The organism is Pseudonocardia sp. ICBG1293 (genome assembly GCF_020131355.1).
Classification (GTDB): domain Bacteria; phylum Actinomycetota; class Actinomycetes; order Mycobacteriales; family Pseudonocardiaceae; genus Pseudonocardia.
The window spans coordinates 338138-451671 of sequence record NZ_JAHLEL010000038.1; the positions used below are offsets into that span (position 1 = coordinate 338138).

The 113534-nt window shown below is 72.6% G+C and carries 99 protein-coding genes, 1 tRNA gene, 1 other RNA gene and 4 pseudogenes (2 of these 105 running past the window's edge); 70 read left to right on the forward strand and 35 right to left on the reverse strand.

Annotated features, from left to right (window positions below):
• Nucleotides 1–749, forward strand: the 3' portion of a protein-coding gene (ftsX, locus tag KPF47_RS15380) for a permease-like cell division protein FtsX (protein WP_224389468.1). It extends 154 nt beyond the left edge of the window; 749 of the gene's 903 nt are visible here — the last part of the coding sequence; its start codon lies beyond the left edge, outside the window; the stop codon is at nt 747–749.
• A gap of 4 nt (nt 750–753) precedes the next feature.
• Here the strand turns inward: ftsX and KPF47_RS15385 are convergent, their stop codons facing one another.
• Nucleotides 754–1614 carry an NAD(P)H-binding protein gene (locus KPF47_RS15385; RefSeq protein WP_224389469.1) on the reverse strand — a complete coding sequence of 287 codons (861 nt, stop codon included), beginning with the start codon at nt 1612–1614 and terminating at the stop codon, nt 754–756.
• Between the two features lie 141 nt (nt 1615–1755).
• Between KPF47_RS15385 and smpB the strand changes: the two genes are divergently transcribed.
• On the forward strand, nt 1756–2244 hold the full coding sequence (gene smpB, locus KPF47_RS15390) for an SsrA-binding protein SmpB (protein WP_060713108.1): 489 nt from the start codon (nt 1756–1758) through the stop codon (nt 2242–2244).
• 210 nt (nt 2245–2454) lie between these two features.
• Here the strand turns inward: smpB and KPF47_RS15395 are convergent, their stop codons facing one another.
• Nucleotides 2455–3654: a cytochrome P450 gene (locus KPF47_RS15395; RefSeq protein WP_224389470.1), complete on the reverse strand. Its 1200-nt coding sequence runs from the start codon at nt 3652–3654 to the stop codon at nt 2455–2457.
• Between the two features lie 296 nt (nt 3655–3950).
• Here KPF47_RS15395 and KPF47_RS15400 point away from each other — a divergent pair, with 296 nt between their 5' ends.
• The 10 genes from KPF47_RS15400 (at nt 3951) to KPF47_RS15450 (ending at nt 14300) form a co-directional block, all read left to right on the forward strand.
• Nucleotides 3951–5114, forward strand: coding sequence for an ABC transporter ATP-binding protein (locus tag KPF47_RS15400; RefSeq protein WP_224389471.1), 1164 nt, complete (start codon nt 3951–3953; stop codon nt 5112–5114).
• A complete protein-coding gene (locus KPF47_RS15410) occupies nt 5111–6889 on the forward strand; it encodes an iron ABC transporter permease (RefSeq protein WP_308015405.1) in 1779 nt (592 codons plus the stop codon). The genes KPF47_RS15400 and KPF47_RS15410 overlap by 4 nt, the downstream gene beginning before the upstream one ends.
• Nucleotides 6886–8076: a cytochrome P450 gene (locus tag KPF47_RS15415; RefSeq protein WP_224389472.1), complete on the forward strand. Its 1191-nt coding sequence runs from the start codon at nt 6886–6888 to the stop codon at nt 8074–8076. Before KPF47_RS15410 ends, KPF47_RS15415 begins: the two co-directional genes overlap by 4 nt.
• Before the next feature lie 22 nt (nt 8077–8098).
• On the forward strand, nt 8099–9145 hold the full coding sequence (locus KPF47_RS15420; protein ID WP_224389473.1) for an ABC transporter substrate-binding protein: 1047 nt from the start codon (nt 8099–8101) through the stop codon (nt 9143–9145).
• Between the two features lie 31 nt (nt 9146–9176).
• Nucleotides 9177–10052 (forward strand): PaaX family transcriptional regulator C-terminal domain-containing protein, encoded by an 876-nt coding sequence (locus KPF47_RS15425; RefSeq protein WP_224389474.1) that lies wholly within the window; start codon nt 9177–9179, stop codon nt 10050–10052.
• Nucleotides 10053–10078: 26 nt separating this feature from the next.
• Complete coding sequence (locus KPF47_RS15430) at nt 10079–11026, forward strand: amidohydrolase family protein (protein WP_224389475.1); 948 nt, start codon at nt 10079–10081, stop codon at nt 11024–11026.
• Complete coding sequence (locus tag KPF47_RS15435; protein ID WP_224389476.1) at nt 11027–12286, forward strand: trans-acting enoyl reductase family protein; 1260 nt, start codon at nt 11027–11029, stop codon at nt 12284–12286. It abuts the gene before it with no gap.
• Nucleotides 12287–12385: 99 nt separating this feature from the next.
• Nucleotides 12386–12767: a transfer-messenger RNA gene (ssrA, locus tag KPF47_RS15440) on the forward strand.
• A 112-nt stretch (nt 12768–12879) separates the two neighbouring features.
• Nucleotides 12880–14103, forward strand: coding sequence for a cytochrome P450 (locus KPF47_RS15445; RefSeq protein WP_224389477.1), 1224 nt, complete (start codon nt 12880–12882; stop codon nt 14101–14103).
• Nucleotides 14103–14300, forward strand: a complete 198-nt coding sequence (locus KPF47_RS15450) for a ferredoxin (protein WP_374108850.1) — start codon at nt 14103–14105, stop codon at nt 14298–14300. Before KPF47_RS15445 ends, KPF47_RS15450 begins: the two co-directional genes overlap by 1 nt.
• Nucleotides 14301–14306: 6 nt before the next feature.
• Here KPF47_RS15450 and KPF47_RS15455 read toward each other — a convergent pair whose 3' ends face one another.
• Nucleotides 14307–15035, reverse strand: a complete 729-nt coding sequence (locus tag KPF47_RS15455; protein WP_224389478.1) for a VIT1/CCC1 transporter family protein — start codon at nt 15033–15035, stop codon at nt 14307–14309.
• Nucleotides 15036–15100: 65 nt separating this feature from the next.
• Here KPF47_RS15455 and KPF47_RS15460 point away from each other — a divergent pair, with 65 nt between their 5' ends.
• Genes KPF47_RS15460 through KPF47_RS15470 form a run of 3 tightly spaced genes read left to right on the forward strand, consistent with a single transcriptional unit; the run spans nt 15101 to nt 17902 of the window.
• Nucleotides 15101–16591 (forward strand): cryptochrome/photolyase family protein, encoded by a 1491-nt coding sequence (locus tag KPF47_RS15460; protein ID WP_224389479.1) that lies wholly within the window; start codon nt 15101–15103, stop codon nt 16589–16591.
• A 28-nt stretch (nt 16592–16619) separates the two neighbouring features.
• A complete protein-coding gene (locus KPF47_RS15465) occupies nt 16620–17165 on the forward strand; it encodes a MauE/DoxX family redox-associated membrane protein (RefSeq protein WP_224389480.1) in 546 nt (181 codons plus the stop codon).
• On the forward strand, nt 17165–17902 hold the full coding sequence (locus KPF47_RS15470) for a thioredoxin domain-containing protein (RefSeq protein WP_224389481.1): 738 nt from the start codon (nt 17165–17167) through the stop codon (nt 17900–17902). Before KPF47_RS15465 ends, KPF47_RS15470 begins: the two co-directional genes overlap by 1 nt.
• On the opposite strand, the gene KPF47_RS15475 is transcribed toward KPF47_RS15470, so the two are convergent.
• Nucleotides 17853–18485: a YitT family protein gene (locus KPF47_RS15475; protein WP_224389932.1), complete on the reverse strand. Its 633-nt coding sequence runs from the start codon at nt 18483–18485 to the stop codon at nt 17853–17855. The genes KPF47_RS15470 and KPF47_RS15475 overlap by 50 nt on opposite strands.
• A gap of 100 nt (nt 18486–18585) precedes the next feature.
• Between KPF47_RS15475 and KPF47_RS15480 the strand changes: the two genes are divergently transcribed.
• Nucleotides 18586–20049: a PLP-dependent aminotransferase family protein gene (locus KPF47_RS15480; protein WP_224389482.1), complete on the forward strand. Its 1464-nt coding sequence runs from the start codon at nt 18586–18588 to the stop codon at nt 20047–20049.
• A gap of 4 nt (nt 20050–20053) precedes the next feature.
• Here the strand turns inward: KPF47_RS15480 and KPF47_RS15485 are convergent, their stop codons facing one another.
• Both KPF47_RS15485 and KPF47_RS15490 read right to left on the reverse strand, forming a co-directional pair.
• Entirely contained in the window at nt 20054–21526 is a 1473-nt protein-coding gene (locus KPF47_RS15485; protein WP_224389933.1) for an SLC13 family permease, read from the reverse strand.
• A 2-nt stretch (nt 21527–21528) separates the two neighbouring features.
• Nucleotides 21529–22014, reverse strand: coding sequence for a gluconokinase (locus KPF47_RS15490; RefSeq protein WP_224389934.1), 486 nt, complete (start codon nt 22012–22014; stop codon nt 21529–21531).
• Between the two features lie 198 nt (nt 22015–22212).
• Between KPF47_RS15490 and KPF47_RS15495 the strand changes: the two genes are divergently transcribed.
• Together KPF47_RS15495 and KPF47_RS15500 are read left to right on the forward strand one after the other, a co-directional pair.
• A complete protein-coding gene (locus tag KPF47_RS15495) occupies nt 22213–22935 on the forward strand; it encodes a FadR/GntR family transcriptional regulator (protein WP_224389483.1) in 723 nt (240 codons plus the stop codon).
• Between the two features lie 172 nt (nt 22936–23107).
• A complete protein-coding gene (locus KPF47_RS15500) occupies nt 23108–24016 on the forward strand; it encodes a helix-turn-helix domain-containing protein (protein ID WP_224389484.1) in 909 nt (302 codons plus the stop codon).
• Nucleotides 24017–24050: 34 nt separating this feature from the next.
• Here KPF47_RS15500 and KPF47_RS15505 read toward each other — a convergent pair whose 3' ends face one another.
• Entirely contained in the window at nt 24051–26069 is a 2019-nt protein-coding gene (locus tag KPF47_RS15505) for a S9 family peptidase (protein WP_224389485.1), read from the reverse strand.
• A gap of 86 nt (nt 26070–26155) precedes the next feature.
• On the opposite strand from KPF47_RS15505, the gene KPF47_RS15510 reads away from it, so the two are divergent.
• Nucleotides 26156–26228: transfer RNA gene (locus KPF47_RS15510), tRNA-Ala, on the forward strand.
• Between the two features lie 23 nt (nt 26229–26251).
• Here KPF47_RS15510 and KPF47_RS40965 read toward each other — a convergent pair.
• From KPF47_RS40965 to KPF47_RS15525, 3 genes are all read right to left on the reverse strand, one after another.
• Nucleotides 26252–26728 carry a helix-turn-helix domain-containing protein gene (locus tag KPF47_RS40965; RefSeq protein ID WP_374108860.1) on the reverse strand — a complete coding sequence of 159 codons (477 nt, stop codon included), beginning with the start codon at nt 26726–26728 and terminating at the stop codon, nt 26252–26254.
• Nucleotides 26729–27016: 288 nt separating this feature from the next.
• Nucleotides 27017–28204, reverse strand: coding sequence for a cytochrome P450 (locus KPF47_RS15520; RefSeq protein ID WP_224389486.1), 1188 nt, complete (start codon nt 28202–28204; stop codon nt 27017–27019).
• On the reverse strand, nt 28201–29652 hold the full coding sequence (locus tag KPF47_RS15525) for an MFS transporter (protein ID WP_224389487.1): 1452 nt from the start codon (nt 29650–29652) through the stop codon (nt 28201–28203). The genes KPF47_RS15520 and KPF47_RS15525 overlap by 4 nt, the downstream gene beginning before the upstream one ends.
• Nucleotides 29653–30005: 353 nt before the next feature.
• Between KPF47_RS15525 and KPF47_RS15530 the strand changes: the two genes are divergently transcribed.
• Nucleotides 30006–30683 carry a TetR/AcrR family transcriptional regulator gene (locus tag KPF47_RS15530; RefSeq protein ID WP_224389488.1) on the forward strand — a complete coding sequence of 226 codons (678 nt, stop codon included), beginning with the start codon at nt 30006–30008 and terminating at the stop codon, nt 30681–30683.
• A gap of 171 nt (nt 30684–30854) precedes the next feature.
• Here the strand turns inward: KPF47_RS15530 and KPF47_RS15535 are convergent, their stop codons facing one another.
• Nucleotides 30855–31982 (reverse strand): acyl-CoA dehydrogenase family protein, encoded by a 1128-nt coding sequence (locus KPF47_RS15535; RefSeq protein WP_224389489.1) that lies wholly within the window; start codon nt 31980–31982, stop codon nt 30855–30857.
• Nucleotides 31983–31994: 12 nt separating this feature from the next.
• Nucleotides 31995–33227, reverse strand: a complete 1233-nt coding sequence (locus KPF47_RS15540) for an acyl-CoA dehydrogenase family protein (RefSeq protein ID WP_224389490.1) — start codon at nt 33225–33227, stop codon at nt 31995–31997.
• Nucleotides 33228–33334: 107 nt separating this feature from the next.
• Between KPF47_RS15540 and KPF47_RS15545 the strand changes: the two genes are divergently transcribed.
• From KPF47_RS15545 to KPF47_RS15560, 4 genes are all read left to right on the forward strand, one after another.
• Nucleotides 33335–34219, forward strand: a complete 885-nt coding sequence (locus tag KPF47_RS15545; protein ID WP_224389491.1) for a LysR family transcriptional regulator — start codon at nt 33335–33337, stop codon at nt 34217–34219.
• A 141-nt stretch (nt 34220–34360) separates the two neighbouring features.
• A complete protein-coding gene (locus KPF47_RS15550) occupies nt 34361–35185 on the forward strand; it encodes a mycofactocin-coupled SDR family oxidoreductase (protein WP_060573815.1) in 825 nt (274 codons plus the stop codon).
• 12 nt (nt 35186–35197) lie between these two features.
• On the forward strand, nt 35198–36652 hold the full coding sequence (locus KPF47_RS15555) for an aldehyde dehydrogenase (RefSeq protein WP_224389492.1): 1455 nt from the start codon (nt 35198–35200) through the stop codon (nt 36650–36652).
• 67 nt (nt 36653–36719) lie between these two features.
• Nucleotides 36720–38243 carry a class I adenylate-forming enzyme family protein gene (locus tag KPF47_RS15560; protein ID WP_224389493.1) on the forward strand — a complete coding sequence of 508 codons (1524 nt, stop codon included), beginning with the start codon at nt 36720–36722 and terminating at the stop codon, nt 38241–38243.
• Nucleotides 38244–38247: 4 nt separating this feature from the next.
• Here the strand turns inward: KPF47_RS15560 and KPF47_RS15565 are convergent, their stop codons facing one another.
• The 3 genes from KPF47_RS15565 to KPF47_RS15575 are packed head-to-tail and all read right to left on the reverse strand — an operon-like array spanning nt 38248 to nt 40701.
• On the reverse strand, nt 38248–39165 hold the full coding sequence (locus KPF47_RS15565; RefSeq protein ID WP_224389494.1) for a hypothetical protein: 918 nt from the start codon (nt 39163–39165) through the stop codon (nt 38248–38250).
• Nucleotides 39162–40202 carry a phosphotransferase family protein gene (locus KPF47_RS15570; RefSeq protein WP_224389495.1) on the reverse strand — a complete coding sequence of 347 codons (1041 nt, stop codon included), beginning with the start codon at nt 40200–40202 and terminating at the stop codon, nt 39162–39164. The genes KPF47_RS15565 and KPF47_RS15570 overlap by 4 nt, the downstream gene beginning before the upstream one ends.
• A 1-nt stretch (nt 40203) precedes the next feature.
• Nucleotides 40204–40701 (reverse strand): SRPBCC family protein, encoded by a 498-nt coding sequence (locus KPF47_RS15575; protein WP_224389496.1) that lies wholly within the window; start codon nt 40699–40701, stop codon nt 40204–40206.
• Nucleotides 40702–40891: 190 nt separating this feature from the next.
• Between KPF47_RS15575 and KPF47_RS15580 the strand changes: the two genes are divergently transcribed.
• On the forward strand, nt 40892–41734 hold the full coding sequence (locus KPF47_RS15580; protein WP_224386276.1) for an IS5 family transposase: 843 nt from the start codon (nt 40892–40894) through the stop codon (nt 41732–41734).
• An 859-nt stretch (nt 41735–42593) separates the two neighbouring features.
• Here the strand turns inward: KPF47_RS15580 and KPF47_RS15585 are convergent.
• Together KPF47_RS15585 and KPF47_RS15590 are read right to left on the reverse strand one after the other, a co-directional pair.
• Nucleotides 42594–43790: an aromatic ring-hydroxylating dioxygenase subunit alpha gene (locus tag KPF47_RS15585; RefSeq protein ID WP_060712967.1), complete on the reverse strand. Its 1197-nt coding sequence runs from the start codon at nt 43788–43790 to the stop codon at nt 42594–42596.
• A 31-nt stretch (nt 43791–43821) separates the two neighbouring features.
• A complete protein-coding gene (locus tag KPF47_RS15590) occupies nt 43822–45357 on the reverse strand; it encodes a class I adenylate-forming enzyme family protein (protein ID WP_224389497.1) in 1536 nt (511 codons plus the stop codon).
• Nucleotides 45358–45425: 68 nt separating this feature from the next.
• Here KPF47_RS15590 and KPF47_RS15595 point away from each other — a divergent pair, with 68 nt between their 5' ends.
• The 4 genes from KPF47_RS15595 (at nt 45426) to KPF47_RS15610 (ending at nt 51783) form a co-directional block, all read left to right on the forward strand.
• Entirely contained in the window at nt 45426–46013 is a 588-nt protein-coding gene (locus tag KPF47_RS15595) for a TetR/AcrR family transcriptional regulator (protein ID WP_224389498.1), read from the forward strand.
• A gap of 247 nt (nt 46014–46260) precedes the next feature.
• A complete protein-coding gene (locus KPF47_RS15600; RefSeq protein ID WP_224389499.1) occupies nt 46261–47808 on the forward strand; it encodes an aldehyde dehydrogenase family protein in 1548 nt (515 codons plus the stop codon).
• A gap of 97 nt (nt 47809–47905) precedes the next feature.
• Nucleotides 47906–50140: a molybdopterin-dependent oxidoreductase gene (locus tag KPF47_RS15605; protein WP_224389500.1), complete on the forward strand. Its 2235-nt coding sequence runs from the start codon at nt 47906–47908 to the stop codon at nt 50138–50140.
• Entirely contained in the window at nt 50137–51783 is a 1647-nt protein-coding gene (locus tag KPF47_RS15610) for a 4Fe-4S binding protein (protein ID WP_224389501.1), read from the forward strand. The genes KPF47_RS15605 and KPF47_RS15610 overlap by 4 nt, the downstream gene beginning before the upstream one ends.
• A 100-nt stretch (nt 51784–51883) precedes the next feature.
• Here KPF47_RS15610 and KPF47_RS15615 read toward each other — a convergent pair whose 3' ends face one another.
• The 4 genes and pseudogenes from KPF47_RS15615 to KPF47_RS15630 form a co-directional block, all read right to left on the reverse strand.
• Nucleotides 51884–52030: a DUF1059 domain-containing protein gene (locus tag KPF47_RS15615; RefSeq protein WP_064485457.1), complete on the reverse strand. Its 147-nt coding sequence runs from the start codon at nt 52028–52030 to the stop codon at nt 51884–51886.
• Complete coding sequence (locus KPF47_RS15620; protein WP_224389502.1) at nt 52027–52944, reverse strand: alpha/beta fold hydrolase; 918 nt, start codon at nt 52942–52944, stop codon at nt 52027–52029. Before KPF47_RS15620 ends, KPF47_RS15615 begins: the two co-directional genes overlap by 4 nt.
• Nucleotides 52941–53855: an enoyl-CoA hydratase-related protein gene (locus KPF47_RS15625; protein ID WP_224389503.1), complete on the reverse strand. Its 915-nt coding sequence runs from the start codon at nt 53853–53855 to the stop codon at nt 52941–52943. The genes KPF47_RS15620 and KPF47_RS15625 overlap by 4 nt, the downstream gene beginning before the upstream one ends.
• Nucleotides 53856–53969: 114 nt before the next feature.
• Nucleotides 53970–54827: pseudogene (locus KPF47_RS15630) on the reverse strand (IS5 family transposase).
• 198 nt (nt 54828–55025) lie between these two features.
• Here KPF47_RS15630 and KPF47_RS15635 point away from each other — a divergent pair.
• Both KPF47_RS15635 and KPF47_RS15640 read left to right on the forward strand, forming a co-directional pair.
• Complete coding sequence (locus tag KPF47_RS15635; protein WP_224389504.1) at nt 55026–55793, forward strand: hypothetical protein; 768 nt, start codon at nt 55026–55028, stop codon at nt 55791–55793.
• On the forward strand, nt 55790–56278 hold the full coding sequence (locus tag KPF47_RS15640) for a hypothetical protein (protein WP_075329898.1): 489 nt from the start codon (nt 55790–55792) through the stop codon (nt 56276–56278). The genes KPF47_RS15635 and KPF47_RS15640 overlap by 4 nt, the downstream gene beginning before the upstream one ends.
• Here KPF47_RS15640 and KPF47_RS40970 read toward each other — a convergent pair.
• Nucleotides 56275–56757, reverse strand: a complete 483-nt coding sequence (locus tag KPF47_RS40970; RefSeq protein ID WP_374108851.1) for a transposase — start codon at nt 56755–56757, stop codon at nt 56275–56277. The genes KPF47_RS15640 and KPF47_RS40970 overlap by 4 nt on opposite strands.
• Nucleotides 56758–56802: 45 nt before the next feature.
• Here KPF47_RS40970 and KPF47_RS15650 point away from each other — a divergent pair.
• The 6 genes and pseudogenes from KPF47_RS15650 to KPF47_RS15675 all read left to right on the forward strand — a co-directional run bounded on the left by KPF47_RS15650 (nt 56803) and on the right by KPF47_RS15675 (nt 62467).
• Nucleotides 56803–57660, forward strand: a pseudogene (locus KPF47_RS15650) (IS5 family transposase).
• 293 nt (nt 57661–57953) lie between these two features.
• Nucleotides 57954–59417 carry an aldehyde dehydrogenase gene (locus KPF47_RS15655; protein ID WP_224389505.1) on the forward strand — a complete coding sequence of 488 codons (1464 nt, stop codon included), beginning with the start codon at nt 57954–57956 and terminating at the stop codon, nt 59415–59417.
• The gene (locus KPF47_RS15660) at nt 59414–60229 is read left to right on the forward strand and encodes a crotonase/enoyl-CoA hydratase family protein (protein ID WP_224389506.1); all 816 of its coding nucleotides are present in this window, start codon (nt 59414–59416) and stop codon (nt 60227–60229) included. The genes KPF47_RS15655 and KPF47_RS15660 overlap by 4 nt, the downstream gene beginning before the upstream one ends.
• Entirely contained in the window at nt 60230–61411 is a 1182-nt protein-coding gene (locus KPF47_RS15665) for a thiolase family protein (RefSeq protein ID WP_224389507.1), read from the forward strand.
• Complete coding sequence (locus KPF47_RS15670; protein WP_224389508.1) at nt 61408–61833, forward strand: Zn-ribbon domain-containing OB-fold protein; 426 nt, start codon at nt 61408–61410, stop codon at nt 61831–61833. Before KPF47_RS15665 ends, KPF47_RS15670 begins: the two co-directional genes overlap by 4 nt.
• 34 nt (nt 61834–61867) lie before the next feature.
• The gene (locus tag KPF47_RS15675) at nt 61868–62467 is read left to right on the forward strand and encodes a TetR/AcrR family transcriptional regulator (protein ID WP_224389509.1); all 600 of its coding nucleotides are present in this window, start codon (nt 61868–61870) and stop codon (nt 62465–62467) included.
• Nucleotides 62468–62488: 21 nt separating this feature from the next.
• Here KPF47_RS15675 and KPF47_RS15680 read toward each other — a convergent pair whose 3' ends face one another.
• Nucleotides 62489–63142 (reverse strand): TetR/AcrR family transcriptional regulator, encoded by a 654-nt coding sequence (locus KPF47_RS15680; protein ID WP_060712956.1) that lies wholly within the window; start codon nt 63140–63142, stop codon nt 62489–62491.
• A 280-nt stretch (nt 63143–63422) separates the two neighbouring features.
• Between KPF47_RS15680 and KPF47_RS15685 the strand changes: the two genes are divergently transcribed.
• Nucleotides 63423–65825 (forward strand): CaiB/BaiF CoA-transferase family protein, encoded by a 2403-nt coding sequence (locus KPF47_RS15685; protein WP_224389510.1) that lies wholly within the window; start codon nt 63423–63425, stop codon nt 65823–65825.
• A 188-nt stretch (nt 65826–66013) separates the two neighbouring features.
• Here the strand turns inward: KPF47_RS15685 and KPF47_RS15690 are convergent, their stop codons facing one another.
• Entirely contained in the window at nt 66014–66856 is an 843-nt protein-coding gene (locus KPF47_RS15690; protein WP_224386276.1) for an IS5 family transposase, read from the reverse strand.
• A 188-nt stretch (nt 66857–67044) separates the two neighbouring features.
• Here KPF47_RS15690 and KPF47_RS15695 point away from each other — a divergent pair, with 188 nt between their 5' ends.
• The 7 genes and pseudogenes from KPF47_RS15695 to KPF47_RS15730 all read left to right on the forward strand — a co-directional run bounded on the left by KPF47_RS15695 (nt 67045) and on the right by KPF47_RS15730 (nt 74056).
• Entirely contained in the window at nt 67045–68295 is a 1251-nt protein-coding gene (locus tag KPF47_RS15695) for a cytochrome P450 (RefSeq protein WP_224389511.1), read from the forward strand.
• A gap of 174 nt (nt 68296–68469) precedes the next feature.
• The gene (locus KPF47_RS15700; protein WP_224389512.1) at nt 68470–68679 is read left to right on the forward strand and encodes a ferredoxin; all 210 of its coding nucleotides are present in this window, start codon (nt 68470–68472) and stop codon (nt 68677–68679) included.
• A 76-nt stretch (nt 68680–68755) separates the two neighbouring features.
• Nucleotides 68756–69809, forward strand: a pseudogene (locus KPF47_RS40975) (2Fe-2S iron-sulfur cluster-binding protein).
• A gap of 112 nt (nt 69810–69921) precedes the next feature.
• Complete coding sequence (locus tag KPF47_RS40140) at nt 69922–71121, forward strand: aromatic ring-hydroxylating dioxygenase subunit alpha (RefSeq protein WP_224389514.1); 1200 nt, start codon at nt 69922–69924, stop codon at nt 71119–71121.
• Entirely contained in the window at nt 71118–72101 is a 984-nt protein-coding gene (locus tag KPF47_RS15720; protein WP_224389515.1) for a GNAT family N-acetyltransferase, read from the forward strand. Before KPF47_RS40140 ends, KPF47_RS15720 begins: the two co-directional genes overlap by 4 nt.
• A gap of 19 nt (nt 72102–72120) precedes the next feature.
• On the forward strand, nt 72121–72864 hold the full coding sequence (locus KPF47_RS15725) for a Zn-ribbon domain-containing OB-fold protein (RefSeq protein ID WP_224389516.1): 744 nt from the start codon (nt 72121–72123) through the stop codon (nt 72862–72864).
• 13 nt (nt 72865–72877) lie between these two features.
• Nucleotides 72878–74056 carry a transporter gene (locus KPF47_RS15730; RefSeq protein ID WP_224389517.1) on the forward strand — a complete coding sequence of 393 codons (1179 nt, stop codon included), beginning with the start codon at nt 72878–72880 and terminating at the stop codon, nt 74054–74056.
• Between the two features lie 27 nt (nt 74057–74083).
• Here KPF47_RS15730 and KPF47_RS15735 read toward each other — a convergent pair whose 3' ends face one another.
• The 5 genes from KPF47_RS15735 to KPF47_RS15755 all read right to left on the reverse strand — a co-directional run bounded on the left by KPF47_RS15735 (nt 74084) and on the right by KPF47_RS15755 (nt 80612).
• Nucleotides 74084–74773, reverse strand: a complete 690-nt coding sequence (locus KPF47_RS15735; protein ID WP_224389518.1) for a TetR family transcriptional regulator — start codon at nt 74771–74773, stop codon at nt 74084–74086.
• A gap of 75 nt (nt 74774–74848) precedes the next feature.
• Complete coding sequence (locus KPF47_RS15740) at nt 74849–77119, reverse strand: molybdopterin-dependent oxidoreductase (protein ID WP_224389519.1); 2271 nt, start codon at nt 77117–77119, stop codon at nt 74849–74851.
• A gap of 18 nt (nt 77120–77137) precedes the next feature.
• On the reverse strand, nt 77138–78202 hold the full coding sequence (locus tag KPF47_RS15745) for an alpha/beta hydrolase (RefSeq protein WP_224389520.1): 1065 nt from the start codon (nt 78200–78202) through the stop codon (nt 77138–77140).
• On the reverse strand, nt 78199–79473 hold the full coding sequence (locus KPF47_RS15750) for a wax ester/triacylglycerol synthase domain-containing protein (protein WP_224389521.1): 1275 nt from the start codon (nt 79471–79473) through the stop codon (nt 78199–78201). The genes KPF47_RS15745 and KPF47_RS15750 overlap by 4 nt, the downstream gene beginning before the upstream one ends.
• Before the next feature lie 98 nt (nt 79474–79571).
• Nucleotides 79572–80612 (reverse strand): ABC transporter ATP-binding protein, encoded by a 1041-nt coding sequence (locus KPF47_RS15755; protein WP_224389522.1) that lies wholly within the window; start codon nt 80610–80612, stop codon nt 79572–79574.
• Between the two features lie 304 nt (nt 80613–80916).
• Here KPF47_RS15755 and KPF47_RS15760 point away from each other — a divergent pair, with 304 nt between their 5' ends.
• The 10 genes from KPF47_RS15760 to KPF47_RS15805 all read left to right on the forward strand — a co-directional run bounded on the left by KPF47_RS15760 (nt 80917) and on the right by KPF47_RS15805 (nt 91566).
• Nucleotides 80917–81687 (forward strand): ABC transporter permease, encoded by a 771-nt coding sequence (locus KPF47_RS15760; protein ID WP_060712946.1) that lies wholly within the window; start codon nt 80917–80919, stop codon nt 81685–81687.
• Between the two features lie 11 nt (nt 81688–81698).
• Entirely contained in the window at nt 81699–82529 is an 831-nt protein-coding gene (locus KPF47_RS15765) for an ABC transporter permease (RefSeq protein WP_224389523.1), read from the forward strand.
• Nucleotides 82530–82533: 4 nt separating this feature from the next.
• Nucleotides 82534–83901, forward strand: a complete 1368-nt coding sequence (locus KPF47_RS15770) for an MCE family protein (protein ID WP_224389524.1) — start codon at nt 82534–82536, stop codon at nt 83899–83901.
• A complete protein-coding gene (locus KPF47_RS15775; RefSeq protein WP_224389525.1) occupies nt 83901–85070 on the forward strand; it encodes an MCE family protein in 1170 nt (389 codons plus the stop codon). The genes KPF47_RS15770 and KPF47_RS15775 overlap by 1 nt, the downstream gene beginning before the upstream one ends.
• Entirely contained in the window at nt 85067–86131 is a 1065-nt protein-coding gene (locus tag KPF47_RS15780; RefSeq protein WP_224389526.1) for an MCE family protein, read from the forward strand. Before KPF47_RS15775 ends, KPF47_RS15780 begins: the two co-directional genes overlap by 4 nt.
• Entirely contained in the window at nt 86131–87378 is a 1248-nt protein-coding gene (locus tag KPF47_RS15785; protein WP_224389527.1) for an MCE family protein, read from the forward strand. The genes KPF47_RS15780 and KPF47_RS15785 overlap by 1 nt, the downstream gene beginning before the upstream one ends.
• Nucleotides 87378–88694, forward strand: coding sequence for an MCE family protein (locus KPF47_RS15790; protein ID WP_224389528.1), 1317 nt, complete (start codon nt 87378–87380; stop codon nt 88692–88694). The genes KPF47_RS15785 and KPF47_RS15790 overlap by 1 nt, the downstream gene beginning before the upstream one ends.
• 1 nt (nt 88695) lies before the next feature.
• A complete protein-coding gene (locus KPF47_RS15795) occupies nt 88696–90036 on the forward strand; it encodes an MCE family protein (protein WP_224389529.1) in 1341 nt (446 codons plus the stop codon).
• 208 nt (nt 90037–90244) lie between these two features.
• A complete protein-coding gene (locus KPF47_RS15800) occupies nt 90245–90985 on the forward strand; it encodes a hypothetical protein (protein ID WP_224389530.1) in 741 nt (246 codons plus the stop codon).
• 26 nt (nt 90986–91011) lie between these two features.
• Nucleotides 91012–91566 carry a hypothetical protein gene (locus KPF47_RS15805; RefSeq protein WP_224389531.1) on the forward strand — a complete coding sequence of 185 codons (555 nt, stop codon included), beginning with the start codon at nt 91012–91014 and terminating at the stop codon, nt 91564–91566.
• Nucleotides 91567–91619: 53 nt separating this feature from the next.
• Here KPF47_RS15805 and KPF47_RS15810 read toward each other — a convergent pair whose 3' ends face one another.
• Entirely contained in the window at nt 91620–92426 is an 807-nt protein-coding gene (locus KPF47_RS15810) for an SDR family NAD(P)-dependent oxidoreductase (protein ID WP_224389532.1), read from the reverse strand.
• A 247-nt stretch (nt 92427–92673) separates the two neighbouring features.
• Between KPF47_RS15810 and KPF47_RS15815 the strand changes: the two genes are divergently transcribed.
• From KPF47_RS15815 to KPF47_RS15845, 7 genes are all read left to right on the forward strand, one after another.
• Nucleotides 92674–93786, forward strand: a complete 1113-nt coding sequence (locus tag KPF47_RS15815; protein WP_224389533.1) for an NDMA-dependent alcohol dehydrogenase — start codon at nt 92674–92676, stop codon at nt 93784–93786.
• The gene (locus tag KPF47_RS15820) at nt 93783–94295 is read left to right on the forward strand and encodes an enoyl-CoA hydratase/isomerase family protein (RefSeq protein WP_224389534.1); all 513 of its coding nucleotides are present in this window, start codon (nt 93783–93785) and stop codon (nt 94293–94295) included. The genes KPF47_RS15815 and KPF47_RS15820 overlap by 4 nt, the downstream gene beginning before the upstream one ends.
• 76 nt (nt 94296–94371) lie before the next feature.
• Nucleotides 94372–94692 carry an enoyl-CoA hydratase-related protein gene (locus tag KPF47_RS15825; protein ID WP_224389535.1) on the forward strand — a complete coding sequence of 107 codons (321 nt, stop codon included), beginning with the start codon at nt 94372–94374 and terminating at the stop codon, nt 94690–94692.
• Nucleotides 94693–94727: 35 nt separating this feature from the next.
• Nucleotides 94728–95708: a nitronate monooxygenase family protein gene (locus KPF47_RS15830; RefSeq protein ID WP_224389536.1), complete on the forward strand. Its 981-nt coding sequence runs from the start codon at nt 94728–94730 to the stop codon at nt 95706–95708.
• Nucleotides 95709–95822: 114 nt separating this feature from the next.
• On the forward strand, nt 95823–97337 hold the full coding sequence (locus tag KPF47_RS15835; RefSeq protein WP_224389537.1) for a class I adenylate-forming enzyme family protein: 1515 nt from the start codon (nt 95823–95825) through the stop codon (nt 97335–97337).
• A 91-nt stretch (nt 97338–97428) separates the two neighbouring features.
• On the forward strand, nt 97429–99117 hold the full coding sequence (locus KPF47_RS15840; protein ID WP_224389538.1) for an FAD-dependent oxidoreductase: 1689 nt from the start codon (nt 97429–97431) through the stop codon (nt 99115–99117).
• Between the two features lie 51 nt (nt 99118–99168).
• Nucleotides 99169–100320, forward strand: coding sequence for an acyl-CoA dehydrogenase family protein (locus KPF47_RS15845; protein ID WP_224389539.1), 1152 nt, complete (start codon nt 99169–99171; stop codon nt 100318–100320).
• A gap of 6 nt (nt 100321–100326) precedes the next feature.
• On the opposite strand, the gene KPF47_RS15850 is transcribed toward KPF47_RS15845, so the two are convergent.
• Together KPF47_RS15850 and KPF47_RS15855 are read right to left on the reverse strand one after the other, a co-directional pair.
• Entirely contained in the window at nt 100327–101250 is a 924-nt protein-coding gene (locus tag KPF47_RS15850) for a TIGR03621 family F420-dependent LLM class oxidoreductase (protein WP_224389540.1), read from the reverse strand.
• A 36-nt stretch (nt 101251–101286) separates the two neighbouring features.
• Entirely contained in the window at nt 101287–102129 is an 843-nt protein-coding gene (locus KPF47_RS15855; RefSeq protein ID WP_224386276.1) for an IS5 family transposase, read from the reverse strand.
• A gap of 202 nt (nt 102130–102331) precedes the next feature.
• Between KPF47_RS15855 and KPF47_RS15860 the strand changes: the two genes are divergently transcribed.
• Both KPF47_RS15860 and KPF47_RS15865 read left to right on the forward strand, forming a co-directional pair.
• Nucleotides 102332–103537 carry a CaiB/BaiF CoA-transferase family protein gene (locus KPF47_RS15860; protein ID WP_224389541.1) on the forward strand — a complete coding sequence of 402 codons (1206 nt, stop codon included), beginning with the start codon at nt 102332–102334 and terminating at the stop codon, nt 103535–103537.
• A complete protein-coding gene (locus tag KPF47_RS15865) occupies nt 103534–104679 on the forward strand; it encodes an aromatic ring-hydroxylating dioxygenase subunit alpha (protein ID WP_224389542.1) in 1146 nt (381 codons plus the stop codon). Before KPF47_RS15860 ends, KPF47_RS15865 begins: the two co-directional genes overlap by 4 nt.
• A 16-nt stretch (nt 104680–104695) precedes the next feature.
• On the opposite strand, the gene KPF47_RS15870 is transcribed toward KPF47_RS15865, so the two are convergent.
• Nucleotides 104696–105280, reverse strand: coding sequence for a TetR/AcrR family transcriptional regulator (locus KPF47_RS15870; RefSeq protein WP_224389543.1), 585 nt, complete (start codon nt 105278–105280; stop codon nt 104696–104698).
• Nucleotides 105281–105421: 141 nt separating this feature from the next.
• On the opposite strand from KPF47_RS15870, the gene KPF47_RS15875 reads away from it, so the two are divergent.
• The 3 genes from KPF47_RS15875 to KPF47_RS15885 are packed head-to-tail and all read left to right on the forward strand — an operon-like array spanning nt 105422 to nt 107886.
• Nucleotides 105422–106183, forward strand: a complete 762-nt coding sequence (locus KPF47_RS15875; protein WP_224389544.1) for an SDR family NAD(P)-dependent oxidoreductase — start codon at nt 105422–105424, stop codon at nt 106181–106183.
• Nucleotides 106184–106210: 27 nt separating this feature from the next.
• On the forward strand, nt 106211–107053 hold the full coding sequence (locus KPF47_RS15880; RefSeq protein WP_224389545.1) for an enoyl-CoA hydratase/isomerase family protein: 843 nt from the start codon (nt 106211–106213) through the stop codon (nt 107051–107053).
• Nucleotides 107050–107886, forward strand: coding sequence for an SDR family NAD(P)-dependent oxidoreductase (locus KPF47_RS15885; protein ID WP_224389546.1), 837 nt, complete (start codon nt 107050–107052; stop codon nt 107884–107886). The genes KPF47_RS15880 and KPF47_RS15885 overlap by 4 nt, the downstream gene beginning before the upstream one ends.
• Nucleotides 107887–107922: 36 nt before the next feature.
• Here KPF47_RS15885 and KPF47_RS15890 read toward each other — a convergent pair whose 3' ends face one another.
• Together KPF47_RS15890 and KPF47_RS15895 are read right to left on the reverse strand one after the other, a co-directional pair.
• Complete coding sequence (locus tag KPF47_RS15890) at nt 107923–109443, reverse strand: class I adenylate-forming enzyme family protein (RefSeq protein ID WP_224389547.1); 1521 nt, start codon at nt 109441–109443, stop codon at nt 107923–107925.
• Between the two features lie 352 nt (nt 109444–109795).
• Nucleotides 109796–110464: a TetR family transcriptional regulator gene (locus tag KPF47_RS15895; protein WP_224389548.1), complete on the reverse strand. Its 669-nt coding sequence runs from the start codon at nt 110462–110464 to the stop codon at nt 109796–109798.
• Between the two features lie 119 nt (nt 110465–110583).
• On the opposite strand from KPF47_RS15895, the gene KPF47_RS15900 reads away from it, so the two are divergent.
• The 3 genes and pseudogenes from KPF47_RS15900 to KPF47_RS15910 all read left to right on the forward strand — a co-directional run.
• Entirely contained in the window at nt 110584–111927 is a 1344-nt protein-coding gene (locus KPF47_RS15900; protein WP_224389549.1) for an MFS transporter, read from the forward strand.
• A complete protein-coding gene (locus tag KPF47_RS15905) occupies nt 111924–112436 on the forward strand; it encodes a lipocalin-like domain-containing protein (protein ID WP_060712923.1) in 513 nt (170 codons plus the stop codon). Before KPF47_RS15900 ends, KPF47_RS15905 begins: the two co-directional genes overlap by 4 nt.
• A gap of 110 nt (nt 112437–112546) precedes the next feature.
• Nucleotides 112547–113534, forward strand: a pseudogene (locus KPF47_RS15910) (acetyl-CoA C-acyltransferase) (it continues 161 nt past the right edge of the window).

A 113534-nucleotide genomic window follows, 5' to 3' on the forward strand; every position in this document is an offset into this window, starting at 1 on the left:
ACACGAACCGGCTCGAGATCCAGGTGGCACTCACCCCGGACGTCTCGGAGACCGACCCCGACTGCAGCGGGCCGACGTGCGCGTCGGTGCGCAGCGCGCTGGAGGCCGCCCCGGGCGTCGGTGGGGTCGCGTTCGAGTCCCAGCAGCAGGCCTACACCCGCTTCCGCGAGCTGTTCGCCGGGCAGTCGGTGGCCGACGTCGCCCGGCCGCAGTCGCTGCCCGCCACCCTGCGGGTCACGCTGACCGACCAGCAGGCGGGTGCCGCGGCGGCCCGGGCCGCCGTCGAGGGGCGGCCCGGGGTGCGTGGCGTGATCGACCAGCGCGACGTCGTCGGGACCCTGTTCGACTTCCTCAACGGCGTGCGCAACGTGGCGTTCGCGCTCGCCGTCGTGCAGGCGTTCGCGGCGATCCTGCTGATCTCCAACACGGTGCAGGTCTCGGCGTTCATGCGGCGCACCGAGGTCGGCGTGATGCGACTGGTCGGGGCGACGCGCTGGACCACCCAGCTACCGTTCCTGGTCGAGGCCGCCATCGCCGGGGCCGTGGGCGGGGCCCTCGCCGGGATCGGCCTGGTCGCGGCCAAGTACGCCGTCGTCGACGACCTGTTCGCCGCGATGGGTCAGGCCGGCGTGATCCCGCCGGTCCGGATCACCGACGTGCTGGTGGTCTCGGCGTTGCTCGTGCCCGCCGGGGCCCTCGTCGCGGGGGTCACCGGCTATGTGACCCTGCGCGCCTACGTGAAGGTCTGAGCGCTCACCCCGCGGGGGCGAACGCCGCGGCGTGGTCGTGGGCGAACTCCTCCAGGGTGCGGGCCGGGTGGCCGGTGAGGACGACCACGGCGTCGTCCACCCGGGCGGCCTCGCCCCGCGCGTAGTGGGCGTAGTCCTCGACCAGCCCCGCGGCCTGCCAGGGCGGCAGCACCCCGTGCAGGGCGGTGGCGAAGGCCTGCGGGGTGAGGTCGTCGAAGGACACCGGGTGCCCGGTGGCCCCGGTCAGCGCCGCGGCGATCTCGGGGTGGGTGACGGCACGTGGTCCGGTGAGGTCGTGCACCGCGCCGTCGGGTCCGGCGCCGGTGAGCACCGCCGCGGCGGCGTCGGCGATGTCGCGCACGTCGACCGCGCTCACCGCGGCGCCGCCGATCGGGGCGCCGAACCGGCCGGTCGCGGCGACCAGGGGGGCGAAGGCCAGCAGGCCCTGCAGGAAGAGGTTCGGCCGCAGCACCACATGGCCGATGCCCAGGTCGCGGACGTGCTGCTCCACCTCGGCGTGCCAGCGCAGGAACCGCACGGGGGAGTCCGCCCGCGCCGCGAACTGCGACAGCAGCACCAGCCGGGACACCCCGGCGGCCGCGGCGGCGTCGGCCACCGCGATCTGTGTGGCCGCGGCGTCGGGGGCCGAGGGCGAGTTGAGGAACACCGCGTCGACCCCCCGCAGCGCCGGGGCGACGGCCGAGGGGTCGCGCAGGTCGCCCCGCGCGACCTCGACCCCGGACCGGGCGAGCCGGGCGGGGTCGCGGACCAGCGCCCGCACCGTCACGTCGCGGTCGCCGAGCGCGGTCAGCAGGTGGCCGCCGATCCCGCCGGTCGCCCCGGTCACCAGCACCGTCGTGGTCATCGCTACTCCTGTGGTCGCTGATTCGATACGAGAGCGATGCTCTCAAAAAGGAGTGTGGACCGTCGGGAGCAGAAGTGCAAGAGCACTGCTCCGGTGGCGCCGCGACCGGATACCGGTGGCGTACGCGGGTAGGCTGGTCGTGTGAAGGAACAGGGCCGGAAGGTGATCGCGCAGAACCGTCGGGCCCGGCACGACTACGCGATCCTGGAGGAGTTCGAGGCCGGGGTCGCGCTCAAGGGGACCGAGGTGAAGAGCCTCCGTCTGGGCCGGGCGTCGCTGGTCGACGCCTTCGCCACCATCGACGACGGCGAGATCTTCCTGCGCAACCTGCACATCCCGGAGTACGTGCGCGGCAGCTGGACCAACCACGAGCCGCGTCGTACCCGCAAGCTGCTGCTGCACCGCGGGGAGATCGACCGGCTGATGGGCAAGACCCGCGAGGGCGGGCTCACCCTGGTGCCGCTGTCGCTGTACTTCAACGACGGCAAGGTGAAGTGCGAGATCGCCCTCGCCAAGGGCAAGAAGGACTACGACAAGCGTCGTGACCTGGCGAAGAAGGACGCGCAGAAGGAGATCGCGCGTGCGGTCGGCCGCGCGGCCAAGGGGCGGGCGCGGGACCTGCGCGGCTGAGCGACGGTCCTCGGCGCCGGGCCGCCGGAACGGCTCGCGCCCCTGGGCGGGTGGCTGCCCACCGGGGGCCGCGTCCGGCGTGAGCCCCCGGGGGTGGCCCGTCTCCGGGGTGCCCCACGGGCGGTCGGCCCCGGGGTGGACGGGCCGGCCCGGTCGCCACGGCCGATCGCCACGGCCGATCGCCACAGCCGGTCGCCGGGCCCGCCCGGGTCAGGCCCGCACGACCTCCAGGGGCACCGACCGGGTGCCCCACTCGGCCCAGATCGCCATCTCCGGCTCGCCGGCGAGCTGGAAGCCGGCGCTGCGCGAGAGCGCCTCCTCCAGGGTCACCCGCATCATCATGCGAGCCAGGGGAGCCCCGGGGCAGCTGTGCGTGCCGCGGCCGAAGGAGATGTGGTCGGCGATGTTGGGCCGGTGCAGCTCGAAGGTCTCGCCGTCGGGGAAGACACGCTCGTCGCGGTTGGCCGAGGTGTACACCAGCGCGATCGGGTCCCCGGCCCGGATCGGCTGCCCGGAGAGCTCGGTGTCGGTGCGCGCGGTGCGCGCCATGCCCCGGTAGGGCGAGTACAGGCGCAGGAACTCCTCGACCGCGGCCGGGATGAGCCCGGGCTCCGCGCGCAGCCGGTCCTGCAGCTCCGTGTCCCGGGACAGGTGCACGAACATGTTCCCGATGAACACGCTCGGCGCGACCATGCCGGTCACGATCAGCTGGCGCACGCAGCCCAGCACCATCGGGGCCGGCAGCGGCTCGCCGCGGTAGTCGGTCGCGATCAGGGCCGCGGTCAGGTCCTCGCGCGGGTCGTACCCGCCGCCCCGCCGGGAGTCGATGATGTCCTGGGCGATGTCGTAGAGCCGGCCGCTGAGCGACTTGACGACGTCGTGGTCGAGGACCTGGATGGCGTCGACGTAGCGCCCGCTCACCTGCTTGATCTCCTCGGAGACGTCCGTGGAGAGGTTGAAGAACTCGGCGAAGACGAACGCCGGGAAGCGCTGGGCGTACTGCCGGCACACGTCGACCCACCGGGCGTCGATCAGCGGGTCGAGCAGGCCGACCGCGGCGGCGCGCACCTTCGGCTCCAGTGCCCGCATCCGCGGCGGGGTGAAGGCTCCGTTGATGACCCGCCGGTAGGCCATGTGCTCGGGCGGGTCGAGGTGCAGCGGGGGCCGGACGCCGGTGAAGGCGAACTTCGGCACCGCGTTCTGCCGGGAGGTGGTGAACCGGTCGATGTCGGTGATCACCGTCAGCACCTCGTCGTAGCCGAGGGCGGCCCAGAAGCCGTCGTAGGTCTGGCTGCGGGCCAGCGGGCACCGGGAGCGCAGCTCGGCGAACTCGGCGTGCGCGCTGGTGAACGTCTCGCCGGGGCGGACCGGGTCGAAGTCGTGCGCGTCGCGGCGGTCGGCGGTCGTCATCGGGGCGGTCCTCTCGCGCGGTTCCCGGCCGCAGCAGCGACCGGTGCTCCATGAATTTCGCTGTACTGTTGACGAGAGTCAAGCAAACGGCAAATATGACCGCCGTCGATCAGGTGTGACCCGGGCCATCGTTGGCGGCGATCGTGACGTCTCCGGGCTCGTCGTACCGGTCGTGCAGAACCGCCTACCCGGAACAGGTCGATGCGATGACGCCCGACGCACGTGGCTCCTCCGCTACGCCCATCGTCGAAGTGCACCACCTCGTGAAGCAGTTCCGGCGCTCCGACGGAGCCGTCGTGAACGCCATCGACGACGTCTCGTTCGCGATGCGTCCCGGCGAGTTCGTCGTGCTGCTCGGGCCCAGCGGCTGTGGCAAGACCACCCTGCTGCGTGCGATCGCCGGCCTGGAGACGCCGGACTCCGGATCGATCCGGATCGGCGCGACGACCGGGTTCTGTGCGGCGCAGGGGATCGCGGTGCCGCCGGAGAAGCGGCGGATCAGCATGGTCTTCCAGTCCTACGCGCTGTGGCCGCACATGACCGCGTTCGCCAACGTGGCCTACCCGCTGCAGTGCCGGCGTGGCTCGAGGGTGTCGCGCGCGGAGCTCGGCGAGCGGGTCCGGCGGGCGCTCGGGCTCGTCGGCGTCGGGGATCTCGAACGCTCCTACCCCGGGCAGATGAGCGGCGGTCAGCAGCAGCGCGTCGCGCTCGCCAGGGCGCTGGTGAGCAACGACGAGCTCGTGCTCTTCGACGAGCCACTGTCCAACGTGGATGCCAAGGTGCGCGAGCAGCTGCGCGGCGAGCTGTCCTCGATGCAGCGCGAGCTCGGCTTCTCCGCGCTGTTCGTCACCCACGACCAGACCGAGGCGATGGAGCTCGCGGACCGGATCGCGGTACTGGACCGCGGCCGGATCGTGCAGTTCGCGACCCCCCGGGAGATCTACCACCGACCGGCCACCCGGTACGTGGCGACGTTCGTCGGCGCGATGAACGAGCTCGCCGGGACGGTGTCCGCGGTGGACGGGGACGACGTCGTCGTCCGGACCCCGGCGGGCCGGGTCGTCGGGCGGGCCGGGGGCGTCGCCGTGCGGCCCGGTGACGAGGTGACGACGATGTGGCGTCCCGAGCGCGGTCGGGTCCGCGGCGCGGACGCGGCACCCGGACCCGGCGACGCAGGCCCGACCCCACCGGTGAACCGCTGGCCCGCCGACGTGACGGCCACCCGGTTCGTCGGCGCGCACACCGAGTACCGGCTCCGGATCGGCGACACCGACGCGCGGGTGTGGCACCCACGCGGCGATCTCGCCGCCACCGGACCGGCGACGGTGTCGGTCGGGGCCGACGACGTCATCGTGCTGCCGGCCGGACAGGCCGACGGCCCGGGCGACCCGGCCCCCGCCGGGGACCGTCCCGGCGGACCGGCCGGGCAGGCCGCCCCGGCGATGGCGCCCGCGTCGTGAGCGCGCCCACCCTGGCCCCCCCGGCCCCGTCCGGCCCGCCCCCGGCCGGCCCCCGGCGGGCGCGCCGCAGGCTGCCCGGCCCGTTCGAGGCGACCACGCTCGTCGTCGCCACCGTCCTGATCGGGATCGTGGTGGTCCCGCTCGGGCGGGTCCTGGTCCGGATGTTCTGGGTGGACGGTGCCCTCACCCTCGACCCGGTCCGCCGGACCCTCGCCGTGCCGGACCTGGGCCCGCTGCTGCGCGACACGATCGTCCTGGTCGTCGTCAGCTCGGCGCTGGCCTTCGTGATCGGTGTCGGGCTGGCCTGGCTCAACGAGCGCACCGACGCCCGGATGGGTCTGCTCACCGACGCCCTGCCGCTGCTGCCGTTCCTGCTGCCACCGGTCGCCGGTGCGGTCGGGTGGACGATGCTGCTCTCGCCGCGGGCCGGGTTGCTCAACAGCTGGATCCGCGACGCGCTCGCCCCGTTCGGCATCGAGCTGCGCGACGGCCCGTTCGACATCAACTCCTGGTACGGGCTGATCCTGGTGATGGCGTTCTACGCCGTGCCGTTCGTCTTCCTCAACGCCTCGGCCGGGCTGCGCAACCTCGACCCCGCGCTGGAGGAGGCGTCCCGGCTGAGCGGGGCGGGGATGCTGCGGACGCTGCGCCGGGTCACGCTGCCCGCGGTGGCGCCCGGCCTGGGCGCGGGCTTCCTGCTGGCCGTGTGGTTCGGCGTCGGGATGTTCTCCATCCCGGCGATCATCGGTACGCCGGCCGGGATCGACGTGATCTCGGTCCGGATCGTCGAGCTGCTGACCTTCACCTACCCACCGGAGACCGAGGTCGCCGTCGGACTGTCCGGCTTCGTGGTGCTCTTCGTCGGAGCGGCCTACTGGCTGCAGGTGCGGATCCTGCGCGGGGGCCGGTACGCCACGGTCGCCGGCAAGGGCGCCCGTGCGACGACGATCGGGCTCGGCGCCTGGAAGTGGCCGGCCCGGCTGCTGGTGCTCGGCTACGTCGCGGTCTCGACGCTGCTCCCGATCGTCGCGCTGGTGCTGGTGTCGCTCAACGGGTTCTGGACCCCGGACATCGCCTGGTCGAACCTCAGCCTGACCGCGGTCACCGAGTCGGTCTTCCGGGACGCGACCACCGTGACCGCGCTGGGCAACAGCCTGCTGCTCGGCGTCGTCGGCGGCCTGATCGGCATCCTCGGCGCGGCGATGATCGCGCTCTACGTCGCCCGCAACCCCACGGCGCTCGCCCGCGGGATCGACGGCGCGATCAAGCTGCCCGCCGCGATCTCCAACATGGTCATCGCCGTCGGGATCCTGCTGCTGCTCGCCGGGGCACCGTTCCATCTGACGGGGACCCTGCTGATCCTGCTGATCGGCTACCTCGCGCTCTACCTGCCGCAGGCCTCGGTGGCCGCGGACGCCGCCGTCAGCGGGGTCGGGAAGGAGCTGCCCGGGGCGTCGGCGATCTCCGGGGCGGGCGCGTTCCGCACCTTCGTCCGGATCTACCTGCCGCTGATGGTCCCCGGCCTGGTCGCCGGGTGGGCGTTGCTGTTCATCCGGATCGTCGGGGACCTCACGGCGTCGGCGATCCTCGCCGGCACGGCCAACCCGGTCGTCGGGTTCCGCATCCTGGAGGTCTTCACCAGCGGGTCGTTCGCGCTGCTCGCGTCGCTGTCCACGGTCCTGGTGCTGATCACCTCGGTCGTGCTGGTGGTCGTGCTCGCCTATACGCGGCGGGCGTCGCGGTTCGGCGCCCGGGCGGGGGTGGGTGGGACGTGAGTCCGGCCCCCGACTTCGATCCGCTGGCCTCCGACGACCCGGCCGAGGCGCTGGCGGCCTACGGAAGGCTGCGCACGGGCTGCCCGGTGGCCCGCAGCGACGCCTACGGCGGCTTCTGGGCGTTGACCCGGCACGCCGACGTCGTCGCCGCGGCATCCGATCCGCGCACCTTCCTGTCCTCGGTGCGCGCGGTCGTCCCCAGCGACCCGCGCGGGCTCCGGCGCCCGCCGCCGAACTTCGACGCGCCCGACCACACCCCGTACCGCAGGGCCCTGGACCGGACGTTGCAGCGGGCGCGCGTCTCCCGGCTCGAACCGCGCCTCCGTGAGCACGCCCGCCGCGAGCTCGCCCCGATGCTGGCCGCGGGCGGCGGGGACGTCGCCCAGGAGTTCGGCGCCCGTTTCCCCGCCTGGGTGACCGCGGAGTGGCTCAACCTCCCCGACGACACCGCGCCCGAGCTGGCGGCGACCGCGACCGAGTGGGTGCGGGCGTGGCGGCGGATGGACCGGGCGGTCGTGGACGAGACGAGCGGGCGGATGTACGCGATCGCCCGTGACCTCGTCGAGGACCGTCGGCGCCGTCCGCGGCCGGTGACCGAGGACCCGGCCAGCTCGCTGCTGAGCGAGCGCCCCGGCGGCGAACCGCTCGATCCCGAGCACCTGGTCGGGGCGCTGCGGCAGTGCCTGGTCGTCGGGATGGTCGCGCCGCCGATCCTGCTCGGATCGATCTGCGTGACCCTGTCCGAGGACCCGCACCTGCAGGCCCGGCTACGGGCGCACCCCGAGCTGCTGCCCGCGGCGGTCGAGGAGTTCCTCCGGCTGCACACGCCCTACCGCGGGTTCGCCCGCACCGTCGCCCACGACGTCGAGCTGCACGGGCGCCGGATCGTCCCCGGCGAGCCCGTGACGCTCGTGTACGCCGCCGCGAACCGCGACCCGGCCGTGTTCGACGAGCCGGACGCGTTCGTCCTCGACCGGCCCACCATCACCGAGCACCTGGCGTTCGGACGTGGCCGGCACCGGTGTGCCGGCATGCCGCTGGCCCGGCTCGCGCTGCGGGTCGCGCTCGGCGAGCTGCTGGCAGGGACCTCGGGTCTCGCCGTCGACGGACCGACGGAGGGCGCGCGGATGCCCGAGCTCGGGCACGTCTCCGTACCGCTGCGGGTCACTCCCGCCGCACCCCACTGAATCTGCAGAGGAAGGGAACGACATGGGCACCAGGAGGACGAGCATCGCCGCTCTCGCCACCGGCCTCGCTCTCGCGCTCACCGTGAGCGCGTGCGGCGGCGGAGCCGGTGGGGGTGCCCCGACCGACGTCGCGGCTCCCGAGCTGGCGGGCTCCGCGGAGCTCGACGCGCTGGTCGCCGCCGCGCAGGAGGAGGACTGCCTCACGCTCTACGGCGTGCCCGACGAGTCCGCCCTGCAGGGCGTCACCGACGCGTTCACCCAGGAGTACGGCATCGATGTCTCGTTCGTGCGGCTCGTGTCGGCGGACCTGGCACAGCGGTACTCCACCGAGGCCGGGGCCGGTGCACCCGCGGCCGACCTGATCCTGCTCACCCACTCGCCGTTCTACGCGGACGCACTCGACCGCGGCTGGCTCACCCCGGTCGACGAGGCCGGGCTCCCCGCCTACTCGGGCGAGTTCCCGGCCGAGTACACCGCCGACGACGGCGCCACCCCGATCGTCCAGCTCGTGCCCACCACGCTGGTCTACAACCCGGGTCTCGTCGACACCCCGCCGTCGTCGTGGGAGGACTACGCCGACCCGGCCTACCGCGGTGAGCTGCTGTTCGCCGGTCCGCGCACGTCGCCGGCCAACGTCGCGTTCTGGCAGCTCATGCGCGACACCTACGGCGACGACATGCTCCGGGGCGTCGCGGCCAACGAGCCGCGGTGGCACAACAGCGCGGTCCCCGCGACACAGGGTGTCGCGGCGGGCGAGGGCGCGATCGGGTTCCCGGGCGTGTTGCCGATCGTCGCCGACCTGCAGCGGGCCGGCGCCCCGGTCGAGTCCGCGGCGCCGACCCCCACCACCGGCCCGGAGATCGGGCTGGGACTCACCGCGAACGGCCCCTGCTCGGACGCCGCCAGACTGTTCGCCAACTACGTCCTCTCCGAGCCGGGCAGCGTCTTCCTCAACGACCTGACCGGCGACATCTCGCCCTACTCGGCCGGGGTGTCGGACTTCGTGCGGCCCGAGCCGGTCTCCGAGGCGCAGGCGCAGGAGATCGCCGACCTGCTGGGCGCACCCTGACCCGCACGGCCGGTGGGCGAGGATGGCACCGATGTCGACACGAGCCGTGACCGAGGACCAGGACCGCTCCGGCGAGTCGGTGCTGCGTCCGGAGAGCCTGCTGCTGACCCTGTTCGGCGCCCATCTGCTCGGCCGGCCGGTGCTGCTGGCCGCCCCGAGCATCGTCGAGGCGGTCGGACGGGTCGGGATCTCCCCGCACGCGACCCGGTCGGCGCTCGCCCGGATGGTGAAGAAGGGACGGCTGACGTCGGCCCGGCACGGCCGCCGGGTCTACTACGGGCTGACGCCGCGCTCGGTCGACGTGCTCAACGACGGCTACCTGCGGATCTGGCGCACCGGCGCGGTGAACCGGGACTGGGACGGCCGCTGGACGATGCTCTGCTTCAGTTTCCCGGAGGCATGGCAGCGCCAGCGCCACGAGCTGCGGACCCGTCTGCTGTGGGCGGGTTTCGGCCCGCTGCAGGGCGGGGTGTGGATCGCCCCGTCCCCTGTGGACGTCGAGCCGGTCCTCGCCGAGATCGAGGCCCGCGAGCACGTGCGGTGCTTCAGTGCCCAGCCGCTCGCCGGTCTGGACGCTGCCGCCATGGTCCGCGAGGTGTGGGACGTCGACCACCTCGCCGAGCGCTACGAACGGTTCATCGAGCGGTGGGACGGCGGTGTCGCGGACCGGGCACAGCGCGGCCCGCTCGGCCGCCAGCTGGCGCTGCAGGAGGAGTGGCGGCTCGCCATGCGTCAGGAGCCGCAGCTGCCGGTGGAGCTGCTGCCCTCGCCGTGGCCCGCCGAACGGGCCCAGCAGCTGTTCCGCCGGCTGCACGCCGACGTGGAGGTCGCCGCCCGCGCCGAGGCGACCACGTTGTTCGACACGATCCCGGACCCGGGCACGGCGGGCTCACCGGGCCCGCACTGATCGGGGCGCGCATCTAGGGTGGGGCCGTGGATCTTCCCGTGCCACCGTGCGACGACGCCGACGTCCCCCGCTGGACCGCCGAGCTGGGCCTGCCCGGCCTGGTCGACGTGCACGTGCACTTCCTGCCCCAGCGGATGCTCGACAAGGTCTGGGCCTACTTCGACGCCGCCGAGACCCACTACGGCACCCCCTGGCCGGTGCACTACCGGCTGCCCGAGGCCGAGCGCTACGCCGTCCTGGAACGGCTCGGCGTCCTCGCGTTCGCCCCGCTGACCTACCCCCACAAGCCGGGCATGGGGGAGTGGCTCACCGGATGGGCGGGTGAGTTCGCCGACACCCACCCGCGTGCGGTGCGCACGGCGACCCTCTTCCCGGAGCCGTCCGTCGTGGACTACCTCGGCCGTGCCGTCTCCGACGGTGCCCGGCTGGTGAAGGTGCACGTCCAGGTCGGCGGGTTCGATCCGCGCGACCCCCTGCTGCGCGACGCCTGGGGGCTGCTCGCCGACGCGGGCGTCCCGTCGGTCGTGCACTGCGGCGACGGGCCGATCCCCGGTGAGCACACCGGCCTCGGTGTCTTCGCCGAGGTGCTCCGGGAGCACCCCCGGCTCCCGATCGTGCTGGCGCACGCGGGGATGCCCGACTTCCGCGGCGCGCTGGAGCTGCTGGAGCGGTACCCGAACGTCGTGCTGGACACCACGATGGTCGGCACCGCGTTCTCCCAGCGGATGGCGCCGCTGCCGCCGGACTGGCCGGCGCGCCTGGCCGACCACCCCGGCCGCGTCGTGCTGGGCACCGACTTCCCCAACATCCCCTACGCCTACGCCGAGCAGCTCGCCGCGATCGCCGGCTGGGCCGCGGCCGAGCCCCGCCTCGGCGCCGCGTTCCTGCGCTCGGTCCTGCACGACGCCCCGGCCGCCCTGCTGGGGCTGGACACCGCATCACCCCGCACCGCCGACACCTCCAGGAGTTCCTGAATGGTCACCCCGCAGCCTGATCCGGGCGGTGCGACCGACCCGGGTGGACCGGTCGACATCGCCCTCTACGGGGCCACCGGCTTCGTCGGCGGCCTGATCGCCCGGCACCTGGCCGAGCACGCCCCGTCCGGGGTGCGCATCGCGCTGGCGGGCCGGTCGGAGAGCAGGCTCGTCGCGGCCCGGGCGGCGCTGCCGGCCCGGGCCCGGGACTGGCCGCTGATCGTCGCCGACGCCGCCGACCCGGCCGCGACCGACCGGCTCGCCACGGGTGCGCGGGTCGTGCTGAGCACGGTGGGCCCGTACGCCAGGTACGGCCTGGGGCTGGTCGGGTCGTGTGCGCGGGCCGGTACCCACTACGCCGACCTCACCGGCGAGGTGCTGTTCGTCCGGGAGGCGATCGACCGCTTCCACGACGTCGCCCGGGAGACCGGTGCGCGGCTGGTACACTCCTGCGGCTACGACTCCGTCCCGTCGGACCTGGGTGTGTGGCTGGCCCACCGGGCCGCGCAGGCCGACGGCGCCGGTGGGCTCACCGAGGTCCGTACGGTCGCCACGATGCGCGGCGGCGTGTCCGGCGGCACGGTCGACTCGCTGCGCGGGCAGCTCGACACGGTCCGTACCGACCGGGACGCCCGGCGCCTCGCCGCCCGGCCCCACTCGCTCAGCCCGGACCCGTCGGCCGAGCCGACGCCCGCACAGCCCGCCGACGCGGGGCCGCCCGCCCGGCTGCCGGACGGCACCTGGACCGCGCCGTTCGTGATGGCGTCCTACAACACCCGGATCGTGCGCCGCTCCAACGCGCTGCTCGACCACGCCTACGGCCGGGGCCTGCGCTACGGCGAGCTGCAGGGCTGCGGGCGCGGGGTGTCCGGCGCGGTGGCCGCCGGGGTCGTCACCGCCGGGCTGGGCGCGCTGGTGGGTGCGTTCCTGCTCCCGCCGATCCGCCCGCTGCTCGACCGGGTGCTGCCCGCGCCCGGCACCGGGCCGTCCGAGCGGACCCGTGAGCGCGGCTGGTTCCGGATGGACGTGCGTGCCGAGACGGGGTCCGGACGCCGCTACCGGGTGCGCGTCTCCGGTCCGGGCGACCCGGGCTACGGGGCCACCGCGGTCATGTTCGGCGAGGCCGGTCTCGCACTCGCCCTCGGCGGGTCGGCGCTGCCCGACCGCGCGGGCTCCCTGACCCCGGCCACCGCACTCGGTGACGTGCTGGTCGACCGCCTGCGTGCGGCGGGTCACACCTACGAGGTGGCCCCGGGCTGAGACGCGCCGCGGAACCGGGATGAACGCGCCACCGGCGGGCGTTATGCTGGACGTCCTCCCGGGTACGCCCGGGTGGATCGCAGGTGGACTACCTGACCAGGGGGTGAACGGTTTCGACTCCGATCGTTGATCGAGGTGAAGCGTGCCGAGGAAGGCGACGATGATCTCGTTAACCATGCGTCGCAAAAAAATAAGTGCCGACAACAGTCGCACTGCCCAGAGCGCTTACGCGCTCGCTGCCTGATTTTCAGGTAGGGGCTGTCGGGCCGGAGGCGTCCCCGCTCCGGTTCCCGACATCATTCAGGGGACTCACCCTGCGGTTCGGCCGCGGAATCGCAGGGGACATCTCACAGCGGCTGGGATCGTCACACCGGCTTGTTCGCGTGACCGGTGGATCCGAGCAGAGACAGAGCGGACTGCGCACGGAGAAGCCCTCGTGAACCGACGGAGGACCCGGGTTCGATTCCCGGCACCTCCACCGCACCACGGCAGCCCCGTCCCGACCCGGGACGGGGCTGTCGGCGTTCCGGGATCCGAAGATCGTTGCGTAACGAAACAATGCATTGCTAACATCTTGGGTGGGAGTGATGCCGATGACCGCCGTGACCCGGCCCGTGCCCGCCTACCCGATGGCGCGACAGTGCCCCTTCGACCCGCCCGCCGAGCTGGCCCGCATCCGGGACGGCGGGTGCCCCGCCGGGCAGGGCATCGCCCGTGTCCGTATCTGGGACGGCAGCACGCCGTGGCTCGTCACCCGCTACGACGACGTCCGCGCCGCGCTCGCCGACGAGCGGCTGTCCGCCGACGCCGACCGCGACGGCTACCCGGCCGCGTCGCGGTCGCGCCTCGTGCGCTCCCAGGGGCGCCGGCGCAGCTTCATCATGATGGACGGCCCCGAGCACGCCCGGCACCGGCGGATGCTCATCGGTGAGTTCACCGTCCGCCGCATCGAGCGCCTCCGACCACTGGTCGAGCAGACCGTCACCGAGCTGCTGGACGCCATGGCGGCGGGGGAGAACCCGACCGACCTGGTGCAGGCGTTCGCGCTGCCGCTGCCGTCGCTGGTGATCTGCCACCTGCTCGGGGTCCCCTACGCCGACCACGCGTTCTTCGAGGCACAGAGCCGGATCATGGTCGACCTGACCTCGGGCGCGGAGGCCTCGGCCGCCGCGTCGGACGCGTTGCAGGACTACCTGGCCGGTCTCGTCCGGGCCCGGCTGGACGGGCCGCGCGACGACGTGCTCGGCGGGATGGCCACCCGGGTCGCCGCCGGCGAGCTCACCGTCGACGAGGCGAGCGCGTCGGCGCTGCTGCTGCTCGTCGCCGGGCACGAGACGACCGCGAACATGATCGCGCTCGGCACGCTCACCCTGCTGCACCACCCCGACCAGCTCGCCCTCGTCCGGGACGGTGACGCCACGCAGGTCCGGGCGGCCGTGGAGGAGCTGCTGCGGGTCCTGACCGTGACCCACATCGGGCGGCGCCGCGTCGCGACGCAGGACGTGGAGATCGGCGGCGTCACGATCCGCGCGGGCGAGGGGGTCGTGCTCGCGGCCGAGTCCGCGAACCGCGACCCCCGGCAGTGGCCGCACCCGGACGAGGTCGACGTGTCCCGTGGGACGAACCGGCACGTCGCGTTCGGGTTCGGGGTGCACCAGTGCCTGGGGCAGCCGCTGGCCCGTCTCGAGCTCCGGATCGCCTACCCGGCGCTGCTGCGGCGCTTCCCCGGGCTGCGGGTCACCGTGCCGGACTCGCAGATCGCCTTCCGCGACGACATGGCCGTCTACGGCGTGCACGCGCTGCCGGTGGCATTCTAATGACCATGCGCGTGATCGTGGACAAGGAACTGTGTATCGGGGCCGGGCAGTGCGTGGTGACCGCGCCGGAGGTCTTCGACCAGGACGACGACGGCATCGTCGAGCTGCTGACCGACTCGCCGGCCGAGGGCGACCGGGACGCGGTCAAGGAGGCCGAGCACGTCTGCCCGGCCCGCGTCATCAGCGTGGAGGACTGAGCCCGTTCAGGCGGTGCCGACCCCGATCAGCATCCCGACCAGGTAGGTCGCGCCCGCGGCGATCGCGCCGAACGCGAGCTGGCGCAGCGCGGCCGACCACCAGGACCAGGAGGTGAACCGCGAGGTCAGCGCCCCGGCGACGAGCAGCCCCAGCCCGCCGACGGCCAGCCCGAGCGCGAGCGAGCCGAACCCGAGCAGGAACGTCACCAGCGGGATCAGGCCGCCGACGGCGAACGCGGCGAACGACGACGTCGCCGCCACCCAGGGCGACGGCTTGTCGTCCAGGCTCACCCCCAGCTCCTGGCTGACGTGCATCCGCAGCGCCAGCTCGGGATCACGGTGCACCTCGCGGGACACCGCGTCGGCGGTCTGCTCGGACAGGCCCATCTCCCGGAACCGTGCGGCGAGCTCGTGCTGCTCGGCGCGCGGGTGCTGGGCCAGCTCGCGGCGCTCGACGGCCGCCTCGGCGTCGAGGGCGTCGTTCTGCGTGCCGACCGAGGCGAACTCGCCGAGTGCCATCGAGAACGCCCCGGCGACGACGCCCGCGAGCCCGGTCAGCACGATCAGGTCGCGGTCCGCGCCGCCGCCCCCGACCCCCGCGACCAGCGCGATCGTGGTGACCAGGCCGTCCATCGCCCCGAAGGTGGCCGCGCGCAGCCAGCCGCCGGAGACGTCCCGGTGGGAATGGTCGTGGTGGTGGTCGGCGAGCTCCGCCTCCAGCTCCGGATCGTTCACGGATGCAACAGTAGGGCGCCTCCGCTCGCCGCGCGGTGCCGTGCGACCACCCCGACACTGGGGCGATGTCGTCGCAGGACCCGGCCCCGCTCTGGCTGTTCGCCGACCAGCTCGGCCCGCACGTGTGGGACACCGAGGAGTTCGCCGACCGTGAGGTGGTGATCGTCGAGTCCACCCGCGCGCTGGGCAGGCGGCGCCACCACCGGCAGAAGCTGCACCTGGTGCTCTCCGGGATGCGCCACCTCGCCGACCGGCTCGGGGACCGCGCCACCTACCTGCGCACCGGGACCTACCGCGAGGCGCTGGAGAAGGTCGGTCGCCCGGTGGTGGTGCACCAGCCGACGTCGTTCCCGGCCTCGGACATGGTCCGCCGGTTCGCGAGGGAGGGGCTGGTCACCGAGGTCCGGCCCACGCCGACGTTCGCCCTGTCGAAGCAGGACTTCGACGACTGGGCGGGCGACCGCGACACCTTCCGGATGGAGGACTTCTACCGCGCCCAGCGCGAGCGGTTCTCGATCCTGATGGACGCCGACGCACCCGTCGGTGGGAAGTGGAACTTCGACCACGACAACCGCGAGGCCCCGCCCAAGGGCTCCGACACCCTCGACGTGAAGGCCCCGTGGACACCCCGCGAGGACGAGATCGACGAGCGCGTGCGCGCCGACCTCGACGCCGCGGACCACCCGACCGTCGGCGTCGACGGGCCACGCCGCTTCGCCGTCACCCACGACGAGGCCACCCGGGCCCTGCGCCACTTCGTACGCCACCGTCTCGACACCTTCGGTCCCTACGAGGACGCGGTGCTCGCGCAGGACTGGGCTATGGCGCACTCGCTGCTGTCGGTGCCGATGAACCTCGGTGTGCTGCACCCGCTGGAGGCCGTGCACGCCGCCGAGCAGGCCTACCACGACGGGACCGCACGGCTGTCCAGCGTCGAGGGCTTCGTGCGCCAGGTCATCGGCTGGCGGGAGTACGTCTGGCAGCTGTACTGGCGTTTCGGCCGCGGCTACACCCGGCGCAACCACCTGCGCGCCCGCAGCCCGCTGCCGGACTGGTGGACCGAGCTGGACGCCGACGCCGTCACCGCGAACTGCCTGTCGCACGCGCTGGCCGGGGTCCGCGACCGTGGCTGGACCCACCACATCCCGCGGCTGATGATCCTGGGCAACCACGCCATGCAGCGCGGCTACCGGCCCGCCGAGCTGAACGAGTGGTTCGCGACGTCGTTCGTCGACGGGTTCGCCTGGGTGATGCCCGCCAACGTCATCGGCATGAGCCAGCACGCCGACGGCGGCCGGATGGCCACCAAGCCCTACGCCTCCGGCGGCGCCTACATCGACCGGATGACCGACTTCTGCTCCGGTTGCGCGTTCGACCCGAAGGTGCGGGTAGGGGAGAACGCGTGCCCGTTCACGGCGGGCTACTGGCAGTTCGTGCACCGCCACGAGGAGCTGATGGCGGCCAACAACCGCACCGCCCGCGCCGTCGCCACCATGAAACGGCTGACCGACCTCGACGCGCTGCTGGAGCAGGAGTCCGCCCGCGAGGAGTTCTGACCCGGCGGGATCGCTAGGCTCCCCGGTCGTGACCGCAGCCCGCCCGCTCGACGTGCTGGGCACCGTGCTGCGGCTCGGCCTCGCCGCGGTCTGGCTGGTGTCGGGGGTCCTCAAGCTGTCCGAGCCGTTCACCACGGCCGTCGCCGTCGCCGCGTACCGGGTGCTGCCCGACGCACTGGTCGTGCCGGTGGCCACGCTGCTGCCGCCGGTGGAGATCGCGCTCGGGCTGCTGCTGCTCGCCGGTCTCGCCACCCGGCTCGCCGCGGTGGTGGGCACGGTGCTGCTCGTCGCGTTCGTCGCCGGCCTGGTGCAGGCGTGGGCGCGCGGGCTGGCGATCGACTGCGGCTGCTTCGGCGGCGGCGGGCCGGTCGACCCCGACGACACCCGCTACGGCCCGTCCCTGCTGCGCGACCTCGCCTTCACCGCGGCCGCGGTGTTCCTGGCGGTGCGCCCGCGGACGCTGCTGTCGCTCGACGGACGCGCGGAGCGGGCCGGGCGCCGGGCCGACGAACGGGTCCCGGCACACGACCACCACGACCGGCGGGGGCCGGCGGACGCGACGGAGGAACGTTGATGGGACAGGACGAGCGCCGGCGCAGGGAGGCCGCGCAGGCGCGGCTGCAGGCGGCCGGGATCAGCGCACCGCGCACGGCGAGCCCATTGCGCCGCAACCTCGGCATCGGTGCGCTGGTGCTGGTCATCGCGCTGGCCACCGGGGTCTACGTCCTGTGGCAGAACTACTCCAAGGCGACCGCGGCGACCTATCCGGTGACCCGCGACGGGGTCGTGGTGAAGGCCGGGAACCAGAACGCCCCGCGGACCGTGGACCTGTACGAGGACTACCTGTGTCCGGCCTGCAAGCAGCTGGAGAACGGGGTCGGTGCCCAGCTCACCACCGCGCTGAACGAGGGCAGGGTCAGGATCAACTACCACCACGTCGTCATCCTCGACGAGCGCTCGACCCCGCCCGGCTACTCGACCCGCGCCGGCAACGCCGCGCTGTGCGCCGCCGACGCGGGCATCTTCCCGGCCTACCACTCCCGGCTCTACGCCGACCAGCCCGTCGAGGGCAGCGCCGGCAGGTCGGTCCCGGACCTGATCGAGCTCGGCACCGAGCTGGGGGCCCAGGGCGACTTCGCGGGCTGTGTCACCCGGCAGGAGAACAGCCGGGCGATCGCGGACGCGACGACGGCCGCCGTGGCGGACCCGCGGGTGGCCCCGGGGGGCCGGTTCGGGACCCCGACCGTGGTGATCGACGGCGTCAAGATGGATCTGAGCAACGGGGACTGGCTGTCGCGGGTGACGGGCTGACCGTCCCCACGGTGGCGTACGGCAGGAACCACTGGACCAGCGGCCCCACGGTGAGCGCGTAGACCACCGTCACCGGACCGAAGACGCCGCCGAGCAGCCATCCGACCAGCACGACCGTCGCCTCGATCGCGGTCCGCACCAGCCGCACCGACAGCCCGGTGCGGGCCGCGAGCCCGGTCATCAGCCCGTCCCGCGGGCCCGGCCCCAGGCCGACCCCGATGTAGGCCGCCGTCGCCGCCGCGTTCAGCACGATCCCGGTGGCGGCGAACGCCACCCGCAGCCACAGCGACTGCGGGGTGGGCAGCACCGCGAGCGCCAGGTCCACCGTGACCCCGATGACGACGACGTTGGCCACCGTGCCGATCCCCGGCCGTTCCCGCAGCGGGACCCACAGCAGCAGCACCCCGACGGCGACGACGACGGTGACCGCGCCCACCGACAGCGTCGTCCGGCCGGCCACGCCCTGGTGGAACACGTCCCAGGGGGTCGACCCGAGGGTCGCGCGCATCGTCAGCGCCATCGAGACCCCGTAGGCGACGAGGCCGGGCACGAGCTGGGTGAGCCGCCGGGTGCGCCGCGGCATCCGCAGCGACCAGCGGGAGCTGTCGATCGTCACGAGATGGCATGCTGCTCCCACCGGTGGCCTGTCGTCACCGGTCCACTGAGCGGAAAGTGGATCGAGTATGACCGAGGGAATCGGCGCGGCGCGGCTGGCCGCGCTGTGCGGTGACGTCCACGGCGGGCGCGGTCCCGCCTACCGGGTGCTGGCCGACGCGGTACGCGTCCTGACCGGCGACGGCCGGCTCCCCTCGGGCACCCGGCTGCCCGCGGAGCGGACGCTGGCCGAGGTGTTGGGCGTCAGCCGGGTCACCGTCGCGCGGGCCTACCGGGACCTGCGCGACGACGGCTGGGCCGACGCCCGGCACGGCGCCGGGACCTGGGTGCGGCTGCCGGACCGCACCGGCGGCGTCGACGGCGTGTGGGCGCCCGGGCCGGTCGAGCACGGCACGATCGACCTCGCCCACGCCGCACCCGCCGCGCCCGCGGTACTGCCGGGCCTGGTGTCGCGGGCGGTCGAGCGCGGTGCGGCCGAGCTGGCCGGACACGGCTACGGCCCGGACGGGCTGCCCGCGTTGCGCGCCGCGATCGCCGACCGCTTCACCGCCCGGGGGCTGCCGACCGGTCCGGAGCAGGTCGTCGTGACCGGTGGCGCACTGCAGGCCGTCGGGATCGTCGTCGCCGAGCTCGCCGGCCCGGGGGACCGAGTGCTCGTGGAGCACCCCACGTACCCGTCGGCGCTCGACGTCGTCGCCGACGCGGGCGCGGCCGCCGCGCCCGTCTCGGTGGACGGCCCCGGCGCGGCACCGCAGACCGTGCTGCCGCGGGCCGCCCGGCAGACCGCGGCCCGGGTCGCGTACCTGATGGCCGACTTCCAGAATCCCACCGGCCGGCTGCTCGACGACGACGCCCGCGCCCGGCTCGTGCAGCGTCTCGCCCGCCAGGGGACGGTGTGCCTGGTCGACGAGACCTTCGTCGAGCTGGATCTGCGCGAGGGGGCCACGGGGCCGCTGCCGTGTGCCGCACACGCCACCGGCCCCGACGACGTGGTGACCGTCGGCGGGCTGAGCAAGATCGTCTGGGGTGGGTTGCGGATCGGCTGGATCCGGGCCGGCCGCGAACGCGCCGCGCGGATGCGACGACGTCTGGCCCGCGCCCAGCTGGCGCTTCCGGTGCTGGAGCAGCTGGTCGCCGTGGAGGTGCTGGAGCGGCTCGCCGCGCTGCGCGCCGAACGGGTCGCGATGCTGCGCACCCGCCGTGACCTCCTGGTCGCCGAGCTCGCCGTGGCCCTGCCGGACTGGCGGTTCACCGTGCCCGACGGCGGGCTGGCCCTGTGGTGCGACCTCGGCGGGCACGTCTCCACCGCGTTGACCGCGGCGGCCCCGCGGCACGGGCTGGTGCTGGCGCCCGGCCCGCGGTTCGGCGCCGGGCACGCGTTCACCGACCGGCTGCGGGTGCCGTTCACCCACCCCGGCCCGGTGCTGACCGAGGCGGTGCGCCGGCTCGCCCGCACCGTCGCCGACGTCGGCGGCCCCGCGGCCCGGACCGTTGCCGCCGACCCGGCGACCCGGGCCGGCGTCGTCGTCTGAGCGGTCAGACCACCAGGTCGACCAGCAGCACCAGGACCAGGCCGGAGACCGAGATGATCGTCTCCATGATCGACCAGGTTCTGATGTTCTGGCCGACGGTGAGTCCGAAGTACTCCTTGACCAGCCAGAACCCGGCGTCGTTGACGTGGGAGAAGAACAGCGACCCCGCGCCGATCGCCAGCACCAGCAGCGAGGTCTGGGTCGGGTCGAGCGTCGGCAGCAGCGGGACGAGGATGCCCGCGGCGGTCACCGTCGCGACGGTCGCCGACCCGGTCGCGAGCCGGATGGCCACCGCCACCAGCCAGCCCAGCAGCAGCGCGGACATCCCCGCGCCGGTGGCCCCGCCGGCGATCATCGCCCCGATGCCGGTGTCCACGAGGGTCTGCTTGAACCCGCCGCCCGCGGCGACGATCAGCACGATCCCGGCGATCGCGGGCAGCGACGTCTCCAGTGACCCCATGATCCCGCTGCGGTTCATCCCGGAGCCGGTGCCGAGGGTGACCATCGCGACCAGCACCGAGAGCAGCAGCGCGACGAGCGGGGTGCCGACGAAGTCCAGGGCGGCGCGCACCGGGTTGCCCTCGGCTGCGGCGATGTCGCCGACGGCCTTGCCCATCATCAGCACGACCGGCAGCAGGACGGTGCACAGCGTGGCGGCGAACCCGGGCCGGTGGGTCGGTCCGCCCTGCGGGGCGTCGGCCGGTCCGGCGCCGCCGTTACGGCCGTCACTGCCGTCGGTGCCGTCGCTGCCGTCGGTGACACCGGTGCCGGTGCCGGCCGCGACCCGGGACTCGAACAGCGCGGGCGGGGCGACGTCGACCCAGCGGGCGGCCACCTTCGCGAACAGCGGACCCGCCAGCACGACCACCGGTACCGAGACGAGCACGCCGAGGACCAGGGTGATGCCCAGGTCGGCATCGAGGATGCCGATCGCGGCGAGCGGACCGGGGTGCGGCGGGACGAGGCCGTGCATCGCCGACAGCCCGGCCAGCGCCGGGATGCCGACGGCGATCAGCGAGACCCGGGCGCGCCGCGCCACCAGGAAGATCACCGGCATCAGGATGACCAGGCCGATCTCGAAGAACATCGGCAGGCCGATCAGCGCGCCGACGGCGGCCATCGCCCACGGCAGCGTCCGCGGTCCCGAGCGGGACACGATCGTGTCGACCAGCCGGTCGGCGCCCCCGGAGTCGGCGAGGAGCTTGCCGAACATCGCCCCCAGCGCGATCAGCGTGCCGACGCTCGCCGCGGTGGAGCCGAAGCCGTCGGAGAAGGACTCCACGGCGTCGCCCATCGACAGGCCCGCGACGCCCGCGACCAGCAGCGAGCCGATGGTCAGCGCCAGGAACGGGTGCAGCGAGAACTGGGTGATCAGCAGGACCAGTGCGACGATGCCGACCAGCGCCGCGGTGACCAGGCGGCCCGCGGAGGCGACCGGCTGGACCTGCTCCGCGGCCAGGACGAGCGCCGGGTGCAGGGTCACCGGGACACCTCCGCCCGGGTGCGGGCGACCGCGCCCGCCACGATCTCCTCGACCGGCAGCCGGATGTCCAGGGTGGTCCCGGCCTCGTCCTCGGCCAGCGGTTCGAGGGTGGCGAGCTGGGAGTCGAGCAGCGCGGTCGGCATGAAGTGCCCGGAGCGGCCGTTCATCCGGTCGGCGAGCACGGCGCCGTCCCCGGACAGGTGCACGAACACCGTCGACGGCGCCTGCGCGCGCAACCGGTCGCGGTAGGTGCGGCGCAGCGCCGAGCAGGCGACGACGAGCCCGGTGCCGGTGTGCTCGGCCAGCCGGGCACCGACGGCGTCGAGCCAGGGCTCGCGGTCGGTGTCGGTGAGCGGGACGCCCGCCTGCATCTTCGCGACGTTGGCGGCCGGGTGCAGGCTGTCGGCGTCGGTGAACCCGACACCGAGGGCGTCGGCGAGGGCGGCGCCGACGGTGGACTTCCCCGAGCCGGACACCCCCATCACGACGACGAGGGGAGGGGGTGGTGGCTGCTGCGTCACTGCATCGGCTCCTCACGGTGTGGCGACATCGGCACGCGGACCGGGGATACCCGCCCGTGGCACGACCAGGGTCGGCGATAAGTACTACTTTTTCAATACCGGATCGGTTCAGGTGTGCGTTTTCCGGTGATCCGCGCGGTGAGGTGAGACGATTCGACCGTGGGTGGCGCGACGGAGGGCTCGGGGCTGCACGCGGACCTCCTGGACCGGCTCGGGACCGCGATCGCCGCGGGCACGATCGCGCCCGGTGAGGTCCTGCGGGCCGAGGAGCTGGTGGGCCGGTTCGGGGTCTCGCGGACCGTGGTCCGGGAGGCCGTACGGGTCCTGGAGTCGATGGGCCTGGTGCGCAGCAGGCGCCGGGTGGGCACCACGGTCGCCCCGCGCGGGCAGTGGAACGTGCACGACCCACGGGTGATCCGCTGGCGGCTCGACGGCCCGGGCCGCGACGAGCAGCTGCGGTCGCTGTCCGAGCTGCGGCGCGGTGTCGAGCCGCTGGCCGCCGAGCTCGCCGCCGCCCGGGCGACTCCCGAGCAGTGCGGGACGCTGGTCGGGGCGGTGATGGACATGGCGGTGCACGGCCGCTCCGGGGACCTGTTCGCCTACCTGGAGGCCGACCAGCTCTTCCATCGGACACTGCTCGCGGCCTCGGGCAACGAGATGGTCGCCGCGCTGGGCGACGTCGTGGCCGAGGTGCTGGCCGGGCGCACCCGCCACCACCTGATGCCCCGCCGTCCGGAGCCGGAGGCGATCCGGCTGCACCGCGACGTCGCCGACGCCGTCCGGTCGGGCGATCCGGGCGCGGCGGGTGCGGCGATGCGCGAGATCCTGCAGGAGGCCGATGCGGCGATGCGGGCCGGCGTGACGCGCGCTCCCGGTCCCTGATTGTGATGATGGTGCCGATTCGGGCGTACCAATCCGTCGCCCGCAATCGATCATAGGGGAGACCGTCGTGCGCGACGGGTCCGCGGCACCACGTCGCGGGACGGGGCCGGAAGAATGAGATGATCTCGCAATGTCCGTACGGCGGGTGACGGAAGAGCTGCAACGACTGGGCATGTCGGGGTACGAGGCCAAGGCCTACGTCGCCCTGATCAGCGCGGGCGAGGCGGTCAACGGCTACGAGGTGGCCAAGCGCTCCGGGGTGCCGCGCAGCACCGTCTACGAGACGCTGGGCAAGCTCGTGGGCCGGGGCGCGGCCTTCGAGGTCCGGGCCACCGAGGGCACCGGATACGTCCCGCTGCCTCCTGCGACGCTGCTGGAGCGGATGCGCCGCGACTTCGACCGCACGCTGGGCATCCTGCAGAACGAGATCCCGCGGCTGACCGCGCCGCCCCAGATGCGGCTGGTGCACTCCCTGACCGAGCGCCGGATGCTGCTCGAGCGAGCCGAGGACGTCGCCGCCGCGGCCCGCTCGGAGCTCTACGTCCTCGGCTGGCCGGAGGACGTCGAGGCGCTCAAGCCCACCGTCCGCCGGGCCGAGGAGCACGGCGTCGAGGTCGCCACCGTCGTGTTCGGCCTCGACGAGGACCCGGTCGGGTGGCACACCGAGCACCGCTACTCGGCGCCGTCGGCGGTCGAGGACAACCTCGGCAGGCGGATGCTGATCGTCGTCGCGGACCGGGACCAGGCGGTGATCGGCGGGCTCACCACCGACCGCACCTGGGGCCTCTACACCGACGACCCGGCCGCGGTGCTGCTGGCGCACCTCTACGTGGGGCACGACATCGCGATGCACCGCGTCGCGGACCGGTTCGCCGACCACGGCTTCGACGAGTTCTGGGCCGGCGACGCGGGGCTGCGCCGGCTGCGCGAGCCCGTCGGTGACCCGGTCCGGACCGCCGACGACGCGCCGCGCTCGGTCGGCCCGGAGACCGACACCGCCGGTGACCTCGACGGCGCGCTCGACGGCGCCGACGGGGCCGACGCGCAGGACGAGGACGCCGACCGCAGCCGGGCCGGCTGAGCGCGCGCGGCCGGACCGGCCGGGCGCGGCCCGGTCAGCCCGCGGGCACCTGTTCCGGCCTGCGCCCGCCGAGGTGCCTGCCGAAGAAGTCGAGGATGATCTGCGCCCGCTGGACCCGGTGTCGCGGGGCCCCGTCGCGCGACATCCTGTGACTCTCCTCCGGGAAGCGCCAGTACTCCACCGGGCGCCCCAGCAGCCGCAGCGCCACGAACAGGGCGTCGGCCTGCTCGACCGGGCAGCGCAGGTCGTCCTCGGAGTGCAGGATCAGCATCGGCACCTCGATGCCCGCGACGTGGTGCAGCGGAGACATCCGCCGGTACTCATCCGGCGCGTCGCGCAGTGCGCGCCCGAGCTCGTGGCCGAACCACCCGGCGACGTCGGAACTCCACTCCAGCGACTCCAGGTTGTTCACCGCCCGCTCGCTGCACGCCGCGGCGAACCGGTCGGAGTGGTGCGCGGCCAGCCACGAGGTGAGGTAGCCGCCGTAGGACCCGCCGAGCACCCCGACCCGGTCCCGGTCGAGCTGGTCGAACGCGCCGAGTGCGGCGTCGAGCGCGGCCAGCACGTCGTCGGCGTCGATCCCGCCCCAGCCGGTCCCGGGGGCGGTCCGCGCGAGCGGGCTGCGGATCGCGCGGACCCGGTCCTGGGTGTACCCGGTCGAGCCGTGCGGGTTGCACCACACGACCGCGTAGCCGGCTCCCGCCCAGAGCCGGAACTCGTCGAACCAGGCGTCGGTGTACTGGGCCATCGGGCCACCGTGGATCGACAGCAGCACCGGCACCGGTCCGTCGCCGCCCGCGGGCTCGTCGGGCAGCAGTACCCAGGCGTCGATGTCGCCGTCCCCGGCCGGGGACGGCACGGCCAGCCGCACCGGGGTGCGCCCGCCCGGCACGGACCGGTGGAAGGGCTCGGTGAGGGCGGTGATCCGGCGCAGTACCCCCTCGTCGGTGACGTGCAGCTCGCCGAGGTGGTCGTGGTCGGTGACCAGGACGACGGTGCTCCCGCCCGCGCGGTCGTAGGCGCTCACCGCCCGCTCGCCGGTCAGCAGCGGCCGTGCGGTGCCCGCGTCCGGGCCGTCGGCGGCGACCCGGTACAGGTGGATCCCACCGCGGTCCTCACAGGACACGAGCAGGTGGCCGTCGTCCCAGATCGGGGGCCTGGCGCCCGGGTACGGGCGCCAGGTGCGGTCGATGCCGGTCTCCAGGACGTCCTCCCGTCCGGTCGCGACGTCCACCACGGCGGGCGACGCGTGCGCGGGGAACGCCAGGTGGTCGTCGGAGGCCAGGGTGGCCAGCCGGGTGCCGTCCGGCGCCCAGGACGGGTGGGTGTGGTGCCGCCCGGTGCGGGTGAGCAGCCGCGGCCCGCCGCCGTCCGCCGCGTCCGCGCCCGTCGCGTCGACCAGGTAGATCCGCGCCGTCTCGTCCAGGTCCCAGTCCGGCTCGCGGTCCGCGACGACGGCGAGCGTCCGCCCGTCCGGTGACCAGGCGGGCGACGAGTGCTCGTACGGCCCGCCCGCGACCGCGACCGGGTCACCGCCCCCGGCGTCGACGACGAACACCGTCGACGGTCGGTCGATGATCCAGCCCTCCCCGTCCAGCCTGCTGAGCAGCCGGTCGATCCGGCGCGGCTCGCGGGCCCGGTCGTCGTCGCCGGTGGACCAGCGGGCCGCCCGCTCCCGGGACACGAACGCGATCCGCGTGCCGTCCGGCGACCACACCGGCTCCGAGATCGCCTCCGGGCGCTCGCAGACCACCACCGGCTCGCCCGGGACGCCGATCGGCAGCACCCGCAGCTGCGCACCGCCGCCCTCGCGCCCGGTGACGACGGCGAGCCGTGTCCCGTCGGGCGACCAGGCGGGTGCGGAGTCGCCGTGCTCGGAGCCGGTGAGCCGCCTCGGCGGGCCGCTCCCGTCGGTCGGGGTCAGCCAGATCGCGGTGCGGTAGCGGTTGGCGCCGAGGTCGACGCGGCGGACCGCGACGGCGACGGCCGTACCGTCGGGGGACACCGCGGGGGCGCCGAGGGTGACCAGTCGTCCGATGTCAGAGGGCTGCACCGGGCCGACGCTAGGTGGCGGAGCCGGGTGGGGCACCCCCCTTTCCGGACCGGAAACCGGCCCGTGTAACGTTCTGCATGTCGCAAGGGGCTGTGGCGCAGCTGGTAGCGCACTTGACTGGCAGTCAAGGGGTCAGGGGTTCGAATCCCCTCAGCTCCACCCTTGGGGGTAGGCGGTATCACCTACTGGTGGTACCGCCTGTTTTGCGTTCGACCTTCCCGGTGCGGCCGCCGGGGACGGGGTCGCCGAACTGGGCGCGGTAGACGGCCGGTCGGCGGGGGCCGTGGGCGATCCCCGGAGTAGGTGCGCCAGACCAGCTGTCGTTGTCCGAAGCGAAGTGGGCGAGAGGACACCGCCGCCCGCGTGGTCGAGGCGCCGGGTGACCTCGTCGAGCATGGCGGTGTCGTGCGGTTCGGCTGGTGACACGGGGCCGAGGACCGGTCGCGCATCCCGGCCGGGCCCTCATCGCGGTAGCACTCGGCCCACGTGTTCGCAGTCCGCCACGAGACGTCGTAGCGCTCGGCGGCGCGGGCCACAGACCAGCGGTGACCTCGATGAGCTCGTTGCGGCCGTAAGGTTGCCGCCGGGGTGGGCGAGCGACGCCGGACCGGTCCTCGCGTGGTGTGCCGTGCACGATCTCGTAGACGACGGCGTCGCAGGCTGAGATCGCGTTCGTGAGCCGCCGGCCACCTTGGTCCGGCACCTGCGCCTCGCCCGGGAGGCTGGGCGGTCGGTCACCCGCGCCGCCCACCACAGTGGTTCCGCAGGTGTCGGCATCACCCGTCCTCTGCCACCTCAACCGCTGTAGTCCGACGGAGATCCGCCCCCGACCGGCACCCGTCGTACGGGCGAGGCCTGTCCCGGCCACAGGTCGACATCGGAGGGCGGAGATGACAGCCCCCTCCGGGCTCTTCACCCGTGCCCGTGCCGGGTGCCGGCCCCGTGAATCACCACATGACGGGGAGTGTCTCGAGCCCGAAGATCGCTTTGTGTCCGGCCCAGGCGACATCACCGTCGTCGACGACCAGTCGGAGTTTCGGAAACCGGCGCAGCAGCGCCGGGAACGCGACCTTCATCTCCATCCGAGCCAACGGGGCGCCCAGACAGTGATGGATGCCGTGCCCGAACGCGACGTGGCTTGTCGACGGGCGGGTGATGTCGAGGCGTCCGGGCTGCTCGGTGATCTCGGGGTCGCGGTTCGCAGCGGGCAGGTGGAACACGACGAGCTCCCCGCGACGGATCGTCGTACCGCCGATCTCCACGTCCCGCGCGGCCAGGCGCGGCGAGCCGGAGTTGACGATCGACAGCCAGCGCAGCAGCTCCTCGACGGCGGCGGGCACGGCCTCGGGTTCGTCACGGACCAGGGCGAGCTGCTCGGGGTGGCGCAGCAGTGCGAGGGTGCCGAGGCTCAGCATGTTGGAGGTGGTCTCGTGGCCGGCGACCAGCAACAGGTTGGCGACGCCGACGAGCTCGGCGTCGGTGAGGGTCTCGGCGTGCTCGCGGATCAGCATCCCGATCAGGTCCTCGCCGGGGTCGCGTCGGGCGCGGGAGACGAGGTCCCGCATGTAGGCCAGCGCTTCGGCGGCGAGCGTGACCCGCTCCTGGTCACCTGTGGTGGTGTCGAGCTGGCGGGCGGTGCGCGTCTGGAACTCTGCCTGGTCGGTCGGTGGCACGCCGAGAAGCTCGCAGATGACCAGGGACGGGATCGGAAGCGCGTAGTGGGTGACCAGGTCGGCGGGCGGGCCGGCTCGTTCGAGCGCGTCGAGGTGGTCATCGACGATCTGCGCGATGCGGGGTTCGAGGCGGCGCATCCGGCGCACCGTGAACTCGGGGGTGAGTATACGGCGTAGCCGGGTGTGGTCGGGCGGGTCGAGCGAGAGCAGGTTGCCGCTGCGGTCCCCGGAGAGCTGGCGGGGGTCGCGGCCGGGGGAGCCTTCCAGGTCGGCGGGGGTCCACCCGTTGCGGAAGGAATCGGCGTCGCCGAGCATCCGGCGGACGTCGGCGTGGCGGGTCAGCATCCACGCCTGCGGGCCGAACGGGGTCGGCGCGCGGCGCAGGGGCTGGTCGCGCAGTGCCTCGGCGGCGGGGGCAGGCCCGAAGTCGGTGCGTTGCAGGTCGAGGTCGGCGGAGGTCACGAGTGGTTCTCCCGGACGGGGTCGGTGGCGGGTCGACGCGGGATCGCGGCGGTGACTGCGACGGCGACGAAGGCGGAGCCGGCGCCGAGCAGCATCACGACGAGAAATGCGGCCTCGGACGGGACGGCGACGCCGCCCACGGTCGTCGTCATCCGGGCCAGCAGCACACCCGCGACGGCGCCGGCGGTGGACAGTCCGATGGCGCGCATCAGGTTGTTGAGGCTGTTGGCGGCCGCGGTCTGGCTGACCGGCACGGCTGCCATGACCAGCGCGGGCATGGCCCCGTAGGCGAGGCCGATCCCGGAACTGATGACGATCGAGCTGAGCACGAGCTGCCAGATCGCGGTGTGGAACGCCGCTCCCAGCCCGTACCCGGTGGCCACGACGACTGCGCCGATCATCAGCGTGGTCCGCGGGCCCCGGGCGGCGCTGATCCGCGCCGACACCGGCGACATCGCCATCATGCAGAGTCCGCCGGGGGCCAAGACCAGCCCGGCGACCAGGATCGACTGCCCGAGCCCGTAGCCGGTCTCCTCCGGCAGCTGCAGCAGCTGCGGGAACACCAGCGACATCGCGAACATCGAGAAGCCGAACACGGCGGAGACGATGTTGGTGAGCAGCAGCGGACGGCGCCGGCTGACCCGCAGGTCGATCAACGGATCGGGGGTGCGCACCTCGCGCAGGCAGAACACTGCGAGCGCGAGGGCGGCGGCGCCGAACAGCCACAGTGTCGGCGGGCCGGTCCAGCCCCAGCCACCACCCTTGGACACGGCCAGCAGCAACGTGACCAGCGCGACCGAGAGCAGAAGGGCCCCGGGCAGGTCGAACCGGCCGCCGGTGCGCTGCGGCGACTCCGGCACCAGGCGGGCGACGAGCGCTATGACGACGGCTCCGAGCGCGGCGGCGGCCCAGAACAACGCGTGCCAGTCCGCGGCCTGCACGACCAGTGCCGACAGGGGCAGGCCCAGCGCGCCACCGACGCCGAGCGAGGCGCTCATCGTCGCCGTCCCCGACCCGACCCGCTGGGCCGGGAGCAGGTCTCGCATCAGGCTGATGCCGAGCGGAACGACACCCGCGGCCAGTCCCTGCAGCACTCGGCCCACGAGGAGCGGGACCAGCGTGGTGCTGAGCGCGGCGACGGTCGAACCGGCGACCAGCACCCCCAGGCACACCAGGAGCATGTAGCGCTTGCCGACCATGTCGGCGAGCCGGCCCACGACGGGAACGGCGACCGCGCCCGCGAGGAGGGTGGCGGTGACGATCCAGGCGGTGTCGGCCGGGTCTGCGCCGAGTAGCCGCGGGAACAGCGGGACCAGCGGGATCACCACGGTCTGCTGCAGCGAGACCACGATGCCGGCCGCGGCGAGGACGGCGACCAGCGTCGGGGCGCGTTCGCCGGGGACGGGCCCGGCCTGCGGGGAGCCGGGCGCCGTGACGGGACGGGGCATGCGACGGACGCTAAGAGGTCGTTTCAGAACGACTTGTCGAGTTTCCATTGACCCCTCGACGACAGATCAAACGGCAGGTCAGATAGCCGCTTGTCGTCTACAACAGACACGTCGACCTCGTTCTGAAATGACCTCTAAGAGCGCCCGGCAAATGAGGTCGTGGGGGTGTCGTTGCAGGTAGAGGCACGGACTCTCCAGGCGACCATCAGGACATCAGCAATCCCATGATCACTTGCAGGTCCGTGTCTCTACCAACACCGACACACGGCCACCTCTACTGCCGGACGCTCTAAGTCAGTCAGTTGACTGAAATCAAGTGCGGGGAGTTGACTGTCGATGGCGAGGGAGGGGTCATGGGCAGAGCGGACCGGCAGAATGTGGACCGGCAGAACGTGGACCGGGCGGGGGCGACCCGCGAACGCATCCTGGACGCCGCGGAGCGGCTCTTCGCCGAACACGGGGTACGGGCGGTGTCCAACCGTGCCGTCGCCGTGGCCGCGGGGCAGGGCAACAACACCGTCGTCGGCTACCACTTCGGCACGAAGGCCGACCTCGTGCGGGCGCTGGTCCGGCGGCATGCCGCGGAGATGGACGCGCGGCGCGAGGCGATGGTGGCCGCTCTCGGCCCCGCGCCGGGCGTGCGCGGCTGGGTCGACTGTCTGGTGCGCCCGGTGGCCCAGCACCTCGCCGAGCGGCGGGTGCCGACCTGGTACGCCCGGTTCGGGGCGCAGGTCATGACCGATCCCGAGTTCCGCGAGGTCATGGTGGGGGAGTCGCTCGGATCACGGTCGTTGACCACCGTCCTCGACGGACTGAACAGCGCGCTGCCGACGCTCCCGCCCGCTGTGCGGCTCGAACGCGGCGACATCTGCCGCCAGCTGCTGGTGCACCACTTCGCGGAGCGGGAGCGGGCGCTGGCCGACGGACTGCCCACCCCACGGTCGTCCTGGGACGGAGCTGCGGACGGTCTCGTCGACGCGCTGGTGGGAATCTGGAGGGCGCCGGTGAGTTCCACGATGCGGGCCGAGTAGAGATGCACGTGCGGGGACCGCCTGTTGCCGCCCGTCGACGGTGACGTCGTCGAACGGGTCCTCTCCCCGCGCAGCGACGTGATCGTCGTGGTGTCAAGCCGGCGGTAGCCCTGGTGTTCATCGTGCCGACGGGTCCGGTCCGCTCCGCGGAGCCGTCCGGTGATCGTGGGATCAGTTGCGAGACAGACGTGTGTAGCGGGCCCGGTGCTGGTCGGCGGAGCCGAACTCGTACTCGATCGCGGTGAGCCGCTTGAAGTAGTGCCCGACCGCGAGCTCCTGGGTCATCCCCATCCCGCCGTGCAGCTGGATCGCGCTCTGCCCCACGAACCGCGCCGCGCGGCTCACCGTCACCTTGGCGGCGGACACGGCCCGGGCCCGCTCGGCCGGCTCCGAGCCCAGCCGCAGCGTCGCCAGGTAGGTGGCCGAGACCGCCTGCTCCACCTCCATGTGCATGTCGACCATCCGGTGCTGCAGAGCCTGGAACGACCCGATCGGCTGTCCGAACTGCCGGCGCTCCCGCGCATAGGCGACGGTGTCGGCGAGCACCGTCCGCAGGCATCCGACCGCCTCGGCGCACACCGCGGCGACCGCCTCGTCGAGCGCGGGCGCGAGCAGGTCCCAGCCGCGGTCCTCCGCGCCGAGCAGCGCGGTGGCGGGCAGCCGGGCCTCGTCGAACACGAGGTCCGCGGCGTGCCGGTCGTCGACGGTTCGGAACGGGTCGATCCGCAGCCCGGCCGGCGGGTCGTCGACGCCGACCGGCACGGCGAACAGCGAGATCCCGTCGAGCCCGCGCCGCCCGCCCGAGGTCCGGGCGCTGACGAGCAGGTGGGTGGCCTGCGGCACCCCGGGTACGACGACCTTCGCGCCGCTCAGCACCCAGCCGCCGCCCGAGCGGCGGGCCGTGAGCGACACGTCGTGCGCGGTGTGCCCCGATCCCGGCTCGGCCAGCGCCGGTGCGATGCGGACCGAGCCGGCGGCGACACCCTTCAGTACGTCGGTCGCGCCAGCGCGGCCGAACACGCCACCACCGAGCACCACGGTGTCCACATAGGGCTCGACGACGAGCGCGCGGCCGAGCTGCTCCGCGACGACCATGACCTCGACCGGGCCGCCGCCCGAGCCGCCGGCGTCCTCCGGCAGCGCCGCGCCGAGGATCCCCAGGTCGTCGGCGAACGCCTGCCAGATCGCGGGCTGCCACCCGGCGTCCGATCCGGCGATCTCGCGGCTGCGCGCGAGGTCGTAGCGGGCCGCGAGGAAACCGGCGAGCGTGTCGCGGAGCTGTTCCTGCTCCGAGGTCAACTGGAAGTCCATCTAGAGCCCCAAAGCCGCCTTCGCGATGATGTTGCGCTGGATCTCGTTGCTGCCCGCGTAGATCGTCCCGGCCCGGTCGTTGAGGTAACGCAGCGGCGCGACCGCCTGCCACTCCTCGCCGCTGAGATAACCGTCCGCCGGTGGGACGAAGCCCGCCACCGGGCCGCCGGGCCGGGTCGCGTGCGGCTGGTAGGCGCGCCCGCGCGGGCCGGCGGCCTCCAGCAGCAGCTCGGTCAGGGTCTGGCTGAGCTCGGTGCCGAGGATCTTCAGCATCGACGACGCCGTCCCCGGGTTGCCGCCCCCGGCCGCCGTCGAGAGGACCCGGAACTCCAGGATCTCGAAGACGTCGATCCGGATGCGGGCGTCGGCCAGCTTCGCCGCGAAGTCCGGTGAGTCGATCAGCGGGCGCCCGTCCGGGCCCGGCTGCCCGCTCGCGGCGCGCGCCACCTCACCGGCCGTGACCTGCAGACCCGGCGCGACCGCCGCGCCACCCCGCTCGAACTCGAGCAGGTACTTCGCGACGGTCCAGCCGTCGTCGACCGAGCCGATCACGTTCGACAGCGGCACCCGCACCCCGTCGAAGAACTCCTGGTTCTGGATCTGCTCCCCGGAGGTCATGACCAGCGGCCGGACCTCGATGCCCGGCGAGGTCATGTCGATCAGGAGGAACGTGATGCCCTGCTGCTTCTTCCCGGTCCGGCTCGTCCGGACCAGGCAGAACATCCAGTTCGCCTCGTGGGCGTGGGTGGTCCAGATCTTGCTGCCGGTGCAGACGAGGTCGTCGCCGTCGACGACGGCGGACATCGACAGGGAGGCGAGGTCGGAGCCCGCCTCCGGCTCGGAGTACCCCTGGCAGAAGAAGATCTCGCCGCTCAGGATCCGGGGGAGGAAGTACGCCTGCTGCTCGGGCGTCCCGAACTCGACGATCACGTGGGCGACCTGCGAGATCCCCATCGGCGACAACGGCGGCGCTCCGGCGAGGACCGACTCGCGGGAGAAGATGTAGTGCTGGGTCAGCGTCCAGTCGCAGCCGCCGTGCTCCACCGGCCAGGCCGGGGCGGCCCAGCCGCGATCGTGGAGGACCGCCTGCCACCGCATGCTCGCCTCGTGGTCGGCGTACACGCTCGTCATCAGTCGGCCGGCCCGGCGCAGGTCCGGGGTGAGCTTCTCGTCGAGGAACGCGCGGACCTCGTCCCGGAAGGCGAGATCGGCCGCTGACCACTGGAGATCCATCTCTGCTGCGCCACTCCCTCGCTAGCCGGTGCGTCGCAACCTAACATGTATAGGTTGCATCGCGGGAACAGTGGACAAACGGGTCGCCCCGAGGCGATGCTCCGGCCGTGGAGGTCCGACATCTCCGGTACTTCGTGGCCGTGGCCGAGGAGGCGAGCTTCTCCCGCGCGGCCGAGCGGCTCGGCATGGCCACCTCCCCGCTCAGCAGGCGGGTGCGGGACCTGGAGGGCGAGCTCGGTGTGCGGCTGTTCGTCCGCGACTACCACCGCGTCACGCTGACCGACGCCGGCCGGGCACTCGTCGACGAGGCGCGCGGGATCGTCGAGCGCGTCGACGCCCTCCCCGGGCTGCTCCCGCCGGCGACGTCGCGGGGGACGGTCGTCACCGTCGGGACCGCGCCCGAGGTGTCGGCGGACCTCCGCTCCCGGTTCCTCGCCCTGGTCCGCGCCGAGCGCCCGGGGCTCGTCGTGCGGCAGCGGCCCGCCAGCACCGCCCCGCTCGTGCGGGCGGTGCTCAAGGGCGAGGTGGACCTGGCCTTCGTCCACGGCCGCGTCGACGACCCGCGGCTGTCGTCGGTCGTCGTGGAGTCCCAGCCGGTCAGGGTCGTCGTGGCGCAGGGGATCGGCTTCGACGGGCGGGACTCGCTGCGGCTCGCCGAGCTCGCGCACCTGCCCTACACCTTCCTGAAGGCGTCGTTGGCCCCGTTCGTCGCGCACGCGGCCGACACCCTGCTCGCCCGGCACGGTGTCGCGGGCCGGCTGCCGGTGCAGGCCACGCACGCCGAGCTGGTGCCGATGGTCTCGGCGGGCGAGGCCTTCACGATGTGCGGTGCCCGGTTCGGCGCGACCCGCACCGTGTTCCTCCAGGAGCCGGTGCTCCTGCTCCCTTTCGAGGACGACCGCGAGCGGCTGGAGACCCACGCCGTCTGGCGCGCCGACCGGGGCGGTCTCCTGCACGGGCTCCCCGCGCTGTCGCGCCGCCTCCACGCGTGACCGGATCGGTCATCCGCAGGTCGCCGACGTGGTCGTGGACACGCTTCACCTAACGCCAATAGGCTTCGCGCACTCGCGGTGACGGGGCCGGGGGTGTGGTCCCGCTGTGGCCCCGGCCGTTCGATCGAAGGGGTGCCGTCCATGGGCAGGCTCGAGGGCAAGGTCGCTTTCATCACCGGGGCCGCGCGGGGGCAGGGGCGTGCACACGCCGTCCGGCTCGCCGAGGAGGGCGCCGCCATCGTCGCGGTGGACATCTGCGAGCAGATCCCCACCGTCTTCTACCCGATGGCGACCAAGGAGGACCTCGACGAGACCGTCGCGCTCGTCGAGGCCGCGGGCGGACGGATCGTGGCCCGGGTCGCCGACGTGCGCGACCGGGCCGCGCTGGAGGCCGCCCACGAGGCGGGCGTCCGGGAGTTCGGGCACGTCGACACCGTGCTGCCGAACGCCGGGATCATGCCGGTGATCAACGAGGGCGAGCAGCGCCAGGCCTGGTTCGACGGCATCGACACGCTGCTCACCGGGGTCTGGCAGACGATGGAGGTCTGCCTCCCGTCGATGATCGAACGGGACCGCGGCGGGTCGATCCTGATCACCAGCTCCGCGGCGGGCCTGTCCAGCATCGGGCTGAACACCCTGCCCGGGCAGGCGGCCTACTCCGCGGCCAAGCACGGCGTCGTCGGCCTGATGCGGCTCTACGCCTCGCAGCTCGCGAAGCACTCCATCCGGGTCAACACCGTGCACCCCACGGGCGTGGACACGCCGATGGTCGCCAACGCGGCCTACGGCGAGTTCGTCGAGCGGTTCCCCGAGATCGCGGGCAGCCCGAACTACCAGAACCCGATGCCGGTCCCGCTCATCGAGCCCGTCGACGTCAGCAACGCGCTGGTCTACCTGGCCTCCGACGAGGCCCGCTACGTCACCGGCGTGACCTTCCCGGTCGACGCCGGCTACCTCAACCGCTGAAAGGAAGACGTCGTGAACGTCCGTGACGAACTGCTGATCGACGGCGAGTGGCGCAAGCCGGCGTCGTCGGTACGGATCCCCGTCGTGTCGCCCTCCACCGACGAGGTGATCGGCGAGGCCCCCGACGCCGACGCCGACGACGTCGACGCCGCCGTGCGCGCGGCCCGCCGCTCGTTCGACGAGGGCGTGTGGCGGCTGCGGCCGGTCGCCGAGCGGGCCGAGGTGCTCGAGCGCGCGCTCGGCCTGATCGAGCCGAAGCTCGACGAGATCGGCAGGCTGGTGACCGCGGAGATGGGGCTCCCCACCGCCTTCGCCGGGATGCAGATCCCCGGCGCACTGGCCGTCGGGAAGTACTTCCTCGACGTGGCACGCGACAGCCCGCTCTCCGAGGTCCGGCAGACCATGTACGGGCCGGCGGCCGTCGTGAAGGAACCGGTCGGCGTCGTCGCCTCGATCGCGCCGTGGAACGGCCCGTTCAACATGGCCGTCTCGAAGATCTGGCCGGCGCTGGTCAGCGGGTGCAGCGTGGTCTACAAGCCCGCGCCCGAGACCCCGCTCGACGCGTACTACATCGCCGAGGCGCTGGTCGAGGCCGGTGTCCCGGCCGGGGTGTTCAACTACGTCACCGGCGACCGCGACGCCGGGCGTGCCCTCGTCGCACACCCGGGTGTGGACAAGGTCAGCTTCACCGGGTCAACGGCGGCCGGTCGCCAGATCGGGCAGGAGTGCGGCGGGAGCTTCAAGCGCCTGCAGCTGGAGCTCGGCGGGAAGTCCGCGGCGATCGTGCTCGACGACGCCGACCTCACCACGACCATGACCGGCCTCGCGACCGGCTCGTTCTTCAACACCGGCCAGGTCTGCGCCGCCTACAGCCGGGTGCTGGTGCCGAGCGGCCGCTACGACGAGGTCGTCGGCGCCCTCGTGGCCACCGCCGAGTCGTTCGTGGTCGGCGACCCCTTCGACCCGGCAACGACCATGGGCCCGCTGGTGTCGAAGCGCCAGCAGGAGCGGGTGCTCGGCTACGTCGAGGCGGGCAAGGCCGAGGGCGCCTCGGTCGCCACCGGCGGCGGGGTGCCGGCCGGGCTGGAGAAGGGCGCCTTCATCCAGCCCACCGTCTTCACCGGCGTCGAGAACGGGATGCGGATCGCGCAGGAGGAGATCTTCGGCCCGGTCGCGTCGGTCATCCGCTACGAGACCGTCGACGAGGCGATCGCGATCGCGAACGACTCCGAGTACGGGCTGCACGGCGCCGTGTTCACCGCCGACCCGCAGCGGGCGGCCGACGTCGCCCGCCGGGTCCGGACCGGCACCTTTAGCGTCAACTCCTTCACCTACAACACCGAGGCGCCGTTCGGCGGGGTGAAGTGCTCGGGCGTCGGCCGGGACACCGGTGCGGAGGCCGTCGAGTCGTACTACGAGCTGAAGACCGTGAACCTCACCGAGGACATGACCCCGCTGTTCTCCTGACACTCCCCGGGGCGCCGGTCCGCCGGCGCCCCGGACCCGTCCGTCCCACCACGCCCTGGAGGATCCCGTGAGCGGCACCGTCGTCGACGCCCTGACCTGGTGGGTGCGCACGGTCCCGGACCATCCCGCCGTCGACCTCGACGGCGACGTCCTGACCTACGCCGACCTCGACGCCTGGGCCGACGGCGTCGCGGCGGTCCTGCGCGGGCACGGCGTGGCGCGGGGCGACCGCGTCGGGATCGTGGGCACCAACAGCCTCGAGTGGTGCGTCGCGGCGGTCGCCGCCTGGAAGACCGGGGCCGTGGTCTGCGGGTTCAACCAGCGCTTCCTCGCCGCCGAGCTCGGGGCACTGGTGTCGCTCTGCGAGCCCGCTGTCGTGTTCGGCGACGCCGCCCACCTGCCGCTGCTGGAGGAGGTGCGGCGCTCCGGTCCGGAGTTCACCGTCCTCGGGCTCGACGACGCCGTCACGGGCGCCCGCGGCGGCGGGCACCAGCCGGCCCCGGCGTTCGGGGCCGAGCCCGACGACCCGACCTCGATCGTCTTCACCAGCGGCACGACGGGCACGCCGAAGGGCGTCGTCTTCACCCACCGCACGATCGCCGGGATCATGCACGAGTGGTCCCTGGGCGAGCAGGTCGGGCCCAACGACCTGCGCGTCCTGCTCGTCCTGCCGATGTTCACCGCGGCGGGCGTCGTGTGGGGGCTCTCCCGGAGCCTCGTGCAGGGCGGGACGATGTACCTGCAGCCGGGCTTCGACCCGCCCCGGGCGCTGGAGGTGCTGCAGGAAGCCCGGATCACCACCTTCACCGGCCCGCCGATCCTCTTCGAGCAGATCTCGCGGGTGCCCGGGTTCGAGCGGGCACGGCTGGACCACCTCACGACCGCGTGGGTCGGCGGTGCCAGGGTCCCGGTGCCGCTGCTCGAGAAGTGGCGCCCGCGCGGGGTCGCGCTCCGCCAGCTCTACGGGCAGACCGAGATCGGCGGCACCGCCACCGCGATGTCGGCGGAGGGAGCGCTGCGGCATCCCGACAAGTGCGGCTGGGGCGGGCCCTTCACCCGCATCCGGGTCGTCGATCCGGACGGCCGGGACTGCGCGGTGGGCGAGGTCGGGGAGATCGTCATGCGCGGGCCCGGCATGTTCCCCGGCTACTGGCGCAACGAGGAGGCGACGAAGCAGGCGCTGCGGGGCGGCTGGCTGCACACCGGCGACCTCGGGACGCTCGACGCCGAGGGCTTGCTCACCTACGTCGACCGGATGGGCGAGATGATCAACTCCGGCGGCCTGAAGATCTCGCCTGCCGAGCTGGAGACGGTGATCGCGCAGGTACCCGGGGTGCTCGAGGTGGCCGTCGTCCCGGTGCCCGACGCGAAGTTCGGCGAGACGTCGGCCGCGGTCGTCCACGTCGACGGGGACCTGGCCCCGGCCGACCTGGTCGCGTTCTGCAACGAGCGCCTCGCCGACTACAAGGTGCCGCGCTACGTGATCACCCACGACGGGCCGCTGCCGAGGATGGCCAGCGGGAAGATCGCCAAGCGCGACCTGCGCGCGGTCTACGCCGACGCGCCCGAGCGCTTCCCGAAGGTCCGCTGAGGGCTCACGACCCGGTGCCGTGCTCGTGGGCGGACAGCCACGCACGGTGCTCGGGTGAGGGTGAGGCGCGCTCTCGGACGGCGAGGTGCCCGCTGCCCAGCCGCCCGCCGCAGCGCCAGGTCCCGTAGGTCTCGGTGGCGAAGTGCCCACCGTCGTGGGTGGACACCCCCGAGAGGTCGGTCTCGCCGGTGAACTCGTAGCCGTGCCCGGAGCCGGTCCACACCTGCAGGTGGGCGGTGAGCGGGGTGTGCCCGTCCTCCGCCGTCACGATCCGGTTCGCGACCCGGACGACGCCGTGCCGCACCCCGCCGTCGACGACGTAGCCGTAGTCCCCGCGGCCGCGCCGGTCGCTGGTCATGGCGTAGACGACGGCGAACAGGTCCTCCCCGAAGGTCAGGTGCCCCCAGCGGTAGGTCGCGGCGAGGTCGCCGTAGTCGCGCGGGCCCCAGGAGTGGTCGTGGAAGGCGAACGCGGTGGCGGTGCCGCCGTCCGGGAACGTCACGGCGACCCGCCCGAAGACCTCGTAGTGACCGGTCCCGGGTGAGCGGTAGTCCGAGATCGTGTTCCCGCGGGGCGCCAGCGGCCCGGTGAACCCGGTGAAGGCCAGCTCCACCTGCGGCAGCCGGGTCGTGTACTCCCGCAGCGGGACGGTCGTCGTCACGTCGAGCGGGCCGGCCCGGAACGCTGCGGGGTCGTAGTCGTCCATCGGGACGTTGAGCGACTGGTAGCGCTCCAGCACCTCGCCGCAACGGGCGATCCAGCTCTGCACACACGCGCGCCCGCGTGCGGGCTGGAAGTCGACGTGGTGGTACCCGCCGGACCGGGTCATCGGGTCGTACCAGGAGGTCAGCCAGGACTCCTGCCAGCCCGGCACGTCGCCGTCGGGGTGGTGCCGGTGGTGGTCCTCGGGGGCGTAGCTCACGCGGGGTCCTCCAGACGCGTGTCGATCCGGTCCAGCAGCCTGCGGACGCTGCGGGGGTCGTCGTCGCCGGGGACCGGCAGCCCGGCGCGGGCGCGGTCGGCGAACGCCCCGGCCCGCAGCAGCGCGAGCTGGAACAGGGCGAACACCTCGTGCCAGCGCAGGTCCACGACCGGCAGGCCGGTGCCGGCCCGCCAGCGGTCGAGCGTCCCGAGCCCGGGCAGGCGTTCGACGCCGGCGTCGGTGCTGTGGTTGCAGTCGAACATCAGCCACCAGGCGAGGTCGACCGTCGGGCCGCCGAGCGAGACCATCTCCCAGTCCAGCACCGCGGTGCACCGGGTCCCGGCGAACAGCATATTGCCCAGCCGGGCGTCGCCCCAGGACAGGCCGGCCGGCGCGTCTGCCGGGACGTGCGCGCGCACCCAGTCGCGGACGCCCGCCAGCGGCCCGAGCGGTGCCCGCTCGCCGACCCAGTCCGCCATCCGCTCCCAGTACCGGACCAGCGGCTCCGGCCCCGGCTCCAGGAAGTCCACGGTGGACACGTCGGCCCGGTGCAGCCGGCACATCTGGTCGAGCGCGTCCTGCCAGAGCGTGCGCCGCGCGTCCGCGGTCAGGTCGTGCAGCGGACCCGCGGTGTTGTAGTTCGGGTAGTCGGGCGGGACGAACCCCGCCACCCGCTCGGTCACCAGGAACGGGGCGCCGAGGACCTCGACGGTGGGGTCGACGCCGTACACGGCCGGCACCGGCACCGCGGTGTGCGCGGCGACCCACCGCAGCGCCGCCGCCTGCCGCTCCGGATCGGGATCGAGGTGGGCGGCCGCCTCGGGGACCGTCAGCCGCACGACGATCCCGCGGGTGCCCCGGGTGGTGCGGCACTCGGCCAGGACCGTCTCGTTCGCGGTGCCCGCCCCCTCGGCCGGGCGGGCCCGCTCGACGGCCAGGACGCCGTCGAGCGCACCGTGCGACCGCAGCCAGTCACCCAGCCGCCGTTGCAGGTCGTCGAGGTCGCGGCCGGTGCGGCGGAGCAGGTCGACGGCCACGTCAGCCGGTCCGTTCCGCGACCCGCCGCAGGCCGGCGAGCGACCGGCCGATGTTGTCGTGCTGGAACTCCGCGAACGTGTGGCCGCTCGTCACGATCCGGTCCACGACGGCGGCGACGGCGTCCGGCCAGGGGCGCTCGTCGGTCCAGGTGAGACGGACCCGGGTGGCGGTGCCGTCCGGGTCGAGCTGGTACCGCCAGGCCGCGTTGCGGATCCGGAGCGTCGGCGACCGCAGGCCCCAGTCGCGGGCGGAGAACCCGAAGCGGCGCCCGGGCTCGACCTCGGTGACGACGCAGCGCGTGGTCCACCGCAGCGGCCCGCGGCGGTTGCTGCCGACGAACGCGTCGCCGACCGCCGGGGTGGAGCCGGCCGGGAGCGTGGCCCCCGTGTTCTCCGGGCTCCACTCCGGGTAGCGGGCCGGGTCGGCGACGAGCCGCCAGAGCGCCTCGGGGGAGGCCTCGACGTGGATCTCGTCGCTGATCGTGCGTGACCGCGGCATGGCCGGTCTCCTCGCGTCGTCGCCGGGGAACGACCGCAGTGTACGAGACAAAGGACGAAGTTCGTCATTTGTCCTTAGAGGTCGCGCGGATTGGTCACAGCTTGGCCGCGGTCGAGTGTCTGGGGGCGAGGGCGGGTACGGGCCTGCCGATCATGAAGTTATCTACGCTTCGTGATCGTCTGGAGGCCGCGTGCCCACCCTGCCATCATGGCTGACCGAGCCGTTGTGGGACCAGTTCACCGCGCTGCTGCCTCATCGAGACGAGTTCGATCCCACCCATCCGCTGGGCTGCCATCGCCGCCGGATCGCGGATCGGATCGTGTTCGACAAGCTCCTGCAGGTACTGCGGTTCGGCTGCTCGTATGAGGGCATCGCTGACAGCACCTGCTCGGCGACCACCATCCGCGATCGTCGTGACGAGTGGATCAGGCTCGGGGTCTTCGCCCAGCTGCGTCGGATCGTCCTGGACGCCTACGACCGCATCGTCGGTCTGCTGCTGCACGACATCGCCGTCGATGGCGCCATCACCAAGGCCCCCGGCGGCGGCGAGGTCGCCGGTCCGTCGCCGGTGGACCGGCGCAAACAGGGTATGAAACGTTCGGTGCTCGTCGAGGGATACGGCATCCCGCTGGGCCGAGTCCTGGCCGGAGCCAACCGGCACGACTCCCCGCTACTGGGCCCCACCCTCGACCGCCTCGATGCTCTCGGCCCGCTGCCCGACGACATCACCGTGCACCTCGACGCCGGCTATGACTCCGGCAAGACCCGCGACACGCTGGCCGAACGAGGCCTGCACGGCGAGATCGCGCACAAGGGTGAGAAAGCGCCGATCCAGGCCACCCGCCGCTGGCACGTCGAGCGGACCAACGCTTGGCACAACAGCTTCAACCGGCTGCAGCGCTGCTACGAACGACGAGAAATCGTCGTCGACGCGTTCTTCGACCTCGCCGACACGATCGTCACACTCCGTAGCTTGATTCGGCAGGCCTGGACCACACACCGCTGGAACGCCCGACCTGCACGACGTCCATGATCACCAACCAATCCGCGCGACCTCTTAGATCGACCGATCCGGAACACCAGATCGCTGCGGTCGTGCTCGAACAGCTGCCGGCGCAGGGCCTCCAGGAGTGGCTCGTCGTCGGCGGCGACTGCCTCGACCGCGCCCGCGCCCGCCGCACGCAGCCGCCCGACGGCAGTGGCGACGACGGAGCCGAGCGCGGCGGACCGCTTGTGTCCGGCGGTCCCGGGGGCGGCGGTGACGGCGGTGATCTCCGCGGGCCCGTCCCCGCCGGCGTGGCGCACCGTCGCCGTCCCCGCGGCGACATCGATCCGGACCGCGTCCCCGTCGGCCCTGCCCCCGTCGGGTGCCGTCGTGGCCTCGGCGTCTGCCGGGGTGGGCTCGTCGGGCGGGAGCACCAGGTGGTGCCGGATCGCTGCGGTGGTGACGCCGGACCGGCGCGCCAGCCGTTCGGCCGCCGGATGGCTGCCGTGCGCGACCGCGTGCAGCGTGTGCAGGCCGGTGCCGGCCCACCCGCCCTCGCGCCCGGCGCGGGTCCCGAGCTCCTCACCGACCGCGGTCGCGACGCCGATCGCCCGCCGGCGCGGGTCGACGACCAGGTCGGCGGCCCCGGTGCCGTCCCCGAGGTCCCGGATCGTCAGCACCCCGGCGAGCACGTAGGCGTCGTCGTGGTCGACGTCGTGCCGGTGCAGGCAGGTGTCGATCTCGATCACGGTGGTGGCGCCGGACGATCCACCGCGGTCCGGCCGGGGCGGCCCGAAGCCCATCTCGGCGTCGTACCGGGCGGCCCGGTCGAGCAGGTCCCGGGCCGCGGCGGACGGCGCCGTCGTCCGCCGCAGCCGGACCAGGTCCGCTCCGAGTGCGCTCGTGGTCATCCCGCGTCCGGCTCGGTGCGGACCAGCCGGTCGAGCTCCCGGCGGAACAGGTGGTTCCCCAGCTCGTTGCGGCCCAGCAGCATCGTCCCGGCGTCCTGGCTGCGCATCGCGGCCTGCGATCCCTCCAGGATGGGGAAGTCCTCGTCGTGGATGATCGAGATCATGATCTTCCAGTTCTTCGCCCAGAGGGTGTCCCACTTCTCCTGATCCATCCCGAGCGCCTCGGTGGTGGGAGCCATGATCCGCATCTCCATCACCGAGTTCTCCGGGTCGGCGCCGTAGGGCCGGAACGTCAGCAGCTCGACGTGCGTGGCGTGCTTGAGCAGCATGCTGTTCGGCGCCATGAAGCAGCTCTCGATCGTGTGCCTGCCGATGTCGGCGCCGGCCGGGTCCTCGTCGCCGATGAAGCGGTCGATGCTCTTGCGCGCGGCGAGGAACCAGAAGTGCCTGCCGAAGTCCTCCAGCGCCAGCTTGTTGGTGTGCAGGACCTTCCCGGCGGTGTTCGGGTGGGCGTACTTGACGTGGTAGTTGTCGAGGAAGCCGTCCTGCATGATCTTCCAGTTGGTCGGCCGGTCGAAGGTCTGCGGCGTGACGCTGACCAGGTCCTCGATCTTGTAGCCGGCCAGGATCGCGTCCATCTCGGGCCCGAGCCAGCTCTCGACGTCGATCTCGCGCTTCGCGTTGTCGATCATCCAGAGGAAGCCGTGGCGCTCCTGCACGGGCAGTTCGACCAGGCCGTGCTTCGAGCGGTCGAAGTCGCCGAAGGTGTCGTCGAGGGTCACCGTGCGCAGCTCGCCGCTGGGGTCGTAGGACCAGCGGTGGTACGGGCAGGAGAAGAGCCGGCAGCGGCCGGACTCCTCCTCGACCAGCTGCGCGCCGCGGTGGCGGCAGGCGTTGACGAAGGCCTTCACGCCGCCGTCGCGCTGGCGGATGACGATCGCGTTGTTGCGCGGCAGCCTGCGGGTGAGGAACTCGTTCGGCTTCGCGATCTCGGAGCCGTGCCCGACGATGAAGGGCACCTCGCCGAACACCCGGTCGCGCTCGAGCGCGGCGAGCTCGGTGTCCCGGTACTCCACCGCCTCGGACGGCGCGATCTCGCCGAACTCGTCGGTCGTCTCCTTCTCGACGTGCCGGAGCATGGTGCGGAACGCGCGGTCCCGGCGGTCGGTGGCACTGGTCTCGTCGACGGTCATGTCGGTCCTCCTCGTCGTCGTCCGGGTCGGTTCAGGCGGGCAGCGGCTTGCGGCCGTGCCGCCGGTGTGTGTCCGGGATGTCTGTGTGCCGGGTGCGGATCGCCGCCTTGTCGATCTTCATGCTCGGGGTCCGCGGCAGCGGGTCGTCGACGAGGACGACGTAGCGGGGCATCTTGTAGGAGGCGAGACGGGCCCGGCAGTGCTCCAGCACGGCCTCCTCGGTGACCGGTCCGGCGGTCCGCAGGAGGAGCGCGGGCGTCTCGCCGAACTCGTCGTCGGCGACGCCGATGACGGCGACCTCGACGACGCCCGGCAGGGTGAGCGCCGCGCGCTCGACCTCGGCCGCGTAGACGTTCATGCCGCCGCTGATGATCATGTCCTTCAGTCGACCGACGATCCGCAGCGCACCGTGGTCGTCGACGACGCCGACGTCACCGGTCCGCAGCCAGCCGTCGCCGAACGTCTCGGTGGTGCGCGCCTCGTCGTCCCAGTACCCGGCGGCGACCCCCGGCCCGGAGATCCGGATCTCGCCGGGCTCGCCCGCCGGCAGCGGCGCACCGTTCGGGTCGGTGACGGCGACCCGCGTGAGGATGCCGCCCTCGCCGACGGACTCGGGGCTGCGGACCGCCATCTCCACGGTGGGGAAGGTGACGTTCGACAGCGACTTGGTGAGGCCATAGGCCTGGCGCAGCCCGACTCCCTTGGCCGACCACGCCCCGATCAGCTCGGTGGTGACGGGGTTGCCGCCGGTGAAGGCGACGGTCAGCGACGACAGGTCGGCGTCGGCGAACTCGGGCAGGCGCGCCATCTGCTCGTAGAAGATCGTGGTGGCGGCGAAGGTCGTGATGCGCTCGTCGCGGATCAGCCGCAGCGCGGTGCCGGCGTCCCAGCGGGGGAGCAGCACGACGCTGCCGCCGAGTACCAGCGGGCCCAGGAAGCCGTTGAGCAGGCCCGCCGCGAACGAGAACGCGCTGACGTTGAGGGCCCGCCCGCGGAGCAGCTCCGGGGCCTGCAGGGTCCACTCGAAGAACGCGCCCAGCAGGGACTCGTGGGTGTAGACGACGCCCTTCGGGTGTCCCGTCGATCCGGAGGTCGGGATGATCGAGACCGGCCGGGACGGGTCGCGGGGCAGGTCCGGGAGCTCGGCAGCCGAGGCGGCCGAGCCGCCCGTGCCGATCTCGCCGAGCGTGCGGACCGTGGGGGCGCCCGCGCCGATCCCGTCCAGCACCGGCCGGTGACCCTCGTCGGCGAGCACCAGGACCGGGTCGATCCGCGCGAACACCTCGGAGAGCTCGAACGCCCCGAGCCGCTCGTTGAGCGGGCAGAGCACGGCGCCGGCGCGGAGCACGCCGAGCGCGGCGACGGCCCAGTCCACCGAGAGCGGCCCCAGGACGCCGACCCGGTCACCGGGGCGGACACCGGCGTCGACCAGGGTGCGGGCGGCCGCGTCCTGCGCCTCGACGAGCGAGCTCCAGGACAGGGCGCGGTCGGGGTCCTGCAGGGCGGGCGCCTCCGGGCGGCGCCTCGACCAGGCGTACAGGGCGTCGAGAACGGTGGTGTTGCGCATCGTCGGGCGTCCTCCGTCGTGGTGGGTGGGGTGGTCGTACGCTCGGCTCAGCGAGCGAGAGGGTGGGGATGGGGCGCAGGCCACTCATCACGCGGGACGGTGCAGCGCGCGCCGCGCTGGAGATCGTCGACGAGGGCGGGCCGGCGGCGTTGAGCCTGGAGCGGCTCGCCGCGGCCCTGAGCGTTCGCGCGCCCTCGCTCTACAACCACTTCGCGGACAAGGCCGAGATCCTCGCCGAGGTCGCGCGGATCATCGTGCTCGACACCCCGCGCGTCCCGGACCCCGAGCCGGGCCGGTGGCAGGAGTGGCTGGTCGAGGAGACGACGCTGTTCCGCCGGTCGCTGCTGCAGCACCCGCGCGCCGTCCCGCTCGTGGTGGAGCACCTCCCGCAGCCGCTGCTCGTACGGCTCTACCAGCAGTACTCGCGTCTGCTGGCGGCTCACGGCGTCCCGGAGCGGATGCATCTGTTCCTCCTCGAGGCGGCACACCGGATGGCGATCGGGTCGGCGATCAGCACGGCGAACGGCCGGGCCGCCCTGCAGAGCCTCGACCCCGGTACCGGGGACGGGCCGCCGGTCGCACCGGACGACGAGGACGAGCGACGGTTCGTCGAGATGGTCCGCACCTTCCTGCGCGGGGTCGACCGGGAGATCTGAGGTCTCCCGGTCCCACCAGCGGCGGCCTTGTTCGTCCCGAATAAGCTAACAGCTTTAGTAAATGCTGGTCAAGGAAGCACAGCAGGGGCCGGAATGCGCCGGTCGCCGGCGGCACGGCCGGTCCGGGCACGGCGTGCCGGTGGTGTTTCGTTACATATGACGGATAGTGTCCGGTGATCGGCACCACGGCTCGACGCCGCCCGCCCGGGCCGTCGGCCGGTCCGGAGTCCAGCACTCGAGGAGACACATGAGCACCACGACCGAGCAGGACCGCACGGCGTCCGGCGACCGCGCCGAGCGCGAGGTGCGCTGTCCGGCGGACGGACGCGTCGTCGGGTCGGTCCCGCGGCAGGGGGCGGCCGACGTCGCGGCGGCGGCGCGCGACCTGCGGGCGGCGCAGCCCGCGTGGGAGGCGCTGGGGCCGAAGGAGCGCAGCAGGCACCTCCGCCGGTGGCTGGACTGGCTGCTCGACAACGAGCAGCGGGTCATCGGCCTGGTCCAGGCGGAGACCGGCAAGTCGTGGTCGGACTCCGCGGTCGAGATGCAGGTGGCGCTCGACGTCATCAACTACTTCACGGCCAACGCGGAGAAGTTCCTCGCCGACCGCAAGGTCGCGTCGGCGGGCCTGCCCAACAAGGCCCGGAAGCTGCGGGTCCAGGTCCGCCCGTACCAGCTGGTCGGCCTGATCACGCCGTGGAACGGCCCGCTGGCCGGTCCGATGATGGACGTCGTGGGCGCCCTGGTGGCCGGTGCCGCCGTGCTGAGCAAGCCGTCCGAGGTGACCCCGCTGACCTGGGCCGCCGCCGTCGAGGGATGGAACGAGATCGGCGCCCCGCCGGTGCTCGCCTGTCTGACCGGTGACGGCGGGGCGGGTGCCGCGGTCGTCGAGGAGGTGGACATGGTCATGTTCACCGGCTCCGTCCGGACCGGGCGGACGATCGCCGCACGCGCCGGCGAGCGGCTCATCCCGTGCAGCCTCGAGCTGGGCGGCAAGGACGCGATGATCGTCCTGGCGGACGCCGACGTCGAGCGGGCCGCGGGCGGTGCCGTCTGGGGCGCGATGATGAACGGCGGCCAGGCCTGCATCTCGGTCGAGCGGGTCTACGTCGAGGCCCCCGTGTACGACGAGTTCGTCGCGAAGGTCGTCGAGAAGATGCGTGCCGTCCGCCAGGGCATGGACGCCCCGGGTGCCTACGCCACCGAGATCGGCGCGATGGTCACCCCCGCCCAGCTGGAGATCGTCGAGCGGCACGTCGCCGACGCCGAGGCCAAGGGTGCGCGGGTCCTCGTCGGGGGGAAGCGGGGCTCCCAGGGCGAGGCGTACTTCGAGCCCACCGTGCTCGTCGACGTCGACCACTCGATGGCCTGCATGCGCGAGGAGACCTTCGGGCCGACCCTGCCGATCATGAAGGTCGCCGACGAGCACGAGGCGCTGCGGCTCGCGAACGACTCCGACTTCGGCCTGTCGTCCAGCCTCTGGACCCGCGACCGGCGCAAGGCCGACCGGCTGTCCCGGATGATCGAGGCGGGCTCGGTCTCGATCAACAACGCGCTCGTCGCCGTGTTCCAGCTCCCGGTGCCGATGGGCGGCTGGAAGCAGTCGGGCCTCGGGACCCGGTTCGGCGGGGCGAACGGCGTGCTGAAGTACTGCCGCCAGCAGTCGATCGTGTCGGAGCGGATGGCGCTGAAGGCGGAGCCGAACTGGTACCCGATCGTCCCCTCGCGCAGCGAGTTCATGGCGAAGGTCGTGCGGTTCCTGGGCGCCCACGACTGGAAGCGCCGGCTGGGCCGCTGACGTCCCCCCGCCGGGCGGTCCTGCGGCCGTCCGGCGGGTCCGGTGCGACGAGATCGGTGTGGGCGGACGACCCGGTCGGCGATACACTGGACACATCATGTCTCGTGTTGAACGGCACCGGATCTGCCCGCTCTGCGAGGCGACCTGCGGCCTGCTGATGGAGTTCGACGGCCGGGTCGCACGGTCGGTCCGCCCGAACCCCGACGACCGGTTCAGCCGCGGGCACGCCTGCGCGAAGGGGCTCGGGCTGGCCGACCTGGACAACGACCCCGACCGGCTCTCGGTCCCGCTCGTCCGGCGCGACGGGGAGCTGCGCGAGGCGACCTGGGCGGAGGCGTTCGCCGAGATCGGGCGCCGGCTGCCGCCGCTGGTGGCCGGCGACCCGCAGTCGGTCGCCGTCTACACCGGCAACCCCGCGGCCCACCACCTCGACCACACGCTCTACCTGCCCGCCCTGCTCGGGGCGATCGGCTCCCGCAACCTCTACTCGCCGGCGAGCATGGACACCTGGCCGAAGAACCTGGTGACCGCGCTGCTCTACGGCACCGGGATCGGGATGTCGCTGCCGGACATCGACCGGACGGACTTCCTCCTGCTGCTCGGGAGCAACCCGCTCGTCTCCAACGGCAGCACCGTCTGCGCCCCCGGGTTCGGCACGCGGCTGGACGCGCTGCGGGACCGGGGCGGCACCCTGGTCGTGGTCGACCCGGCCCGCACCCGGACCGCCGAGGTCTCCGACGAGCACCTCGCCGTCCGTCCCGGGACGGACGCCCACCTGCTCATGGCGATGCTCGCGGTGATCGACGCCGAGGGGCTCGTCGACACCGGGGCGGCCGGCACGCTCGTCGACGGCCTCGGCACCGTGCTCGACGCCGCCCGGCCCTTCACCCCGGAACGCGTGGCGGACGTCTGCGGGGTGGAGGCCGCGACGAACCGCGACGTCGCGATCCGCTTCGCGACCGCCCGCTCCGCCGTCGTCCACTCCCGGATCGGCACCTGCACCCAGGAGTTCGGGACGCTGGCGAACTGGCTGGTCGAGGTGCTCAACATCGCCACCGGCCGGCTCGACGTCCCCGGCGGTGCGATGTTCGCGACGCCGCCCGGCGGGGGACCGACCACCTGGCCCGGCAGCATGAAGCAGCCACCGTTCGGCCGCTGGCACTCGCGCGTGCGCGGGATGCCGGAGATGCTCGGCGAGCTGTCCGTCGCCTGCCTCGCCGAGGAGATCCTCACCCCCGGCCCCGGGCAGGTGCAGGCGCTGGTCACGATCGCCGGCAACCCGGCGCGTTCCATCCCGGGCAGCGCCGCGATGGAACGCGCGCTGCGCGAGGTCGGCTTCCTGCTCTGCCTCGACACCTACCTGAACGAGACGACCCGGCACGCCGACGTCGTGCTCCCCGCCCCCGGCCTGTTCGGGCACGGGCACATCGACCTCACGCTCAACCACTTCCAGATCCGCGACGTGGCCCGCTACAGCCCGCCCGCCGTCACCCCCGCGCCCGGCGCGATGCCGGAGTGGCACCAGGTGCTGCGGATCGCCGCGATCGTCCGCGGCACCCCGGATCTGCCGATCGAGGTGATGGACGACGAGGTCGCCGACCAGTCGGCCCGCCGGGCGGCCCGGCTCTGCGGGACCGGCCATGACGAGGTGCTCGCGGCCGTCGCCCCGCGGACGGGGCCCGAGCGCCTGGTCGACATGCGGGTGCGCAGCGGGCCCTTCGGCGACCGGTTCGGCGCCGAGCCCGGGGGCCTGACGCTGGAGCTGCTCGAGCGGACCCCCGACGGCGTCGACCTCGGCCCGCTGGAGCCGCGGCTGCCCGGGGTGCTGCGTACCCCGGACGGCCGGATCGACGTCGCCCCGGCGCTGCTGACCGCCGACGTCCCGCGGCTGCGGGCGAGCATCGAGCACGGGCGCGCCACCGACCTGCGGCTGATCAACCGGCGCCAGCACCGCGGGATGAACTCCTGGCTGCACAACGCGCTGCCCTACCGGGACGACGGCGCGGGCGGCCTGATGATGCACCCCGACGACGCCGGGCGGCTGGACCTGGTGGACGGCGAGCTGGTCCGGATCAGCGCAGGTCCCGGCGACGTCGTCGCCGAGCTGCGGGTGAGCGCCGCGATCCGGCAGGGGGTGGTGAGCCTGCCGCACGGGTGGGGGCACACCGGGGCCGGACTGCGGATGCACCGGGCCGAGGCGGCGCCGGGGGCCAACGTCAACCGGCTCGTCGACGACCGGGTGCTCGAACCGCTCACCGGGACCCCGATCTTCAACGGCCTGCGCGTCACCGTGACGCCGGCCGACGTCCCGGTGCCGGAGGGAGCCCGATGACGCACGTGATCACCCGGACCTGCTGCAACGACGCGGCGTGCGTCGACGTCTGCCCGGTCGACTGCATCCACCCCCGCCCGGGCGACCCGGGGTTCAGCACGGCGGAGAGCCTCTACATCGATCCGGCCACCTGCATCGACTGCGGGGCCTGCGCGGACGTGTGCCCGGTCGGCGCGATCGTCGGCGACCACGCGCTCGACGTCGAGGGCCGCACGAGCCTGCACCTCGCCGAGACCTACCTCGCCGCGTTCCCCCCGGCGCCCGACCGCGCCCGGCGGCCCGCCCCGCCGCCGCGGCACACTGCCGGGCCGCTGCGGGTCGCCGTGGTCGGGACCGGCCCGTCCGCCTACTACGCGGCTCAGGAGCTGCTGGAACGGACCGGTGGCGACGTGTCGCTGACGCTGTTCGACCGGCTCCCGGTCCCGGGCGGGCTGGTCCGCTTCGGCGTGGCACCCGACCACGGCGCGACGAAGGGCTTCGGCGCCGGGCTGGAGCGGCTGCTGCGCCGCCCGCAGGTCCGGCTGCACCTCGACGTCGAGATCGGCGAGCACCTGACGACCGGCGAGCTGCTCGCCGGGCACCACGCCGTGGTGTACGCGGTCGGTGCCTCCGGCGAGCGCCGGCTCGGCGTACCGGGGGAGGACCTGGCCGGCAGCCTGCCCGCCCGCGACCTCGTCGCCTGGTACAACGGCCATCCCGACCACGCCGGGCGGGACGTCCCGCTGGACACCGGGCGGGCCGTGGTGATCGGCAACGGGAACGTCGCGCTCGACGTCGCCCGGGTCCTGGTCTCCGGCCGGGCCGCGCTCGCCGCCACCGACATCGCGCCGCACGCGCTGGACGCGCTGCGGGGCAGCGCGATCCGGGAGGTGCACGTGGTGGGCCGCCGCGACGCGTCGCACGGCGCGTTCAGCACCCCGGAGCTGCTCGCACTGGACCGGATCGACGGGGTCCAGGTGCTCGTCGAGGAGGGGGAGGCGGTCACCGGCCCGGTGGACGGGTACGCCGCCGGGCTCAAGGCCGAGGCGGTCGCCCGGTACGCGGGGCGCACGCCGGACCCGGAGCGGCGGCGGATCGTGCTGCGCTTCGGCCGCACCCCGCAGGAGATCGTCGACGACGGAGCCGGAGCGGTGGCCGGGGTCCGGTTCGGCACCCCGGACGGCGGGACCGAGCTGCTGGACTGCGGGCTGGTGCTCCGGGCGGTCGGGTACCGCGGGACGCCGCTGCGCGGGCTGCCGTTCGACGACGGGCGCGCGGCCGTCCCGCACGGTGCGGGCCGCGTGCTGCAGGAGCCCGGCGGGGCGCCGCTGACCGGCCACTACGTGACGGGATGGATCAAGCGCGGCCCCTCCGGCGTCATCGGGACCAACCGTGGGTGCGCGGCCGAGACCGTCGCCGCCCTGCTGGAGGACCACGTGGCCGGCCGGCTCACGGACCCGGGGCCCGGCGCCGAGGCGGACCTCGACCGGCTCCTCGCCGAGCGCAGGCCCGGACACGTCGGCCTGGCCGGCTGGCGGGCGATCGACCGGGCCGAGCGGCTCGGCGGGCGCGCCCCGCCGCAAGATCGTCACCCTGGAGGCCCTGCGCACCACTGCCGCGCAGACACCCCCGTCCCCCTGACCACCCACCGGCGGCGCACCTAGGCTCCTGGCTCCGCGGCAGACGCTCATGGAGTGCGGCGACGCTCGCGCGATCGGGCGAGCGTCCTCCAGTCCCGTGCGCGTCTGCCGGGGGCGGGGTGGGTCAGTAGGCGATGAAGAGGATCTCGTCGCGGGAGTACTCGTGGTCGGGGTGCTTCGCGGCGAGGTGTTCCTGGGTCAGGCGGACGAGGTCGTCCTCGTCCTCGCCGTGGATCCGGGCCCCGCACGGGCAGGTCAGGTTGGTCTTCACGGTCGTCCCTCCGGTCGTCCGGTTCCGGCGGCCGCGCCGACCGCCACGTGTTCCATGAAGTCGAGCAGGCTACCGGTGAAGACGTCGTTGTCGTCCCCGGCGACCATGTGCCCGGTGCCGTCGACCTCGACGTACCAGGCGTCCGGCACCAGCTCGAGCAGTTCGCGCGCACCGGCCGGGCTGACCACGTCGGACCCGGCGCCGCGCACCAGCATGGTCGGCACCGCCAGGTCGCGCGCGGCCGCCCGTGCCCGCCGCTCGTTCGCGGTCAGCGTCTCGGGGGCGGTCTGCCGCTCGTCGACGAGCCGCGGGTCCCAGTGCCAGTACCAGCGCCCGGCCCGGCGCCGGAGGTTCTTCAGCAGCCCGCGCGGGTCGCGGGGCCGCGGCCGGTGCGGGTTGTAGGCGGCCACCACGTCGGCCACGGCCTCCAGCGAGGCGAAGCCCTCCTGCCCGGCCCGCATGAAGCGGGTGACCGCCGACGTCCCGGCCCGTTCCGTGGTCGGGGTGACGTCGACGAGGACCAGGCCGCGGGCGAGGTCCGGGTCGGTGCCGGAGGCGAGCAGCGAGGTCATCCCGCCGAGCGACGCCCCGATCAGGACCGGGGGCTCGTCGAGGGTCCCGGTGACCGACCGGAGGTCGGCGACGTGCGCGTCGAGGGTGTAGTCGCCGTCCGGGGACCACTCGCTGTCCCCGTGGCCGCGCAGGTCGAGGGCGAGCACCGTCCAGCCCGCCGCGGCGAGGCGCCGCGCGGTGTGCCGCCACGAGTGCCGGGTCTGGCCGCCGCCGTGCAGCAGCACCACGGCGCCGCGGCGGCCCGGGCCGATCGGCTCCCACCGGTCCGCGGCGAGCCGGACGCCGTCGCCGTCGAGGTGGACGGTGCGGCTGCCGGGCTCGTCCCGGACGCCCGCCGTCACCGGTCGCCCCGTGCGGCGGTGGCCGATTCCGGCACGGCGGGCCAGTCCGGCACCAGGTGGAGCCGGTCGGCGATGCGGTCGCCGAAGGCGGCGGGCCGCTTCTCCAGGAACGCGGAGACACCCTCGGCCACGTCACCACCCCGCCCGAGCTCGTCGATCGCGAGCGTCTCGAGCCGGTGCGCCTCCCACGGGTCCGCGGCGCCGAGCATGCCCCACAACAGCTTCCGGGACAGCGCGACCGAGGCGGGCGAGGTGTTCCCGGCGATCTCGGCGGCGAGCGACAGCGCGGTGTCGAGCAGCTCGCCGGTGGGCACGACCTGCGAGACCAGTCCGCCCGCGAGAGCCTCCCCGGCGTCGAACACGCGGCCGGTGCTGACCCACTCCATCGCGCGGGAGATGCCGACGATCCGCGGGAGGAACCACGTCGACGCGGCCTCCGGTACGAGCCCGCGCCGGGCGAACACGAAGCCGAACCGGGCCGCCTCACCGGCGATCCGGACGTCGGACGGCAGTGTCATCGTCGCGCCGACCCCCACCGCGGCCCCGTTGACGGCGGTGATCACCGGCTTGCGGGAGGCGGCGATCCGCAGGGCGACGACACCCCCGAGGTCACGGGCCACGCCGTCGACGGTGCCGTGGTCGGCCCGCGGCGCACCGGCGGAGTCGCCGGAGAACGTGTCGGTCCCGCGCTCCAGGTCGGCACCGGCGCAGAAGCCGCGGCCGGCGCCGGTCAGGACGACGGCGCGCACCGCGTCGTCGGCGTCGGCGGTGTCGAAGGCGGCGACGAGCTCGGCCGCCATGGTCGCGGTGAAGGCGTTGAGCCGGTCCGGCCGGTCCAGGGTGATCAGTGCGGTCGCGCCGGTGATCTCGTAGCGGATCTGGGTGCGAGGCGGGGTGTCGGTCGCGGTCATGACCTTCCTCCGGCTTCCGTGGCCCCGGTCGGGGCCGACACGGCCGGACGGCGTTCCCGCGCACCCGGCCATAAACCATAAGACATTAGTTGTAGAGCGTCCGGCGATTGATGGTTATCGGAGTCGACGGGTCGTGGGTCGGGTTGTCCAGCGGTAGCGGCTGCGGGCACGGTTGATCAGCCGGCGGATCACGGTGAGCGCGGCGGCGAGGTCGAGGTAGAACTCGACGATGATCTTCCGGCGATCGGTGAACCGGCGCAGCTTGCCGTAGCCGTTCATCCAGGAATGGGTGCGCTCGACCGGCCACCGCTTACCGACCTGGATCGGGGCGGGCCGGCCCTTGGTGGCGATCTGTGCGTCGAACCCGAGTCGTTCGAGCAGATCGCGGGTCTTGCCTGAGTCATAGCCCCGGTCCAGGTGCAGGCACGGTCGCTCGGGCAGCGGCCCGATCATGTCGTAGATCCCGATCAGGGTCGGTTTCAGCAACGGCGAGTCGTGGTCATTGGCGCGGGCGCTGATCAGGTGCAGCGGGATCCCCGCACCGTCGCAGACCACGGAGCGTTTGGTGCCCTGTTTGCCCCGGTCGACCGGGTTACAGCCGGCGACCTCGCCACCGCAGGGAGCCTTGGTGATCGCTCCGTCGGCAGACAGATCGTCGAGGTCGAGACCGATCATCTAGTCATAGCCGGCCAGCGCGGCCCGAAGGACCTGCTCCCCGACGCCAGCGGCGGCCCACTGGGCGAGACGGCGGCGGATCGTGCGGTCCGAGCAGCCGGGGGTGGCAATGCGTTCGTAGCCGCTGCCGTGCACCAACGCCGCGAGCACGTGCTCGAACACCAGGCGGTCGGGGATACGGCGGCGGTGACATCCCCACGGATGGGCCGGGTCGAACTCCGGGCGCCGCTCTGCCTCGATCAGGGCAGCGAACTCGACCCAGAGGGGGTCGATCAGCGATTCTGGCAATAGAGGCACGGACCCTCCAGGCGACCATCAGGACATCAGCAATCCCATGATCACCCGAGGTCCGTGCCTCTACCTGCAACGACACCCCCACGACCTCATTTGCCGGGCGCTCTAAGGCGGAAAGCCGTCCTCGGGCAACTCAACGAACTGTCGGAAACCGTGACGGAATTGTCTTCCGGGCCGCTCAAACAACGTCTTTACCGAGTCATGGCGCAGCTCTCGGAGACCGCGGCCATGATGTCGTGGGACTCGGGGCTACAGGAGTCCGCGCAGCGGTACTTCATGCTCGCGATTCGCGCCGCACACGCGGGTGGCGACCCAGCTTTTGCCGCCAACGCGATGGCAGCAATGGCTCGCCAACTCCTCTATCTCGGGCACGCGAGCGACGCCCTGGAGGTGATCCGGCTTGCACAGTCCACCGTAGGCGACGCCGCCACACCGCGGCTCACGAGCGTGCTGGCTCTGCGCGAAGCGTGGGCGTTCGCGCACCTGGGCAGGCACACCGCGTTCGAGCGCACCGTCGGCGCGGCCGAGGACGCGTTCAGTCGCGCTGGCCGGCCTGAGACGGAGCCGTACTGGCTGCACTACTTCGACGCCGCCGAGCTGCACGGCACGGTCGGCGGGCGACTTCTGGAGCTGGCGCAGACCGGGCGGGGCACGCCGACCCACGCCGTCGCCGCAACTGGCCGGATCACGCAGGCTCTCGACACCCGCGACGACGGGCGGCGTCGCGCCTCCGCGCTCGACCTGATCGGGCTCTCCCAAGCTCACATGCTCAGCGGCGAACTGGACGAGGGCGCCCGGATCGGCCACAGGGCGATCGAGGCGGCGCAGGCCACCTCATCGGACCGAGTGCGGGTCATGCTCCGCGACTTCCACACCGACACCGAACCGCACGCCCGGTCGGTCGCTGTCCGCGCGCTGCGCGACCATGCTGCCGAGGCGCTGCGCACGACCGAGGAAGGACGCGCATGACGCGGATCGCCGTCACCGGGCACATGGACCTCACCGCCGAGAGCACACCGCTGATCCGAGACCAGATCAGTGCAGTCCTGCTGTCCCAGGAAGGCCCGATCGTTGGGGTGAGCTGCATCGCCAGAGGTGCCGACTCCCTGTTCGCAGAGACGGTGCTCGCGCACGGTGGGACGTTGGAGGTTGTGCTCCCATCGGCCGACTACCGGGCCACGAAGGTAACCGAATCCCACGCCGCTCTGTTCGACGAGCTGATGGCCGCCGCCACGAGCGTGCACGTGATGCCGTCGCAGACGGCCGACCGCGCCGCGTACGAGGCCGCGAACCGCGCGCTCTTGGACGGCGCGGACCTGCTCGCCGCCGTGTGGGACGGGGACGCCTCCCGCCGTGGCGGGACCGGCACCGTCGTCGACGAGGCGCGCACCGCCGGTATCCCGGTGACCGTCATCTGGCCCGACGGTGCACGGCGCCAGCCGAAAGCCAGCTAGGGCGTGTCTCCTAAAGTGCGCAACCAGGTGACGATGGCCTTCAGTGCAACTCCGCCGCGGAAGGTCAGGGCGAGTTTGTCGTAGCGGGTCGCGAGGCCGCGCCACTGCTTGACCTCGCAGAACCCGCGTTCGACGACGTTGCGGCCGCGGTAGTCGACCCGGTCGAACGCCGGTGGTCGGCCGCCGCGTGTGCCGCGTCGTTTCCGGTGTCCCTGCTGGTCAGCCGGCTCCGGGATGACCGCGACGATCCGTCGTCTGCGCAGGTGGGCGCGGATGGCGCGTGAGGAGTAGGCCTTAGAGGTCATTTCAGAACGAGGTCGACGTGTCTGTTGTAGACGACAAGCGGCTATCTGACCTGCCGTTTGATCTGTCGTCGAGGGGTCAATGGAAACTCGACAAGTCGTTCTGAAACGACCTCTTAGAGCGTCCGGCAGTAGAGGTGGCCGTGTGTCGGTGTTGGTAGAGACACGGACCTGCAAGTGATCATGGGATTGCTGATGTCCTGATGGTCGCCTGGAGGGTCCGTGCCTCTATTGCCAGAATCGCTGATCGACCCCCTCTGGGTCGAGTTCGCTGCCCTGATCGAGGCAGAGCGGCGCCCGGAGTTCGACCCGGCCCATCCGTGGGGATGTCACCGCCGCCGTATCCCCGACCGCCTGGTGTTCGAGCACGTGCTCGCGGCGTTGGTGCACGGCAGCGGCTACGAACGCATTGCCACCCCCGGCTGCTCGGACCGCACGATCCGCCGCCGTCTCGCCCAGTGGGCCGCCGCTGGCGTCGGGGAGCAGGTCCTTCGGGCCGCGCTGGCCGGCTATGACTAGATGATCGGTCTCGACCTCGACGATCTGTCTGCCGACGGAGCGATCACCAAGGCTCCCTGCGGTGGCGAGGTCGCCGGCTGTAACCCGGTCGACCGGGGCAAACAGGGCACCAAACGCTCCGTGGTCTGCGACGGTGCGGGGATCCCGCTGCACCTGATCAGCGCCCGCGCCAATGACCACGACTCGCCGTTGCTGAAACCGACCCTGATCGGGATCTACGACATGATCGGGCCGCTGCCCGAGCGACCGTGCCTGCACCTGGACCGGGGCTATGACTCAGGCAAGACCCGCGATCTGCTCGAACGACTCGGGTTCGACGCACAGATCGCCACCAAGGGCCGGCCCGCCCCGATCCAGGTCGGTATGCGGTGGCCGGTCGAGCGCACCCATTCCTGGATGAACGGCTACGGCAAGCTGCGCCGGTTCACCGATCGCCGGAAGATCATCGTCGAGTTCTACCTCGACCTCGCCGCCGCGCTCACCGTGATCCGCCGGCTGATCAACCGTGCCCGCAGCCGCTACCGCTGGACAACCCGACCCACGACCCGTCGACTCCGATAACCATCAATCGCCGGACGCTCTTAGAGGTCGTTTCAGAACGACTTGTCGAGTTTCCATTGACCCCTCGACGACAGATCAAACGGCAGGTCAGATAGCCGCTTGTCGTCTACAACAGACACGTCGACCTCGTTCTGAAATGACCTCTTAGTATGCCCGGGTGCGTGCCGGGCGCGGAAGCGTCGCGGCGTGGCATACTGTGAGACATACAACGTTGATTGTCACATATTCTGCCGGATACCGTCCGCTCGCCGGACGTGACGCAGCGCCACCGGGCGCGGAGTGGAGACCGGTTCGTGTCGAACGATCTCGCCAACGCCGTCGATCGCAGCGCCTTCTTCGTCGGTGGTGACTGGGTCCCGCCCGCGGGGACGGAGCGGGTCGACGTCCTGGAGGCCGCCACCGGCACCGCGTTCGGCAGCGCGGCGCTGGCCGGGCCCGCCGACGTCGACGCCGCCGTGGCCGCCGCGGGCGACGCCCTGCACGGCCCCTGGGGAGCGACGACCGGCGCCGAGCGCGCGACCGTCATGCGCCGGCTGGCGGCCGCGCTGAAGACCCGCGCCAAGGACACCGCCGCACTGGTCAGCCGCGAGAACGGGATGCCCCGATCGCTGTCGATCGGCGCCAACGGGTTCAGCCCGCCGCTCATGCTCGACTACTACGCGGGCCTCGCCGAGGGACTCGACGCCGACGACGTCCGCTCCGGCATGCTCGCCCGGGTGCGGGTCCGCCGTGGCCCGGTCGGCGTCGTCGCCGCGGTGACGCCGTGGAACTACCCGCAGGCGCTCGCCGCGATGAAGATCGCCCCGGCGCTCGCCGCCGGCTGCACGGTGGTGCTCAAGGCCGCCCCCGAGACCGCGCTCGACGCCTACGTCTGGGCCGACGCAGCCCTGGAGGCGGGGCTCCCGCCGGGCGTGCTGAACATCGTCCCCGGCGGCCGGGAGGCGGGTGCGCACCTCGTCGCGCACCCGGGCGTCGACAAGGTCGCCTTCACCGGGTCCACCGCGGCCGGGCGGGCGATCGGCGAGGTCTGCGGCCGGCTGCTCCGCCCCGTGACCCTCGAGCTCGGCGGCAAGTCGGCCGCCCTGCTCGCCGAGGACGCCGACCTCGACGCGTTCCTCACCGCGCTGCCCGAGGTCTCGCTGGCCAACAACGGCCAGACCTGCCACGCGTGCACCCGCATCCTCGCGCCGCGCGGCCGCTACGACGAGATCGTCGACGCGATCACCGACACCGTCCGGTCCCTGCCGGTCGGCGACCCCCTCGACAAGCAGACCCGGATCGGCCCGCTGGTCAGCGCGGCGCAGCGGGACCGGGTCCTCGGCCTGGTCACCGCGGGCCGGGACGCGGGGGGCCGGGTGACCACCGGCGGCGCCGTCCCGGCGGGGCAGGAGCGGGGCTGGTTCGTCGAGCCCACCGTGTTCGCCGGCGTCGACAACGACAGCGCGATCGCCCGCGAGGAGGTCTTCGGCCCCGTCCTGTGCGTCCTGCCCTACGACGACACCGACGACGCTGTCCGGATCGCCAACGACTCGGAGTACGGGCTCGGCGGCACCGTGTGGACCACCGACCTCGACCGGGGGCAGGCGATCGCCGACCGGATCCGGTCCGGCACCGTGGGCATCAACCACTACGCGCTCGACGTCCTCGGGCCGTTCGGCGGGGTCAAGGCCAGCGGCCTCGGCCGCGAACTCGGGCCGGAGGGCCTCGCCCCCTACGTCGACCTCAAGTCCGTCTACCTGACCCCGGAGTCCCGATGACCAGCAGCGACACCCCGGCCGAGACCCCCGACGAGCCGGCCGCGACCTACGAGCGGCGCGGCCACGTCGGCCTGATCACCCTCAACCGGCCGCGCGCGATGAACGCGGTGAACTCCGCGTTGTCCGTCGCGGCCGGTGACGCGCTCGCCGCCGCCGGTGCCGACGACGAGGTGCGCGTCGTGGTGATCACCGGCGCCGGCCGGGGCTTCTGCGCGGGCGCGGACCTCAAGGAGGTCGCCCGCGGGAACCGGATCGACGACCGGGACCACCCCGAGCGTGGGTTCGCCGGGCTCGCCCGGCACTGGGTGGACAAGCCGACCGTCGCCGCCGTCAACGGCTTCGCGCTCGGCGGTGGCACCGAGATCGTCCTGGCCTGCGACATCGCCGTGATCGACGAGACCGCGTCCCTGGGGCTGCCCGAGGTGAAGCGCGGCCTGATGGCTGCGGCCGGTGGGGTCATCCGGCTGGCCAGGCAGATCCCGCAGAAGGTCGCGCTGGAGGCCGCGCTGACCGGGGAGCCGATCCCCGCGGCCCGCGCGCACGAGCTCGGGCTGGTCAACCGGGTCGCTCCCGAGGGCACCGCCCTCGACGTCGCCCTCGACCTCGCCGGTGTGATCGCGGAGAACGCCCCGCTGTCGGTGCGGTACAGCAAGCAGGTCGTGCACCGCTCCCGCGACGCCGGCTCCGACTGGGACGACCCGGCCTGGAGGCTCAGCGACGACGCGATGAAGGTCGTGTTCACCAGCCGGGACGCCCGGGAGGGCCCGACCGCGTTCGCCGAGAAGCGTGCTCCCCGTTGGGAGGGGCGCTAGATGACGGGTGCGGCGATCGCCGGTCTCGGCACGACCGCGATGGGGAAGGTGTACGGCCGGTCCTCGACCTCGCTCGCGGCCGAGGCGGTGCGTGGCGCCGTCGCCGACGCGGGCCTGGCGCTCACCGATCTCGACGGGCTGCTCGTCAGCTCCGGGATCAAGCAGGACGTCGGGGTCGGGCTCGCCGCCGTCCTCGGTCTGCAGGACCTGTCGGTGCTGAACCAGGTGAACGCGTTCGGCGCGACGGCGGGCGTGATGGTCGCCCAGGCCGCGCAGGCCGTCGCCGCGGGCACGGCGAGCACCGTCGCGTGTGTGTTCGCGGACAGCCCGCTGAAGCCCCAGGAGTCCGCGGGCTCGACCTACGGCTCCCCGCAGCGCAGCGGCCGGGGCCGACCCGTGCGCGGCTACGCCGGGTGGTCGGTGGCCTCGGGCGCGACCAACCCGAACATCCTCTACGCGATGTGCGCGCGCCGGCACATGGAGCGGTACGGCACCACCTCCGAGCAGCTCGGCGAGATCGCCGTCGCGCAGCGGTCGTGGGCGGCGCGCAACCCGCTGGCCCAGATGCGGGAGCCGATCACCCTCGCCGACCACCAGGAGTCGCGGTGGATCGCCGATCCGCTGCACCTGCTGGACTGCTGCCTGGTGAGCAACGGCGCCGTCGCCGTCGTGGTGACCTCGGCGGAGCGCGCGGCCGGGCTCGCGCGGCCCGCCGTGCACGTGTGGGGATACGGCCAGGCCCACGCCCCGCGGCGGATGCAGGCGAGCTCCGACTGGGGTCTCGTCACCCCCGCCGCCCGGTCCGGGCCGCAGGCCCTGCGGATGGCCGGCGTCGGGGTCGGCGACGTCGACGTCGCCGAGATCTACGATTGCTACACCTACACGGTGCTGGTCACTCTCGAGGACTACGGGTTCTGCGCCAAGGGCGAGGGCGGTGCGTTCGTCGCCGACGGGCGGCTCGCCCCCGGTGGCACGCTGGCCTGCAACACCGGTGGCGGCCAGCTGTCGTCGTACTACATGTGGGGTTTCACGCCGCTGTCCGAGGCCGTGATCCAGGCGCGGGCCGACGGCGGGGAGCGCCAGGCACCCCGGAACGACGTCGTGCTGGTCAGCGGCAACGGCGGGATCCTCGAGCACCACTCCACGCTGGTGCTCAGCCCGCACGAGAGGAGCGGACGGTGACCGGCTTCCCCCAGGTCGAGCGGGACGACACGAGCGCCGCGTTCTACGACGCGGCGGCCCGCGAGGAGCTGCTGATGCAGCGCGGCCCGTCCGGTACGGTGCTGCCGCCCGAGGCCAGGACCGACCCCGCGAGCGGATCGGCCGAGCTCGAGCCGGTGACCGTGTCCGGCGACGGCGTCCTGGTCAGCTGGGCGGTGGTGCACCGCGCCCCGCTCCCGGCCCTGGCCGACGCCGTGCCCTACGTCAGCGCGGTCGTGGAGCTGGCGGAGGGGCCGTGGATCATCGTGCGCCTGGTCGGCGACACCCGCTCGCTCAGTGCCGGTGATCCGGTGCGGGCACGGTTCGTCCGCTCGGGTGCTCCCGAGGACCCCGGCGAGGTGTTGCCGGTGTTCGAGCGGGTCGTGACCGGTGTGACCAGCTAGCATCGACGGGGTTTTCGACAGGGAGGGGCCGGACGTGGCACGAGGGCGAGGGCCGTTCGCGGGCGGGCCGGAGCAGGCCCGGCGCCAGCTGGTGGTGGCAGCGGAGGAGTGCTTCCTGGACTTCGGTGTCCGGCGTACGACCATGGACGACGTCGCGCGCCGGGCGGGCGTCTCACGCCCGACCGTCTACCGCTACTTCTCCGACCGGGACGCGCTCGTCGTCGAGGTCGTCACGCGCCGCGCGCGGATCTTCGGGGTCCGGGCGCGGGAGTACATTTCCGGGCGCCCCGACTTCACGTCGAAGATCGTCGACGGGCTCGGCTACCTGGTGCGCGGCGGGCGGCGGGACCCGATCCTGAGCGCGTTGCTCCAGCCGGACAACCTGTCCGCGACCAGCGGGATCCTCACCGCGGGAAAGGTCGCCGAGCGGCTGTCCTTCGAGGTGTGGGAGCCGATCCTGATCGCCGCCCAGGAGGCGGGGGAGATGCGGCCCGAGATCGACCCGCAGGAGCTCTGCGGCGTGATGGCGGACCTGGAGCTCATGATGATCGGGCGGCAGGACCTGCTCGACCCGGACGGGCCGGGCGTGCGCGAGCTCGTCGGCGACTTCCTGCTGCCGTCGCTCGCGGCATGACGGCGGTGCCCGGCCGCCGGCTCAGCCGGCTGCCGGCACCGGGACCGTGCCGTAGGTGCCGGCGCGGTGCAGAGCCGGCGCGACGAAGGTCTGCATGAGGGAGCGCTGCGCCTCGTCGGTGCTGCCGGGCCGGTTGGTGCGGCTGAGCACCACGAGTTCGATGTAGGTCAGCCAGGTGCAGAACGCCGTCACGTCCAGATCGGAGCGCACCTCGCCCGCGTCCTTCGCGTCCTGCACGATCGGGCCCCAGAGCTCCGCGGACAGGGTCACCGGCAGCCGGGACGCCTCGGGGTGACCCTGCATCCCCTCCATGAACTCCAGGCTGACCAGCTGCTGGAGCATGGGATCGCGGCTCCCGGCGTCGACCAGGAAGATCATGCCGTCGACGAGCTTGTCGTCGATCCGCGCACGAGTGTCGATGAAGCGGCGGGCCCGGTCCAGCAGGTCCCGTGCGCGGGACAGCAGGACGCCGAGCACCAGGTCGTCGCGGTTGGAATAGTGCCGGTAGACGGTCGGCCGTGACACCCCCGCCTCGCGAGCGATGTCGTCCATCGTCGTCTTGGTGATACCCAGACGTAGGTAGCAGGCCTCTGCGGCGAGCAGGATCGCCGTCGCGGGGTCGGACACCCGTGTCCGGGCGGCCCGGGGTCGACCGCCACCGGAGCTCTTCGACATGGCACCTCTTCTCGAAGCTCGACCGCAGGATACCTCGCCGCCGGACGCACCGATGATCGATCGTTGGTCCGGCCGGCGCAACGGCCGTCGTGACACGTGACCCCCGCGCGCGGGCGCCTGTTGCGTGCCCGCCCGTCCATGGTGCCATGTGATACGAAGAACACAGAGTGTCCGGTGTAGTGATCTCGGACGCGGAGGTAGCCTCTCCTCTTATCTATAGTCTTTAGATTTCCGGGTGAGTGGCCGCACAGACGCGGCCCGGACCGAAGGGGTGCACTGCGTGAGCGGTACGGACATTCAGTACGACGGCCTCCCGCTGGCAGGGCTGCGGATCATCGACCTGGCCGACGGGGCGGTCGAGGGGTGCGGACGTTACCTCGCCGACCTCGGCGCCGACGTCCTGCGGGTCGAGCCGGCGGGCGGTTCGCCCGGGCGGGCCGACCGGCTGGGGTTCGCCCTGCGCAACGCGAACAAGCGCAGCACCGTCCTCGACCTCGGCTCCGGCGCGGGACGGCAGCGGCTGCTGGAGTGGGCCCGCCACGCGGACGTCCTCGTCGAGTCGTTCACCCACGACGAGGCGACCGCGCTCGGTCTCACCCCGGACGACCTCGCCGCCGTGAACCCGGAGCTGGTCGTCGTCTCGGTGACCGGGTTCGGCCGCACCGGGCCGTACCGGGACAGGGTGGCGACCGAGGACGTGCTGGCCGCCGCCGGCGGCGTCCTGTGCCGGTCGGGCCGGCCGGGCAGGACCCCCCTGCTGCCGCCCGCCGGGCTCGTCGACCAGCTCGTCGCCGTGCACGCCGCGTGGGCGACGCTGGTCGCCTACGTGAAGCGGCTGCGGACCGGGGTGGGCGAGCACGTCGACGTGTCCGCGCTCGAGGCTGTCGTGCACGGGTTCGACCCGGCCTTCGGCGCGCAGGGCACCGCGGCGGCCGGCCGCGCCGAGACGTTCCCCCGGGACCGGCCCGACGCGGCCAACTTCTACCCGGTCTTCCCGTGCGCCGACGGGAGCGTGCGGATCTGCCTGCTGGCGGCCCGGCAGTGGCGTGCGATGTTCGCCTGGCTCGGCGAGCCGGAGGAGTTCGCGGATCCGCGGTTCGACGCCATCCCGGCCCGCTTCGCCGCCTCGGACCGTCTCAACCCGCTGATCGCGGAGCTCTTCGCCGGATCGACGCGCGACGAGCTCGTCGCCGAGGGGACCGCCCGCGGCATCCCGGTCGCGGGCATGCTGAGCCCGGACGAGGTGCTCGGGGCCGAGCACTTCCGGGAGACCGGCTCGCTGGTGGAGACCGAGCTCGCCGACGGCCTCCGGGCGCTCGTGCCGTCCGGCTACGTGACCGTCGACGGCGTCCGGGTGGGCCTGCGCACCCCGGCCCCGGGTCCGGGGACCGACGCCGGCGGGTTCGGCGAGGCGCCGCCCCGGGACCTCGGGCTGCCCCCGCTGCCCGCCGGTGCCGGACCGCTCACCGGGGTCCGGGTGCTCGACCTGGGGATCATCGTCTTCGGTGCCGAGCTGGGCCGGGTGTTCGCGGACCAGGGCGCGGATGTGATCAAGGTCGAGAACAGCGCCTACCCCGACGGTCTGCGCCAGACCCGCAAGGGCGGCGGGATGAACCCCTCGTTCGCCTGGGGGCAGCGCAACAAGCGGGGCCTCGGGCTCGACCTGCGCAGCCCCGAGGGCGGCAGGCTCTTCCGGGAGCTGGTCGCCACGGCGGACGTCGTCCTGGCCAACTTCAAGCCGGGCACGCTCGAGTCGCTCGGCTTCTCCCGGGCCGAGCTCGCCGCCGTGAACCCGCGGATCGTCGTCTCCGACAGCAGCGCGTTCGGCGCGCGCGGGCCCTGGCGGAAGCGGATGGGGTACGGGCCGCTCGTGCGGGCCTCCTGTGGGCTCTCGGCGCTCTGGCGGGACCCCGCGGCGGATCCTGCGGACCCGGCCGCGTTCTGCGACGGGTCGACCGTCTATCCCGACCACGTGGCCGCGCACGTCACCGCGGTCGCGGTGCTCGCCGCGGTGATCGGGCGGGCCCGCACCGGCCGGGGCGGCGCCGTCGACACCGCTCAGGCCGACGCGGCGCTCGTCGCGCTGGGCCCGGTCCTGGCGCGGTCGTCGCTGCGGCCCGGGGCGGAGTCGGCGGAGGGGAACGCGCGGCGCGGCGCGGCGCCGTCCGGTGTCTTCCCCTGTGCGGGTGACGATGAGTGGTGCGTGATCACCGTTCGTGACGACGAGGCGTGGCGCCGGCTCGCGTCCGCGACCGGCCTTCCCGACGATCCGGAGCTCCGGACCGCCGAGGCGCGGCTGGCGCGGCGCGGGGAGGTCGAGGAGGCCCTCGCCCGGTGGACCGCGGGGCACTCCCCGGACAAGGTCGCCGAGATCCTGCAGGGGGTCGGCGTGCCGGCGGCCGGGATGCTGCGACTGCCCGACGAGCTGACGGATCCGCAGCTCGTCGCCCGCGACGCGTTCCACACGCTCGAACACGAGCAGCTCTCCGCCGCGGTCCCGACCGGCGCCCGGGTCGCCCGGTTCTCCACGGTTCCGGACCCTGAGCTGCGCCCGGCCCCGATGCCCGGGGAGCACACCCGCCGGATCTGCGCCGAGGTGCTCGGCCTGCCGGACCCGGTCGTCGACGAGCTCGTCGAGGCGGGGGTCCTGCAGGTCCACGATCCCGGGCCGGCGAACGGGTGAGGTTCTACTCGACTCGGGGTCGACGTTGTCACCCGCTTTAGAGGTCATTTCAGAACGAGGTCGACGTGTCTGTTGTAGACGACAAGCGGCTATCTGACCTGCCGTTTGATCTGTCGTCGAGGGGTCAATGGAAACTCGACAAGTCGTTCTGAAACGACCTCTTAGAGGTCGCGCGGATTGGTTGGTGATCATGGACGTCGTGCAGGTCGGGCGTTCCAGCGGTGTGTGGTCCAGGCCTGCCGAATCAAGCTACGGAGTGTGACGATCGTGTCGGCGAGGTCGAAGAACGCGTCGACGACGATTTCTCGTCGTTCGTAGCAGCGCTGCAGCCGGTTGAAGCTGTTGTGCCAAGCGTTGGTCCGCTCGACGTGCCAGCGGCGGGTGGCCTGGATCGGCGCTTTCTCACCCTTGTGCGCGATCTCGCCGTGCAGGCCTCGTTCGGCCAGCGTGTCGCGGGTCTTGCCGGAGTCATAGCCGGCGTCGAGGTGCACGGTGATGTCGTCGGGCAGCGGGCCGAGAGCATCGAGGCGGTCGAGGGTGGGGCCCAGTAGCGGGGAGTCGTGCCGGTTGGCTCCGGCCAGGACTCGGCCCAGCGGGATGCCGTATCCCTCGACGAGCACCGAACGTTTCATACCCTGTTTGCGCCGGTCCACCGGCGACGGACCGGCGACCTCGCCGCCGCCGGGGGCCTTGGTGATGGCGCCATCGACGGCGATGTCGTGCAGCAGCAGACCGACGATGCGGTCGTAGGCGTCCAGGACGATCCGACGCAGCTGGGCGAAGACCCCGAGCCTGATCCACTCGTCACGACGATCGCGGATGGTGGTCGCCGAGCAGGTGCTGTCAGCGATGCCCTCATACGAGCAGCCGAACCGCAGTACCTGCAGGAGCTTGTCGAACACGATCCGATCCGCGATCCGGCGGCGATGGCAGCCCAGCGGATGGGTGGGATCGAACTCGTCTCGATGAGGCAGCAGCGCGGTGAACTGGTCCCACAACGGCTCGGTCAGCCATGATGGCAGGGTGGGCACGCGGCCTCCAGACGATCACGAAGCGTAGATAACTTCATGATCGGCAGGCCCGTACCCGCCCTCGCCCCCAGACACTCGACCGCGGCCAAGCTGTGACCAATCCGCGCGACCTCTTAGCTACGTTACCGCGAGACAATATCCGTCGTTTGTCATGTTACGTGTCACCGGCGACCGAACAGGAGCGACCCATGACCACCACCCAGGCCGACCTCACCCCCGAGCTCGTCGTGGACTTCGACATCTACGACCCGTCCGTCACGATGCCGGTCGATCGGATGCAGGAGAAGGCCGCCGAGCTGGCCGCCATCGGGCCGATCGTGTGGTCGACGACCCATGGCGGCCACTGGCTCGTCACGTCGTACGAGCACGTCCACGCGATCCTGCGTGACCCGGAGACCTTCTCCAGCCACCCGAACAACCTGGTCGACGCCGGGCAGGGCAAGTTCCTGCCGATCGAGCTCGACCCGCCGGAGCACACCTCCTACCGGCAGGCGCTGCAGCCGCTGTTCAGTCCGAACCGGATGAAGGCCCTGGAGCCGCGGATCCGCGAGATCGTCATCGAGCTGATCACCTCCTTCCAGGCCGACGGGAAGGTCGAGTTCGTCGAGAAGTTCGCGCACGAGCTGCCGACGCAGGTGTTCCTGGCCCTGATGGGGTGGCCGCTGGAGGACGCCGCGTTGTTCACCGACGCCACCGAGGTCGCGCTGAACGGGCGTCCGGGTGAGACCCCGGAGCAGGCCGCGGAGTCGCGCACGAAGGCCGCCTACGAGATGTTCGGGTACTTCATGAAGGTCATCGCTGAGCGTCGGGCCGCCATCGAGTCCGGTGAGGCCGCCGCCGAGGACGTCACCAGCGCGATCATCAGCACCGAGATCACCGACTCCGACGGTCTGCAGCGTCCGCTCACCGACGATGAGCTCGCCCGGATGTTCTTCCTGCTGCTCATCGCGGGCCTGCATACGACGCAGGGCTCTCTCGCGTGGATGATGCTGCACCTGTCGCAGAACACCGAGGAGCGGGACAAGCTCATCGACGACCCGGCCACGGTGCCCGCGGCGGTCGAGGAGATCCTGCGCTTCGAGGCCGCGATCGCGATGGGCCGCCGGGCGACGACCGACACCACCATCGGAGACGTCCCGGTGCGTGCGGGCGACCAGCTGCTCCTGCTGTTGTGCGCCGCGAACCGCGACGAGGGCGAGTTTGACGACCCCACCTCGCTCGACGTCGAACGCACGCCGAACCGTCACCTCGCCTTCGGCTCGGGCCCTCATCGCTGCATCGGGTCCCACCTGGCGCGGCTGATGCTGAAGATCGCGGCGGAGGAGCTGCACCAGCGGATCCCGGACTACCGGCTCGACCCGGAGGACCCGCCGGTCGTCCTGCCGAGCCAGGTCCGCGGCTTCGCCCGCCTGTCGTTGCTGTTCACGCCGGTGGCCTGACGGCCGACGACGACATGAGCCGGCCGGGCGCGCCCGGACCGCAGCACCGCCGGTACGGCTACCGGGTCGGCCCCCGGGCTCCCGGGGCCGGCCTCGGTGCGCGACCGGCGCGGCTGCCGGGCCCGTGGCACGTGCGGACGGGTCTGCGCGGCATCGAGGAGCACGAGGAGAGACATGGAACAGCACCTGATGGTGGACCGGAAGGCCTGCGCCGGACACGGGCTCTGTTACGGGGCCGCACCCGAACTCGTGGATTGCGACGAACAGGGCGACCCGGTCGTTCTCACCGATCCGGTGCCGCAGGCACGGATCCGCGAGGCCCAGCATGTCGTGGACATGTGCCCGGAGCGGGCGCTGGCCCTGGAACAGGCGCAGTCGACGTGACCGCCGACAGCAGCGCGTGAAGTGAGAGGTCATCGAGGTGGGTAGGTCCGATCCGGCATCCCTGCACGACATCGACATGGAGGTCGCGGACCGGGAGACGGTCGCTGACGGCGTCGTGCGACTGACACTGCGCGCTACGGACGGGAAACCCCTCCCGGAGTGGGAGCCGGGCGCGCACCTGGATCTCCATCTCGGCGACGAACTGGTCCGGGAGTACTCGCTCTGCGGCGATCCCGGTGACCGAGAGGTGTACCAGGTGGCGGTGCTGCGGGAGCAGTCCGGCCGGGGCGGCTCGGCGCACGTCCACGACGTGCTGGAGACCGGTACCGCGCTGCGGATCGGCGGCCCGCGGAACAACTTCGCGCTGGCCGACGCGCAGCGCTACCTCTTCGTCGCGGGCGGGATCGGCATCACGCCCGTCGTCCCGATGATCGCGGCCGCCGAGAAGGCCGGCGCCGAGTGGCGGCTGGTGTACGGCGGCCGCTCCCGCGCCTCGATGGCCTTCGTCGACGATCTGGCCGAGCGGTACGGCGACCGGGTCGAGGTCGTCCCGCAGGACGAGCACGGTCTGCTCGACCTCGACGGGCTCCTCGGCACCCCGCAGGACGGCCTGCTCGTGTACTGCTGCGGGCCGGAACCTCTGCTCGCCGCCGTCGAGCAGCGGTGCGCGTCGTGGCCGGGAGGCGCGCTGCACCTGGAGTGCTTCTCCCCTAAGAGGTCGTTTCAGAACGACTTGTCGAGTTTCCATTGACCCCTCGACGACAGATCAAACGGCAGGTCAGATAGCCGCTTGTCGTCTACAACAGACACGTCGACCTCGTTCTGAAATGACCTCTAAGGAAGTCGCCGAGCCCGCCTCGGGCGACTCGTTCGAGGTTGAGTTCGCCGGCTCCGGGGTGACCGTGACCGTGCCGCCGGGGGTCAGCATCGTCGACGCTGCCGCCGAGGCGGGGGTCGAGATCGAGACCTCGTGCCGGGAAGGCACCTGCGGGACTTGCGAGTCCGAGGTGATCGAGGGTGTCCCGGAGCACCGGGACTCCCTGTTGACCCCGGACGAGCAGGCGGCGAACGACGTGATGTTCCCCTGCGTTTCGCGGTGCCTGTCCGGACGGCTCGTGATCGATCGCTGAGCGGACGCCGAACTGCACGGGCGGGACTCCCGCGCTAAACCTTAAGGCTGTAGAATAAGTCTAACCAGTTCTCGATCCGCGACGTCACCGGTCGCGGGAGCAGGAGGCGGCAGTGTCCACTGACCAGACCGCGGCGAGTGCCCAGCAGACGGACGAGCTCGCCGCCCGCAACGACCGGATCCGGCGGGCTCTCGACCACATCCGCAACGACAGCACGGACGAGTACGACGGCATCGCCTCGTTCACGGCCGAGGAGTTCACCGACCCGGAGATCGCCCGCCGGGAGCGGGACGCGGTGTTCGGCCGGGTCCCCTCGATCGTGTGCCACGGCAGCGAGATCCCGAAGCCGAACGACTTCATGACGCTGCAGATGCCGCGCAACAACGTGATCATCGTGCGGCAGAAGGACCACTCGGTGAAGGCGTTCGTCAACCTTTGCCGGCACCGCGGTGCGCTGCTGGAGGAGCAGGAGAAGGGCCGCTGCCGGCTGTTCTCCTGCGGCTACCACCGATGGTCCTACGACACCGACGGCTCGCTGCGCGCGATCACCCGCGACAACACCTTCGGCGAGATCGACCGGTCGCAGTACGGGCTGATCGAGCTGCCCGCCGAGGAGCGCCACGGCTTCGTCTGGATGGTCGACGACGCGGACGCCGAGATCGACGTCGCGTCATGGCTGGGTGCCGAGATGGACGGCATCCTTGCCGGCTACGACATGGACAAGCTCGTCTCGGCGCAGGCCGAGGGCTTCGACGAGCCGGTCAACTGGAAGATCATGCAGGACGCGTTCCTGGACGGTTACCACATCCAGTACGCGCACCCGAACACCGCGGCGAAGCACATCCACACCAACGTGATGGCGGCCGAGGACTTCGGGCGGCACGCGCGGTTCATCGCGCCGCGCAAGACGATTGACAAGTACCTCGAGGAGCCCCCGGCCCCGGACGAGGACCTGTCGCCCTACGTCACCGAGACACACTTCCTGCTGCCGAACAGCACCCTGCTGCGCCAGCCCGACCACTTCGAGCTGCTCACCTTCCGCCCGCACCCGACCGACCCCGGCCGCTGCCGGATGGAGATGCGGCTGGTCGTGCCGAAGGTCGAGGACTCGGGCATGGACGCCGAGCGCTGGACCAAGATCTGGGACAAGAACTGGAAGATCCTCCTCGCGGTGCTGCACCAGGAGGACTTCCCGCTGCTGCGCAGCTCGCAGCAGGGAATGGGCAGCGCGAACGCCGGCGGCATGCTGCTCGGCCGCAACGAGGTCATCAACCAGATCTTCCACCGCGAGCTCCGGAAGCTGGTCTCGTGATCGATTTCGAGTGGTACCGGCCCGGCGGGCCCGGCTTCGAGCCGGACGTCGAGGCGGAGCTGCGGGAGATGCTGGCCGAGGCGTCGGAGACCGACGCCGAGGCCGGCTTCCCCCGGCTCTCGCTCGACGACCCGGTCGAGCCGGGGACGTCGCACCTGCTGGTGTGGCTCCTCCCGGACGAGCGCTCCGGGCGGAACGTCCCGCTGGTGCCGAGCCTCGCCGGGTTCCTCCGGGTCGAGCCGCTGCGGGACGAGGATTCGGGGACCGCCGAGGTCTCCTACCTCGTCCGGCCGGACTACCGGTCCCGCGGCATCACCACGCTGCTGATCGAGAAGATCGGCCTGGAGCTCGGCACCCCCGACGGCTGGCAGGGCACCGGCGTCTCCGGCCTGCGGGTCTGGGCCCGGGCGAACCACCCGGCCGCGCTGCGCATGTCGCTGCGGTTCCGCCGCTACGGGATCCGCACCGTGCTGCGCGAGTGGCAGATGCTCGCGCCGGTGCGGATCGGCCGGGACGTCGACCCGGGCGCCGAGCCCGGGCGTCCCGCGGTCCGGCAGGCCGCCGGCGGGGCGGAGCGCGACGCGGCCGCGGCGCTGTGGACGGCGAGCGGGCGCAGGCACGCGCCCCCGGCGGACACGGTCCTGCTCGTCAGCGGATCCGCGGAGCGGCCCGACGGTGCCGTCTGGGTCGACCCCGAGTCCGGCGAGCCCACGGAGTACGGCACCGCCGGACGCCTCGTCGCCGTCGTTACCCGGGATCAGGACCGGGACCGCGAGGAGGACCCGCTCGTGCGGTCCCTGCTGGTGGCCGGGCTGGAGTACCTGCGTGACGCGGGGCTCCGGGTCGGCGCCACCACGATCGACTCGGAGGACCGGCCGCTCGTGCACGAGGCCCGGACCCTCGGTTTCGTCCACGACCAGACCGACGTCCAGTACACCGTGCACAACCGGACCACCGAACCGTTGCCGGCCGTCCGGTGAGCGTCGGAATGGAGCAGAGATGACCGAGGTGCGGTTCCCCGACGTCCCCGCGGACCTGGCGGACGTGGTCGTGCGCCACGGCCGGGCCGTGGCGGCGGGCGAGAACGAGACCGTCCTGGCGGACTTCCGTCCCGACCGGGTCGGCCAGCTCCTGGCGTCCGCCCGGCCGCCGGACCGCATGAACGCCTCCGAGGTCGTGGCGATCGAGCCCGGTCCCGGCCCGCTCTACAGCGCGTACATCCGGTACAGCGGCGCGGGCGGCGACGAGGCGGTGTTCCGGTCGCGGTGGATCGATATCGACGGCACGTGGCTGGTGACCCAGGTCCGCAACGTGCCGGACACCCCGCCGCGGCCGCCGTTCGCGGAGCCGACCGACGACGGGTCCGACACCCCGCACTGGGAGGGACTGCGCCGGGGGGAGCTGCGGATCCAGCACTGCCCCCGGTGCGACGAGTGGATCTGGTCCCCCCGGCCGATCTGCCCGTCGTGCCACCACGACGAGCTGGAGTGGCCGTCGGTGGACCCGGCCGGGACCGTCTACGCGTGGACCCGCACCTGGCAGCCGTTCCACCCCTCGGTCTCCGGGCACCTGCCCTACGTGGTCGTGACCGTGGAGCTGCCCGCGGCGGGGAACCGTCGCGTGGTGGGCGTGCTGCTCGACGGCGACGGCGCCGACGTCCGGATCGGGCAGCAGGTGAAGGCGGAGTTCGACGACGCCGCGGACGCGGCGGACTACCCGCTGCTCCGCTGGCGCCTGTCCTGAGGAACGGAGCGACATGACCACACCCGACCGGTCCTTCCGGGGTGCCACCGCGGTGGTGGGGGCGGCCAACACCCCCTTCCTGAAGCGCGGGACCGCGACGTCGTCGTCGCTGCAGCTGACGCTGCGGGCGATCCTCGACGCGGCCGCCGACGCGGGCCTCGACGCCCACGACATCGACGGCTTCGTCTCCTACGCGAACGACGACAACGAGGGCCTGGCCGTCGGTGCGGCGCTCGGCGTGAAGGAGGTCCGCTGGTCCAGCATGGTCTGGGGCGGCGGTGGCGGCGGGGTGGCCGCCGCGGTGAACGCCGCGGCCGCGGCCGTCGTCGCGGGGCAGGCCGAGACGGTCTGCGTCTACCGCGGCATCTCCGAGGCCGACGCGGGCCGGCAGAGCTACAGCAAGGGCCACATCGGCCCGCTGTACGGCGCGCACGGTGTCTTCGCGCCCGCCCAGATCTGCGCGCTGCGGACCCAGCGGATGATCGAGGTCGACGGCGTCCCCCGCGAGGCGCTCGGCGCGCTGGTGGCCGCCGCGTACCACCACGCGCAGAACAACCCGGAGGCCGTGGCGTACGGGAAGCCGCTCGACCCCGACGTGTACGCCGACGCCCGGATCATCTCCGAGCCGCTGCGCCTCTACGACTGCTCCCGCGAGAACGACGCCGCCGGTGCCGTCATCGTCACCAGCGCCGCGCGGGCCCGCGGGCTCCGGCAGGAGCCGGCGTACGTGCTCTCCGGCGTGCAGGGCTCCGGCTCGTCCTGGACCGAGTCGGTCGAGAACGAGAGCCCCTACAGCAGCGCGGGATTCCACCCGGCGCTGGTCGCCCGGCTTTGGGAGGGCGCGGGGATCAAGCCGGGCGAGGTCGACGTCACCCAGGTCTACGAGAACTTCTCCGGGCCCGCCGTCGCGTCGCTGATCGACGTCGGGCTGGTCCCGCCGGGCGCCGAGGCCGGCCGGGTGATGCGGTTCGAGAACCTGATCGCCCCGGACGGCGACCTGCCGCTCAACACCGCGGGCGGCAACATCGCCGAGGGGTTCGTGCACGGCTTCGGGCTGATCGTGGAGGCCGTCCGTCAGATCCGCGGGACCTCGCCCAACCCGGTCCCCGGCGCAGCGGTGTCGCTGCTGCTCGGCGGCCCGATGGCCCCGCTGGTCAGCGCCACCGTGTTCGGGTCCGGGTCGGCGCTCTGACCCCGGGGCCGAGCGGCCCGGGGTGCCTCAGGACGCCTCGGATGGCCGGAGGTCGGCGACGGTCCGGCCGGCCAGGCCGTCCGGGGGCGGGGCGTCGGCCGGGACGTAGGGCGCCGCCCCGCGCAGGAAGCTGCGGACGGTCTCGGCGAAGACCTCCTCCGTGCTCATCCGGTTCTGCGCGACCGCGTTCGCCAGCGTCGGCTCGGACTCCGGGTCGGCGGTGCCGAAGAGCTCGCCCGCCTCGGCCGGGTCCTTCGCGGCCTCGGCGATCGCCGCGCCGAGCGTCAGCTTGTCCAGCCCGTCGAGGAGCAGGACGCACTGGTCGGCCGGGACGCCGACGGCGGTCAGGAAGCGGGCGCTCTGCTCGTAGGTGCGGATCAGCACGTCGCGGGGCATGAACCGGAGCAGCACCGGTGCCGCGTTGCGGTGCTGCAGCACGGCGTGCCGGAAGTTGAGGCTGAGCGCGACGAACCACTCGACCCAGTTCGGGGTCGTGCGGGAATCCGGCATCCGGGTCTCCACCACGATGGCGCGGGCCACGCCCCGGAGAATCTCGGCCTTGTCCGCGAAGTGGTGGTAGAGCGAGGGCGCGCGCACGTTGAGCGCACGGGCCAGCCGGGGCAGGCTGAACGCCTCCAGACCTTCCGCGTCGATGATCTCCAGCGACGTCGAGATCACCGAGTCGTACCTGATCAGAGGGCTGGCCGGGCGTGGCATACGGTCATTATCACCGTCCCTGCTGCGGTCGCGGGGGTGGCTCGCCGCACAGCCGCGCCCCGTGGCGGGCGGCGGTCAGGTGTCGCGGGGCGCCGGCTCGACGCGGACGGGCACGGCGTTCATCTGGACGGTGCCCGACAGCGGGTCGAGCACCGAGCCGTCGGTGAGGGTGTTGCTGTTGACCCCCGGCTGCCGTGCCGCGACGTGGAGCCGGGCGTTGTCGTCGTCGTGCCCCCAGCCGTGCGGCAGCGAGCACACGCCGTCCGGCACCTCGTCGGTGAGCCGGACCGGGACCCGGATCCGCCCGGCGGCCGAGCCGACCGAGACGGTCCCGCCGTCGTCGATGCCGAGGTCGTGGGCGTCGCCGGGGGAGACGTAGAGCATCGCGCGCTCGGGTCCCCGTGCGAGCCGGTCCACGTTGTGCAGCCAGGAGTTCTTCGACCGCAGGTCACGACGCCCGATCAGCAGCAGCGTCCCGGGCTCGGCGACGGGGGCGGCGACACCGGCGAGCGCGTCGAGCACCTGCGCCGGTGCGAGCTCGATCGTGCCGGAGGGGGTGCGGATCACCTCGTCGAGCCGGGGGCCCAGCGGGCCGAGGTCGATCCCGTGCGGCGACCCGAGCAGCCGGGCCAGGGTGAGCCCGCCCGGCACGCGGCCGAAGTGGTCGCCGTAGGGGCCGGACCGGATACGCAGGTCGAGCAGCCTGCGCGGTCCCCGCTCCGGGAAGTCGGTGACGATCCCGTCCTCGCCGGTGTCGAGCCCGCGCGCGACCGAGGCCCGCAGCGACGCGGCGATCTCGTCGTCCACGAGCCCGGGGTCGGCGCCGGGGCCGCGGCCCTCGTAGATCGCGCAGAGCCGCAGCAGGATCTCCCACTCCGGGATCATCCCGTCGGGCACCGGCCGGGCGGGCCGGGAGAACCGCGCGAAGTTCCGCTGCGCGAACTGGTAGAGCACCAGGTCGAAGTGGTCGCGGGTGAGCGAGCCCGGCGGCGGGAGGATCACGTCGGCGTACCGGGTGGTCTCGTTGAGATAGGGGTCGACGCAGACGAGCGCGTCGAGGTCGGCGAGGGCCCGCTGCATGCTCGTCGAGTCCGGCATGGACCGGGCGAGGTTGCCGCCGTAGACCACCATCCCGCGGACGCGGCCCGGACCGGGGGTCAGGATCTCCTCCGCCAGCGCGGCGACCGGGAGCTCGCCGAGCACCTCGGGGTGCCCGCCGACCCGGCTGCGGTACCGCCCGGTGGTGAAGGGCCGCGGGGGCCGGGTCGCCCGCCGGGTGGTGGGGGAGCCGGTGACGGGACGGGTGAACTGCAGCCCGCCCGGACGGTCGAGGTGACCGCACACGACGTTCAGGACCTGCAGCGCCCAGCAGGTCAGGGTGCCGTGCCGGTTGAGCGTGGTGCCGAGCCGCCCGTACACCGCGGCGCGTCCGGTCCCGGCGAGCTCGCGGGCGAGCCGGACGATCGCGTCCGGCGCGATCCCGCAGGCGCGGGCCGCGAACGCGGGCGTCCAGGGCGCGACCGCGGTGCGGAGCTCCGCGAGTCCGGAGACGCGGCCCTCCGCGGCCCGCAGCCGGACCCGCTCCTCGGTGATCACCACGTGCAGCAGGCCGAGCAGCAGGAACAGGTCGGTGCCCGGCCGCACCCGCAGGTGGTCGTCGGCGACGTCGGCGGTCGCGGTCCGCGCCGGGTCGACGACGACGAGCCGGCCGCCGCGCGCCCGCAGGGCACGCAGCTTGCCGCGGTAGTCCGGCGAGGCCCCGACGCTGCCGTTGGACACCAGCGGGTTGCCCCCGATGATCACGAGCAGGTCGGTGGTGTCGAGATCGGGCACCGGGATGCTGCTGGGCTCGCCGAACAGCAGGGCGGCGGTCACGGTCTGGGGCAGCTGGTCCATCGTGGCCGGCGAGTAGGTCTGGGCGCTCCCCAGCGACCGCGCAAGCCTGCCCGCCAGCAGGGTGAAGGCGACGTTGTGTCCGGTCGGGTTGCCGATGTAGGCGGCGACGGTGTCGCGGTCCGCGGCGAGCAGCGGGCCCAGCAGCCGGTCCACCTCGGAGAACGCCTCGTCCCAGGTCGCGGGGCGCAGCTCCCCGGCGCGCCGCACGAGCGGCCGGGTCAGCCGGTCGGGGTCGTCGTCGACCGCGCCGAGCGACGCCCCCTTGGGACAGAGGTAGCCCGCGCTGTAGACGTCGTGGTCGTCGCCGCGGACGGTGACGACACGGTCGTCCGCGTCGAGGGTGACCGCCAGCCCACACATCGCCTCGCAGAGCGGGCACCCGCGCGGGACGGTGCGCGGGACGCCCGGTCCCGGGTCGGGGAGCGGGACGGTCGACGGGCGGGTGGACATGGCCGAATTCTATAGTCGTTAGGTTTTGTCGTCCAGGTCCGCCGAGGCGCGGCGGGACCGTCCGGGCAGCGGCCGCGCGGTGCCGGCGAAGGCCGAGCGCAGGAAGGTCCCGATGCGGTCGAGCGAGCGCGACGCCTCCGGGAGCACCGGCGCGAACGCCTGGAACACGTGTGGCTGGCCGTGCCAGATCTCGAGCACGCAGTGCGCCCTCGCGGCGGCGAGGCGGCGCGCGAGCTGCTCGGTCTCCTCCCGCAGCACCTCGGCGGAGCCGACGGTCAGCAGGATGGGCGGCAGGTCCGCGAGGTCCGCCCGCAGGGGCGAGTACTGGTCCGGCGCGTCCCCGGCCAGGATCATCTCGATCATCCACTGGAGGGCGGCCGCCGACCCGGTCGGATCGTCGCCGGGATCGAGCGCGGCCCGCGCGGCGGTGTCGAGGTCGTAGACCCCGGACATCCCGACGACGGCGGCCGGCCGCGGCAGGCCGCGTTCCCGGGCACGCAGGGCGGTCGCGACGGCGAGGTGCCCGCCGGCGGAGTCGCCGGCGATCGCGATGCGCCCCGGCGCGATCCCGCGGGCGAGCAGCCACCGGTAGGCGTCGAGGCAGTCCTCGATCTCCTGGTCCAGCGACACCTCGGGGACCATCCGGTAGGCCACCGCCAGGGCGGCCTGCCCGGACGCCGACGACAGCCGGGAGACCAGTGAGCGGTGCGAGTTCAGGCCACCGAACAGCCAGCCCCCGCCGTGCAGGTAGAGGACGACGGCGTCGGGGTCCCGCACACCCCGCCCGACCGACCACTCCGCGGGGAGGCCGTTGACCGAGGTGCGGCCGACCCGTGCGCCCCAGGGCACAGGAACGTGGGCGGCCCACTCGTCGAAGCGGGCCAGCCGGTCCCGCAGTGCCTGGGTCAGCGTGTCGCCGGTCAGGGCGCGCAGGGCCCGGGCCATGAGCTGGTCCATGACGGCCGTCAGGACGCGGGACCGGATGCTCGGCCGGTGGTGCTCCGTGACGAGCACGCCCGCCGGCTCCGGACCCTCGGGGTGGGCGGCCGCAGCCCGTGGACGGCCGTGGTGCTCGGCGGTCATCCGCGCAGCGTCGGCGTCGCGGTGCCCGGCGCCAGGTCGAGCACCTCGGTGAACCCGTCCACCAGGCACTGCAGGTACAAGTCGCTATCGGCGAAGGCCGCGGTGTCGAGCCCGACCCCGATGCAGGCGGTGGAACCGTGGCTGACCAGGGTGATCAGCGAGGCGCCCCCGCCGAGGGGGCCGTAGCCGTAGAAGCGTTCGACCCGAGCGCCCGCGAGGTAGTGGTCCCCCTGCAGCCCCGGTACGTTGCTGGCGTGCAGGTCGTTGCCCTTCGTCATCGGGCCGGCGAGGATGGCGGCGAGTGCGCCGGGCATGCGGCCGAGCAGCGGCGCGAACAGGCCGATCACGTCGACCGCCGGCTCCTCCCGGACCTCGGAAACGATGGCCCGGATCCGCTCGACCCGGCGGGCGACGTCGGTCTCGGCCATCGGGCCGGCGAATCGGGCCGAGGCGATGCGGTTCCCGCCCTCGGGATCGGCGGACCGGCGCAGCGAGATCGGCATGGCGGTCGGGACGGCCTCCGGGATCGGTGCCCCGGAACGCTCGTGGAAGAGCCGGTACCCGCCGAGCAGTGCGGCCAGGAACGCGTCGTTCACGCTGCCGCCCGCGGCCTTCGCCGCCGCCCTGAGCCGGTCGAACGGGACGTCGACGGCGGCGAGCCGGAGGGTCAGGCCCCGCTCGACGAGCAGCGCGGAGTTCTCGGCGGCCGGGGGAGCGAGCACCCGGCCCAGCGACGACACGTACCGGGACACCGCCCCGGCCGTCGAGAAGGGCGCGGCCAGCGACCGCAGCCCGGCTGAGCCCAGCCTGCCCACCTCGCCGGTCACGCGGCCGAGGTCGGCACGGGCCTGGGCGACCAGTGCCTCGTAGGGTGACATGGGAGGTGTCTGTAGGTGCGCCGGCCGCGGGCCGCCCGGCACGTCGTTCTGCCGCTCCGGAGCCAGGATGCGCGCCAGGTGCTGCATCACGCCGAGACCGTCGGTGACGGCGTGGTGCATCTTCAGCGCGTACAGGGCGCGGCCGCGGGGGAGACCCTCCACCAGGAGCGCCTCCCACGGGGACCGGGCCCGGTCGAGCGGGCTCATGTAGAACTGCGACAGCCCGTCCATCAGCTCCGGCCAGCCGCCGCGGGCCGGGAGCTGGTGGCGGCGGAGGTGGAAGCGGAGGTCCATCTCCGGGTCGGTCGTCCACCGCGGCACCCCGAGCCCCAGTGCCGGCTCCACGACCCGCTGGCCGAGCCGGGGGACGACGGCGAGCTCGAGACAGGCCATCGCCGGCGTGCGTAGGGCGGGATCGGTTTCGATCCGCCACATGACGGTCTCGAAGGCGTTCATCTCCTCGCCGGCGGCATCCATGCGACTCGGCCCTCTCACTGCACGCGGGGGAACTCGGTCGTGGGCTCGTCGCGGAACCCGTGTCTGGCGGCACCGGCACCGGCGGGAACAGCATGCTCGTCCAGGTTCGACCGGATCGCCTCCTGCGCCGCGGGAGAGAGGGTGTGCATCATCGCGAGGACCCGCTCCTGGCGGCGCCGGACGGCCGCCCGCTCGGGCATCCCGGGGGAGGCCTGTAGCTGTGGCTTCAAGGGGGGCAGGCCGGCCAGGCCACCGGCCTCGGCCATCTCACGCTCCGCCTGCGCGGAGTCCTTCTCCTCCGACATCCCGATCGGCCCCTGGCGGCGACCGTTGAGGAACTGGGCCACGACCGGCTCCTCCGAGGTCAGCAGCTGTTCGCGCGGCCCGAACATCGCCAGGTGCTTGCGGTAGAGCAGGCCGATGTTGTCGGGGATCGTCTGCGCGGTGTTGATGTCGTGGGTGACGATGAGGAACGTCGAGTCGGTCTGGGCGTTCAGGTCGATGATGAGCTGGTTCAGGTAGGCGGTCCGGACCGGGTCCAGGCCGGAGTCGGGCTCGTCGAACAGGATGATCTCGGGATCGAGCACCAGCGCGCGGGCCAGCCCCGCGCGCTTGCGCATGCCGCCGGAGATCTCACCGGGGAGCTTCGCCTCGTCGCCGCGCAGGCCCACCAGCTCCATCTTCTCGAACACGATGTCGTTGATCTGGGACTCGGTCTTCGAGGTGTGCTCGCGGAGCGGGAAGGCGATGTTGTCGTACAGGTTCATCGACCCGAACAGGGCGCCGTCCTGGAAGAGGACGCCGAACAATTTCCGGATCTCGTAAAGCCGCGACTCGTTGCACCGGACGAGGTCCGTGTCGTGGATCACGATGGAGCCCTGCTCGGGCTTGAGCAGCCCGATGAGGGTCTTGAGGAACACGGACTTGCCCGTCCCGGACGGGCCGAGCAGCACCGAGACCTCGCCCGGCGGGAGGGTCAGTGTGACGTCCGACCAGATATTCGCCCGGCCGAACGACTTCGACAGGTTCTCGACCTTGACCTCGACGCCCTTCACGGCGCACCTCCTCGTGACGCTGTACCCGGCCGGTGCCGGGCCCTGATATTGAGACAACGACACATCTCTCGTCGAGTGTCTCTATCGGCAGGCCTCGATCGGGTGACAACAGTCGGTCGCGCTACTCCGATCGGGTTAACAATGAGACGTCAGACGAAACGTGTAACGGCGTAGCTCGTTTCGCCTACTACCGGAGCTCGCCGTCCCCAGCGGCCGTCCGGGATCCCCGTCGTCTCAGAGCAGAGGCCCCGATGCAGCCCGATGTTGTGACCTGCACCGTCGCCGTTCCGGACAGGGAGGCGTGATGGCAACGCCTCCCGTTGTGACCCGGACGGTGGCGCCGCTCGGCACCTTCTTCGCCTTCACCGCCGACACCTTCGTCGCGATGTTCAAGCGACCCTTCCAGTGGCGCGAGTTCGTGCAACAGACCTGGTTCGTCGCGAGCGTCTCGCTGGGCCCGGCGATTCTGCTGGGCATCCCGTTCGTCGCCCTGGTGACCTTCCAGTTCAACCTGGTGCTCGTCGAGATCGGCGCGATCGACCTCAGCGGGTCGGGTTCGGCATTCGCAACGGTGACGCAGATCGGCCCGGTGGCGACGACGTTCATCATCGCCGGGGCCAGTTCGACGGCGATCTGCGCCGACATCGGGGCGCGGCGCATCCGCGAGGAGCTCGACGCGATGGAGGTCCTCGGGATCGACGTCGTGCAACGGCTGGTCGTCCCCCGGGTGCTCGCCACCGCGCTCAACGCGTTCCTGCTGAACGGCGTCATGATCCTCATCGGGCTGGGGGGCGGCTACTTCTTCGCCGTATACCTTCAGGACGCCAGCCCCGGCCAGTACATCGACTCGCTCACCCTGCTGGTCGGCTTCGACGACCTGGTGCACGGCGAGCTGCGGGCGGTCGTCTTCGGGGTCGTCGGCGCGCTGATCGGCTGCTACCGCGGTATGACCTGCAAGGCAGGGCCCCGCGGCGTCGGGAACGCGGTCAACGAGACGGTCGTCTACACCTTCCTCGCGCTCTTCCCGATCAACATCCTGCTGACGCAGATCCCCTATTCGCTCGGTCTCGTGTGAGGGACGAATCCATGCTCTCCACTGTGCGCAACGCACTCGGCGCCCCGCTGCGGCTCCTCGACGACCTCGGCCAGCAGGCCGAGTTCTACGGCAAGGGCGTCATCTGGATCCCGAAGGCGGTCAAGAGCTACAAGACCGAGCAGGTCCGTCTCATCGCCGAGGTCGGTATGAGCAACGGCGCGCTGGCGGTGATCGGCGGTTCGTCGGTCATCACGTTCTTCATCACCCTGTTCGCGGGCGTGACCGGCGGCCTGCAGAGCTACGACGCGCTCGCCAACCTGCAGCTGGAGGCGCTCGGCGGGTTCGCCTCGGCGATCATCAACCCCCGACTGCTGGTGCCGATCATCGCGGGCGCGGCGCTCGCCGCGACCGTCGGCAGCGGCTTCACCGCCCAGCTCGGGGCGATGCGGGTGTCGGAGGAGATCGACGCGCTCGAGGTCATGGGGGTGCGCTCGCTCCCGTACCTGGTCACGACACGGCTCGTCGCCGGGATGATCACCATCATCCCGATCTTCGCCATGGCGATGGTCGGCGCATGGGTGGGGTGGAAGACGACCCAGGTGGGCTTCTTCGGCCTGTCCGAGGGCACCTTCGACCATTACATGCAGACGTTCATGCAGTGGCAGGACGTCCTCTACTCCTTCGCCCAGGCGATCGGCATCGCCGTCGTCGTGATCTCCATTCACACCTACTACGGCTACACCGCGACCGGTGGACCCGCCGGGGTCGGCCTGGCGGTGGGCAAGGCCGTCCGAACCTCGCTCATCGCGGTCCTGACCGCGGAGCTCGCCATCTCGATGGCCCTGTACGCCGACTCCGACGCTTTCCGCATCACGGGATGACCACATGAACGAATCGTTCTTCTCGCGGTTCAAGTACCGCGTGTACGCACTCATCCTGCTCGGGGTGGTGTTCGGGTTCCTCGCACTGTGCACGGCGATGTATCTGAACGCGTTCGCCAACACCGTGCCGGTCACGCTCCGGGCCGATCGGTCGGGCCTGCAGATGTACCCCGGCAACCGGGTTCAGCTGAAGGGCGTCGACGTCGGCGAGGTCGGATCGGTGTCGCTCGCCGACGGCGATCGCGGTGCCGTCGACATCGTTCTGGCCATGGATGCCGACCGGATCGGCCAGATCCCCTCCGACGTCACGGTGTCGCTGGACCAGCTCACCGCCTTCGGTGCGAAGACCGTGCAGCTCGCGGAGCCGACGGCTCCCTCGGGACGGACGCTGGCCGCCGGTGACGAGCTCACCAGCGACGCGGTTACCGTCGAGGTCAACACCCTGTTCGACTCGCTGGACCGGATCCTCGACACCCTTGAGCCGGCCCAGGTCAGCGAGGTCGTCGGCAACCTGGCGAACTCCCTGGACGGGCGCGGCGAGGAGATCGGGCAGACCGCCCAGCAGCTCGCCGCCTACCTGAAGAGGTTCAACGCGAACCTGCCGCAGCTGCAGACCGACTTCCGCAAGGGCGCCGACCTGGCGAACCTCTACGGCGACATCGCCGGCGACCTGACGGGCATCCTGGACAACGGCACGGTGACCAGCCGGACCATCGTCGAGCAGCAGGCCGACCTGGAGAGCTTCCTGTTCCAGATCTCCCGGGTGTCGATGACCGGTGAGGCGTTCTTCCTGCAGAACCGCGAGGGGATCCGCGACGTGTCGCAGACCGCTCTGCCGACCACGGACCTCCTGCGCGAGTACTCGCCGATGTTCGCGTGCTGGCTGCAGGGGCTCGACAAGTCCCGCCGGCAGTTGGAGCAGCAGCAGGGCAACACGGTTCCCGGCTTCGTCGGTCTCGTGACGTTGCAGCCCGGCGACGACGTCTACAAGAGCCCGCCCGTCGTCGGTGCGGACAACGGCCCCGACTGCCACGGCATGCCCGGGCTCGACGGCAGCGTGGTCCCCGAGTCCCTGCTGAAGAACGTCGACAAGGGCGGCGAGCCCAACCCGACCGGTGACAACACGGTCCGCGTCGCCGACCCGACCCTGGTCACGCAGCTGTTCGGGCCGTTCGCCGACGCCGGCGGGCAGGCCGGTCTGCCGGGCGCCCAGGTCCAGCCGCCCCCGACGGCCCCCGGCACCGCGCCGGCGCCGGCGCCGGGAGCGCCCGCGCCCGTCCCGCCCGGCACGGAGTCGGCCCCGCCGGCCGCGCCGAAGTCCGGGTCCGATGGCCTGCTGGGCGGCCTGTTCGGTGACGAGGAGGGTCAGTGATGAGCGTTTCCAAGGCACAGAACATCACCGGCCCGCTGATCAAGACCACGATCTTCGTGGTGGCCACCCTCCTGGTGCTGGCCGTGGTCAGTATCGAGATGGGAGCAGGTTCCGGCTTCGGCGACCAGCGTCGCTACTCCGGGGTGTTCACCGACACCTCGGGCCTCGTCGAGGGGGACTCGGTCCGGATCTCGGGTGTGGAGGTCGGGTCGGTCGAGGACGTCTCCGTCGTCGACAACACCCAGGGTCTGGTCACGTTCACCGTCGAGTCCGCGCGGGACCTGCCCGCGGACACCCGGCTCGCGGTCCGCTACCTGAACCTGACGGGGGACCGCTACCTCGAGGTCGCCAAGGGACCGGCCGGTGGGCCGGCGTTGGCGGAGGACGACGTCGTCCCCGTCGCCCAGACCCGACCGGCACTCGACCTCGACGTCCTGCTCGCGGGTTTCTCCCCGCTGTTCGAGGGACTGGCCCCGGACCAGATCAACCAGCTCAGCTCGGATCTGATCTCGGTGTTCCAGGGGCAGGGCGGCACCATCGAGTCGCTGCTCGCTCGTGTCGGCTCGCTGACCAACACCCTGGCCGACAAGGACGCGGTCATCGGCTCGGTGGTCGACAACCTCAACACCGTTCTCGGGACCCTCGACAGGCGGGCGCCCGAGCTGGAGTCGACCATCACGGAGCTCCAGCAGCTCACCAGCGGGCTGGCGGGCGATCGTCAGCGCATCGGCGAGTCCCTCGAGGGGGCCAACCGGCTGACCAGCAGCGTCGACCAGCTGCTGGGCAAGGTCCGCGGTCCGCTGAAGAACACCGTCGACCAGCTCGACCGCGTCGCCACCCAGGCCAAGGCGGGTGAGGCGGCGATCGACGAGAACCTCGCACTTCTGCCCGGAGCGTACCTGCGGGTCAGCCGCCTGGGCTCGCGGGGCGCGACCTACAACCTGTTCATCTGCTCGGTGCGGACCAAGACGACGGGCCCCGCCGGTGATCCGGTGTACTCGCCCTGGGGCGGTCCGGCCGACAACGTCGACCGCTGCAAGTTCGGCAACTCCCCGCTGGAGACGCCCGAGCAGCGGGAGGCGGACCCGATCCCGCAGGAGGACGCGGACGAGCAGGGCCAGGTCCCTGACGACCTCCTCCGCACCGACGGTACGGAGGGTGGGCGATGAAGCTCCGGTTCCGGGAGAAGAACCCCGTCACGATCGCCATCGCCGGCCTCGCGATCCTCGCGGTGCTGCTGGTCGCGTCGTTCCAGCTCGCAGAGCTGCCGGTCTTCGCCGGCAAGAAGTACGAGGCCCGGTTCACCGAGGCGGGCGGCCTGCAGGCGGGCAACACCGTCCGGGTCGCCGGGACCGAGGTGGGCCAGGTCCGGTCCGTTTCGCTCGAGGGTGCCGACGTCGTCGTCGCGTTCACGGCCAAGGACGTCGAGCTGGGCGACCTCACGTCGGCGACGATCGGGACCCAGACCCTGCTCGGGGAACGCAACCTCGAGCTGCGCCCGGACGGTCGTGCCCCGATGCAGAGCGGCGACACGATCCCGCTCGAACGCACGAAGGCGCCGTACAGCATCACCCAGGGCATCGAGGACCTCACCCGACGGACCGGTGAGATCGACATGCAGCAGGTCAGCACGGCGCTGGACACCTTCACCGACGCGTTCCGGAACACCCCGGACGACATCGGGCCGGCCTTCGAGGGGATCACCCGGCTGTCGCGCACGATCGCGAGCCGCGACGCCGCGATCCAGGACCTGCTCGCGCGGGCCGAGAGTGTCACCGGCGTCCTGAACCGCCAGACCGCGAAGCTGACCGCCCTGCTCACCGACGGCAACAAGCTGCTCGGCGAGCTGGAGGCTCGCCGGGAGGTCATCGGCCAGCTCCTGGTCACGACGCGCGCGGCCACCGACCAGATCGTCGGCCTGGTCGACGACCAGCGCGGCCGGCTCGCGCCCGCCCTGACCGAGCTCAACGGCGTGCTGGAGATCCTCGAACGCAACGAGGGCAACATCGTCTCCTCGATCGAACGCGTCTCGAGCTTCATCACCGGGCTCGGCGAGGGTCTGGCCGGAGGCCCGTTCTTCGCCGGTCACGGCGATCTCGGCAACGTCGGACCGACTTTGTTCCCGGTCAACGACTTCGTCCCGAGCCTGGCCGTACCGGCCCCGTCGGCCGAGGGCCTCGCCCCCACACCGCCGTCGGTCGGCGGTCTCATCGGCGCCGGAGGAAACTGATGCCCCGTCTCACTTCGGGACCGCTGCTGTCCCGGATCCTGATCGCCGGGCTGGTGGCCGCCGTGCTGGCCGCCGCCGCGATCATCCTGATCAACACCACGACCAAGACGGGCGTGGCCTACTTCGCGTCGGTCAAGAGCGTCTACCCGAACGACCGTGTGCGGATCCAGGGCGTCGCCGTCGGCAAGATCAAGTCGATCGAGCCGGCCGGGGACCAGGTGCGCATGGAGTTCACCTACGACGCCCGGTACGACCTGCCGGCGGAGGTGAACGCGGCGATCGTGTCGCCGACGCTGGTGGCCACCCGCTTCCTGCAGCTCGCACCCGCCTACACCGGCGGGCCGGTGCTGCCCGACGGCGGCGACATCCCCGTCGAGCGCACGGTCTCCCCGCTCGAGTTCGACGACCTCAAGCAGGAGCTGCAGAACCTGAGCCGGGCCCTGGGTCCGGAGCAGGCGAACCAGAGCGGATCGCTGTCCCGGTTCCTGGACATGGCGGCGGCCAATGCCGCGGGGGGCCAGGGCACCAGGTTCAACGAGCTGGTCCGGGAGGCCTCGGCAGCCGTGGAGACCCTGTCCGAGGGCCGCGGCGACCTGTTCGGCACCGTCCGCAACCTGCAGGCGTTCGTCACCGCGCTCAAGCAGGTCGACGGCCAGATCGTGGAGTTCAACCAGCGCCTCGACACCGTCTCCGGGGTGCTCACCGACAACGAGGACGAGCTGTCGGCCGCGCTGGACGGCATCTCGCGGGCCGCGGTGGCGGTCGACGAGTTCGTCGACGAGAACGGCCCGGTCCTCAACGAGTCGGTGACCGAGCTCGGGGACCTCACCCGGACCCTGTCCAACTCGCGCGACGAACTCGCGACGATCCTGCACGTCGGTCCCAGCACGCTGATGAACCTGTTCAACATCGTCTCGCCGAGGACGCGGGCGCTGTCGGGCAAGCTGGTCGTCGACAACCTGAACACTCCGGCGGACTTCGTCTGCTCGGCGTTCACGGCGGCGGCGCAGGACCCGGTCCAGGGCATCGACTACTGCAAGAGCAACCTCGGCCCGCTGTTCAACCTGCTGCGGGTGCAGCAGCCGCCGATCGGTATCAACCCGATCAACCCCGGTCTCGGGGGGCCGACCGACAACCAGCCCGGGCGCGACGCGCCGTACCGCCAGCCCCCGCCGGGCCCGGAGGCCCCGCCGGACGTCGACGCCCCGGGCCTGGGCGGTCTGCTGCTGCCCGAAGGAGGCAACTGATGGGCACGACACGGCGCGGTGCGGTGGTCGCGATGATCGCCGCGTGCGCGGTCTCCCTCACCGCGTGCGACTACAGCGGCCTGAACGACTTCACGCTGCCCGGGGTTCCCGGCGTCGGCGCCGGTGCCTACACCGTGCAGATCGAGCTGAAGAACGTCGCCGACCTGGTGCCGAACAACCCGGTCCGGGTCGGCGACCAGCCGGTCGGCAACATCACCGACGTCCGGCTCGACGACTGGACGGCCGTCGTCACGGTCTCCCTCGACCCGGACGTCGAGCTGCCCGCCAACTCCCGGGCGCGGATCGGCCAGACCTCGCTCCTCGGTGCCAAGTACGTGGAGCTGTCGCCGCCGACCGACCAGGCCCCGACGGGTCGGCTCGAGGACGGGGCGCGGATCGGTCTCGAGCAGTCGGGCAAGTATCCCGAGACCGAGGAGGTCCTCGCCTCGGTGGCCACCCTGCTGAACGGGGGAAACCTGCAGAACCTCAAGTCGATCACCGGGGAGCTCAACAAGGCCCTGGGGGGACGCACCGAGGACTTCCGCACCCTGCTGACCGAGCTCGAGACGTTCAGCCGCGGACTCGACGACCAGAAGGCCGACATCACCCGGGCCCTCGACGGGATCGACCGGCTCGCCGCCCGGTTCGCAGAACAGGACCAGGTCATCGACGGCGCGCTGGAGTCGATCCCGCCGGCCCTGACCGTGCTGAACCGGGAGCGGGAGAACCTGACGGACACGCTGGTGGCGCTGGGCAGGTTCGGCGACGCGACCGACGCGGTCGTCGCCGAGAGCTCGGACAACCTGGCCCGGAACCTCGACAACCTGACGCCCGCCCTGAAGGGACTGGCGGACGCGAACAACTCGCTGACCGACTCGCTGGGGCTGCTCGGGACCATCATCTTCCCGCTGCGCAACTTCGGGGAGACGTTCCAGGGCGACTACATCAACTTCTGGCTGACGCTGGACCTGACGCTGGGCACGCTGGACCAGAACTTCCTCACCGGAACCCCGATGGAAGGCCAGCTGAACCGGTTGCAGGACATCATGAAGGCCGGCGGCAACGCGCTCGACGCGGCCGACCCGCTCACGGCGCCCGTCCTCCCGCAGGAGCCCGGAGCGCCCATCGGCGAGCCGGGACTGGACCTGCTCGACGGCGCGGTGCCGAACGACCCGCCGCCCGGACCGCCGTCGGGGACCCTGGAACCCCCGGCGCCCCCGGAGCAGAGCGAGTTCGAGCGTCGCCAGCAGGAACAGCAACCGGCCGAGCAGCCCTCGGACGGCGGCCTGCTCGGCGGTCTGACGGGAGGCAACTGAGGTGATCACCCGCTACGTGAAGGTGCAGCTGGCGATCTTCACCGTGCTCACGGTGGTCGCGACGCTGCTGATCGTCTTCCACTACGTCCGGGTACCACAGGTGCTCGGCATCGGCCGCATCGCCGTGACGGCGACGCTGCCGACGGCCGGGGGCCTCTACCCCAACGCCAACGTCACCTACCGCGGCGCGACGGTCGGCACGGTCACCGACGTCGACCTGGACCCCGAGGGCGTCCGCATCCGGATGACGATCGACGAGAACCACGTGCCACCGGCGGGCAGCCGGGCCGAGGTGCACAGCGTGTCGGCCATCGGCGAGCAGTACGTCGACTTCGTCCCCCAGGACCCCGCCGCCCCGCCGCTGGCCGACGGTGCGCACGTCCCGCTCGAGCTGACCTCGGTCCCGGTCCCGACCGCCGACGTCCTGCAGGGCACGGACAACCTGCTCACCTCGGTCGACCAGCAGAACTTCACCACCGTCCTGAACGAGTTCGCCGACGCGTTCCGGGGCATCGGCCCGGACCTGGGCCGGCTGGTCGACAACACCGGACTGCTGGTCGAGGAGGCGGATCGGAACTACGACCCGACCGAGAAGCTGATCAACGACTTCGAGGGCTTCGCCGACCCGCAGCTGGCCACCAGCGACTCGATCAGGAGCTGGGCGGCGAACCTGAACTCCTTCACCGGGCAGCTGCGCGAGAGCGACCCCGCACTGCGGTCGGTCCTGACGGACGGCTCCCGTGCCGCGCAGCAGGCCGAGGGACTGCTCAGCGACCTGAGCCGTAACACCCCGACGTTGCTGAGCACGACCGAGGTCCTGACCCGGCTGGCCGAGGCCTACAACGCCCCGCTCGAGCAGATCCTGGTCGTGTACCCGATGTTCACGGCCGGATCGCTGATCGTCGCGCCGGAGGCGGAGCCCGGCATCTTCCGGTTCAACCTCGGAACGAACGTGAACCAGCCCAACTGCGTCGAGGGGTGGATCCCCGCAGGCCAGCCGGGTGGACCGCGCAACGCGATGGAGGTCGGCGACGAGCCGCTCCCGGAGAACAGCTACTGCAAGCTGCCCCAGGACGACCCGACGCTGGCGCGCAGCGCGCGCAACCTGCCGTGCTTCGAGCCCGGGTCGCCTCCCGGACGCCGCGCGGCGACGATCTTCCAGTGCCGTGGTGACGGCTACAGCCCGTCGGCCGCGGGCCGGCTGACGCTGCGCCCGGACACCCCGGTGGACGGCGAGCCGGCCTTCGAGCCCCTCGGTGCGATCGGTGCGGTGAGCAGCCCCGCGCCCCCACCCGAGGCCATGACGCTGGGCGGTCTGATGTCCGTCCCGGGGGAGGCCTGACCTGCTCCTGCAGAGCTCGCGAGACCCCCTGACGATACAGAACGACGATTGTGTCAGTATCGGTTGGCCGTGACGGACACAACAGTCGCAGCCGTCAGGTTCGCGCCCCGGACCCCCGCCGGGGCGCTGGAACACGGTGCCGGTCCCCGCGTCCCGCTCATCCCCGGAGCGGGACGGCCCGGCACCGCCGAACCGAGGAGTTGACGTGGTGAGAACCTCCCAGAGCGGTCGGAGCGCGGGCTCGCCGCCGACCGGGGACGGGTCGGCCGCCGACCCGTCCCCGGACGATGTGACCCCCGAGGGTCCGGCGACCGACGCCCGTGGCGAGCGGGCGCGGGAGGGGACGGCCGGCGCCGGTGCGGCGGATCCCCTCCCTGCCACCGCACCCGTCCGCGGTGTCGACGAGCCCGGTCCGACCGGAGGCGACGCCCCCGCGGACGTCCCCCCGGGCGCCGACGGCGACGGGCCGGCGCCGAGCCCAGCTGTCCGGCGCGGTGTGCTCGCCTCGTTCGTCCTCGCGCTCGTCGCGGCCGTGGTGAGCGGGATCGTGTGGAACACGGGCCGCGCGGCCGAGTCCGATCGGGCCGCGGCGCTCGAGGCGGCCCAGGACGCTGCGGTGATGCTGACGTCGATCAACCACGAGACCGCCGAGCAGGACGTGCGACGGGTCGTGGAGGACTCCACCGGGGACTTCGGCGGGCTGTTCGCGCAGAACCTGGACTCCTACATCGCCCTCGTGAAGGAGTCGAAGGTGTCCACCCAGGGCGAGGTGACCGGGGCCGGCATCGACTCCATCGACGCCTCGACCGCGCGGGCGATCCTGGCGGTGAAGGCGAACGTGTCCAATCAGAGCGTGCCGAACGGCGAGCCGCGGTTCTACCGGATGGTCACCGAGCTGGAGAAGAAGGACGGCGAATGGCTCGTGTCGCGAGTGGAGTTCGTGCCGTGAGGGGTCCGAGGGCACTGCTTCGTCCCGTGGGCCGCGGTCTGAGGTGGCTCGGCCTGCTGCCGGTCCGGGCGTACCGGTCGGTCGTCGGCTGGTACCGCGACCGCCCCCGGCAGGCGACACGGGTGCTCGGGGCCGGTGCCGTGGTGCTGGCGGCGCTGGCGGTGCTGTTCACCGTGCTGCAGGTGCAGAACATGCGGACGGACTCGGCCCGGAACGAGGCGCGAGCGGTGGCCGAGGAGGTCGTGCCGCGGCTGCTGTCCTACGACCACCGCAGTATCGCCGACGAGCTCGACGAGCGGACCGAGCAGGTCGGCGGCAGGTTCCGCGAGGACTACACCAGCCTGGTCCGGGACATCGTCATCCCGGCGTCGAACCGCGACCAGCTGGTCACCCAGACCTCCGCGGCCGCGGTCGGCACGACCGAGGTGTCGTCGCCGGGGCAGGTCCAGCTCATGATGTTCCTGAACCAGACCTCCACGCGGGCGGGGCAGGACCAGCCGACGCTGTCGGGATCGCGCGTGCGGGTCACGATGGAGCAGGACGGCGACCGCTGGCTGGTGTCGGCGCTCGACCCGGTGTGACGGGCCGCGCCGGGAGGCCCGGCCTCCCGGCGCGCGGTCGATCCGGTGTCTGCTCAGTGCCCGCTCATTCCGCCGTCGACGGCGAGCGTCGCCCCGGTGACGTAGCCGGAGGCGGGTGCGGCGAGGAACAGCATCGCGGCGTCGAGCTCACGCTGGGTGCCGAGTCGCTGCAGCGGCGCGCCGGCGAGGAAGCGGCCGAGGGTCTCCTCCGGCATCTCCTCGGTCATCTCGGTGTTGACGAACCCGGGGGCGAGCGCGTTGACCCGGATCCCGCGGCGGCCCGACCACTGCTGGGCGAGGTCACGGGTCAGGCCGAGGAGGCCGGCCTTGCTCGCCGAGTAGGCGGCCTGCGGAAGCGCCGACGCGACGAGGCCCAGCACGCTCGCGACGTTCACGATCGCCGAGCCGGGCTCCATCCGCCGGGCGCAGGCCTGCGCCATCCAGTACGCCCCGGACAGGTTGACGTCGAGCACGCCCCGGAAGTCGCCGGGCTCCTCCCTCAGTGCCGGAACCACGCTGCTGATGCCGGCGTTGTTCACGAGTGCGTCGACCCGGCCGAAGCGTTCGAGTGCGGCCCCCGCGACCCGGTCGCAGTCGTCGGGGTCGGCGACGTCGGCCGTGACGGCGTGCCACCGACGGTCGTGCCGCGCCACCGCGGCGCCGGTCTCGGCGAGGCGGTCGGCCCTGCGGGCGGCCAGGACGACGTCCGCCCCCGCCTCGGCGAGCGCGACCGCGAACCCGGCCCCGAGTCCGGAGCTCGCCCCGGTGACGACGGCGACCTTCCCGTCGAGCCGGAAGAGGTCGAGCAGGGGGGTCTGCGGGGCGGGCCGCTCCCCGGGCGCGGCATCATCGGCGATCATGTGACGGATGATGTCATATGTATCTATCAGTGCGGCTCGGGTGCGCTCCTACCTGGTGCAATGCATCTTGAGTTGTCCGTTACGAGACAAAAACACGAAGACGTATTGACGGCCCTACCTACCAACTTTAGGCTGGCCACGCTCTGGAGGGTCCCGATCTTCCCCGGCCCCCTCGCCGAGGCCGTCGAGGGAGACGGTCGCTCCGCTCCGAGCGGCATACCGCACATTCCCCGAGAGGAACAAGACGATGAAGTCGAGGGCAGCTGTCCTGTGGGAGGCACCGGGCGAGTGGGACGTCATCGAGATCGACGTCGACGAGCCGAAGGAACACGAGGTCCTCGTACGGTACAAGTCCGCTGGGCTGTGCCACTCCGACGACCATCTCGCCAAGGGTGACGTGCCGTCGGCCCACTACCCCTACTGCGGCGGGCACGAGGGTGCCGGCGTGGTCGAGCAGGTCGGGTCCGGAGTGCGGGACCTGCAGCCCGGCGACCACATCGTGGCCAGCTTCATCCCCGGCTGCGGCCGCTGCCGCTGGTGCGCCGAGGGCAAGCAGAACCTCTGCGACAACGGCGCGTTCATGATGACCGGGACCCAGCTCGACGGAACCTTCCGGCTGCACCACGGCGACACCGACGTCGCCCAGTGCTCGTTGGTGTCGACCTTCTCCGAGTACAGCGTCCTCCCCGAGTGGGGCGCCATCAAGATCGACAAGAGCATCCCGCTGGAGAGCGCCGCCCTCGTGGGCTGCGGTGTCCCGACCGGGTGGGGATCCGCGGTCAACGCCGCCCAGGTGCGGCCCGGGCACGTCGTGATCGTCATGGGTGTCGGCGGGATCGGCATCAACGCGGTGCAGGGCGCGAAGCACGGTGGCGCCCTCCGCGTCATCGCGGTCGACCCGGTCGGGTTCAAGCGCGAGAGCGCGCTCAAGCTCGGTGCGACCGACGCGGTCGGCACCATGGCCGAGGCCACCGCACTGGCCAAGGACCTGACCAACGGCCAGGGCGCGGACAGCGCGATCGTCTGCGTCGGCGTGGCGACCGGCGAGCACGTCGCCGAGGCGTTCGCGTCGGTCCGCAAGGACGGCGTCGTGGTGCTCACCGCGGTCGCGAACTTCATGACCACCGGCATCCCGGTGAACCTGATGGAGCTCGCGATGTACCAGAAGCGGATCCAGGGTGCCCTGTTCGGGATGTCGTCGCCGACCCGCGACGTGCCCTACTTCCTGAACATGTACCAGCAGGGCTACCTGCGGCTCGACGAGCTCGTGAGCCGGCGGTACAAGCTCGAGGAGATCAACCAGGGCTACGCCGACATGCACGCGGGCCTGAACCTGCGCGGAGTGGTCGACTTCGCGTGACCGGCGTGGGGCAGGCGGAGGTGGCCGTCCGGCGGAGCGGTCCGGCGGCGACGATCGAGCTGTCGAACCCCGGCCGGCGCAACGCGCTGACCGCGTCGATGCTCGACGAGCTGTACCGCCTGCTGACCGAGCTCGACGACGACCCGCAGGTGCGGGTCGTCGTCGTGACCGGGCGGGACGGCGACTTCTGCTCCGGGGCCGACCTGTCGGCGGTGTCCGACGAGCGGCACCCGCTCGGCTCGATGAACCGGATCAACCGGGCGGCGCTGGCGCTGCATCGGATGGCCACGCCGACCGTCGCGCGCGTCGACGGGGTGGCCGTCGGGGCGGGGCTGAACCTGGCACTGGCCTGCGACCTCGTCGTCGCGTCCGACCGGGCCCGCTTCTCCGAGGTGTTCGTCCGGCGCGGGCTGGCCGTCGACTTCGGCGGCTCCTGGGTCCTGCCTCGGCTGGTCGGCCTGCACCGGGCTAAGAGGTCGTTTCAGAACGACTTGTCGAGTTTCCATTGACCCCTCGACGACAGATCAAACGGCAGGTCAGATAGCCGCTTGTCGTCTACAACAGACACGTCGACCTCGTTCTGAAATGACCTCTAAGGAGCTCTGTCTGCTCGGCGAGATCGTCCCCGCGGACCGCGCCGCCGAGATCGGCCTGGTCAACCGGGTCGTGCCGGTGTCCGAACTCGACACCGTCACGGGTGACCTGGTGGACCGGCTCGCCGCCGGGCCCGCGGTGGCGATGGCGCTGACCAAGCGACTGCTCACCGATGGCGGTGACCGCAGCATCTCCGAGGCCCTGGACGCGGAGGCCGCCGCGCAGGCGATCACCCTGCGCGGCGACGACTCGCGGGAGGCCTTCAGTGCGTTCCGCGAGAAGCGGGACGCGAAGTTCACCGAGCGGCTTTGACGCCGCACGCACCGGATCCCAGCGGGAGGAGACAGATGGCGCTGCGTACGAGGCTCACCGAGGTCTTCGGGATCGAGCACCCGGTCGTCCAGGGCGGGATGCAGTGGGTGGGCCGCGCGGAGCTCGTCGCCGCGGTCGCCGAGGCCGGCGGCCTCGGCTTCCTGACCGCGCTGACCCAGCCGACCCCCGAGGACCTGGCGAAGGAGATCGCGCGCTGCCGCGAGCTCACCGACCGGCCGTTCGGGGTGAACCTGACGATCCTCCCGGCGATCGACCCGCCGCCGTACGACGAGTACCGGCGGGTGATCGTCGAGTCCGGCATCCCGATCGTCGAGACGGCCGGGTCCAACCCCGAGCCGCACCTGCCGCTCTTCCACGAGCACGGCGTGAAGGTGCTGCACAAGTGCACCAGCGTCCGGCACGCCCTCAAGGCCGAGCGGGTGGGCGTCGACGGCGTGAGCATCGACGGGTTCGAGTGCGCGGGGCACCCCGGCGAGGACGACGTGCCGGGGCTGGTCCTGATCCCGGCGGCGACGGCCCGCCTGTCGGTCCCGGTGGTGGCCTCCGGCGGGTTCGCCGACGGCCGCGGTCTCGCGGCGGCGCTCGCGCTCGGCGCCGACGGCATCAACATGGGCACCCGGTTCATGGCGACCGTCGAGGCGCCGGTCCACCGGAACGTGAAGCAGGCGATCGTGGACGCCGACGAGCGGGCCACCGACCTGATCTTCCGGCCGCTGCGGAACACCGCACGGGTGGCGCGAAACGCGGTCAGCACCGAGGTCGTCCGGATCCTCGACGGGGGCGGGCAGTTCCCGGACGTCCGCGAGCTGGTGGCGGGGGCCCGCGGGCGGACGGTGTTCGAGACCGGCGAGCTCGACGCCGGTGTCTGGACGGCGGGCCAGTGCCAGGGACTGATCGACGACATCCCCACGGTCGCCGACCTGGTGCACCGCATCGTCGCCGACGCCGAGGAGGTGCTCGGCCGGCTCGCCGGCCGGGTCGTCGTACCGGCCTGACCCGTACCGGGCCGGCCAGGCGGCCAACCGAAGGATGTCCACGTGACCGGGAGGACCGGGGCCCGAGGCCCCGTCCGGTCGCCGGCTGCGCACCGTGGCGCGAGAAGGAGAATCATGGCGACGTCAGTTGCATCGGCCCTGCACTGGTGGGCTCGTCGGAAGCCGGACCAGCAGGCCGTCGTCGTCGGCGACGACGCCGTGACCTACCGGCAGCTGCAGGACTGGTCCGGACGGCTCGCCCGCCGGCTGGTCGGGGAGGGCGTCTCGCCCGGCGACCGGATCGGCCTGATGAGCACGAACAGCGTCGAGTGGGTCGTGACGGCCTGGGGGATCATCAAGGCGGGCGGCGTGCTCGTCCCGCTCAACCCCCGGCTGGTCGCGAGCGAGCTGCACAAGATCCTCGGCGACTCCGGCGCCGGGGTGGTCGTGACCGCTGAGGCGCACGAGGAGACGCTCAAGGAGGTCGTCGGGCTCGGGCACGACCTCACGACCGTCCCGTTCGACGAGGTCGGCCGGCTCCGAACCGGCGGCACCGACGACTTCCGGATCGACCTCGACCCCGCGGACCCGGTGGCGATCCTGTTCACCAGCGGGTCGACCGGCCTGTCCAAGGGTGTCGTCTGCACCAACCGGACGCTGCTCGACATCGTCTTCGAGAACTCGCTGACCGACCCCGGGATGCGGCCCGGCGCGCGAACGCTCCTGCTGCTGCCCCTGGCCTTCACCCCGGGCCTGGTCTACGGCGTGGTGATCACCGGTGTGCTCGGCGGGACGCTGGTCGCGGAGCGGGAGATGAAGCCCTCGCGCGCCGTGCAGCTGATCGAGAAGCACCGGATCACCGTCATGTTCGGCGTGCCGCTGATCTTCCAGGCGCTGGCTGCGACCCCGGAGTTCGCCGACGCCGACCTCAGCAGCCTGGACACCGCGATCGTCGGTGGCGCGGCGGTACCCGTGCCGCTGCTGGAGGCGTACGCGGCGAAGGGCGTCGTGCTCCGCCAGATCTACGGGATGACCGAGGTCGGCGGCGTCGCGACCGCGACGTGGCCGGAGGAGGCCGCCGACCACCCCGACAAGTGCGGCAGCGGCAACGTCTTCACCGAGATCAAGGTCGTCCGCCACGACGGCACCGAGTGCGATCCCGGCGAGAACGGCGAGATCGTCATGCGCGGGCCCGGTGTCACACCCGGGTACTGGCAGGACGAGGAGAACACGGCCACGGCGCTGCGCGACGGCTGGCTGCACAGCGGCGACCTCGGGAACCGCGACGAGGGCGGCCGGCTCACCTTCGTCGACCGGCTCAAGGACCTGATCATCACCGGTGGCATCAACGTGTCGCCGTTCGAGCTGGAGGCCGTGATCTCCCAGATCCCCGGGGTGAAGGAGGTCTCGGTGATCGCCGCCGAGGACGAGCGGTTCGGCGAGACCCCGGCGGCGATCGTCTGGGGCGAGGGCCTCGACGAGGCGTCGATCATCGCGGAGTGCAACCGGCACATGGCGGACTACAAGGTCCCGCGCTACGTCGTGGTCCGCGAGGACCCGCTGCCGCGGCTGCCCAGCGGGAAGATCGCGAAGCCGGCGATCCGCACCGAGTACTCGGACATCACGTCCACCCACCAGAAGGTGCGTTGATCCCCAGCGCGACGCATCCCTCCGGCGGCGGCGGGCCCCGACGGGCCCGCCGCCGCCGGCCTGCTCCCGTCCGCACCGTCGAGGACCACCGATGACCCATGTGATCACCCGCTCGTGCTGCAACGACGCGTCGTGCGTCGAGGTCTGCCCCGTCGACTGCATCCACCCGACGCCCGACGAGCCCGGTTACGCGACCGCCGAGATGCTCTACATCGATCCGGACACCTGCATCGACTGCGCGGCCTGCATCGACGTGTGCCCGGTGTCGGCGATCGTGCCGGACGAGGACCTCGAACCGGTCGACGAGCGCTACCTACGGATCAACGCGGCCTGGTACGACGGCCGGGAACCGGCCGCGCGGACGGGGCGGACCGAGCCGGAGATCAGCTCGCCCGAGGGGGCGGGGCCGTTGCGGGTCGCCGTCGTCGGGACCGGGCCGGCCGCCTGCTACGCCGCGGAGAGCATGCTGCGCCGGCGCGGGCTGGACGTCGAGATCACGATGATCGACCGCCTGCCGGTGCCGGGCGGCCTGATCCGGCACGGCGTGGCTCCCGACCACCAGGACACCAAGGGGGCGGGCACCGCGCTCGCCCGCACCTGGGGGCGTCGGAAGGTCGCCCTGCACCTCAACGTCGAGGTGGGGGAGCACATCGGGCACGACGAGCTGCTCGCCCACCACCACGCGGTGCTCTATGCGGTCGGTGCCCCGGGCGGGCGGAGCCTCGGGATCACCGGGGAGGACCTGCCCGGCTGCAGCTCGGCCACCGACTTCGTGGCCTGGTACAACGGCCACCCGGACGCCGCGGACCGGCGGTTCGACCTGTCCGGCGAGCGCGCGGTCGTCGTCGGCAACGGCAACGTCGCCCTCGACGTTGCCCGCGTGCTGGTCGCGGGGGAGGAGCACCTGGCGGGCACCGACACCTCGGCGCACGCGCTCGCCGCGCTGCGGGACAGCGCGGTCCGTGAGGTCGTGGTCCTCGGCCGCCGGGGCCCCGCCCAGGCGGCGTTCACGACCCCCGAGCTCCTGGCGCTCGGCGACCTTCCCGGGATCGACGTCGTCGTCGACCCCGCGGAGATCGAGCTCGACGAGGTCACGGCGGCCCGGTTGGAGCGGGAGCCGGATCCGGTCCTCGCCCTGAAGCTGGACGCGCTGCGCGAGCTCGCCGGGCGCGAGCCGGGCGGTGCCGGCCGCCGCATCGTCCTCCGGTTCCTCACCGGGCCCGACGAGATCCTCGGGGAGGAGCGCGTCGAGGGCGTCCGCGTCGCGCGGAACACCGCGGTCGCCGACGGGGACCGGGTCGCCGCCCGGCCGACCGGCGAGACCGAGGAGCTCGACTGCGGGCTCGTCCTCACCTCGGTCGGCTACCGCGGCGCGCGGATCCCCGGGGTGCCCTTCGACGAGCAGCGCGGGGTCCTCCCGAACGACGACGGCCGGGTCACCGATCCGGGCACCGGCGAGGCCGTGACCGGCGTCTACACCGCGGGCTGGATCAAGCGCGGCCCGAGCGGCGTGATCGGCACGAACCGCTGGTGCGCCGAGGACACCGTGAACGCCCTGCTGGCGGACTGGTCGGCGGGCCGGCTGGACACCCCGCGGGCAGGAGGATCGGAGTTCTCGGCGCTGGTGGCCGAGCGCAGGCCCGAGGCGATGGGGCTCGCCGAGTGGAAGGCGATCGACGCCCACGAGCGGCGGACCGGCCGGGGCGAGGGACGCCCCCGGGTCAAGCTCGTCGACATCCGGGACATGCTCGACGTGGTCGAGGCCGCGGCGACCCGCTGACACCGTCCGTCCCGTTCACCGCCGGTCCGACCGGCCGGAAGGAGAGACCGCGTGGAGACCGACCTGTACGAGGCCGACCACGAGGCGTACCGCGAGACGGCCCGGGCCTTCGTGACCCGGGAGGTGGTGCCCAACGTGGAGCGGTGGGGCACCGACCGGCAGATCGACCGGGAGACGTGGAAGAAGGCGGGCGCGGCCGGCCTGGTCGGGCTCGCGGTGCCGGAGGACTACGGCGGCGCGGGGGAGCCGGACTACCGTTTCCGTTTCGTGCTGTCCGAGGAGATCGCCGCGGCCGGGGCGGCGTCCCTGCAGTCCGCGTTCGGGACCAACGACGACATCGTCCTTGGCTACCTGCTGAACCTCGCCGGCCCGGAGCAGCGGGAGCGCTGGCTCCCCGGCTTCGCGAGCGGGGAGACGATCGCCGCCATCGCGATGAGCGAGCCGGCGGCGGGCAGTGACCTGCGGGGTATCGCGACGACCGCCGTCCGCGACGGCGACCACTGGGTCCTCAACGGCTCCAAGACGTTCATCAGCAACGGGATCACCTCGGACCTGGTCGTCGTCGTGACCCGCACCGACCCGGACGCGGGCTCCGCCGGGTACTCCCTGTTCGTCGTCGAGCGGGACACCCCGGGCTTCGAGCGCGGCCGCAAGCTGGACAAGATCGGGCTCCCCGGCCAGGACACCGCGGAGCTGTTCTTCCAGGACGCGCGGGTGCCGGCGGCCAACCTGCTCGGCGAGCTCGGCGGTGGGCTGCCCGCGCTGATGCAGAACCTGCCCCGTGAGCGGATGGGCATCGCGGTCGCCGCGCAGTGCTCGGCCGAGGCCGCGTTCCGGTGGACGCTCGACTACACCCGCGAGCGCACGGCCTTCGGTAAGCCGCTCGCTGCGCAGCAGAGCGTCGGGTTCACGCTCGCCGACCTCCGGACCCGGATCGAGGTGACCCGCAGCTACGTCGACCGGTGCGTCCGCGAGCTGAACGCGGGCCGGCTCACCCCGGTGGATGCGGCCAAGGCCAAGTGGTGGGCCACCGAGATGCAGTGGCAGGTGATCGACACCGGGGTCCAGCTGCACGGCGGCTACGGCTACATGACCGAGTACCCGATCGCGCGTGCCTTCACCGACGCCCGGGTCCAGCGGATCTACGGCGGCGCGAACGAGATCATGAAGGAGATCATCAGCCGGGACCTCGTCCGGGGCTGAGAGCCCTCAGGTCCCGGCGAGCTCGGCGACGACCGGGGCCATCCGCTCCAGCAGCGTCTCGTTCACCGTCAGGTAGCTCACGCCCGTCTCGTCGCGGCGGCGGCGGAGCTCGTCGGCGATCTCCGCGGTGTCCCCCACGAGCACGCTGGGCAGCCGGGGCACCTCGCCGGGCTCGACGCCGAAGCTGTCGGCCAGCCGGTCGATCCGGGCGGTGTCGGCGCGGTCGTGGATCCCGGTGATCGACATGTGCAGCTCGACCGTGGCCCCGCGGGCCGCGGCCACCTCCCGGATCCGGGCCGCCTTGGCGGTGACCTGCTCCCGTCCGGTGGTCCGTGCCGCGGCGCGGCCGATCCGGCCGCTCCGCATGTCCGGGGCGATCCCGACGACGTCGGCGTGCCGGGCCGCGAGATCGAGCACCCGCCGCCCGCCGCCGCCCACGAGCAGCCGCGGCGGGGTCGCGGTGGCGGCACCCTCCGGCAGGTCCTCCAGCACGTAGTGCGTCCCGGCGAACGACGTGCGCCCGGCCCAGCACCCCCGGATCAGCGCGAGGGCCTCGCCGAGGCGGTCGACCCGCTCGGCGGGCTCCCGGAACGGGTGGCCGAGCATCGTGTGGTCGGCGGCCAGCCAGCCCGCCCCGATGCCCAGCTCGAACCGGCCGCCGGTCGCGGCGGCGAGCCACGCGGCGTCCCGCGCGACGACGGCCGGGTGGCCGGTCTCGTTGTCCAGCACCAGCGTCCCGACGGTCAGCCCCGACGTGGCCGCGGCCGCCGTCGCGAGGGCGGGCAGCGGCGGTACCGACGGCACGCTGAAGTGCTGGGGGACCTGGAGCACCGACCAGCCCTGGTCCTCGACCCGCCGGGCGAACGCCGGCCAGCCTCCCGGACCGCAGGTGGCACCGGTGCTGAGTACCCCGAAACGGAATCCCGACATCGCTTCACCTTAGAGGTCGCGCGGATTGGTTGGTGATCATGGACGTCGTGCAGGTCGGGCGTTCCAGCGGTGTGTGGTCCAGGCCTGCCGAATCAAGCTACGGAGTGTGACGATCGTGTCGGCGAGGTCGAAGAACGCGTCGACGACGATTTCTCGTCGTTCGTAGCAGCGCTGCAGCCGGTTGAAGCTGTTGTGCCAAGCGTTGGTCCGCTCGACGTGCCAGCGGCGGGTGGCCTGGATCGGCGCTTTCTCACCCTTGTGCGCGATCTCGCCGTGCAGGCCTCGTTCGGCCAGCGTGTCGCGGGTCTTGCCGGAGTCATAGCCGGCGTCGAGGTGCACGGTGATGTCGTCGGGCAGCGGGCCGAGAGCATCGAGGCGGTCGAGGGTGGGGCCCAGTAGCGGGGAGTCGTGCCGGTTGGCTCCGGCCAGGACTCGGCCCAGCGGGATGCCGTATCCCTCGACGAGCACCGAACGTTTCATACCCTGTTTGCGCCGGTCCACCGGCGACGGACCGGCGACCTCGCCGCCGCCGGGGGCCTTGGTGATGGCGCCATCGACGGCGATGTCGTGCAGCAGCAGACCGACGATGCGGTCGTAGGCGTCCAGGACGATCCGACGCAGCTGGGCGAAGACCCCGAGCCTGATCCACTCGTCACGACGATCGCGGATGGTGGTCGCCGAGCAGGTGCTGTCAGCGATGCCCTCATACGAGCAGCCGAACCGCAGTACCTGCAGGAGCTTGTCGAACACGATCCGATCCGCGATCCGGCGGCGATGGCAGCCCAGCGGATGGGTGGGATCGAACTCGTCTCGATGAGGCAGCAGCGCGGTGAACTGGTCCCACAACGGCTCGGTCAGCCATGATGGCAGGGTGGGCACGCGGCCTCCAGACGATCACGAAGCGTAGATAACTTCATGATCGGCAGGCCCGTACCCGCCCTCGCCCCCAGACACTCGACCGCGGCCAAGCTGTGACCAATCCGCGCGACCTCTTAAGGCAGAAGGTAGCTGTCGGTATCGTGAGATGATTGACAGATATTGTCTCACGTGTCACGGTTCGGCGACGGACGGAGGAGGAGTGGTGGGCGGATACTCGTTGCTCGACGGCGTGCGCGTCGTCGAGGTCGCGCAGCTGGCGCCGTCGTCGGTCGGCGGGCACCTCGCCGATCTCGGCGCCGACGTCATCAAGATCGAGACGCCCGGCCGCGGCGAGGGCGTCCGGTACGCCGGGGCGCAGGCCGTCGGTGGACCGGACGGCCCCGGGTTCATGCACCTGCGGTGGAATCGCGGCAAGCGCAGCGTCGAGCTCGACCTGCGCACGGCGGAGGGCGCCGAGGCGTTCCTCCGGCTCGCCGCGTCCGCCGACGCGGTGGTCGAGGGGACGAGGCACGGGTATCTCGACCGGCTCGGGCTCGGCTGGGAGCGCCTGGCCGGTCAGCGCCCGTCGACCGTGCTGTGCGAGGTCTCCGGGACCGGCGCCGAGGGGCCGTACCGCGACCTCGCCACCGGCGGGATGTGGTTCGACGCCTACGCCGGGCTGCGCACGGTGGACACCGCGCGGCCGTCCCCGCCCGGGGTGATGGGCGGCTCGGGGGAGACCCCGCAGGCGATGTACGCCGTGGGCGCGTACGGCGCGATGGCGGTCCTGGCGGCGGTGCTGCGGGCACGCACCACCGGAGAGGGCGCGCGCCTGCAGGTGAGCAGCGCCGACGTCGCGATCGCCTGGATGCCGGACCGGATCGACGGCGCGCTGAACGCCGGCCGCACCCACCGGCGTCCGGGCTGGACCGCCGACGGGCGGCTGCCGGACTGGCCGCTGCTCGACGCGTACGCCACGAAGGACGGCGGCGCGATGGTGTTCGGCTCGCACACGCCGAAGTTCTGGCGGGCGTTCTGCGACGCGGTCGACCGGCCGGACCTGCTGGAGGTCGATCTCGTGTCGGTGGACGAGGGGTCCGACGCGCGCGCCCGGCACGTCTGGCGGGAGCTCGACGCCGTGTTCCGGACCCGGACGCGGGCCGAGTGGACCGCGCTCTTCCTGGCCCGCGACATCGCGGGAGGCCCGGTCAACACGGTGACCGAGCTGGTGGACGACCCGCACTTCACGGCCCGCGCCACCACCTACGACCAGGACGGGTTCCGGTTCGCCGCCAGCCCCGTCCGGGTCGTTGGGGAGGAGTTCGCGCCGCAGCGGGCCCCGGACCTCGGGGCCCACACCGACGAGGTGCTCGGGGAGATCCGAGCGTCCCGCCCGTCGACCACCACCACCCGGGGGACCGAGACATGACACTGCTGAACGACGACGTCGCACACACCCTCGCCGAGCACCTGCGCGCCGGGACCACGGAGATGTCCCCGACCGACCTCCGGGTGCCGATCTCGCACTTCGTCGGTGAGGAGCGGGCCGCGCAGGAGCGGGCGCTCCTGAAGCGGCTGCCGGTGATCATCGGGCACGGCTCGGAGATCGCGAGGCCCGGCAGCTTCCTGACCCGCGAGATCCTCGGGATGCCGCTGATCGTCGTCCGCCGGTCGGACGGCACGGTCGGCTCCTACCTCAACATCTGCCGGCACCGCGGCGGCCGGGTGGAGGACGAGCCGTGCGGCCAGAAGCGGATCTTCACTTGCCACTACCACGGCTGGAGCTACTCCCGGGAGGACGGCGGCCTGCGCGGCGTGCCGTACGACGACTTCTACACCCACGTCGACAAGGACCGGCACGGCCTGCACCGGATCCGGACCGAGGAGCGGCACGGCTTCCTGTTCGCCGTCCTGTCCGGCGACCAGGACCTCGACATCGACGACTGGCTGGGCCCCGAGGTGGACGCGCAGCTGTCGCCCTACGGCCTCGGCGGCGCCGAGATCTTCCTCGACGAGTCGTTCACCCTGGACATCAACTGGAAGATCGTCCTCGACGGTGCGATCGACGTCCTGCACCCGAAGTTCCTGCACCCCGAGGGCGTCGGGAAGCTGATCGAGACGAACACCAGCGTATGGCGGCAGTATGGCCGGCACGGCCAGTCCTTCAGCCCACGGACCCGGATGGGCGATCTCGCCCGCGCCGGGGAGGAGGTCGACGCCGACTTCCGGCTGATGGGCAGCAACCTGTTCCTCTACCCGAACTCGATGGTCATCTCGACGCCGGACCACGTCGAGTTCTGGACCGTGTGGCCCGACACGACCGACCCGAACCGGTCGACGACGCAGATCCGGTTCCTGGTCCGCCCGGAGAAGCGGACCGAGCGGATCGAGCGGCGGATCCGGCGGAGCTGGGAGATCCTGCAGGACGCGGCCGTGAACGAGGACTGGCCGATGGAGCTGACGATCCAGCAGAACGCGGCCGCGTGGCCGCACGGGACGTTCCTCTACGGCCGCAACGAGCAGGCCTGCCAGCACCTGCACCGCGAGCTCGCCGCCGACCTGGGCGACTGAGCCCCGGCCGGCCCGCTCAGCCGGCCGCCGTGAGCGCGGGGACGACGAAGTCGGCCACGAGCCGGCGGATGCGGTCCGTGTCCTCCGGGGTGTCCTCCAGCTGGACGATGAACATGATCTCCAGCCGGGAGATCCACTCGCACAGGCCGACCAGGTCGAGGTCCGCCCGGATCTCACCGGTGTCCCGTGCCGCGCTCAGGACGGGCTCCCAGAACTCGTGGGTCAGCTCCGTCGCCAGCCCGGTCGAGCTCAGGAGGGTGTTCGCCAGCGCCATCTGCTCGGGGGAGACCAGCGCGTGCATCAGCGGGTCCCGGTGCCCGACCCGGACGTTGAGCGTGATGCCCTCCACGACGCGCTCGGTGAGCGAGTCCAGCGCCATGATCCGGGCCCGGCTGCGCTCGATGTTCATCCGCGCGCGGCGGCGGACCAGCGCCGTCAGGAGGCTCTCCCGGTCGGAGAACGTGCGGTAAAGCGTCGCGCGGGAGATCTCCGCCGCCGACGCGACGTCCTCCATCGTCGTCTTGGCGATGCCGTAGTGGGCGAAGCACGCGTCGGCGGCGTCGAGGATCCGCTCGACGGCAGCGGAGGGCCGGGCGGTCACCGGAGGCGAGCGGTCGGGCACCCGCCCAGCATACGGAGCGGGGTTCGTGTCCCTCGACGCTCGTCCCGTGCCGGCGACGTGACAATGGACGGTATTCGTCTCACGTGTCAGGATGATCGGAGCCGAGGAGAGGACGTACGCGTGCCGTCACCCGACGCCGCGGCCCGGCGGGTCGCGCTGCTCACCGGAGGGGCCCGCGGGATCGGGGCCGCGGTCGCCCGTCGGCTCGCGGCCGACGGCCACGCCGTCGCCGTCGACTACGCGACCAGCGGGGCCGAGGCCGAGGCGCTCGTCGAGGAGATCCGGGGAGCCGGCGGGACCGCGGAGTGCCTGCAGGCCGACGTCACCGATCCCGCCGCGGTGACGGGGCTGGTCGAACGGGTGACCGCGCTGTGGGCCGCGCCGTCGGTCCTGGTCAACAACGCCGGGATGAACCTGACCGCGTCGGCCCGGCGGCTCGATCCCGCCGACTGGGACCGGGTGATCGGCGTCAACCTCAGCGGGGCCTTCTACTGCACGCACGCCGTGCTCCCGGCGATGTACGAGGCGGGGCACAGCCGGATCGTGTTCGTCGGCAGCCCGGCGGCCGGCCGGTCGGTCCTGCCCGGGACCGGTGCCTACGCCGCCGCGAAGGCGGGCGTCGGGGCGCTGGTCGAGGTGCTGGCCAAGGAGACGGCGCGCCGCGGGATCACGGTCAACTCGGTGATCCCCGGGTTCGTCGAGACCGGGATGACCCGCGGCGAGGGGGAGCGGGCCATGGAGGTCCTCCGTGGACAGTGGCCGGAGATCCCGCCCGACGCCGTCGCCGACGCCGTGTCCTACCTCGTCTCGGACCGTGCGGCACACGTCTCGGGCGAGCAGCTGGGTGTGTGGCTGGGCGGCCCGTCCGGCCTGCACCGGTAGCCCGCCGAGAGAACCCCTGGAGGACGGATGACGACCACCGGCGACGCCATACCCGCACCGGACGACCGGCCGGTCCTGACCGACCGGCCGGAGCCGGGGATCCTGCGGATCACCCTGAAGCGGCCCGGGGCGCTCAACGCCATGAGTGCGGAGCTGATCGAGGCCCTGCACGACGAGCTGCGCGCGGTCCAGGAGGACTCCGGGGTCCGCGCGATCGTGCTCACCGGCGCCGGCCGGGCGTTCTGCGCGGGCCTCGACCTCCGTGGCTACGGGGACCCACCGGGCAGCCCCGCGGAGGAGGGACGCTCCCAGGCGGGGATGCGCGTCCAGCAGCACATCTCGAGCCTCGGCGAGACCTTCCGGCGGGTCCGGGCCCCGATCATCGGCGCCGTCAACGGCGCGGCGGTCGGTGGCGGCATGGCGCTGGCCGTGTTCTGCGACATCCGGCTGATGGCACGCTCGGCGATCCTGCAGGCGTCGTTCATCCGGCGCGGCCTCGGCGGCACCGACATCGGGCTGAGCTGGCTGCTGCCCCGGATGGTCGGCTTCGCCCGGGCGACCGACCTGATCCTCACCGGCCGGACGGTCGACGCGGACGAGGCGGAGCGGATCGGCCTGGTCGCGGCGGTCGTCGACGACGACGCGCTGCAGGAGGCCGCCCTGGAGCGGGCCCGGCTCATCGCCGGCCACAGCCCCTTCGGCGTGTGGATGAGCAAGGAGGTCCTATGGACGAACCAGGAGACCGGCAGCTTCCAGGCGGCGGTCGAGCTGGAGAACCGCTCGCAGATCCTGACCGCGCTGACGAAGGACCACCGCGAGGCGGTCGAGGCGTTCCTGGAGAAGCGCCCGCCCGTGTTCCGGAACCGGTGACGGGCTCCGCGCTGGCCGGGCGGACCGCGGTCGTGACCGGGGCGGCGAGCGGGATCGGGGCGGCGGTCGCCGCGCGGTTCGTCGCCGAGGGCGCCTCGGTGCTCGTGTGCGACGTCGACACCGGGCGCGGTGCGGCGCTCGCCGGCGAGCTGGGGCCGCGGGCCCGGTTCCGGCGGGTCGACGTGCTGCGGGAGTCCGACGTGGAGGGCGCCGTCGCGGAGGTGCTCGACCGGGACGGCCGTCTGGACTGCCTGGTCGCCAACGCCGGTGCCGTCGGCCGGTGGCGCTTCGTGGACGACGTCCCGGCCGACGAGTGGGACGCCGCGTTCGCGCTGCTCTGCCGCTCGGTCCTGTTCGGGATCAAGCACGCGGTGCCGCCGATGCGGGCCTCCGGGCACGGCAGCATCGTCGCCATCGGCAGCGTGGCGGGCCTGCGGACCGGGTACGGTCCGCACGCCTACGGGGCGGCGAAGGCCGCGGTCGCCCAGCTCGTCCGCAGCGCCGCCGTCGAGCTCGCCCCCGACGGGATCCGGGTGAACACGCTCGTCCCCGGCGGTGTGGCGACGCGGATCGTGGGGCACGGCGCGGGTCTCACCGGTGACGCGCTGGACCGCTCGGTCGGCACGGTCCGGGAGAACCTGCGGTCGTTGCAGCCGCTGCCCCGTGCCGGGGAGCCCGACGACCTGGCCGACGCCGCGGTGTTCCTCGCCTCGGACGCGTCGGGCTTCGTCACCGGCCAGGAGCTGGTGGTGGACGGCGGCGCGTCCCTGGGCCGGGGGTGGCCCGCCGACGCGGTCCGGGCGGCGGCCCGGGCGCAGCAGCGCCACCGCTGACCCGGCGGGCCCGGACCGGGCCCGCCGGGCGGGTGGTCAGGCCGGTGCCGCGTCGCGCAGGGAGACCGCTTCGGGCGGGACCTCCCGGAACCTCTCGCGCAGCGCGGCCTTGGTCAGCTTCCCGGAGAAGGTCCGCGGCAGCGGATCCGGCGAGGCGACGGCGTGCCGCGGCTGCTTGAACCGCGCGAGCCGGGACCCGGCGGCGGCGGCGAGCTCCGCGACGACGGCGGACGCGTCGCGCTCGGAGTGGAAGACGACCATCGGCACCTCGCCCCACACCTCGTCGGGGACCCCGATGACGGCGAGGTCGCCCACCCCCGGGACGGCCGCGAGCACCTTCTCGATCTCGGCCGGGTAGACGTTGATGCCACCGGAGATCACCAGGTCCTTGCTCCGGTCCACGATGGACAGGAACCCCTCGTCGTCCGTCCGGCCGAGGTCCCCGGTGTGCAGCCACCCGTCGACGACGGTCTCCGCGGTCGCCTCCGGCCTGCGCCAGTACTCGCGCATCACGTGCGGGCCGCGGACGAGCACCTCGCCGACCTCACCGACGGCCGCGTCGACCCGGATCTCGGTGCCGACCAGCGCCCGGCCGCAGGACTCGGGGCGGTGCAGCGCGTCGTGCCAGGGCAGGCTGGTGACCAGGCCGGACGCCTCGGTCAGGCCGTAGACCTGGTTGAGCGGGACGCCGCGGTCGCGGTAGGCGCGCAGGGTCTCGGTCGCGACCGGGGCGCCGCCGGCGGCGGCGTAGGTGAAGGCCGCGAGCCCGGCGTCGGAGAAGCCGGGGTGTGCGGCCATCCGCTGCCAGATCACCGGGACGAACGTCGCCGCGGTGACCCGCTCGCGCACCATGATCTCCAGGCTGCGCTCCGGGTCGAAGTCGGCGAGCAGCACCATGGTCGCGCCCGGGTAGATCACGAGCTGGACGAACACCGACACGATGGAGCCGGTGTAGACCAGCGGGGCGGGCACCAGGACGCGGTCCCGCCAGGACAGCCCGTAGGCGATCATCTGGGCCTGGGCGGGCGCGAGCACGCTGCGGTGGGTCAGCAGCGCGCCCTTCTGCACGCCGGTGGTGCCGGAGGTGTAGCAGAGGAAGGCGCCGTCGTCGTCGGCGATGTCGGACGACGGTGCCGGGCCGGGCGTGCCGAGCAGCGTGTCGTACCCGGGGACGGCGGTGGAGCCCAGCGAGACGACGTCGTGGCGTCCGTCGCCGTCGGCGACCAGGGAGAGCAGCGACTCCTCGGTGACGACCAGGGAGCAGTCCGCGTCGGTCAGCAGTTCGGCGAGCTCGCCGGACAGCAGCCGGAAGTTCAGCGGGACGCAGATCGCGCCGAGCTTGAGCACCGCCACCATGGTCCGGGCGAGCTCGGGGCGGTTGTGCATGAGCACCGCGACCCGGTCGCCCCGGGTGATCCCGCGGGCGGCGAGACCGCGGGCGAGGTCGTCGGTCGCGGCGTCGAACGCGCTCCAGGACTCGGCGGCGCCCTCGAAGGCGATCGCGTCGTGGTCGGGCCGGGTACGGGCCCAGAATCGGACGAGCTCGGGGACGTTCATCGGCTGCTCCGGTGGTGGGACGTCGGGTCGGGACGGACGCGGTGCTCACGGGCCCGTCGCCGAGCGCGCCGGTGCGGTCGTGGTCCTGCATGTCCAGGCTGACACGTGAGACAAAGAACGTCTAGAGTCTCAACGAAGCGGGTCCACGAGCCCGGCCTGCCCTGGCCCGAAGGGGGGCGAATGGTCCGGGACGGTGCCGCGAACGATTTCCTAACGGTGACCGGAAGGCGACGGAATGTGTCCGCGCGGCGATCTCGGCCGTCGGCCCCGCGATGTGTCGACGCGAATCAGGAATGGAGCCCGACTCTCCTGGCGAAAGTACCTTACGGTTATAGGTAGAGAGTGTCAAGGATCACTCCCCGGTGGCTCCGGCGTCCGTCGTGCCGGGTGTCGCGGTCGTCTCCGGTCGCAGGGTGTCGATGCCGCGCAGGAACGTCCGGACGGACTCGGCCCAGAGGGCCTCGGGGCCGAGCGCGTTGTCGCCGATCGCCCGGACCAGGGCCGGGTGCTGCTGCGGGTCCGCGTGTGGGAAGACCCCGTCCTGTCCGGCCGGCATCTTCATCGCGTCCGTCAGTGCGGCGCCGAGGGTGAGGCGGTCCAGCCCGTCGAGGACGAGGACGTGCAGGTGGAGCGGGATGCCGACCTCCTTCAGGAAGGTCGCCGAGGTCTCGTAGACCGGCGTGAAGACCTCGCGCGGCATGAACTCCAGCAGGATCGGCGCGGCGTGGGCGTGGCGCAGGATCGTCCGGCGGAAGTGCAGGCTCAGGGCGACGAAGTACTCGATCCAGTCGTCCGTGTCCCGGGCGACCGGCTGCGGCGTCTCGCGGATGATCGACCGGGCGACGGCCTCGAGGATCGACGCCTTGTCCGGGAAGTGGTGGTAGAGCGACGGGGCCTGGACGCCCATCTCGCGGGCGAGCCGCGTGAGGCTGAACGCGTCCAGCCCGTCGGAGTCGATGATCGCGAGTGCTGCCGCGACGATGATTCTCCGGCTCAGCATCGGGCGGTCGGATCGTGGCATGGAGGAATCATGCCGGACCGTCGGGGAAATGGTTGACCGGTTCTCACCTAATTGCATAAGGTTCGGCCTCCTCGCGCGCCCGTTCCCGGCCGACGCAACCCAGCACACGGAGGACGTCGATGTCCAGATCCGCCACACGCAGCACCGGTTTCCGGGCCGTCGTGTCCACCTGTCTCGCGGTGACCGTCCTCGACGGGGTCGACCTGCTCATGTTCGGAGCGGTCCTCCCGGTCCTGCTGCAGGACCAGGTGTGGGGCATGACGACGGTCGAGGCCGGTCTGATCGGCAGCGTCTCGCTGTTCGGCATGATGATCGGGGCGATGCTGGCGGGGTACCTGACCGACATCGTGGGCCGGCGGCCCATCGTGCTCGGCTGCGTCGCGAGCTTCAGCGTGTTCACCGGGTTGTGCGCGCTCGCCCCGAGCCTGGAGGTCTTCGCGATCCTGCGCTTCCTCGCGGGGCTCGGGTTCGGTGGCGCGCTGCCGACCGTCATCGCGCTGACCATGGAGTACGTTCGGATCGAGCGGCGTCAGTTCTACAATGGCGTAGTCCAGACGGGGTTCCCGATCGGCGGCGCGCTCGTCTCGGTCCTCGCCATCGTCGTCATCCCCGTCTTCGGGTGGCAGTCCCTGTTCGCCGCGGCGGGCCTGGTGGGGATCGTGCTGTTCGCCGTCGCCTACCGGAACCTGCCCGAGTCGATGGCGTTCCTCGTCGCCCGCGGCCGTGCCGACGAGGCCGCGGAGCTCGCCCGCCGGTACGAGGTCGGGGTCGCCGCCGAGTCCGGCCTGGCCGTCCGGCAGGGCTCCACCGCCGGGGACGGGCGGCGCTCGGCGTTCCGCCTGCTGTCCGCCCCGGGGTTCCGCGTGGCCGCCGTGCTGTTCCCGCTGATCAGCTTCTTCGGGCTGCTCGTCTCCTACGGCATGAACACCTGGATCCCGCAGATCCTCCGCACGACCGGCTACGACCTCGGCTCGGCGCTGTCGTTCATGCTGGCGTTCAACCTCGGCAGTGCCGTCGGCATGGTCGTCCTGACCGGGCTCGCCGACCGGTTCGGCTCGCGCCGGGTCATCTCCACCGGGTTCCTGGCCGGCGCGGCGGCCGTCGCGGCCCTGACCCTGGGGTCCGCCCAGGGGGTCGTGTTCGGTCTCGTGCTGCTGATCGGGTTCTGCGCGTCGTCCCAGTCCGCGGTGTACGGCTTCGCCGGCGTCTACTACCCGGCTGCCGCGCGCGGCACGGTCCTCGGGCTGTGCACCGGGCTCGGCCGGCTGGGCGGGGTCGCCGGGCCGATCATGGTCGGCATCGTCATCGCGGCCCCGGCCGGTGCGACCGGCGTGTTCTGGGCGTTCACGGCGGTCGGTCTGGTCGCCGCGGTGCTCGTCGCACTGGTCCCACGGACCGGGCTCAGCGACCGGCCCCGCCCGGTCGTGGACGACGGCCCCGCGGACCGCCAGGTCCCGGCGTGACCGGGGGCGGCCCGCGGTCGCCGTGGGAGCGCCTGCTCGGGACCTGGGACCTCGTGTCGTTCGTCCGGCTCGTCGACGGCGACCCGGTCGGTGACGTCCTCGGGCCCGACCCGGTCGGCCGGCTGACCTACCAGCCGGACGGGCGCGTCACCGCCCTGCTCGCGCGTCGCGACCGTCCGTGGCGGTCCGGTGAGACGTTCCTGTCCGCCGGCGACGAGGCCCGCGGGGCCGCCGCCCGTGAGTTCGTCGCCTACTCGGGCCGGTTCGAGGTCGTGGACGACCGCGTCGTGCACCACGTGGACATCTCGCTGTACCCGGAGCACCCGGGGACCGACCTGGTGCGGACCGTCTCCTGGCGCGACGGGCTGCTCGAGCTGCGCACGCCGTCGCGCGACACCCGGTCCGGGCGCTCGATGTGCGACCGCCTCACCTGGCGCCCGGAGTCCGGGGCCTGCCGTCCGCCGTCGGTGACGAGCGCAACGGCGACACAGGGCCCGGAAGGGTGGTGAAACAGATGACGAATCCTGTAGCACTGATGCATCAACTCCGGACCGCGTCGTCGCGGCACTGACCGCGGACCGCCCCGGATGCCAACGACGTCGATCCCTGGAGGTCAATCGTGCGGGACGCAGTAATCGTCGAAGCGGTGCGTAGCCCGGTCGGCAAGCGCAAGGGTGGTCTGGCCGGGGTGCACCCGACCGATCTGTCGGCCCACGTGCTGCGGAGCGTGGCGGAGCGGTCGGGGGTCGACCCGGGCGAGATCGAGGACGTGATCTGGGGCTGCGTGTCGCAGTCCGGTGAGCAGACCCTGGACATCGCCCGCAACGCGGCGCTGGCGGCGGGGTTCCCGGAGTCGGTGACGGGTGTGACCGTCGACCGGCAGTGCGGGTCGAGCCAGCAGTCGGTGCACTTCGCCGCGGCCGGCCTGATCGCAGGCCAGTACGACGTCGTCGTCGCCGGTGGTGTCGAGTCGATGACCCGGGTGCCGATGTTCTCGTCGAGCCAGGGCGAGGACCCGCTCGGTGCGGACTTCGCGGCGCGGTACGGTACCGCCCCGAACCAGGGTGTGGGCGCGGAGATGATCGCCGAGAAGTGGGGCTTCTCGCGGCAGCAGCTCGACGAGTTCGCGCTGCGGTCGCACGCGCGTGCCGCCGAGGCGCAGGACGCGGGCCGGTTCGACGCGCAGATCGCCCCGCTGGCCGGGGTGGAGGCCGACGAGGGTGTGCGGCGTGGCGGGACGCTGGAGGGCCTCGCGCAGCTGAAGACGGTGTTCAAGGAGGCCGACTAGGGCGGGGTGATCCATGCGGGGAACTCGTCGCAGATCTCCGACGGGTCGTCGGCGTTGCTGATGACGACCTCGGAGAAGGCGGCGGAGCTGGGGTTGCGGCCGGTGGCGCGGGTGCACACCGCGGTGCTGGCGGGTGCGGATCCGGTGATCATGTTGACGGCGCCGATCCCGGCGACGGAGAAGGCGCTGGCGAAGTCGGGTCTGGGTCTGTCGGACATCGGGGCGTTCGAGGTGAACGAGGCGTTCGCGCCGGTGCCGCTGGCGTGGCTGGCCGACATCGGTGGGGACGACGCGGGTGTGGCGCAGCGGTTGAACCCGA

What these genes read in the sequence shown, in the direction of transcription:
- KPF47_RS15745 (WP_224389520.1), bottom strand. Translation starts at nt 78,202, where the DNA reads ATGACCGCCGAGCACCACGGCCGTCCACGGGCTGCGGCCGCCCACCCC.
- KPF47_RS15665 (WP_224389507.1), top strand. Translation starts at nt 60,230, where the DNA reads ATGACGGGTGCGGCGATCGCCGGTCTCGGCACGACCGCGATGGGGAAG.
- KPF47_RS15585 (WP_060712967.1), bottom strand. Translation starts at nt 43,790, where the DNA reads ATGACCGTCGACGAGACCAGTGCCACCGACCGCCGGGACCGCGCGTTC.
- KPF47_RS15660 (WP_224389506.1), top strand. Translation starts at nt 59,414, where the DNA reads ATGACCAGCAGCGACACCCCGGCCGAGACCCCCGACGAGCCGGCCGCG.
- KPF47_RS15425 (WP_224389474.1), top strand. Translation starts at nt 9,177, where the DNA reads ATGTCGACACGAGCCGTGACCGAGGACCAGGACCGCTCCGGCGAGTCG.
- KPF47_RS15590 (WP_224389497.1), bottom strand. Translation starts at nt 45,357, where the DNA reads ATGCGCAACACCACCGTTCTCGACGCCCTGTACGCCTGGTCGAGGCGC.
- KPF47_RS15470 (WP_224389481.1), top strand. Translation starts at nt 17,165, where the DNA reads ATGGGACAGGACGAGCGCCGGCGCAGGGAGGCCGCGCAGGCGCGGCTG.
- KPF47_RS15770 (WP_224389524.1), top strand. Translation starts at nt 82,534, where the DNA reads ATGAACGAATCGTTCTTCTCGCGGTTCAAGTACCGCGTGTACGCACTC.
- KPF47_RS15385 (WP_224389469.1), bottom strand. Translation starts at nt 1,614, where the DNA reads ATGACCACGACGGTGCTGGTGACCGGGGCGACCGGCGGGATCGGCGGC.
- KPF47_RS15850 (WP_224389540.1), bottom strand. Translation starts at nt 101,250, where the DNA reads ATGTCGGGATTCCGTTTCGGGGTACTCAGCACCGGTGCCACCTGCGGT.
- KPF47_RS15395 (WP_224389470.1), bottom strand. Translation starts at nt 3,654, where the DNA reads ATGACGACCGCCGACCGCCGCGACGCGCACGACTTCGACCCGGTCCGC.
- KPF47_RS15500 (WP_224389484.1), top strand. Translation starts at nt 23,108, where the DNA reads ATGTCGGGGTACGAGGCCAAGGCCTACGTCGCCCTGATCAGCGCGGGC.
- KPF47_RS15595 (WP_224389498.1), top strand. Translation starts at nt 45,426, where the DNA reads ATGGGGCGCAGGCCACTCATCACGCGGGACGGTGCAGCGCGCGCCGCG.
- KPF47_RS15790 (WP_224389528.1), top strand. Translation starts at nt 87,378, where the DNA reads ATGGGCACGACACGGCGCGGTGCGGTGGTCGCGATGATCGCCGCGTGC.
- KPF47_RS15490 (WP_224389934.1), bottom strand. Translation starts at nt 22,014, where the DNA reads ATGGGGGTGTCCGGCTCGGGGAAGTCCACCGTCGGCGCCGCCCTCGCC.
- KPF47_RS15550 (WP_060573815.1), top strand. Translation starts at nt 34,361, where the DNA reads ATGGGCAGGCTCGAGGGCAAGGTCGCTTTCATCACCGGGGCCGCGCGG.
- KPF47_RS15765 (WP_224389523.1), top strand. Translation starts at nt 81,699, where the DNA reads ATGCTCTCCACTGTGCGCAACGCACTCGGCGCCCCGCTGCGGCTCCTC.
- KPF47_RS15695 (WP_224389511.1), top strand. Translation starts at nt 67,045, where the DNA reads ATGACCACCACCCAGGCCGACCTCACCCCCGAGCTCGTCGTGGACTTC.
- KPF47_RS15750 (WP_224389521.1), bottom strand. Translation starts at nt 79,473, where the DNA reads ATGGCCTGTCTCGAGCTCGCCGTCGTCCCCCGGCTCGGCCAGCGGGTC.
- KPF47_RS15460 (WP_224389479.1), top strand. Translation starts at nt 15,101, where the DNA reads ATGTCGTCGCAGGACCCGGCCCCGCTCTGGCTGTTCGCCGACCAGCTC.
- KPF47_RS15605 (WP_224389500.1), top strand. Translation starts at nt 47,906, where the DNA reads ATGTCTCGTGTTGAACGGCACCGGATCTGCCCGCTCTGCGAGGCGACC.
- KPF47_RS15680 (WP_060712956.1), bottom strand. Translation starts at nt 63,142, where the DNA reads ATGTCGAAGAGCTCCGGTGGCGGTCGACCCCGGGCCGCCCGGACACGG.
- KPF47_RS15865 (WP_224389542.1), top strand. Translation starts at nt 103,534, where the DNA reads ATGACACTGCTGAACGACGACGTCGCACACACCCTCGCCGAGCACCTG.
- KPF47_RS15540 (WP_224389490.1), bottom strand. Translation starts at nt 33,227, where the DNA reads ATGGATCTCCAGTGGTCAGCGGCCGATCTCGCCTTCCGGGACGAGGTC.
- KPF47_RS15830 (WP_224389536.1), top strand. Translation starts at nt 94,728, where the DNA reads ATGGCGCTGCGTACGAGGCTCACCGAGGTCTTCGGGATCGAGCACCCG.
- KPF47_RS15525 (WP_224389487.1), bottom strand. Translation starts at nt 29,652, where the DNA reads ATGCCCCGTCCCGTCACGGCGCCCGGCTCCCCGCAGGCCGGGCCCGTC.
- KPF47_RS15450 (WP_374108850.1), top strand. Translation starts at nt 14,103, where the DNA reads ATGACCATGCGCGTGATCGTGGACAAGGAACTGTGTATCGGGGCCGGG.
- KPF47_RS15610 (WP_224389501.1), top strand. Translation starts at nt 50,137, where the DNA reads ATGACGCACGTGATCACCCGGACCTGCTGCAACGACGCGGCGTGCGTC.
- KPF47_RS15475 (WP_224389932.1), bottom strand. Translation starts at nt 18,485, where the DNA reads ATGCCGCGGCGCACCCGGCGGCTCACCCAGCTCGTGCCCGGCCTCGTC.
- KPF47_RS15480 (WP_224389482.1), top strand. Translation starts at nt 18,586, where the DNA reads ATGACCGAGGGAATCGGCGCGGCGCGGCTGGCCGCGCTGTGCGGTGAC.
- KPF47_RS15840 (WP_224389538.1), top strand. Translation starts at nt 97,429, where the DNA reads ATGACCCATGTGATCACCCGCTCGTGCTGCAACGACGCGTCGTGCGTC.
- KPF47_RS15735 (WP_224389518.1), bottom strand. Translation starts at nt 74,773, where the DNA reads ATGCCACGCCCGGCCAGCCCTCTGATCAGGTACGACTCGGTGATCTCG.
- KPF47_RS15890 (WP_224389547.1), bottom strand. Translation starts at nt 109,443, where the DNA reads ATGAACGTCCCCGAGCTCGTCCGATTCTGGGCCCGTACCCGGCCCGAC.
- KPF47_RS15740 (WP_224389519.1), bottom strand. Translation starts at nt 77,119, where the DNA reads ATGTCCACCCGCCCGTCGACCGTCCCGCTCCCCGACCCGGGACCGGGC.
- KPF47_RS15635 (WP_224389504.1), top strand. Translation starts at nt 55,026, where the DNA reads ATGGCGCAGCTCTCGGAGACCGCGGCCATGATGTCGTGGGACTCGGGG.
- KPF47_RS15725 (WP_224389516.1), top strand. Translation starts at nt 72,121, where the DNA reads ATGACCGAGGTGCGGTTCCCCGACGTCCCCGCGGACCTGGCGGACGTG.
- KPF47_RS15780 (WP_224389526.1), top strand. Translation starts at nt 85,067, where the DNA reads ATGAAGCTCCGGTTCCGGGAGAAGAACCCCGTCACGATCGCCATCGCC.
- KPF47_RS15900 (WP_224389549.1), top strand. Translation starts at nt 110,584, where the DNA reads ATGTCCAGATCCGCCACACGCAGCACCGGTTTCCGGGCCGTCGTGTCC.
- KPF47_RS15895 (WP_224389548.1), bottom strand. Translation starts at nt 110,464, where the DNA reads ATGCCACGATCCGACCGCCCGATGCTGAGCCGGAGAATCATCGTCGCG.
- KPF47_RS15530 (WP_224389488.1), top strand. Translation starts at nt 30,006, where the DNA reads ATGGGCAGAGCGGACCGGCAGAATGTGGACCGGCAGAACGTGGACCGG.
- KPF47_RS15775 (WP_224389525.1), top strand. Translation starts at nt 83,901, where the DNA reads ATGAGCGTTTCCAAGGCACAGAACATCACCGGCCCGCTGATCAAGACC.
- KPF47_RS15600 (WP_224389499.1), top strand. Translation starts at nt 46,261, where the DNA reads ATGAGCACCACGACCGAGCAGGACCGCACGGCGTCCGGCGACCGCGCC.
- KPF47_RS15435 (WP_224389476.1), top strand. Translation starts at nt 11,027, where the DNA reads ATGGTCACCCCGCAGCCTGATCCGGGCGGTGCGACCGACCCGGGTGGA.
- KPF47_RS15445 (WP_224389477.1), top strand. Translation starts at nt 12,880, where the DNA reads ATGACCGCCGTGACCCGGCCCGTGCCCGCCTACCCGATGGCGCGACAG.
- KPF47_RS15640 (WP_075329898.1), top strand. Translation starts at nt 55,790, where the DNA reads ATGACGCGGATCGCCGTCACCGGGCACATGGACCTCACCGCCGAGAGC.
- KPF47_RS15700 (WP_224389512.1), top strand. Translation starts at nt 68,470, where the DNA reads ATGGAACAGCACCTGATGGTGGACCGGAAGGCCTGCGCCGGACACGGG.
- KPF47_RS15825 (WP_224389535.1), top strand. Translation starts at nt 94,372, where the DNA reads ATGACCTCTAAGGAGCTCTGTCTGCTCGGCGAGATCGTCCCCGCGGAC.
- KPF47_RS15785 (WP_224389527.1), top strand. Translation starts at nt 86,131, where the DNA reads ATGCCCCGTCTCACTTCGGGACCGCTGCTGTCCCGGATCCTGATCGCC.
- KPF47_RS15880 (WP_224389545.1), top strand. Translation starts at nt 106,211, where the DNA reads ATGACGACCACCGGCGACGCCATACCCGCACCGGACGACCGGCCGGTC.
- KPF47_RS15760 (WP_060712946.1), top strand. Translation starts at nt 80,917, where the DNA reads ATGGCAACGCCTCCCGTTGTGACCCGGACGGTGGCGCCGCTCGGCACC.
- KPF47_RS15815 (WP_224389533.1), top strand. Translation starts at nt 92,674, where the DNA reads ATGAAGTCGAGGGCAGCTGTCCTGTGGGAGGCACCGGGCGAGTGGGAC.
- KPF47_RS15835 (WP_224389537.1), top strand. Translation starts at nt 95,823, where the DNA reads ATGGCGACGTCAGTTGCATCGGCCCTGCACTGGTGGGCTCGTCGGAAG.
- KPF47_RS15810 (WP_224389532.1), bottom strand. Translation starts at nt 92,426, where the DNA reads ATGATCGCCGATGATGCCGCGCCCGGGGAGCGGCCCGCCCCGCAGACC.
- KPF47_RS15730 (WP_224389517.1), top strand. Translation starts at nt 72,878, where the DNA reads ATGACCACACCCGACCGGTCCTTCCGGGGTGCCACCGCGGTGGTGGGG.
- KPF47_RS15625 (WP_224389503.1), bottom strand. Translation starts at nt 53,855, where the DNA reads ATGACCGCGACCGACACCCCGCCTCGCACCCAGATCCGCTACGAGATC.
- KPF47_RS15575 (WP_224389496.1), bottom strand. Translation starts at nt 40,701, where the DNA reads ATGCCGCGGTCACGCACGATCAGCGACGAGATCCACGTCGAGGCCTCC.
- KPF47_RS15420 (WP_224389473.1), top strand. Translation starts at nt 8,099, where the DNA reads ATGGGCACCAGGAGGACGAGCATCGCCGCTCTCGCCACCGGCCTCGCT.